Genomic DNA, 115,343 nt, shown 5'->3' with positions numbered 1-115,343 from the left:
AACAGGCCATTGTTACCGCTGGCGAACGCTTCCCAGAGAATTTCGTCCTTGGAGTAGAAGCCTGCTGTCAACAGCGGCAGGGCAGCCAGTGCGGCACCGCCGACGATGAAGCTGGCGTAGGCCAATGGCAATTTCTTCCACAGGCCGCCCATCTTGAAGATGTTCTGCTCGTGGTGGCAGGCAACGATCACCGCACCGGAAGCAAGGAAAAGCAGCGCCTTGAAGAAGGCGTGTGTCATCAGGTGGAAAATCGCGCCTTCCCATGCGCCTACGCCCAATGCCAGGAACATGTAACCGATCTGGCTCATGGTCGAGTAGGCGAGGATACGCTTGATGTCGGTCTGTACCAGTGCGGCGAAACCCGCCAGAACCAGCGTGACGCCGCCGACAATGCCGACCAGATGCAGTATGTCCGGTGCCAGTGCGAACAGGCCGTGAGTCCGCGCGATCAGGTAGACGCCCGCGGTAACCATGGTTGCTGCGTGGATCAGTGCCGAAACCGGTGTAGGACCGGCCATCGCATCTGCCAGCCAGGTTTGCAGTGGCAGTTGTGCCGATTTACCGACAGCACCGCCCAGCAGCATCAACGTTGCCAGCACGATCCAGAAATCGCCGACTTTGAAGTGCTCCGGTGCCTTGACCAGCAACTCCTGCACATTGAGCGTACCCAATTGCTGAAACAGGATGAACAGGCCGATGGCCATGAACACGTCGCCGATACGCGTAACGATAAATGCCTTGAGTGCTGCGTTGCCGTTGTTACGGTTGCTGTAATAGAAACCGATCAACAGGTAGCTGCACAGGCCCACACCTTCCCAACCGAAGTAGAGGAACAGCAGGTTGTCGCCCAGAACAAGGAACAACATGCTGGCAATGAACAGGTTGGTGTAGGAGAAGAAGCGCGAGTAGCCCGCTTCACCGCGCATGTACCAGGACGCAAACAGGTGAATCAGGAAACCGACGCCAACCACTACGCCCAGCATCGTGACGGACAGACCGTCCAGATACAGCGCGAAGTTGGGTTGGAAGCCATCAACGTCCATCCAGCGCCACAGCACCTGGGTGTAGTGACCACCTTCCGGTGGTGCAACGTTGAACTGCCAGATGACCCAGGCCGTGACAATGGCTGACAGGCCGATAGAGCCGACGCCAATCAGCGCCGCGAGGTTTTCCGAGATGCGTCCGCGAGAGAACGACAGCAACAGAAAGCCGATAAGGGGGAATACGAAAGTCAGAAAGAGAAGATTCATCCGCGCATCTCGCTGGCAGCATCGATATCGAGAGTGTGGAAGCGGCGATACAGTTGCATAAGGATCGCCAGGCCGATACTGGCCTCGGCTGCCGCAAGGCTGATCACCAGGATGAACATGACCTGCCCATCCGGTTGCGCCCAACGACTGCCGGCAACTACGAACGCCAGTGCAGAGGCGTTCATCATGATTTCCAGACTCATCAAAACGAAGAGAATGTTACGGCGTACCATCAGGCCGACCAGACCCAGGCAGAACAGGACCCCGGCGACCGCCAGACCGTGCTCAAGAGGGATAGCATTCATTGGCTTGGCTCCTTGGCCTCGTTGCGGCCCAGATGGAATGCCGTGACGGCTGCAGCAAGCAGCAGCATCGAGGCGAGTTCCACCACCAGCAGATAAGGCCCGAACAGGCTGATGCCGACCGCCTTGGCGTCGACTGTGGTGTGACCGATTGCAGCGCCGGTTGGATTGGCGAACAGTACGTACAGTAACTCGGCCAGCAACAGCGTGCCGAGAATCACCGGACCAATCCAGATGCCGGGTTTGAGCCATGCACGCTCTTGCTGAACCGAGGCTGGGCCGAGGTTCAGCATCATCACCACAAACACGAACAGGACCATGATCGCGCCCGCATAGGCAATGACTTCCAACACACCGGCAAACGGCGCACCGAGGCTGAAAAAAGTCATGGCCACAGCGATCAGCGAGATGATCAGGTAGAGCAGGGCATGCACCGGATTCGTGTTGGTGATCACCCGCAGGGTGGACACAACAGCGATACCGGATGCGAAGTAGAAAGCGAATTCCATCTTTACTTCCTTAAGGCAGCAAGCTCTTGACGTTGATCGGCTCGGCTTCATTCTGTGCGGAGCCCTTGGGCTTGCCGCCGATGGCCATACCGGCAACGCGATAGAAGTTGTAGTCAGGGTTCTTGCCGGGACCGGAGATCAGCAGATCTTCCTTCTCGTACACCAGATCCTGACGCTTGAAGTCGGCCATCTCGAAGTCCGGTGTAAGCTGGATTGCGGTAGTCGGACACGCTTCTTCACACAGGCCGCAGAAAATGCAGCGCGAGAAGTTGATGCGGAAAAAGTCCGGGTACCAGCGTCCGTCCTCTGTCTCGGCCTTCTGCAGCGAAATACAGCCGACCGGGCATGCCACTGCACATAGGTTGCAGGCTACGCAGCGCTCTTCGCCGTCAGGGTCGCGGGTCAGAACGATGCGGCCACGGTAGCGGGGCGGCAGATATACCTGTTCTTCGGGATATTGCAGGGTGTCGCGTTTGCGGAAGCCGTGGCCGAAGACCATGACCAGGCTGCGCAACTGGGTACCTGTACCCTTAACGATGTCACCAATATATTTGAACATGGGTCAAATCCTCACTGAACCGAGCCTGCCGGTGTGTTCAACAACACAATCGCAGCAGTCACCAGCAAATTGATCAGGGTCAGCGGCAGACAGAACTTCCAGCTGAAATCCATGACCTGGTCATAACGCGGGCGCGGGATGGAAGCGCGCAGCAGAATGAACAGCATGATGAAGAACGCGGTTTTCAAGGCGAACCAGAAGAATGCCAGCGATGGCAGAATGTCGAACGGGCCGTGCCAGCCACCGAAGAACAGCGTGACCAGCAGCGCCGAGATCAAAATGATCCCGATGTATTCGCCCACGAAGAACATGCCCCATTTCATGCCGGCATATTCAATGTGGTAGCCGTCAGCCAGTTCCTGCTCGGCTTCCGGCTGGTCGAACGGGTGGCGGTGAGTGACCGCAACACCCGCGATGAAGAACGTACAGAAGCCGAAGAACTGCGGAATGATGAACCACAGGTTCTGCGCCTGATATTCAACGATGTCGCGCATGTTGAACGAGCCGACCTGAACCACGATGCCCATCAGCGCGAGGCCCATGAACACTTCGTAGGATACGGTTTGTGCCGAAGCTCGCAGGCTGCCCAGCAGGGCGAACTTGTTATTGCTCGACCAGCCGGCGAACAGCACCGCATACACCGACAGACCCGCCATGGCGAAGAAGAACAGCAGACCGATGTTCAGGTCCGCCACGCCCCATGTCGGGGTGATCGGGATGACCGCAAAGGCGATCAGCAGGGCGCTCATGGCAACCACCGGCGCCAGGGTGAAGATCACCTTGTCGGCGAACGGTGGGGTCCAGTCTTCCTTGAAGAACATCTTCAGCATGTCGGCTGCGATCTGGAACATGCCGAACGGGCCTACGCGGTTCGGACCATAACGGTCCTGCCACCAGCCCAGCAGACGACGTTCGATAAAGCTCAGCAGGGCACCACAAACCACGACCGCCAGCAACACCACGATGGCCTTGACCACTGCAATGATTGCGTCGATCACATCAGGGGTAAACCAGGTCATTGCGCTGCCTCCTGCAGACCGTCAACGGATTTGCCGAAGAGTGCTGGCGGAATGCCAGGCAGTCCTGCCGGCAATGCCACAAGGCCTGCGCCCAGTTCTTCGCTGATGCGCAACGGCAAGGTCAGCGTTTCACCGCCGATGCTCAAGGAGAGCAGGGCACCGTCGTTGACGCCGAGACGATCGGCTTCGGACTTGGCCACTGCGACATAGGACTGCGGGATGCGTTCCTGAACCGGCGCGGCCAGAGACGAGGTTTCATCGCTGCCGAACAGGTGAAAGAACGGCACGACTTTCCAGGTGCCGCGCTCAGGAGAGAACGCGCGTGGAACGCTGGAGAACCATGACAGGCCGTCGCCCTGGCTTTCGATCAGGCGTGTGCCAGGGTCGCCGGCACGCAAGTGACCGCCGACTTCGTCCTGGAACTTGTTCCAGGCCTGCGGTGAGTTCCAGCCCGGAGACCAGGCGAACGGCACTTGCTGACGAGGTTCGGCGGAACCTGAATAACCTTCCATTGAGAAGGAGAAAGCCGTGTCGTTGTCCTGCGAGGTGCGAGGCTCATGCACGCTGATGTTGGCGCGCATCGCCGTGCGGCCACTGTAGCGCAGTGGTTCACGAGCCAGTTTAAGGCCCTTGATGCGGAACGAGGCAGACGGCGCAGCGTTGACGATACCCGCCAGTTGCGGGGTGCTGCTGGCGCAGGCTTCGGTGACGTGATCGAGTTGCGTCCAGTCGACCGGCTTGTTCAACAAAGTGGCGCGCAGGGCGTGCAGCCAGCGCCAGCCCTCGTGAACCAGAATGCTGGCATCCAGGTAGGTCGGATCGAACACCTGGAAGAAGCGCTGGGCGCGGCCTTCCTGGCTGACCAGCGTGCCGTCGCCTTCCGCGAAGCTGGCAGCTGGCAGGACCAGATGCGCACGATCACTGGTCGGGGTTTTCTGGTGGTCGGCGACGATCACGACTTTCGCAGCGCTCAGCGCAGCGTCGACGATTTTGGCGTCTACACGGCGATACAGATCGTTTTCCAGTACCACGATGGCGTCGGCCTGACCGGAAATCACTGCTTGCAGGGCGGCATCGACAGAATCGCCACCAAACATCGCCAGACCCATGCTGTTGGCTTCCGGCACGATCAGGCTGATGGAGCCTTGCTTGTCACGCAGCTTCAAGGCCTTGGCAATGTTTGCCGCCGCCTCGATCAGCGCTGTCGAACCCAGCGAGCTGCCGGAAATGATCAGCGGACGTTTGGCCGCGAGCAGGGCATCGGCAATACGTTGCGCCAGTTCCAGCGCCTCGCTGTCCAGACCTTCTACGGCAGGTGCGCTGGCGTCCAGGGCATGAGCCACGGCAAAACCGATACGCGCCAGATCATCGGGCGCTGCATGTACGCATTCTTCTGCAACATCGTCGAGACGGGTTTCGGCGAGGCTGGCGATGAACAGCGGATTGAGCTCGTGCTGACCGATGTTCTTCACGGCCGCGTCGAGCCACGGCTGGACTTTCATCGCCGCAGCCATGTCTTCAGCCTTGCCTTTGACGGCTTGGCGCAAGCCCAGGGCCATACGTGCCGCCGTCTGGGTCAGGTCCTCGCCGAGGACGAAGATGGCATCGTGATCTTCGATGTCGCGCAGGGTCGGGATCGGCAGCGGGCTGTCGTTCAGGACCTTGAGGATCAGCCTGATACGCTCCAGCTCACCGGCTTCGATACCGCTGTAGAAATGCTCGGCTCCGACCAGTTCACGCAGTGCGTAGTTGCTTTCGAGGCTGGCGCGAGGAGAGCCGATACCGACGATGTTGCGGCCGCGCAACAGATCCGCTGCCTTGTCCAGTGCTTCGTCAAGGCTCAGTTTGACCTGGCCTTCAGCGAGCAGTGGCTGACGTGGACGGTCTGTGCGGTTGACGTAGCCGTAGCCGAAACGGCCTCGGTCGCAGAGAAAGTACTGGTTGACCGAGCCGTTGTAGCGGTTTTCGATACGGCGCAATTCACCGTAACGCTCACCTGGGCTGATGTTGCAGCCGCTGGAGCAACCGTGGCAGATGCTTGGCGAGAACTGCATGTCCCACTTGCGGTTGTAGCGCTCGGAGTGGGTCTTGTCGGTGAACACACCGGTCGGACAGACCTCGGTGAGGTTGCCGGAGAACTCGCTTTCCAGCGTGCCGTCTTCAACGCGACCGAAGTAAACATTGTCGTGAGCGCCGTAAACGCCCAGGTCAGTGCCGCCTGCGTAGTCTTTATAGAAGCGTACGCACCGATAACAGGCGATGCAGCGGTTCATCTCATGCGCGATGAACGGCCCCAGCTCCTGATTCTGGTGAGTACGCTTGGTGAAGCGATAACGGCGCTCGTTGTGGCCGGTCATCACTGTCATGTCCTGCAGGTGGCAGTGACCGCCTTCTTCGCAGACTGGGCAGTCATGCGGGTGGTTGGTCATCAGCCATTCGACGACACTGGCCCGGAAGGCCTTGGACTCTTCATCTTCGATGGAGATCCAGGTGTTGTCGGTGGCTGGCGTCATGCAGGACATGACGATACGACCACGGGTGTCGTTCTCGTCGGTGTACTGCTTGACCGCGCACTGGCGACAGGCGCCAACGCTGCCAAGGGCGGGGTGCCAGCAGAAATAAGGGATATCGAGGCCCAGCGACAGACATGCCTGTAACAGGTTGTCTGCACCATCGACTTCGAGCGCTTTGCCGTCTACGTGAATAGTAGCCATGGTTCAAAGGTCTTCGTTGGCCCGTTGTCAGCGGGCGTGGCTAATGGAATCTCGGTAGTACCCGTATCGTTCAGCCCAAGGGGCGTCAGCAGGTACGAGGACGGCAGCCCGAACAGCCGCCGACCGTTGTGTCTTGTTATGCGCCGACCACGGTCGGACTGTTGCCCGGAACGAGCGTGGTTGCGCTGGCTGGCGCAATACCGGCTTCGAACTCCGAACGGAAATACTTGATCGCACTGCCCAGCGGTTCCACAGCGCCCGGTGCATGGGCGCAGAAGGTCTTGCCTGGGCCGAGGAAATTGACCAGACCCAGCAGGGTTTCGATATCCCCCGGCTGCCCCTGACCCTTCTCGATGGCGCGAAGCATTTTTACGCTCCATGGCAAACCGTCGCGGCATGGGGTGCAGAAGCCGCAGGACTCCTGAGCGAAGAACTCTTCCATGTTGCGCAGCAGTGAAACCATGTTGACCGAATCGTCGACGGCCATCGCCAGACCGGTGCCCATCCGGGTACCGACCTTGGCAATACCGCCTGCGTACATCTGGGCGTCCAGATGCTCTGGCAGCAGGAAACCCGTACCGGCGCCGCCGGGTTGCCAGCATTTGAGCTTGAAGCCATCGCGCATGCCACCGGCGTAGTCTTCGAACAGTTCGCGAGCCTGTACGCCAAATGGCAGCTCCCACAAACCCGGGTTTTTAACCTTGCCGGAGAAGCCCATCAGCTTGGTGCCGTGGTCTTCACTGCCTTCGCGGGCCAGCGACTTGTACCAGTCGTTGCCGTTGTTGACGATGGCGGGCACGTTGCACAGGGTTTCGACGTTGTTTACACAGGTCGGCTTGCCCCAGACGCCTACGGCAGCAGGGAAGGGCGGCTTGGAGCGCGGGTTGGCGCGGCGGCCTTCCAGCGAGTTGATCAGCGCGGTTTCTTCACCGCAGATGTAACGGCCGGCTCCGGTGTGTACGAACAGTTCAAAGTCGAAGCCGGTGCCGAGGATGTTCTTGCCCAGCAGGCCGGCAGCCTTCGCTTCGGCCACGGCGCGGTTCAAGTGCTTGGCGGCCGTTACGTATTCGCCACGCAGGAAGATATAGCCACGATAGGCTTTCAGCGCACGCGCACTGATCAGCATGCCCTCGACCAGCAGATGGGGCAGTTGCTCCATCAGCATGCGGTCTTTCCAGGTATTGGGTTCCATCTCATCCGCATTGCACAGCAAATAGCGGATGTTCATGGATTCGTCTTTGGGCATCAGGCCCCATTTAACGCCGGTAGGGAAGCCCGCACCGCCGCGGCCCTTGAGGCCCGAGTCCTTGACCGACTGGACGATATCGTCAGGCGACTGTTGCGTCAGCGCCTTGCGCGCTGCTGCATAACCGTCTTTGGCCTGATACTCGTCGAGCCAGACCGGCTCGCCGTCGTCACGCAGACGCCAGGTCAGCGGGTGGGTTTCTGCCGTGCGCGCAATGCGGTTGGCAGGGCCGAAGGAAGTGATGGTCATAGGTAACCCTCCAGCATCTTGGCAACGCCAGCAGGCTGTACATCGCCGAAAGTGTCGTCGTCGACCATCACGGCCGGTGCCTTGTCGCAGTTGCCGAGGCAGCAGACCGGCAGCAAGGTGAAGCGACCGTCAGCGGTGGTCTGACCCAGGCCGATACCCAGTGAACTCTTGATCTCGTCTACCACGTTTTCATGGCCGCCGATGAAGCACACCATGCTGTTGCAGACACGAATGATGTGACGTCCGACCGGCTGGCGGAAGATCTGGCTGTAAAAGGTTGCAACACCTTCGACGTCGCTGGCGGGGATGCCGAGCAAATCGCCGATTGCGTAGATGGCACCATCGGGCACCCAGCCACGCTCTTTCTGAACGATCTTCAGGGCCTCGATGGACGCCGCACGCGGGTCTTCGTAGTGATGCATCTCGTGCTCGATGGCCGAGCGCTCGGTTTCGCTCAGGGCGAAACGGTCAGTCTGGATTAGCGGGCTATTCATGCTTAGCGGTCCACGTCGGCCATAACGAAATCGATACTACCCAGGTACGCGATCAAGTCCGCGACCATGCTGCCTTTGATCACCGAAGGGATCTGCTGCAGGTGCGGGTAACTCGGGGTGCGGATCCGGGTACGGTAGCTCATGGTGCCGCCGTCGCTCGTCAGGTAATAGCTGTTGATACCCTTGGTCGCTTCGATCATCTGGAAGGACTCGTTGGCCGGCATGACCGGGCCCCACGAAACCTGCAGGAAGTGCGTGATCAGGGTTTCGATGTGCTGCAGGGTGCGCTCTTTCGGTGGCGGCGTGGTCAGCGGATGATCCGCCTTGTACGGGCCTTCCGGCATGTTGCGCATACACTGATCGATGATCTTGATGCTCTGGCGCATCTCTTCTACGCGGACCATGCAGCGGTCGTAAGCGTCGCCGTTCGCGGCCAGCGGTACTTCAAACTCGAAGTTCTCGTAGCCGGAGTAAGGGCGTGCCTTGCGCAAGTCGAAATCGCAGCCGGTGGAGCGCAGGCCTGCACCGGTGACGCCCCATTCCAGGGCCTCTTTGGTGTTGTACGCGGCAACGCCCACGGTACGACCCTTGAGGATACTGTTCTGCAGGGCAGCCTTGGTGTATTCGTCGAGGCGCTTGGGCAGCCAGTCGACGAAGTCCTTGACCAGTTTCTCCCAGCCACGAGGCAGGTCGTGGGCAACCCCGCCGATGCGATACCAGGCCGGATGCAGACGGAAACCGGTAATGGCTTCGATCACGGTGTAGGCTTTCTGGCGGTCGGTGAACGTAAAGAACACCGGCGTCATGGCACCCACGTCCTGGATGTAGGTACCCAGGAACAGCAGATGGCTGGTGATACGGAAGAACTCGGCCATCATGATGCGGATGACGTCGACCTTTTCCGGCACCTTGATGCCTGCCAGTTTTTCGACCGAGAGTACGTAAGGCAGGTTGTTCATCACCCCGCCGAGATAATCGATGCGGTCGGTGTACGGGATGAAGCTGTGCCAGGACTGACGCTCGGCCATCTTCTCTGCACCACGGTGGTGGTAGCCGATGTCCGGAACGCAGTCGACGATTTCTTCGCCATCCAGCTGCAGAATGATACGGAATGCACCGTGAGCGGAAGGGTGGTTCGGCCCGAGGTTGAGGAACATGTAGTCCTCGTTTGCGCCAGAACGTTTCATGCCCCAGTCTTCCGGACGGAAACGTGCGGCTTCCTCTTCCAGTTGCTGTTTGGCGAGTGTCAGGCTGTAGGGGTCAAGCTCCGTCGCGCGGGCAGGGAAGTCCTTGCGCAGCGGGTGACCTTCCCAGGTTGGCGGCATCATGATGCGGCTTAGATGCGGGTGTCCCGGAAAGTCGATTCCGAACATGTCCCAGACTTCGCGCTCATACCAGTTGGCATTTGGCCAGATACTGGTGATGGTTGGCACACTCAGGTCGCTTTCAGACAGCGCTACCTTGATCATCACGTCGCTGTTTCGCTCGATCGACAGCAAGTGATAGAACACGGTGAAGTCTGCACCGGGCAGGCCGCGACGGTTGGTACGCAGACGCTCGTCCACGCCATGCAGGTCATAGAGCATGGAGTAGGGTTTGGGAACGTTGCGCAGGAACGTCAGAATTTCAAACAGCCGGGCGCGCTCGACCCACAGCACCGGCATGCCGGTGCGGGTTGGCTGGGCAGTGAACGCCTCGGCGCCAAAATGGGTGTTCAGTTCAACGACGACGTCTTGGTCGTCAGCCTTGTAAGGCGGGATGTACAGAGCGTTGTCTGCAGTCATAGGTCTCAATCACTTCGGTCAACGTACAGAATCAACCCCGGTTCCTGTCTTTTTTATAAGAAGAACGGGCTGGATCAGACTTCGTCGGGGCTGCGTAGGTTGGTCACCTGAATACGCTGTTCGCGGCGCTGTTCCTTTTGCGACGGCATCTCGGCGCGGTATACGCCTTGATCGCCAACGACCCAGGAAAGAGGGCGACGCTCCTTGCCGATGGATTCCTGCAGCAGCATCAAGCCTTGCAGAAATGCTTCGGGGCGGGGCGGGCAGCCGGGCACGTAGACATCCACGGGAAGGAATTTGTCCACCCCCTGGACCACTGAGTAGATGTCGTACATTCCACCGGAGTTGGCACATGAACCCATGGAGATGACCCACTTGGGTTCGAGCATTTGCTCGTAGAGACGCTGGATGATCGGTGCCATCTTGATGAAGCAGGTACCGGCAATGACCATGAAATCCGCCTGCCGTGGCGACGCCCGGATGACTTCCGCACCGAAACGCGCGATATCGTGAGGGGCCGTGAAGGCGGTGGTCATTTCCACATAGCAGCACGACAGGCCGAAGTTGTAGGGCCACAGGGAGTTTTTACGTCCCCAGTTGACCGCACCATTCAGCACGTCTTCCAGCTTGCCCATGTAGATGTTTTTGTGGACTTGATCTTCTAACGGATCGGAAACGGTTTCCCGTTTGCCGATGGGGTACTGCTCGTTAGGAGCGTCCGGGTCGATCCTGGTGAGATTATATTGCATCGCCAAAGCCTCATTGTTTCAGCTTCGCTTGCCGATTACGGCGACCTTCAGGAGCCCAGTCAAGAGCACCAACCCGCCATAGGTAGACAAGACCTGCCAACAGAATTGCTATGAAAACGAGAGCTTCGACGAATCCGGTCCAGCCGCTTTCGCGGACGGACACAGACCAGGCAAAGAGAAAAAGGGCTTCAATGTCAAAGATCACGAAGAGCATCGCGACCAGATAGAATTTTGCGGAGAGCCGCAGACGCGCACTGCCGGTAGGCAGCATGCCGGATTCGAAAGGTTCGTTCTTGCTGCGGCCCCAGGCCTTGCTTCCGAGCAGGCTGGACAGGCCGAGCATGAAGGCGCAGAGGCCGACAACACCCAAAAGGAAAATGGCGAAGCCCCAGTTGTGGGCAATCAGACCTGTCGATTCGGGCATGCTGGCAGTCCTTGTTAGAGAGCAAAGGTCTCTGTGCTTGATAAAGAGTCGAGGCAGTGACGAAATGTCGCAGTGCGGTCAACGGATTGATTTTATGTGCAAACAGTTGGCAAGTAAATTTTCTACATGAAATTTATTTACGAAATTAATCGCCCGCCGTCCTTTATCAGGGCTGTAAGGCATGCCAGCCGGGCGTCAGCAAGGTTTTGGCTAATTATGTTTCTCGGTGACGAAAAGGAACGAAAGGCAATTTGAATGATAATTAATATCATTTAAATGGGCCTGCATAGTTCCCCAAAGGATAGTCGGAGCATAGTTATGAAGGACACCGCTTATAAAGTGCGGTTTTTGTAGCATCTGTTCGTGAGCTGCACATTGTCCGAAATCAATACAGGCACTATCTGACACAAAACACAGACCGCCCTTACGGACGGTCTGTGTTTTCAACGCGTTGCGCGGTGTCTCAGTGGAATTGCTCTTCTTCCGTCGAGCCGGTCAGTGCGGTTACCGACGATACGCCGCCCTGAATCACGGTGGTCATGTCATCGAAATACCCCGTGCCCACTTCCTGCTGGTGGGCCACGAAGGTATAGCCCTTGGCAGCATCGGCGAATTCCTGTTCCTGTAGCTTCACGTAGGCAGTCATGTCGTTGCGGGCGTAGTCGTGCGCCAGGTTGAACATGCTGTGCCACATGTTGTGAATGCCCGCCAGGGTGATCAACTGGTGCTTGTAGCCCATGGCCGAAAGCTCGCGCTGAAACTTGGCGATGGTTGCGTCGTCGAGGTTTTTCTTCCAGTTGAAGGACGGCGAGCAGTTGTAGGAAAGCAACTGGTCCGGGTACTCCTTCTTGATTGCTTCGGCGAAGCGGCGTGCCTCGTCCAGATCCGGCTTGGCGGTTTCACACCAGATCAGGTCGGCATAAGGCGCGTAGGCGAGGCCGCGGGAGATTGCCTGATCCAGACCGGCACGTACTTTGTAGAAGCCCTCATGAGTCCGTTCGCCTGTCACGAACGGCTTGTCATAGGGGTCGCAATCGGAAGTCAGCAAGTCGGCAGCGTTGGCGTCGGTGCGGGCCAGAATGATCGTCGGCACACCGGCCACATCGGCGGCCAGGCGCGCAGCAACCAGTTTCTGGACCGCTTCCTGAGTCGGGACAAGTACTTTGCCGCCCATGTGGCCGCATTTCTTCACCGATGCCAACTGATCTTCAAAATGCACCCCGGCGGCCCCCGCCTCGATCATGCTTTTCATCAGCTCGTACGCATTGAGCACGCCGCCGAATCCGGCCTCTGCGTCGGCTACTATTGGCGCGAAATAATCGATATAACCTTCGTCACCCGGAGCCTTGCCAGCTTTCCACTGGATTTGATCGGCGCGGCGGAACGAATTGTTGATGCGCTTGACCACGGTTGGCACCGAGTCGACCGGGTACAGCGACTGATCCGGGTACATCGATTCGGCAGAGTTGTTGTCGGCAGCAACCTGCCAGCCGGAAAGGTAGATGGCCTGAATACCGGCCTTGACCTGCTGCACGGCCTGACCGCCGGTCAGAGCGCCCATGCAGTTGACGAAGTCCTTGTCTGGCCGGAAAGACGGCCTGGCGCCTTGGGTCACCAGGTTCCACAGTTTGTCAGCGCCCAGCCGTGCAAAGGTGTGTTCGGGTTGAACCGAGCCACGCAAGCGGACCACATCGGCTGCGGAGTAAGTACGGATCACGTTTTTCCAGCGCGGATTTTCGGCCCAGTCTTTTTCGAGAGCGGCTATTTGTTGTTCGCGTGTCAGTGCCATTTTGTAAACCCCGAGAAGTAGGTCTTGATTAGAAGTCCTGCTCCGCCAAAACGCCTCGTTTATCGAAGGCACTGTAGATGGCTGCTCGCTGCTCGGAGAGCGACAGTCAAAGGCTTTTTGCGCAGCCTCCGATCAGCGGGAGCGAGGCAATCATGCCTCGGGGTATCGGGGTCGTCAAACAATTTGTAGTGCTTCTTTAATCTCACTACATAATTGCGTAGTTAGACTGGTGAGTCACTAAAAGGCCCGTAGGTGCTGGGTTTCGCGCCAGCGCAGGCTACTCGAGGGTTTCGACCTTTACGCGCAAAATCATGTCTTCACGACCCTGGGTGGAGTAGCGTTGTGCAAGGCCACGCTGATCGGCAACCGATTGATCGCTATTGCTCGCCAGCGTGATCCATTCTCCGAGCCGGCCGCTGACCTGGCTATCGGTACTTTGCACTTTTATGGCATCAGCGCGCTCCTGACTCATGCGGTCATGGTTGGTGCTAATGCTCAGGTGAACGGTATCGCCGGTCACACTGGCAGTGACGTAAAAGCCCTGGGTTACATTGCGATATTCAGTATTGCTTTGGGAGTAGCCATAGGAATCCGTGGACGAGGAGGTCAGCGGAACGCTCTGGCCGATCTGGATAAGTGCTGGCGTACCTTCGCTGGTCTGCACTTGCTGAACGCCGCCCTCACGGCTGGCGGTGCCGTATTCTATGACGCGTGAGCCACTGCTGTTGCGCGTTGCGTTATTGCTGGTGTCGACGCTAATCAACAGGCGTTTCGGTGCGGTGTCGAGTTGTGCGATAAGCGTGCGAAGTTCTTCAATCTTGCGCGGCTCTGCATTGACAATCAGTTGATTGCCATAAGCGCTGACGGAGCCTTCGGTGCCTAGAAAGGATTTAGCTACGGGTAGTAGATCGGCACTGGTGCGGTAATTGAGCGGAACGACTTCGGTCGCTGAAAGGGCCTGAGTGCTGAATGCGATCAGCACTGAGGTGATTACCACGTTAAGCAGGTTACGGACTGACATGATCATTCTCCGCGATAAGCGCGTAAAGCATGAGTTTGCCAGTGTATCGGCTATAGCCGGGCAAGCTGAATGGGGCGACACAAAAACGCCCTGGCATTTTTCGTCTCGACCTGAAAAGTGTCTAGCGAAAAAGGGCAGGGTGATCATCATGTAGTGCTTTGAAACGCGCCTACATAATCAGGCTTCAGGTGTCTCGCGGCGCATCTCGACGTGCGGTAAACCGGCTTCGAGAAACTCGTCACTGACCACGGCAAACCCGAAGCGCTGGTAAAACTCGACGGCCTGCACTTGAGCGCTGAGCTTCAGTGGCTCCAGTCCGCGTTGTTCGGCCTCCTGGATCACCGCACCGAGCAACGCTTCACCGACTTTCATGCCGCGCCAGTCCTTGAGAACCGACAGCCGACCGATTTCACCGTCGGGCAGCAGGCGAGCGGTGCCTACTGCGTATTCCCCTTCATAGGCGAGAAAATGCACGGCAGTCGCATCTTCAGCGTCCCACTCCAGCTCCGGTGGCACCGATTGCTCGGCGATGAATACCGAATCGCGTATGCGCCGGATGTCGGCGTTGTTTTTCTGCCATTGTGCGACAGCTACGGTGACTTTATTCATCGGCAAATCCCAGACTTCCTTGTTTTACGAGTTCGCAAAGCAGATTGCGTCCATCGTCATCGGCTAACCATTGGCCGAGGTTTTCACTGTGCAATGCGTCGGCAGCACAGATCAGTTTAAGCAATTCGCGCAGACTGCCCGGCAACAGGCGGCTCTGACCACTGGCAAACAGTAGCAGATCGTCGTCGACTTCAGACCAGGCCAGTCTTGCACTCGGGTTGCGAATCAGCACCGCGCCCTGTTCGAGGCTGTCGAGCAAGTCGTCTTCCTCCAGTTCCGGGCCGGTCACCAGTTCAGGGTAGCGCGGTTCGGTCATGAACTGGCCGAACCAGGTCAGCAGCAGACGCTCGTCACTCATGTGCTCGGTCAGCAGCGCTTTGAGTCGGTCCAGCGCATCGTGCTGGATCTGATGCGGATCGCTGACCGGTTGCGCGTCAGCGTCGGTATAGCGCTCTTCATCCGGGATGAACTGGCTGAGGAAATCGGTGAAAAGAGTCAGGACCTCGGCAGCGCTTGGCGCGCGGAAACCGACCGAGTAGGTCAGGCAGTCGTCGACGGCAACGCCGCAGTGAGCCAGACGTGGCGGCAGGTAAAGCATGTCGCCCGGTTCCAGCGTCCACTCTTCGGTTTTTTCGAATTCGGCAAGGATGCGCAGGTCGGCATGCTGCAGCATCGGGCTTTCTGCATCGCACATTTGGCCGATCTGCCAATGACGCTTGCCGTGGCCCTGAAGCAGGAACACGTCATAGTTATCGAAATGCGGGCCGACGCTGCCACCTGGGGCGGCGTAGCTGATCATTACATCGTCAATGCGCCAGCTTGGCAGGAAGCGGAAGTTTTCCAGCAGTTCACTGACTTCCGGAACGAACTGGTCCACGGCCTGCACCAGCAGCGTCCAGTCGCGTTCGGGCAGCTTGCTGAATTCATCCTCCGCAAAGGGGCCGCGACGCAGCTCCCAGGGACGCTCGCCGTGTTCGAGGACCAGGCGGGACTCGACTTCTTCCTCTAGAGCAAGGCCAGCCAGCTCGTCCGCATCGATCGGGCTTTGAAAGTCCGGCAGAGCCTGGCGGATCAGCAGTGGTTTTTTCTGCCAGTAGTCACGCAGAAAAACGCGTGCACTGATGCCGCCCAGAAGTTGCAGAGGAATATCAGGATTCATGTGTAAGCCCTTGAAATGAAAACGCCCGGCACAGCCGGGCGTGTGCAATTTTTTTGCGTGTCAGATGCGCTTGGCCTGAGCCGCTGCGTTACCGATGTAGTTGGCTGGCGTGAGCTTCTTCAGCTCGGCCTTTGCTTCGGCAGGCATGTCCAGACCGTCGATGAAAGTCTGTAGCGCTTCCGGGCCGATGCCCTTGCCGCGTGTCAGTTCTTTCAGTTTTTCGTACGGGTTTTCGATGTTGTAACGACGCATGACGGTCTGAATCGGCTCTGCCAGAACTTCCCAGCACGCGTCCAGATCGGCAGCAATGCGCTGCTCGTTCAGTTCCAGCTTGCTGATGCCCTTGAGGCTGGCTTCGTAAGCAATAACGCTGTGGGCAAAACCGACGCCCAGGTTGCGCAGTACGGTGGAGTCAGTCAGGTCGCGCTGCCAGCGAGAGACAGGCAGTTTGCTCGCCAGATGCTGGAACAGCGCGTTGGCGATGCCCAGATTGCCTTCGGAGTTTTCGAAGTCGATCGGGTTGACCTTGTGTGGCATGGTCGACGAGCCGATTTCGCCAGCAATGGTGCGCTGCTTGAAGTAGCCCAGGGATATATAGCCCCAGATATCGCGGTCGAAGTCGATCAGGATAGTGTTGAAACGCGCAATCGCATCAAACAGCTCGGCGATGTAGTCATGCGGTTCGATTTGCGTGGTGTACGGGTTGAAGCCCAGCCCCAGCTCGTCTTCGATGAACGCGCGTGCGTTGGCTTCCCAGTCGATATCGGCATAGGCGGAGAGGTGGGCATTGTAGTTGCCGACCGCACCGTTGATCTTGCCCAGCAAGGGCACTGCGGCGATCTGGTTGATCTGGCGTTCCAGACGGTAAACCACGTTGGCCAATTCCTTGCCCAGCGTGGTCGGGGACGCTGGCTGACCGTGGGTACGCGAGAGCATCGGCACGTCGGCGAAGCGGATCGCCAGTTCACGGATAGCATCGGCAATCTGGCGCATCAGCGGCAGCATCACAGTGTCACGGCCTTCACGCAGCATCAGGGCGTGAGACAGGTTGTTGATGTCCTCGCTGGTGCAGGCAAAGTGGATGAACTCGCTGACCTTGTCCAGCTCCGGCAGCTTGGCAGCCTGCTCCTTGAGCAGATACTCAACGGCTTTGACGTCGTGGTTGGTGGTGCGCTCGATCTCTTTCACGCGCTCGGCGTGCTCAACCGAGAAGTCTTCAGCCAGGGTGTCGAGGATGGCGTTGGCTTGCGCAGAGAACGCCGGGACTTCGGTAATCTGCGGGTGGGCCGCCAGACGCTGGAGCCAGCGAACTTCAACCATCACACGGAAACGGATCAGGCCGTATTCGCTGAAAATAGGGCGCAAGGCCTGGGTTTTGCCGGCGTAGCGGCCATCAACAGGGGAAACCGCAGTGAGCGAAGAAAGCTGCATGGGATGCTCTCGGACAGTCGGGCAACGAAAAGGGCGCATATCATACATGAAAAGTCACTCGGACCGGAGCCCGCTGACCAGCGTAGACAGCGCCGTGCCTGTGGTGGTGAAGGTCATTGGTGCGTGGCGGATCAGCCGTGCAGCAATGGGTAGAGTTCTTTCAATAGCTTGCGACGGCTGAACACCAGTTGCCAGCGATGACCGTCAACTTGTCGCCACAGGCGTGCGGAGCGAATGCCTGCCAGCAGGATGGCGCGAATCTTCGACGCGTTGTTCGGTTGCTGCAGGTTGCGCATGTCGCCCTGGACCTGAATGCGTTGGCGCAGGGTGCTCAGGGTGTCTTCATAAAGGGCGCCGGTCGCAGCGATCACGTTTTCGTGAGCGATGCCGAAATGTTCGACCTGAGACTGAATCACCGGGATGCGCCTGCCGATAATTTCGAGCAAGTCGTCGCGCTTGGCCAGCTGTCGCTCCAGGCCGAGCATCGACAGGGCGTAACGCAGCGGTTCGCGCTGCAGTGTTGCAGGGTCGCGTTCCAGAGCGCTGGCCATGGCGCGATAGCCTTCGTGCAGGTTGAGGTCATCGCCGCCGTAGACGTCCAGCGTATCCTTCGGGTCAACCACCAGCAGGCTGCCGAGCATGCAGCTCAGCGCGGCTTCGCTGACCTGTCCGGTCTTGGCGATCCGGTCGACCAGTACGGCGGCCTGAAATACGCCACCCAGAGCGATCAGTTGTTCCTGAATCGGGGTCATCAACGCTTGTCCTTGCTGGTCCAGGGTTCGGCAATTTCGATCACGCCGCCGCCCAGACATATTTCGCCATCGTAGAACACCACGGACTGTCCGGGTGTGACGGCCCGCTGAGGATCATCGAATGTGGCTCGGTAGCCGTCGGCGGTCTTTTCCAGTGTGCATGGCTGGTCGCCCTGACGATAACGGACTTTGGCCGTGAGTTTGCGCGGGCTGCTCAGATCAATCGGGTTGACCCAGTAGATTTCCGAAGACACCAGTGCGCGGGAGAACAGCCACGGGTGGTCGTTGCCTTGGCCAACGATCAGTTCGTTGTTGTCCAGATCCTTGACCAGCACGTACCACGGATCATCGCTGGCGTCCTTGAGGCCGCCAATCCCAAGGCCCTGGCGCTGGCCTATGGTGTGATACATCAGGCCGCTGTGACGACCGATGACTTCACCTTCGGTGGTCTTGATCTCTCCAGGCTGGGCGGGCAGGTACTGACGCAGGAAGTCGGTGAAACGGCGCTCGCCAATGAAGCAGATTCCGGTGGAGTCCTTCTTTTTGGCCGTCGCCAGGCCGTGTTTCTCAGCAATGGCACGTACTTCCGGTTTTTCCAGCTCGCCCACCGGAAACAGCGTCCGGGCGATCTGTTCGCCACCGACGGCATGCAGGAAGTAGCTTTGATCCTTATTCGGGTCCAGGCCCTTGAGCAGTTCGGTGCGGCCATCGATATCTCGACGGCGCACGTAGTGACCAGTGGCGATCAGGTCGGCACCCAGCATCAGCGCATAGTCGAGAAACGCCTTGAACTTGATTTCCCGGTTGCAGAGGATGTCCGGGTTGGGGGTGCGCCCGGCCTTGTACTCTTCAAGGAAATGTTCGAAGACATTGTCCCAGTACTCGGCGGCGAAGTTGGCCGTGTGCAGTTTGATGCCGATCTTGTCACATACGGCCTGGGCATCTGCCAGGTCTTCGCGGGCGGTGCAATATTCCGTTCCGTCGTCTTCTTCCCAGTTCTTCATGAACAAGCCTTCCACCTGATAACCCTGCTCCATGAGCAGTACGGCGGAAACGGAAGAGTCCACGCCGCCGGACATGCCGACTATGACGCGCTTCATTTCTGAGTTCGAGGGGGCTGGATCACGCATGGGGATTCAACGGCTGACCTGTAAAAGGACGCGATTCTATCAGGCTGAGGGCGTCGAGTCTCACGCCTTGTCGCGCAGCAGGTCGAGACTGAAATGTTCGGCATTGAGGTAATCGTCCAGGCAGCGCAGTACCAGCTCGCTGCGCCAGCGTTCCTGTTGGGCCAGCAGTTCGTCGCGAGTCAGCCAGACGGCGCCAACGATGCCTTCGTCCAGCTGATATTCAGGGTTATGGCGTATGGCCTTGGCGGCGAAACATATCCGCTGGTAGGTCACGCCGTTGCTCGGCGCGGTGTACAGGTAAATGCCCACCACGCTGGTCAGTTCGACATCCCAGCCGGTTTCTTCAAGAGTCTCCCGCACTGCCGCACGTTGCAGGCTCTCGTTCGGGTCGAGGTGCCCGGCGGGTTGGTTGAGTACGGCGCGTCCGCCTTTCATTTCTTCGACGAACAGGAAGCGTCCCTGATCTTCGACGATGGTGGCGACGGTAACGTGGGCTTGCCAGGTCATGGATTGATCCTCTGCTGCCAGATAAGAATGTTCAGTACGTGGGCTGCCGGTCTGTCTTTGGCCTTAATGCAAAAGCCCCGACACGCGGGCCGGGGCTTTTGGCTGGGCGACGCAGTAATGCGTCGCACCGGTCTCATGCCGCTTACGCTTTCAACGCATCGATAGCCGCGTTGAGCGTGGCGCTCGGGCGCATGGCCTTGCTGGTGACTTCCGGGTTAGGGAAGTAGTAGCCGCCAATGTCTACCGGCTTGCCCTGAACAGCGTTCAGCTCGGCAACGATTTTTTCTTCGTTCTCAGTCAGGGTTTTGGCCAAAGGCGTGAACTGTGCCTTGAGGTCTGCATCGTCGTTTTGAGCAGCCAGTGCCTGAGCCCAGAACAGGGTCAGGTAGAAATGGCTGCCGCGGTTGTCGATGCCGCCGACCTTGCGCGAAGGCGACTTGTTGCGGTCCAGGAACTCGCCAGTGGCCTGGTCGAGGGTCTTGGACAGAACCAGCGCTTTCGGGTTGTTGTAGGCATTGCCCAGATGTTCCAGGGACGCCGCCAGAGCCAGAAACTCGCCCAGCGAATCCCAGCGCAGGAAGTTTTCTTCAACAAACTGCTGCACATGCTTGGGAGCCGAACCGCCAGCGCCGGTTTCGAACAGACCGCCGCCGTTCATCAGCGGAACGATCGACAGCATTTTCGCGCTTGTGCCCAGTTCCATGATCGGGAACAGGTCGGTCAGGTAATCGCGAAGCACGTTGCCCGTTACCGAGATCGTGTCCTTGCCGGTGCGAGTGCGTTCCAGGGTCAGCTTCATCGCGTCGACAGGTGACAGGATCTGGATATCCAGGCCCGACGTGTCGTGGTCGCCCAGGTACTTGCGGACTTTCTCGATCATCACGCTGTCATGGGCGCGAGACGAATCCAGCCAGAAGATAGCAGGTGTGTTGCTGGCGCGAGCGCGGTTGACGGCCAGTTTTACCCAATCCTGGATCGGCGCGTCCTTGGCCTGGCACATGCGCCAGATATCGCCCGCTTCGACGTTCTGTTCCATCAGCAGGTTGCCCTGGCTGTCGGTTACACGAACCACGCCGTTGGTCTGGATGTGGAAAGTCTTGTCGTGGGAGCCATATTCTTCGGCTTTTTGAGCCATCAGGCCAACGTTCGGTACGCTGCCCATAGTGGTCGGGTCGAATGCGCCATTTTTCTTGCAGTCTTCGATGACCGCTTGATAGATGGTGGCGTAGCAGCGATCCGGGATCACTGCCTTGGCATCGTGCAGTTGACCGTCGGTGCCCCACATCTTGCCGGAGTCACGGATCATCGCTGGCATCGATGCGTCGACAATTACGTCGCTCGGCACGTGCAGGTTGGTGATGCCCTTGTCGGAGTTGACCATCGCCAGTTGTGGGCGAGTGGCGTAGACCGCTTCGATGTCAGCCTTGATTTCGGCCTGTTTTTCAGCAGGCAGGCTGGTGATGCGCTCGTACAGGTCACCGATGCCGTTGTTCAGGCTGAAGCCGATCTGCTTCAGCGTGTCAGCGTGCTTGGTCAATGCATCCTTGTAGAACTCATCAACGATCTGGCCGAACATGATCGGGTCGGAGATCTTCATCATGGTGGCTTTCAGATGCACCGAGAACAGAACGCCTTGCTTGCGGGCGTCTTCAATCTCGGCGGCAATGAAGCTGCGCAGAGCTTTGGCGCTCATTACCGAGCAGTCAACGACTTCGCCAGCCTTGACGGCGGTTTTTTCCTTCAGAACGGTGATGGTGCCGTCCTGAGCGATCAGTTCGATTTTAACGGTGTTGTCGGCTGCGATCTGGGCTGCTTTTTCGCTGCCGCAGAAGTCGCCGTTGCTCATGTGCGCAACGTGGGCCTTGGAGTCGGCAGACCAGGCACCCATCTTGTGTGGGTGCTTGCGAGCGTAGTTCTTGACCGACAACGGTGCGCGACGATCGGAGTTGCCTTCGCGCAGCACCGGGTTCACGGCGCTGCCCTTGGTCTTGTCGTAGCGTGCGCGGGTTTCTTTTTCCGCGTCAGTGACAGGGTTTTCAGGGTAGTCGGGAATCTTGTAGCCCTGATCCTGAAGCTCCTTGATGGTCGCCTTCAATTGAGGGACCGAGGCACTGATGTTAGGCAGCTTGATGATGTTGGCTTCTGGCGTAGTGGCCAGTTTGCCCAGCTCGGCGAGATGATCCGGCACTTGTTGATCGGCGCCAAGCGACTCCGGGAAGCTTGAAAGAACACGGCCCGCCAGGGAGATGTCGCGCGTCTCCACGTCGATATCGGAGGAGGCTGTGAAAGCTTCGATAATAGGCAGCAGCGAATAGGTGGCGAGGGCCGGAGCTTCGTCGGTGAAGGTGTAGATGATCTTCGAGCGGTTGGACATTCGTATTAACTCTCTGTTTTGCTGAGCATGCACAAAATCTCGATACGCGCAGGGTATGCACTCTTGCCCACGGTTCGGCCATGGGCCCAGGTCGAGGTTCATTCGCGGTGATGTTGGGTGCATCAGTCGAGCGTCAAGCTGTCAGGCCAGGTAGCGACCCGACGCATAGGAAGGTTGAGGGTCTGATTTCAGACGGGTCAGCCTTTATGACTCTTCGGTCACGGCGCGAGTATATCAAACCATTGGCGCGAGGCATTAATGCTATGCGTGCTATCGAATAATGAACATCCGCCGTTGGTCGAACGACCGGGATGTCTACGAGGTGTCAATCAGGCGTCAAGAGGCGGGATCTGGCGGAGGAGTGGGGCGCTGATGGCTCTGTCACGGTAGGGGCATCCGCGGTGCAATAACCGCTAATTCGATACCCTGTGGAGTCAGTCGCATCGGTTCAAGCTACCAAAGCTGCGGTTTCTCAAGATCCGGTACAGGCTCATTGCGTGTTTCTGATTACTCAGTCAGCTGGCGCGAAAGGCCATTGATCTGCTGTCAGACTGTTTCCATTGAGGACTTCAAGCGTGTGCATGTTCAGGTTCATGCTCAGACGCAGCATGGGTTTCCTTCACGGGCTCACCTGCTTTAGCCAGCAATGGCGCGATATTCACGGCATGCAGCCCTTTTGGCCCCTGAATGATTTCAAAACTGACCGGCTGGCCGGCTTTGAGGGTCTTGTAACCTTCCATCTGGATGGTCGAAAAATGGGCGAACAAGTCGTCATCCGGCTTGCCGTCTTTGATTATGAATCCATAACCTTTTGCATTGTTGAACCACTTGACTTTTCCGTTAAGCATCGCCATATCCCTCTGCAAAGGACTCCGTCAGGAGTATCATCCACTTCAATCCACCTCCCCAAAAATTTTGGTTGACTGCGCGGACCCTTTTTACCCAATGTGGGCTCTATTGTTTGTAACACCGTTTAGCTGATAGTCAAGGTCATGTGGCGGTCTGTTTGAAAAGCGTCCAAACTGCGACTGACAGCTCAATCCGCCCTCAAACGAACATTTCTTCCCATGCATGCATTTAGCAAGATTCGACTAACATTCAATCAGGACAGTCCGCAGTCGCACGAGGACGACGCGGCAGGCATCGCGGTGCAGGACGCCAAGCCGACCCTGCAGGCGCCACCGATGTACAAGGTGGTTTTATTCAACGATGACTACACCCCGATGGATTTCGTCGTAGAAGTACTCGAGGTGTTTTTTAACCTGAATCGTGAGCTGGCCACCAAAGTCATGCTGGCCGTCCATACAGAGGGACGGGCAGTCTGCGGATTGTTTACCCGCGACATCGCCGAGACCAAGGCAATGCAGGTCAATCAATACGCCAGGGAGAGCCAGCATCCGCTACTCTGTGAGATCGAGAAGGACGGTTAAACGCCGACCACTTGGGTATGAGGTGAAGCTATGTTAAACCGTGAGCTCGAAGTCACCCTCAATCTTGCCTTCAAGGAGGCACGTTCGAAGCGTCATGAGTTCATGACGGTCGAACACCTCCTGCTGGCTCTATTGGATAATGAGGCTGCAGCCACTGTTCTGCGTGCCTGCGGTGCAAACCTCGATAAACTCAAGCATGATCTGCAGGAGTTCATCGACTCCACCACTCCGCTGATCCCCGTGCATGACGAGGATCGCGAGACACAACCGACGCTCGGGTTCCAGCGTGTGCTGCAACGGGCAGTTTTCCACGTGCAGAGCTCCGGCAAGCGCGAAGTAACCGGCGCCAACGTGCTGGTTGCAATTTTCAGTGAGCAGGAAAGCCAGGCCGTGTTTCTGCTCAAGCAGCAGAGCGTGGCCCGGATTGATGTCGTCAACTATATCGCCCACGGTATCTCCAAGGTTCCGGGGCATGGCGAACACTCTTCTGAAGGTGAACAGGATATGCAGGACGACGAGGGCGGTGAAGCATCTTCCTCAGGCAATCCTCTGGATGCCTATGCCAGCAATCTGAACGAATTGGCGCGCCAGGGGCGCATCGATCCGCTGGTCGGTCGCGAAAGCGAAGTCGAGCGCGTAGCTCAGATTCTGGCTCGTCGTCGCAAGAACAACCCGTTGCTGGTCGGTGAGGCTGGGGTCGGTAAAACGGCTATTGCCGAAGGCCTGGCCAAGCGCATCGTGGACAATCAGGTCCCTGATTTGCTCGCCAGCAGCGTTGTCTACTCGCTTGATCTGGGTGCCCTGCTGGCCGGGACCAAATACCGCGGCGATTTCGAGAAGCGTTTCAAAGCGTTGCTCAATGAGCTGCGCAAGCGTCCTCAGGCGATTCTGTTCATTGACGAGATCCACACCATCATTGGTGCTGGTGCGGCATCAGGCGGGGTGATGGATGCCTCCAACCTGCTAAAACCGTTGCTGTCGTCTGGCGAGATTCGTTGCATCGGCTCCACGACCTTTCAGGAGTTTCGCGGGATTTTCGAAAAAGACCGCGCCTTGGCGCGTCGCTTCCAGAAAGTCGATGTGTCCGAGCCTTCGGTCGAAGACACCATCGGCATCCTTCGTGGCCTGAAAAGCCGTTTCGAGCAGCATCACAGCATCGAGTACAGTGACGAAGCGCTGCGCGCCGCAGCTGAGCTTGCGTCGCGTTACATCAATGACCGTCATATGCCCGACAAGGCGATCGATGTTATTGATGAAGCCGGTGCCTACCAGCGTCTGCAGCCTGTCGAGCAGCGCGTCAAGCGCATCGATGTGCCTCAGGTCGAAGACATTGTCGCCAAGATCGCGCGTATTCCGCCAAAACACGTCAACAGTTCGGACAAGGAGCTGCTGCGTAACCTGGAGCGCGATCTGAAGCTCACCGTGTTTGGTCAGGATGCAGCCATTGACTCGTTGTCTACGGCGATCAAGCTTTCGCGTGCAGGCCTCAAGTCGCCTGACAAGCCGGTAGGTTCGTTCCTGTTCGCAGGCCCTACCGGTGTCGGCAAGACCGAAGCCGCTCGCCAGTTGGCCAAGGCGTTGGGTGTCGAGCTGATTCGTTTCGACATGTCCGAGTACATGGAGCGGCATACCGTTTCCCGTCTGATCGGCGCGCCTCCGGGCTACGTCGGTTTCGATCAGGGCGGTCTGTTGACTGAAGCCATCACTCGTCAACCGCATTGCGTCCTGCTGCTCGATGAAATCGAAAAGGCTCACCCGGAAGTCTTCAACCTGCTTTTGCAGGTGATGGACCACGGTACGTTGACCGATAACAATGGGCGCAAGGCAGATTTCCGCAATGTGATCGTGATCATGACCACCAATGCCGGGGCTGAGTCCGCCGCGCGTGCTTCGATCGGTTTCACGCATCAGGACCACTCGTCTGATGCGATGGAAGTGATCAAGAAGAGCTTCACGCCGGAGTTCCGCAACCGTCTGGACACCATCATTCAGTTTGGCCGTCTCAGCCACGAAGTCATCAAGAGCGTGGTCGACAAGTTCCTTACCGAGCTTCAGGCCCAGCTGGAAGACAAGCGCGTACTGCTCGAAGTGTCCGAGGCGGCGAGAAGCTGGCTGGCGCAGGGTGGTTACGATGCGGCGATGGGTGCCAGACCGATGGCTCGCCTGATTCAGGACAAGATCAAGCGGCCGCTGGCTGAAGAGATCCTGTTCGGCGAATTGTCAGAGCACGGCGGTGTGGTTCACATCGATATCAAGGATGGCGAGATTACCTTCGACTTCGAAACCACAGCAGAAATGGCCTGACGCCGAAGCCTCGCTCCGCATCGTGAATGGATGCGGGGCAGGCCGGGGTCTCTGGTTGTATGAAACAGGCAAACAAAAACGCCCTGCTTATGCCGGGCGTTTTCGTCAATGCCTGTTTAACGAGCGCGGTAGGTGATGCGCCCTTTGCTCAGGTCATAGGGCGTCAGTTCTACACGCACTTTGTCACCGGTCAGAATACGGATGTAATTCTTGCGCATCTTGCCGGAGATATGCGCGGTTACGACGTGCCCGTTTTCCAACTCCACGCGGAACATGGTGTTGGGCAGGGTGTCGACGACAGTGCCTTCCATTTCGAAGCTGTCTTCTTTCGACATGCAGTAAAGCCCTCGGTATACAAATGAGTGGCCCGGTGCAAGTGGCGCCAGGCAAAAGCGGCGTGCATTGTGCCCGAAAAAACCAGTTTAAGCCAAGGGGTTCAATACAGAGTGACCCATCTTTGATTGGTAAGTAGCTCAATGGGCCGATATTGGGTCTTGTAATTCATCTTTTTGCAGTTTTTGATCCAGTAACCCAGGTACACCGCCTGCAGTTGAAGTCTGGCGGCTTCGGCGATCTGCCACAAAATCGCGTAACGGCCCAGACTGCGGCGCTCTTCATCAGGTTCGTAGAACGTGTAGACCGCGGAAAGGCCGTTGGGCAAAAGGTCGGTGACCGCAACTGCCAGCAGTCGTTGGTCGACGCGAAATTCGTAAAAACGCGAAAAGGGCAGGTCGCGAACCAGAAATGTCGAAAACTGTTCACGGCTGGGTGGAAACATGTCGCCGTCAGCATGCCGTTGCTCTATGTAACGTTGATAAAGATCGAAATATTCCTCGGTGAAAGCCGGTCTGGCGCTTTGCACCTGTACATCGGCATTACGTTTCAAAATCCTTTTTTGCTGTCTGTCGGGTACAAAAAGGTTCACGGGGATGCGTGCGGGCACGCAAGCGCTGCAGTTCTGGCAGTGGGGGCGGTAAAGATGATCGCCGCTACGGCGAAAGCCCATGTCCGAGAGGTCGGCGTAGACCTGCACATCCATTGGCTGGCTGGGGTCCAGAAACAGGGTCGTCGCCTGCTCTTCAGGCAGGTAACTGCAGGTGTGCGGTTGAGTGGCATAAAACTTCAGCCTCGCCAGCTCTGTCATGGTCGTCGCCTAATGGTAAATCCTTACCTGTGAGTGTATGCCAGCCTGTCAAACTCGCCTATATGACCAGTCGGCACCGCTCGGCTGATCAAGATGCCGGGACAGATAGTCGGCAAAAGTCTGTCGTGGAATCGAGCGTGCGCCGAAGCTGTGAAGGTGTTGGGTCGGCATCTGGCAATCGATCAATACAAAACCCCAGTCAGTCAGGTGCTGCACCAGTGTGGCGAATCCGACTTTGGAGGCGTTGTCTGCACGGCTGAACATGGACTCACCGAAGAACAGCTGGCCCATTGCCAGGCCATACAGCCCGCCGACCAGTTCATTCTGATCCCAGACCTCGACGCTGTGCGCATGGCCGCGTCGGTGCAGCTCGAGATAGGCATCCTGCATCGAGCCGGTAATCCAGGTTTCATTGGCGTAACTTCTCGGCGCAGCGCAGGCCTTGATCACGCTCGCAAAATCCCGGTCGAAGGTCACGTGGTAGCGAGACTGGCGCAACATTTTGCCGAGGCTGCGCGAAACATGCAGTTCTTCGGGAAACAGTACGGTACGCGGATCGGGAGACCACCAGAGAATCGGCTGGCCGTCCTGAAACCACGGAAAGCAGCCGTGCCGGTAGGCATTTAACAGGCGATCGGCCGACAGGTCTCCACCGGCGGCAAGTAATCCGTTGGGCTCGCGGAGGGCTTTCTCCAGTGGCGGGAAATCCAGGCTATTGCGGTTCAACCAGGTCAGCATGGCATCACAACTTTGCGGAAGGGGAGGGCGCACCCGCCTGTCAGTGCAACTCTGTGCGGCAGGCGTGGTCACAAGCGGTTGTCATTATGGCGCGTACCTGACACATACGGTAGGGCAAGGGCGCGGTGATGATGGTGCAGCCCTTGAAGTTGTGAGCGGTTGATAGAAACACGTCATAAGCCTTTGTCACAAAACGGAATGCATGCTCAAATTGAACATCATCAACGAACATGAAAGCATATCCGGCGTTGCGGAACTGTCTGAAGTAGGTCTGACGCGTTTTCGTACAGACCCAAGCGCCCGTAAAGCCGTACAATGCCTGCTTTGGGCGTTATCATTCAAACGTCTGCCGAACGGGCTTCCCGATGACTGCTATCCCTGTTCATGCGGGAGCATTCAGCGCCGTCCGACAGCCGTTTCTGGTCAATCAACGAGATGTTCGCGCTACAGCGCAGGAATTAAAGCGTTTTGAAGAAATCCACCCCAGCACCCAGCGCTGTTCCGCTTTGGCGGCAGCAATTGCACTACCGGCTCAAGGAAGGGGCCCTGATCGCCTTTGGCGCCCTGTGCCTGTACCTGATAATGGCATTGTTGACCTACGATCAGAGTGATCCCGGCTGGAGCCACACCAGCAGTAACGCCGCTCAGGTGCAGAACGCTGCGGGGCGTGCCGGTGCCTTCTGTGCCGATATCCTGTTCATGATCCTGGGCTATTTCGCCTATATTTTCCCGCTGCTGCTGGCAATCAAGGCCTGGCAGGTGTTTCGTCATCGTCACGAACCCTGGCAGTGGAGCGGTTGGCTCTTCTCTTGGCGTCTGATCGGGCTGGTATTCCTGATACTGGCGGGCGCGGCGCTGGCGCACATTCATTTTCACTTTTCGGCAGGCTTCCCGGGCTCTGCTGGCGGCGTGCTGGGCGAAGTGCTGGGCGATCTGGCCAAGAAAGCCCTGAACATCCAGGGCAGCACTTTGCTGTTCATCGCCCTGTTTCTATTCGGTCTGACAGTGTTTACCGACCTGTCGTGGTTCAAGGTCATGGACGTCACCGGCAAGATCACCCTTGACCTGTTCGAATTGTTCCAGGGGGCGGCGAACCGCTGGTGGACCGCCCGTGCCGAGCGCAAGCAGATGGTCGCGCAGTTGCGTGAAGTCGACATGCGCGTCAACGATGTGGTCGCGCCCGTTGCCCCTGACCGTCGCGAGCAGGCCAAGGCCAAAGAGCGCCTGATGGAGCGCGAAGTGTCGCTGAGCAAACACATGACCGAGCGTGAAAAGCACGTGCCTGCGGTTATTGCGCCAGCCCCTTCAAAGCCTGCAGAACCGAGCAAGAGGGTCATGAAGGAAAAACAGGCCCCGCTGTTCGTTGACAGCGCAGTCGAAGGCACCTTGCCGCCCATCTCCATCCTTGATCCGGCAGAAAAGAAGCAGCTCAACTACTCGCCAGAGTCCCTGGCGGCGGTCGGTCATCTGCTGGAAATCAAGCTCAAGGAATTTGGTGTCGAGGTCTCGGTTGACTCCATCCATCCCGGCCCGGTCATTACCCGTTACGAGATTCAGCCGGCCGCTGGCGTCAAGGTCAGTCGCATTGCCAATCTCGCCAAGGACCTTGCCCGCTCACTTGCTGTCACCAGCGTGCGCGTGGTCGAGGTGATCCCGGGCAAGACCACCGTCGGTATCGAGATCCCCAACGAAGACCGCCAGATCGTGCGCTTCTCCGAGGTGCTATCGACCCCTGAATACGATAATGCCAAGTCGCCGGTCACCCTGGCGCTGGGCCACGACATCGGCGGCAAGCCGGTGATTACCGACCTGGCCAAGATGCCCCACTTGCTGGTGGCCGGTACGACCGGTTCCGGTAAGTCGGTTGGTGTGAACGCCATGATCCTGTCGATCCTGTTCAAGTCCGGCCCGGAAGACGCCAAGCTGATCATGATCGATCCGAAGATGCTTGAGCTGTCCATCTACGAAGGCATTCCGCACCTGTTGTGTCCGGTCGTCACCGACATGAAGGACGCTGCCAACGCCTTGCGCTGGAGCGTTGCCGAGATGGAACGCCGTTACAAGCTGATGGCGAAAATGGGTGTGCGTAACCTTTCGGGCTTCAACCAGAAGGTCAAGGATGCGCAGGATGCCGGGGAGCCACTTGCCGATCCGCTGTACAAGCGGGAAAGCATTCATGACGAAGCGCCGTTGCTGAGCAAGCTGCCGACCATCGTGGTAGTGGTGGATGAATTCGCCGACATGATGATGATCGTCGGCAAGAAGGTTGAAGAGCTGATCGCCCGTATCGCCCAGAAGGCTCGTGCGGCAGGTATTCACCTGATCCTCGCGACACAGCGTCCTTCGGTGGATGTGATTACCGGTCTGATCAAGGCCAACATCCCGACGCGCATGGCGTTTCAGGTGTCGAGCAAGATCGATTCCCGGACCATCATCGATCAGGGCGGTGCCGAACAACTGTTGGGCCATGGCGACATGCTATACATGCCGCCGGGCACCAGCCTGCCGATTCGCGTGCACGGCGCGTTTGTTTCCGACGAGGAAGTGCATCGCGTGGTAGAAGCCTGGAAACTGCGTGGTTCGCCTGACTACAACGACGATATTCTCGCCGGTGTGGAAGAGCCCGGCGGCGGCTTTGATGGCGGTGGAGGCGAAGGGAGTGAAGACAGCGAAAGCGACGCGCTTTACGATGAGGCGGTCAAGTTTGTACTCGAAAGCCGCCGCGCATCGATTTCTGCCGTGCAGCGCAAGCTGAAGATCGGCTACAACCGCGCAGCGCGCATGATCGAAGCGATGGAAATGGCTGGAGTCGTGACCTCCATGAATACCAACGGATCGCGTGAAGTTCTGGCTCCAGGACCGGTGCGCGACTGATTTTTATCACCCCGAACTGCGGCGGCAGCGTGCAATTCACGCTGCCGCATCATCATCGACTTCAAAGAGGAATCCCATGCGTCTTATCCGCATGCTGTTGGCCACCGCACTGACCTTCTCCGTGATGTCCGCCCATGCCGACAGCAAGGACGTGGCACGCCTGACCCAGTTGCTGGAGAAATCCCAGACCCTGACCGCACGCTTCTCGCAATTGACGCTGGACGGTGGCGGCACGCAATTGCAAGAGACTACCGGCGAAATGACGTTGCAGCGTCCAGGCCTGTTCAACTGGCATACCGATGCGCCACAGGAGCAGTTGATGGTTTCCGACGGCAAGAAAGTGTCGTTGTGGGACCCTGATCTGGAGCAGGTCACCATCAAGAAGCTCGATCAGCGCCTGACCCAGACCCCAGCCTTGCTGCTGTCCGGTGACGTGTCGAAGATCAGCGAAAGCTTCGACATCACAGCGAAAGAGGCGGGTGGTGTGATCGACTTCGTGCTCAAGCCCAAGACCAAGGACACCCTGTTCGACAGCCTGCGTTTGTCGTTTCGTAACGGCATCATCAACGACATGCAACTGATCGACAGCGTGGGCCAGCGCACCAATATCCTGTTCACCGGCGTCAAGGCCAACGAGCCTGTTGCGGCCAGCAAGTTTCAGTTCCAGATTCCCAAGGGTGCTGATGTCATTCAAGAGTAAAAGGGTTAATTCCTGATCATGGATCTGTTCAGCCGCGAACCGATAGCTCAGCCTCTGGCTGCACGTTTGCGTGCTACCAATCTGGATGAATACGTCGGTCAGGAGCATGTGCTTGCCCACGGCAAGCCTCTGCGTGAGGCGCTGGAGCAGGGTGCGCTGCATTCGATGATTTTCTGGGGCCCGCCCGGTGTGGGCAAGACTACCCTGGCGAGGCTGCTGGCCAAGGTGTCGGACGCGCATTTCGAGACTGTTTCCGCCGTGCTGGCGGGGGTCAAGGAAATTCGTCAGGCAGTGGAAGTCGCCAAACAGCAGGCCGGGCAATATGGCAAACGCACGATTCTGTTCGTGGACGAAGTGCACCGCTTCAACAAGTCGCAACAGGATGCGTTCCTGCCTTATGTCGAGGATGGCACGCTGATTTTTATCGGCGCTACTACCGAAAATCCTTCGTTCGAACTCAATAATGCCTTGTTGTCCCGTGCCCGTGTCTATGTGCTCAAAAGCCTGGACGAGGCGGCGCTGCGTAAGCTGGTCCATCGTGCCCTGACCGAGGAACGCGGGTTGGGCAAGCGCCAACTGACCCTGAGCGATGAAGGCTTCACGATTCTCATGGCCGCCGCTGATGGCGATGGTCGGCGCATGCTCAATCTTCTGGAAAACGCGTCCGATCTTGCCGAAGACGGCAGCGAGATCGACGTCGAGCTGCTGCAGAGCCTGCTGGGTGACAGCCGACGTCGCTTCGATAAGGGCGGCGAGGCGTTCTATGACCAGATATCGGCCTTGCACAAGTCAATACGTGGTTCTGACCCCGACGCAGCCCTGTACTGGTTTGCCCGGATGATCGACGGCGGCTGCGATCCGCTGTATCTGGCGCGTCGCGTGGTGCGCATGGCCAGTGAAGATATCGGCAATGCAGATCCGCGCGCCTTGCCGCTGTGCATGTCGGCCTGGGACGTGCAGGAGCGTCTGGGCAGCCCCGAGGGCGAACTGGCGGTGGCGCAGGCCATCGTCTACCTGGCCTGTGCGCCAAAAAGCAACGCGGTCTACATGGCCTTCAAGGCAGCAATGCGCGAAGCCGGCGAGCATGATTCGCTGGAGGTTCCGCTGCATTTGCGCAATGCGCCGACCAAGCTGATGAAGCAGCTCGGTTATGGCGAAGAATACCGATACGCCCATGACGAGCCTGAAGCCTATGCGGCGGGTGAGGACTACTTTCCGGACGAGCTGGAACCCCGGCAGTATTACCAGCCTGTGCCACGCGGTCTCGAACTCAAGATCGGTGAGAAGCTCAGGCATCTGAGCGCATTGGACGATGCCAGTCCCCGCCAGCGGAGAAAGTGATGATTCAGACCATTCTTGCGGTGTCGATTGCCGGGATCGCTGGTACATTATTGCGTTTTGCAGCGGGTACCTGGGTAAGCGCCAACTGGCCACGACATTTTTACGCAGCAACGCTTGCGGTCAACATCGTAGGGTGCCTGATAATCGGCGTACTGTATGGATTGTTTCTGCTGCGCCCGGAAGTGCCCATCGAAATTCGTGCCGGCTTGATTGTCGGCTTTGTAGGCGGTCTGACGACCTTTTCATCCTTTTCACTGGATACGCTGCGCCTGCTGGAAAGCGGGCAAGTACCGCTGGCCCTTGGTTATGCCGGTATCAGCGTATTCGGCGGGCTGCTCGCAACCTGGGTTGGCCTGTCCCTGACCAGACTTTGATAGACGAGAGAACGATATGCTCGATTCCAAACTGTTACGTACTCAACTTCAGGACGTAGCGGATCGCCTGGCTTCCCGTGGCTTTACACTGGATGTGGCGCGCATTGAATCGCTGGAAGCCCAGCGCAAGGTGGTGCAGACCCGCACCGAACAGCTGCAGGCCGAGCGCAATGCACGTTCCAAATCCATCGGTCAGGCCAAGCAGCGCGGCGAAGACATTGCGCCGTTGATGGCTGACGTCGAGCGCATGGGCAACGAGCTGAGCGAAGGCAAGGTCGAGCTGGACGGCATTCAGGCCGAGCTGGATGCGCTGGTGCTGAGCATTCCGAACCTGCCTCACGAATCGGTGCCGGTCGGTGCTGACGAAGAAGGCAACGTCGAAGTGCGTCGCTGGGGTACGCCGACTGCCTTCGATTTCGAGGTCAAGGATCACGTCGCTCTGGGCGAGAAGTTCGGCTGGCTCGACTTCGAGACCGCTGCCAAGCTGTCCGGTGCGCGTTTTGCGTTGCTGCGTGGCCCAATCGCGCGCCTGCACCGTGCGCTGGCGCAGTTCATGATCAATCTGCATATCAACGAACACGGCTACGAAGAGACCTACACGCCTTACCTGGTGCAGGCACCTGCGTTGCAGGGTACGGGCCAGTTGCCCAAGTTCGAGGAAGACCTGTTCAAGATAACCCGCGAAGGCGAAGCTGATCTGTACCTGATTCCGACCGCGGAAGTATCGTTGACCAACATCGTGTCGGGTGAAATTCTTGATGCCAAACAGCTGCCTCTCAAGTTTGTTGCCCATACCCCTTGCTTCCGCAGCGAAGCGGGCGCGTCGGGTCGTGACACGCGGGGCATGATCCGCCAACACCAGTTCGACAAGGTCGAGATGGTTCAGATTGTTGCGCCTGAGGACTCCATGGCTGCGCTTGAATCGCTGACCGGCAACGCCGAGCGCGTTCTGCAGTTGCTGGAACTGCCGTACCGTACGCTGGCGCTGTGCACCGGCGACATGGGTTTCAGTGCCGTGAAGACGTACGACCTGGAAGTGTGGATTCCAAGCCAGGACAAGTACCGCGAAATCTCTTCGTGCTCCAACTGCGGTGATTTCCAGGCGCGCCGCATGCAGGCCCGCTGGCGCAATCCGGAAACCGGCAAGCCGGAACTGGTCCACACCCTCAATGGGTCGGGGCTGGCGGTGGGTCGTACACTGGTCGCGGTGCTGGAAAACTACCAGCAGGCGGATGGGTCGATTCGTGTGCCCGAGGTGCTCAAGCCTTACATGGGCGGCCTTGAGGTCATCGGTTAAATGGAATTTCTGCCGCTGTTCCATAACCTGCGTGGCAGCCGGGTGCTGGTGGTCGGCGGTGGTGAAATTGCCCTGCGCAAATCACGCCTGATTGCCGACGCTGGCGCAGTGCTGCGCGTGGTTGCGCCAGAAATCGAGGCCCAACTGAGCGAGCTGGTCGTCCAGAGCGGCGGTGAGATGATCCTGCGTGGCTACAGCGAAAGCGATCTTGATGGTTGTGTGCTGATTATTGCCGCGACGGATGACGAGCCGCTCAATGCCCAGGTTTCCCATGACGCCCGGCTGCGCTGCGTTCCGGTCAATGTGGTGGATGCCCCGGCGTTGTGTACGGTTATCTTTCCGGCGATTGTCGACCGCTCGCCATTGGTGATCGCTGTGTCCAGTGGCGGCGATGCGCCGGTGCTGGCACGTCTGATCCGTGCCAAGCTGGAAACCTGGATTCCCTCCACCTACGGGCAGCTCGCCGGGCTGGCTGCGCGCTTTCGCAATCAGGTCAAAGGTCTGTTTCCGAATGTGCAGCAACGCCGAGCGTTCTGGGAAGATGTTTTTCAGGGTGCCATTGCCGACCGCCAGTTGGCCGGGCAGGGGGCCGAGGCCGAGCGTCTGCTGATCGCCAAGATCGCTGGCGAGCCGCCGCCGGAGACCGGCGAGGTGTATCTGGTCGGTGCTGGCCCCGGTGATCCTGACTTGCTGACCTTCCGCGCCTTGCGCCTGATGCAGCAAGCGGATGTGGTGCTGTATGACCGCCTTGTCGCGCCGACGATTCTTGACCTGTGCCGTCGCGATGCCGAGCGTGTCTATGTCGGCAAGCGTCGTGCAGAGCATGCTGTTCCGCAGGAGCAGATCAACCAGCAGTTGGTTGCACTGGCCAAGCAAGGCAAGCGGGTAGTGCGCCTCAAAGGCGGCGATCCGTTTATCTTCGGCCGTGGCGGCGAGGAAATCGAAGAACTGGCTGTGCATGGCATTCCGTTTCAGGTGGTTCCAGGTATTACCGCCGCCAGCGGTTGTGCGGCGTATGCCGGTATACCGCTGACGCACCGTGATCATGCACAGTCTGTGCGTTTCATTACCGGTCACTTGAAAGATGGCACAACAGACCTGCCCTGGTCAGACCTGGTTGCGCCTGCTCAGACGCTGGTGTTTTACATGGGGCTGATCGGTTTGCCGGTCATCTGTGAAGAGCTGATCAGGCATGGTCGCTCTGCCGACACGCCTGCTGCGCTGGTCCAGCAGGGCACGACGGTCAATCAGCGTGTGTTTACCGGCACTCTGGCCAATCTGCCGCAACTGGTTGCCGAGCATGAGGTGCATGCGCCAACGCTGGTAATCATCGGCGAAGTGGTCAAGTTGCGTGAAAAACTGGCATGGTTCGAAGGGGCTCAGGCGACTGTCTGAAGCCGATTGCGGATAGCCCGTTCGGGCTATCCATCCTTTTTTGCCAATCTTTCAACTGCTCCAGACACCCTCACCGGACAGCCGCTGCCGGTCGTGACCTGCCTGCAGATCAAGCGCTGGCCCCTTGGGTATGATGCCGGTCGGGTTGATGGTGCGATGGCTCGCGTAGTAGTGGCCCTTGATGTGCTCGAAGTTCACGGTCTCCGCGATACCTGGCCATTGGTACAACTCACGTAGCCAATTGCTGAGGTTCGGGTAATCCGCGATGCGCCGCAGGTTGCACTTGAAGTGGCTGTAATACACCGCATCGAAGCGCACTATGGTGGTGAATAGGCGTATGTCGGCTTCGGTGAGGTGCTTCCCTGTCAGGTAACGCTTAGGTTTTCCAGCACGTCCAGTTCGGCAAACACATCATTGAACGCTTCTTCGTAAGCCCCCTGTGAGGTGGCGAATCCGGCCCTGTAGACACCGTTGTTGACGTTCGGATAAATCTGCTCGTTGAGCTCGTCGATGCTCGCCCGCAAGGCTTGCGGATAAAAATCCAGCGTGTTGCCGGTCAATTCGTCGAATGCGCCATTGAACATGCGAATGATTTCCGCAGACTCATTACTGACGATGCATTTCCGCTGTTTGTCCCACAGCACAGGGACAGTAACGCGTCCGGTATAGCTGGGATCATCGGCCGTATAGCGTTGGTGAAAGAACTGGAAATCATCCAGCGCATCGCCGCTGGAGCCTTTCTGCTGATCAAAAGTCCAGCCATTTTCCAGCATCAGCCAGCTGACCACTGAAACGCCGATCAGGTTATCCAGTCCCTTGAGCTTGCGTACGATCAGTGTGCGGTGTGCCCACGGGCATGCCAGTGAGACATACAAGTGGTAGCGGCCGGCCTGTGCAGCAAAACCGCCCTCACCAGATGGCCCCGCTTGTCCATCGGCTGTGACCCAGTTGCGTCGTTGCGCATTTTCGCGCTGAAAGGCGCCATCTTTGCTGCTTTCGTACCACTGGTCTTGCCAGTGTCCTTCGACCAGAAGGCCCATGTCTGACTCCCATTTCCAGGTTATAGAGCTTGGAGGTCAGCCAGGGCTCATCGGTTCGACCGAAAAAGCGCAAGATTATGGGGGCTGGTGATCGTCACAGCCGATAGGTCAGAGGTTCTTGGCGCGCCGATCCCAGAACACTCGGGCTTGCTCGAACGCTTCGTCGCGAGCGACACCCAGGCCGCGCAGGGCAAGTGCGATGGTCGATATCAACGCCAGTTGCGGGTAGCTGTCTTCGATTTCCCCGCGCCACAAGGCCAACAGTTGCTGCGGGTCGAGTGTCGCTGGTTTTACGTGACGGCGCGGCGAAAGCGCTGGCCACTCCTCGTCCCAAGGCTGGCCGCCAGTGGTGCCGTACAAATGGCTGATAGTGTCCGGGTTGATCTCGATTTCGCCACCGTCACCCTTGACCACAATGGCGTTGTCGCCCAGCAGGCTGCTGGCATCGCGATGCACGCTCTGATAGCCCGGATGAAAGATGCTTTGCAGGCCGCAACGGGCCTGAAGCGGGTTGAGAATGCGTGCCAGAGAATGAATGGGGGAGCGCAGGCCCAGCGTGTTGCGCAGATCAATCATGCGTTGCAGCTGTGGTGCCCAGTCCCCTAGCGGAATGAACGCTATATTGCCTTGCTCAAGCGAGGTTTCGACTGCTGACCAGTTGCGGCACAGGGGAATATTCAGCAGGCCGAGCAATTGTTCGGTGTACAGGCGTCCAGCAGTATGGGCACCGCCACCGTGCAGGAGGATCTTCACGCCGTTTTGCGCCAGACATTTGGGCGCCAGCAAGTACCACGGCAGATGACGCTTTTTCCCCGCGTAGGTCGGCCAGTCGATATCGACCTGAATCGCCGGAGCATTGAGGCGTTCGCGCACGGCTTCGGTAAACCCCGCCAGTTCCTCGGGGCTTTCTTCCTTATGGCGCAGCAGCATCAGAAAAGCCCCGAGCTGGGTGTCCTCGACTTTTTCATCGAGCAACATACCCATGGCCTCTCGCGCTTCTTCGCGCGTCAGGTTGCGCGCACCGCGTTTGCCTTTGCCCAGAATGCGCACAAATGTCGCAAAGGGATGTTCTTCAGGTGTTTCGGTAACAAGCGCGGCGTAATCGTTCATATGCAATTGGTCGGTTTAGGCAGGCCCGCCAGCTTGGCGGCGAGTTTGGCGGGAGTGCCGTTGAACAGGCGGTTGAGGTGCATGCTGTTGCCTTTTTCCGTACCCAGCTTCAGTGCGGTGTATTTGATCAGCGGCCGAGTGGCCGGCGAAAGCTGAAACTCGGCGTAGAAATCCCGCAGCAACTGGAGGATTTCAATGTGCTCGGCACTCAGGACGATACCTTCCTCAGCGGACAGAGCGTGTGCGACGTCCAGCGACCAGTCGTTGAGGTCCTGCAGAAAGCCATCCTTGTCCAGTTCGATGCTGTGCCCGTCAATCGTCAACTGTTTCATAGCCAGGTATTGACCTTGTCGAAGCGTAAGGACAGTTCCACGAAGGCAGGGTAGTCGATGCTGTGTACTCCGGTGGGCAGTGGCAGATTGCGTGCCTTGATGTCTTCATCAAGCACAAATAACTGCAATGAATCGGCCAGGGGCTGTAGGGATTTCAATGGTGCGCATGACGGCGTCAGTGCATAAGTAGCGTCGCCACAGAGCAATACGCCGTCGTCACGGCCCAGCAGGCGCAGGCAGCTGTCCAGTCGGGTGTCGGCAAAAGGCGAATGGGAGAGAACGTGCAAAGTAGCCATCAGATCGTAATCACCTCGTCGTAGCGGTCAAAAAGTGCCGACAGTTCGGAGCGTGTGTACAACTGTCTGATTTCTTCGCTCAATGCGCTGGCAGGGATGCGGCGCTCGGTCAGGCTTTGCCCGCAGGCATACAGGTCTTCAACGCCGAACATCGACAGGGCCTTGAGGTTTGCGGTCAGGTCTTTCTGTTGCAGGGCGTCGGGCAACTGCTGCGGCGACAACTGGAAAACCCCGTCATCCAGAAACAGCAGCCCAACCGACAGATCGAATGCACCACCCGCCAGCACGATGTCCAGCGCTTCACGGGCACCGGGACCGGACCACGGCGACTGGCGGCTGACTACCAATAATGATCTGGGCATGTCACGGCCCTCCAAAGCAGATCATACGATCAGCCGATTGCACGGCATCGTGCAACTGCCCCAGCCCGGACAATTCCCAAGGCTCCCGCAGATTCGCCGCTGGCCGCTGATAACGCTCGGCCTCTTGGGCATCAAGCACGCCACGACGCAGCGCGGCGGCGATGCATACCACGCCATCCAGGTGGTGTTCGGCGATGAAGTCACGCCATTGCAGGGCCATATCCTGCTCATCCTGAGGCGTCACGACATTGGCCGACGCGCTGTGTACGCCGTCTTGATAAAAAAACAACCGGACGATCTCATGTCCGCCTGCGAGTACGGCTTTGGCGAACAGCAAGGCTCTTCGCGAGGAGGGCGCATGGGCGGCGGAAAAAAGTGAGATGGCGAATTTCATGATCGGCTCTGCCAACAAAACATCCGCAATGATAAAGAATTCAAGGGCCGACGTGTGAGTTTGGCGCGGTTCGACCTGCAAGCGCTGGGTCAGGGCGAAACCGTCTGAGTGTTGATTGATGTTCATCGGGCATCAATCGATGAAAACATAGCACTTATCGTTTCAAAGTGTGTCCGGCAGACTCCTTCCCCATAAGCGCTTACAACACTCTAATAAGATCGCTGGAGAACACTGATGCACAGCTCATCCCCATCAGGAACAGGCAACACCCGGTCGAAGGCCGGAGCAGTATTTCGCGTCACTTCAGGCAACTTCCTCGAGCAATTCGACTTCTTCCTGTTTGGCTTTTACGCCACCCAGATCGCCTCCGCCTTTTTCCCGGCCAGCAGTGAGTTTGCTTCGCTGATGATGACCTTCGCGGTCTTCGGTGCGGGCTTCCTGATGCGCCCGTTGGGTGCCGTTATTCTGGGCGCTTACATCGATGACGTGGGCCGGCGCAAAGGCTTGATCGTGACTCTGTCGATCATGGCCAGTGGCACGCTGTTGATTGTCCTGGTGCCCGGTTACGCGAGCATCGGCTTGTGGGCACCGGCATTGGTGCTGGTCGGCCGCTTGCTGCAAGGCTTTTCCGCAGGCGCGGAATTGGGCGGCGTATCGGTGTATCTGGCAGAGTTGGCGACACCCGGCCGCAAGGGCTTCTACACCAGTTGGCAGTCAGGCAGCCAGCAGGTGGCAATTGTTGTAGCCGCTGCGCTGGGTTACGGCTTGAACCAATGGATGACACCTGCTGCTATCGCCGACTGGGGCTGGAGAATTCCGTTCGCCATCGGTTGCCTGATCATCCCGTTCATTTTCCTGTTACGCCGCAGCCTGCAGGAAACCGAAGAGTTCGCCACGCGCGCTCACCGTCCGACCATGCGACAGGTGTTCGCGACGTTGCTGCAAAACTGGCGCGTGGTGATTGCCGGCATGCTGATGGTGGCGATGACTACCACCACGTTTTACCTGATCACCATTTATGCACCGACATTCGGCAAAACCGTACTCAATCTGAGTACCTCCGATGCGCTGCTGGTGACGTTGCTGGTCGGTGTCTCCAACTTTATCTGGCTGCCGGTCGGCGGCATGTTGAGCGACCGTTTCGGACGCAAGCCGCTGCTGGTAGCGATGACGCTGCTGACCATCATCAGCGCTTATCCGGCGCTGTCCTTTCTCGCTCAGGCGCCAAGCTTTGCTCATATGCTGGAAGTGCTGTTGTGGTTCTCGTTTCTCTACGGTTTGTATAACGGCGCGATGATTCCGGCGCTGACTGAAATCATGCCGGTAGAGGTGCGGGTGGCCGGTTTTTCTCTGGCCTATAGCCTGGCGACAGCAGTTTTCGGCGGTTTCACCCCGGCAATCTCGACCTGGTTGATCCATCTGACCGGCGACAAGGCTGCACCTGCTTACTGGATGACGTTCGCTGCAGCTTGCGCGCTTGGCGCGACCCTGGTGCTCTACCGGCACCTTTCGGTTCGCCCGCAACTGGCTGTTTAATAAAGGAAAAAACTATGAAACTGTTGCATAAACATCAATTGGCGGTGCTTTTTCTGGGCTGTATGGCAGTCAGCGTTGCCGCTCAGGCTGAAGAGCTCAAGGTCATGACATCAGGCGGCTTTACTGCTGCATATAAACTGCTGGGGCCGCAATACGCGACGTCTTCCGGGGATACACTGGACACCATCCTTGGCCCGTCGATGGGCAAGGCCCCCGAGGCCATTCCAAACCGCCTGGCTCGTGGCGAGCATGCCGATGTGGTGATCATGGTCGGCTATGCGCTGGATGATCTGATCAAGCAAGGCAAGGTAGACCCGGCATCGCGGGTCGAGCTGGCCGATTCGCGGATCGGGATGGTGGTGAAGGAGGGGGCGGCCAAGCCTGCAATCGGTACCGACAGCGAGTTGAAAGACACGCTGCTCAAGGCGAAGTCGGTTGCTTACTCTGACAGTGCCAGTGGTGTGTACATCGAAAAAGAGCTTTTCAAAAAGCTCGGTATCGAGAAGGAGCTTGCGCCGAAGGGCAAGATGATCGAGCGCATCCCGGTTGCTTCAGTGGTTGCCAAGGGCGACTACGAAGTGGGCTTTCAACAGGTGGCCGAACTGTTGCCGGTTCCCGGCGTGACATTCGTGGCGAAGATTCCGGAAGACGTTCAGTCGGTTACCCGCTACGCCGCTGGCATTCCGGTCAATGCCGAGCACCCGAAGCAGGCGAAGGCATTGCTCGATTACCTGGCGTCCCCAAAAGCGCAGGCCACCGTGCAGTCCACCGGGCTGGATTCAGTTCCCCGCTGAACGTAGCGGCATCTTCCTGACCAGTCGTTCCAGTTCAAGGGCTGCAGGCGTCAATGTCCTCCCGCGACGTTTGATCAGCCCTACGTTGCGAACCACTTCAGGTGCAACCAATGGCACGCTCACCAGAAACGGGTGAGCGGTCATCGGCATGGCAATCGAGGGCACCGCCGCCACGCCGAGGCCGGCCTCCACAAGGCCGATCATGGTGGTGACATGCCGCGTTTCGCAGATACTCTCCTTGTTCGGGCGTGAGAGCGCCAGTGCCTGATCCAGTACCAGGCGGTTCCCTGACGTTATGTCCAGAGCGATGTAGTCGTGGCGGTACATTTCCTCCCAGCTCACGCTGGCGCAGGTCGCAAGCGGGTGATCCCGGCGGCAGGCCATCACGTAGCGTTCCTGCAGAAGCAATTCGAAGTCGACCTCCGGTGCCAGATTGCCGCTGAAACTCACCCCGAAATCTGCCTCGCCAAGGGCAACTGCGCTGTTGACCTCGTTGGCGCTGGCATCCATGACGCGGATTCTGATTTTTGGAAACAGCTTATGAAACTCGCTGATGACCTGCGGCATGAAGTAGTAGGCGGCTGACGGCACGCAAGCAATGGTGACGCTACCCATCCGGGTGGAACCGACGCCATCGATGGTCATCAATGCGATGTCGAGGTCATCCAGTATACGCTCGACCTGAGGCAGAAATGCACGGCCCACCGTGGTCAGGCTGACCCTGCGGGTGGTCCGTTCAAACAGCTTCACGTTCAGCGCAGACTCAAGCTTTTCTATACGGCGGCTGAGTGCAGGCTGGGTGATCTGTACGGTTTCAGCGGCCTTGCGGAAGCTGCCATTCTCGACCACGGCACGAAATGCCTGGAGGTCGTTGAGGTCGAAATTGATGGGCATTCGAACGTCAGTCTATTGATACGGGGTGCGCATCAATATATCAGGTTGCGCGGGCCCGCTGGCAAGGGGGAGGAGAGGGGGTATTTTTCATAAACCCCAGAAACGACAAAGCCCTGAATAATCAGGGCTTTGCGCTACCAAATATGGCGGAGGCATAGAGATTCGAACTCTAGGACCTGTTACAGTCGGCAGTTTTCAAGACTGCTGCCTTAAACCACTCGGCCATACCTCCACTATCGTTGCGGGCGCAATAATACCGGAATGAAACAAGCTGTCAAACTCTGTGACTAGCCAGTTGCAGCGCCTCTGTTATGATCTTTGCAACTCAACATTTCAACAGGAAGGAGTTTCGCCATGCGCGAACAGGATTACAGCCTTAAAACTGGCATGCAGGCCGACCAGCTAGAGGTTAGTCGTGTCCTGCGCAACACTTACGGTCTTCTCGCTCTGACGCTGGCTTTTAGTGGTGTCATGGCATATGTCGCTCAGCAGATGCGCGTCGGCTATCCGAACATTTTCGTGGTACTGATCGGCTTCTATGGTCTGTTTTTCCTGACCAATAAATTGCGTGATTCGGTCTGGGGCCTGGTTTCGACCTTCGCCCTGACAGGTTTCATGGGTTTCCTGCTGGGCCCGATCCTCAATCGTTATCTGGGCATGGCCGGTGGCGCTGAAGTCGTCAGCTCCGCTTTCGCGATGACCGCACTGGTTTTCGGCGGTCTGTCGGCTTACGTGTTGATCACCCGCAAGGACATGAGCTTCCTGGGTGGCTTCATCACCGCAGGCTTCTTCGTTCTGCTTGGCGCAGTAGTGGCCAGCATTTTCTTCCAGATCAGCGGTTTGCAACTGTCGATCAGCGCAGGCTTCGTGCTGTTCTCTTCGGTCTGCATTCTGTTCCAGACCAGCGCGATTATTCAGGGTGGTGAGCGCAATTACATCATGGCGACGGTCAGCCTGTATGTATCGATCTACAACCTGTTTATAAGCCTGCTGCAGATTTTCGGCATCATGAGCCGCGACGACTGATGACTTCGGCCTGAGTACTCAGGCCGTTGCGCTTCAAATGCGTTAAACAAAAGCCCCGATCTTTCGGGGCTTTTGCGTTTCCGGGATTTGAGAAGTGTCAGGATCCCAGGTGATGGCGATATGCCTTTCCGGCAGCCTGGGAAGGGCAAGCCGGATTGGTCAGAGACTGTCCGTCCAGTCAAATTACGCATGGTAGGCAACCTGACCGATCAGTCATCTTTATCAAGATTGTCCTCGTCTGCTCAAGCACTTATCAGCGTTTGATCATCACAAAAAATAATATCGGACGATTCCCCAAGGCCTGTGGGCACTTCCTCGTTTTGGGCTAATTGACATCATGGAACAGAGCTGGACACAAGATTTCTAAATGTGTCAGCTTTGTTACGCTTCAATGCATTACGCACCACAAGGCGAGTGACTGGACTCTCTCGCTACAGGGGGAGTCCCGCCGTACCTAACCTGTTAATCAGCAAACAAGGAAGTGTCATGACGAAAGTCAAAGAAAATGCTGCAATTCAACTCTCTGCTGCTACCAGCACCTCTTTCGACCAGATCAATACGTTCGCTCACCAGTATGACCGTGGCGGTAACCTCACGATCAATGGCAAGCCTTCGTACTCGGTCGATCAGGCCGCCGATTACATCCTTCGCGACAACGCTGCGTGGACTGATCGCGATGGCAACGGCACTATCAACCTCACATACACCTTCCTGACCGCCAAACCTGCCGGGTTCGACAATTCGCTGGGGAATTTCAGTGCATTCAACGCACAGCAGAAAGCACAGGCCGTATTGTCGATGCAATCCTGAGCAGACGTTGCCAAGGTCAGCTTTACCCAGGCCGCTTCCGGCGGCGACGGGCATATGACCTTCGGTAACTACAGCAACGGCAGCGCAGGCGGGGCGGCTTTTGCCTACCTGCCCAGCGGCAACAGCCGCACTGACGGCCAGTCCTGGTACCTTGTCGATAACAGCTACAAGGTCAACACCACCCCGGACAATGGCAACTACGGCCGTCAGACCCTCACTCATGAAATCGGCCATACTCTGGGCCTGTCTCACCCGGGTGACTACAATGCGGGCGAGGGCAATCCGAGCTACAAGGACGCCACTTACGCAGAAGACACCCGTGGCTACAGTGTCATGAGTTACTGGAGTGAGTCCAACACTGACCAGAACTTCGTCAATGGCGGCGCTCCGTCGTACTCTTCGGCACCGTTGCTGGATGACATCACTGCCGTTCAGCAGCTCTATGGCGCGAACATGAGCACCCGTGCCGGTGATACGGTCTATGGGTTCAACTCCACTGCCGGGCGCGATTTCTACAGCGCCACGTCCGCCTCTTCCAAGGTGGTGTTCTCGGTGTGGGATGGCGGGGGCAAGGATACCCTCGACTTCTCCGGCTTCACCCAGAACCAGAAGATCAACCTCAATGCGGCCTCGTTCTCGGACGTGGGTGGCATGGTGGGTAACGTTTCAATTGCCAAAGGCGTGGTGGTTGAAAACGCGGTGGGCGGTTCGGGCAACGACCTGTTGATCGGCAATGCCGCTGCCAACGACCTTAAAGGTGGTGCCGGCAACGACATCATCTACGGTGGTGGCGGTGCCGACAGCCTGACCGGTGGTGCTGGTGCAGACATTTTTGTGTTTGGTGCCAGTTCCGATTCCAACCGTGCAGCGCAGGATACGATTCGTGACTTTGTCAGCGGTCAGGACAAAATTGATGTATCGGCCATTTCCACGCAGAGCGCGCTGCAGTTCGTCAACGCGTTCAGCGGCCATGTCGGCGAAGCGATCCTCAGCTACAACCAGAGCAGCAATCTGGGTAGCCTGGCGATCGACTTCACAGGTCAGGGTGTGGGGGACTTCCTCGTAGGGACTGTTGGTCAAGCGTTGGCTACTGATATCGTGGTTTAATCTGTAACAATCATGGACGACCCTGCTGTCGTCCATGATCTGGAAAGTACCCCATCATGAAGATCAATCACGTTGTCCGAATCGTGCCAGTGGCTTTTGCGTTGCTGGCGGGTATTTCTGGAGCAAGCATGGCCATGAGTTTGAAACTGCCCGATCCTGCTGAACTCAGCGGCAAATGGCGACTTTCTCTTCAGGGAAAGACGAACGAAGTCTGTGAATTGCACCTCAATATCGATGTACCTAAACGGACGGGCGATCTCGCCTGCGCAGTGAAGTGGTTGCACGAAGCTCCCACTGGCTGGTTCCCGACTCCGGATGGCCTGGCGTTCACCGACAAGGAAGGCAATCGCCTGATTCACCTCAATAACATGGGGGAGCAGATCTATCAGGCGAGTCTGCCCGACGGTGAGGTGCTGGTCCTTGGACGGCTCGCCGACTAAGCGTTTCATGGATATGCGCGAGTTGTTTGTCAAAACCCAGGGATGTCACTCCGCCACAGGCAAGACCATCAAGGAACAACCATGAGTGCGTTGCCCCAAAGCGCCCGACCGCCGCTTTATAAAGCGCTGGCTGACTACAAGAGCGCGTTGATTGGTGTCGGTTGTTTTACCGCGCTGATCAACGTGTTGATGCTCGCTCCATCGATTTACATGTTGCAAGTCTATGACCGTGTACTGACGTCGCAGAACCAGACTACCCTGGCCATGCTGACGCTGATGGTGGTCGGGTTCTTTGCGTTTATCGGCCTGCTGGAGATGGTCCGCAGCTTTGTGGTAATCCGCATCGGCAGCGAGCTGGAGAGGCGTTTCAATCTGCGCGTCTATCAGGCTGCGTTCGAGAGCAACCTGCACGCCGGACAGCGTCAGGCTGGGCAGGCGCTGGGTGACCTGACCTTTATCCGTCAGTTTCTCACCGGGCCGGCGTTGTTCGCGTTCTTCGACGCCCCGTGGTTTCCCATCTACCTGGCGGTGATCTTCCTTTTCGACCCTTGGCTTGGCGTGCTGGCCAGTGTGGGGAAAGTGTTGCTGGTCGGACTGCCTGCCTCAACGAATGGCTGACCCGCAAACCGTTGGCCGAGGCCAGCGGGTACTCGCAGCAGTCTGCGCAATTGGCGACCCGGCACCTGCAACAGGCCGAGGCGATCCAGGCGATGGGCATGCTCGAAGTGTTGCGGCGTCGCTGGTTCCATGTGCATGGGCGCTTTCTGGCCTTGCAAAACCGTGCCAGTGACACTGGAGCGGTGATCAGTTCGATCAGCAAGGCCCTGCGCCTTTGCCTGCAGTCGCTGGTGCTGGGCCTGGGCGCACTGCTGGTGATAAACGGAGACATGACCGCAGGCATGATGATCGCCGGTTCGATCCTCATGGGAAGGGTCCTCAGCCCCATCGATCAACTGATCGCAGTCTGGAAACAATGGAGTTCTGCACGCCTGGCTTACGGACGTCTGGACCAGTTACTCAAGACCTACGCCGAGCCCGCGCCGCGCATGCCACTGCCAGCACCGCGCGGTCAGATCAGCGCTGCGCCTCCGGGCAAAACATCGCCGACGATTCAGCAAGTGAGCTTTCAACTGCAAGCTGGTGAAGTGCTCGGTGTACTGGGAGCATCCGGTTCCGGCAAATCGACCCTGGCACGCGTGCTGGTCGGTGTCTGGCCGGTGCTGGGTGGAACGGTACGTCTGGACGGGGCCGACATGCATCGCTGGGACCGCGAGGCGCTGGGCCCCTATATCGGTTATCTGCCGCAGGACATCGAGCTTTTCGGTGGCACCGTGGCAGAAAACATCGCGCGTTTTAGCGAGGGCGACGCGAGCGCCGTGGTTGCTGCTGCGCAACTGGCGGGCGTACACGAATTGATTCTGCGCCTGCCGCAGGGCTACGACACGCGGCTGGGCGACGATGGCGCTGGCTTGTCAGGCGGTCAGAAACAGCGCGTCGCGTTGGCCCGAGCATTGTATGGCGATCCGCGACTGGTGGTACTTGATGAGCCCAATTCCAATCTGGACGCCGCGGGCGAAGCGGCTTTGACTCAGGCGATCGCTGAGCTCAAGACCCGCGGTTGTACCGTCGTGCTCGTCACTCACCGCACTCAGTCGTTGAACCAGACTGATCGTCTGCTGGTGCTGAGCGAAGGTCGCATGCAGGCATTCGGCACCACGGCTCAGGTGTTGCAGGCCTTGTCCGGACAGGCATCGCCCGGGCAAGCACCGCAAGCGCACCCTCAATCGCAATCTCGCCCTGCACCCGCCGGGCTTTCCATGAGCCGTCAGTACGGCACGCAGAACAGGCAGTCCGACGTATGAACAGCCCCATTGACACTCATTACGCCGTGCCGGGCAAGGAGCGCGGTGTGCAGTTCTTCGTTCGCGCAGGCTGGATTCTCATGCTGGCAGGGGCGGGCAGCTTCTTTCTGTGGGCCAGTCTCGCCCCGCTGGATCAGGGCATTGCCGTGCAAGGCACCGTCGTGGTGTCGGGCAAGCGCAAGGCCGTGCAGTCGCTGGATGGCGGCGTTGTAAGCAAAATTCTCGTCAGCGAAGGCCAGTCGGTAAAGGAGGGCGAGCCGCTGTTTCGCCTTGATCAGACTCAGGTCGAGGCCGACGTGCAATCGCTGCGTGCCCAGTATCGAATGGCCTGGGCCAGCCTGGCCCGCTGGCAGAGCGAGCGTGACAACCTGGATGAGGTGCACTTTCCCGCAGAACTGATTGCCGCCGGGCAGGGGCAGAACCCCGACCCGCGTCTGGCGCTGGTGCTTGAAGGCCAGCGGCAACTGTTCAGCAGTCGGCGACAGGCCCTGGCTCGAGAGCAATCAGGTTTGCAGGCGAGTATCGAAGGTGCCGGGCTGCAACTCGCCGGTATGCGCCGCGCTCGATCGGACCTGCTGGCTCAGGCTGACTCGCTACGCAAGCAACTGAGTAACCTGGAACCCTTGGCGCAGAACGGTTTCATTCCAGGCAACCGTCTGCTGGAGTTTCAAAGCCAGCTTTCTCAAGTGCAGCAGAGCCTGGCGCAGAACGCAGGCGAAACCGGGCGGATAGAGCAGGGGATCGTCGAGTCGCGGTTGCGTCTTCAGCAGCAGCGCGAGGAATATCAGAAAGAAGTGCGCAGCCAGTGGGCCGATGCCCAGGTCAAGGCGCTTACCCTTGAGCAACAACTGGCTTCGGCAGGTTTCAGTCTGCAGCACAGTGCAATTCTTGCCCCTGCTGATGGCATAGCCGTCAACCTGGGCGTGCACACCGAAGGCGCAGTGGTGCGTGCCGGTGAAACCCTGCTGGAAATCGTACCGCAGGGCACACGGCTTGAAGTCGAAGGGCGTCTGCCGGTGCAGTTGATCGACAAGGTTGCCAGCCATTTGCCGGTCGATATCCTCTTCACTGCGTTCAATCAAAGTCGCACGCCGCGGGTTTCCGGTGAGGTAAACCTGATTTCTGCCGATCAGATGCAGGATGAGAAAACCGGCCAGCCCTATTACGTGCTGCGCACTTCGGTGGGCGATGCAGTACTGGAAAAACTCAACGGGTTGGTGATCAAGCCGGGCATGCCCGCTGAAATGTTTGTGCGCACGGGTGAACGCTCGCTGCTCAATTATCTGTTCAAACCTTTGCTGGACCGTGCCGGCTCCGCGTTGACGGAGGAATAGGATGTCTCGTCATCCCCTGAAAGCCGCTTTGCTGACGGCCATCCTGCTGGGCACTGCTTCATTGAGTCATGCGATGGGCCCGTTTCAGGTCTATGAGCTGGCGCTTCGCAACGACCCGACTTACCTGGGCGCGCTCAAGGAGCGCGATGCGGGCCTGGAAAACCGGGTGATTGGTCGTGCAGGCTTGTTGCCGCGTGTTTCATACAGCTACAACAAAGGACGCAACGACTCCAAGGCCACCCTCAAAGGCGGCCGTGAAGACACCACTGACCATCGCCACTACAACAGCTTTGGTTCAAGCCTGACGATTCAGCAGCCGCTGATCGATTACGAGGCCTACGCCAATTACCGCAAAGGCCTGGCTCAGGCGTTGTTTGCCGACGAGACCTTTCGCAGCAAGAGTCAGGAATTGCTGGTGCGGGTTCTGACCCTTTATACCCAGGCACTGTTCGCGCAGGACCAGATCAATATAGCCCGCGCCAAACAGCAGGCGTTCGAACGCCAGTTTGCACAGAACCGGCAAATGTTCCAGCAAGGCGAGGGTACCCGCACCGACATTCTTGAAGCGGAATCGCGCAACGAGCTGGCGATTGCCGAGCAGATAGAAGCCAGCGACGAGCAGGACGCGGCCTTGCGCGAACTGGCCGCGTTGCTGGGCGAGTCGAGTATCGATGTTGCGCAGTTGGAGCCGTTGAGGGACAGTTTTCAGGCGCTGGTGCTGGTACCGTCCAGCTTTACCGAGTGGCATGCGCTGGCCATGGCCAACAGCCCGATCCTGGCCTCGCAACGCCAGTCGCTGGAAGTGGCGCGATACGAGGTGGAGCGCAACCGCGCCGGGCATCTGCCGACGGTGAATGCTTACGCGAGTATCCGTCAGAACGAATCGGACAGCGGCAACACCTACAATCAGCGTTACGACACCAACACGATAGGTATCGAGCTCAGTCTGCCGCTGTACGCCGGAGGCGGCACCAGCGCCTCGGTGCGTCAGGCCAACAGCAAGCGCGAGCAGGCGGAATACGAGCTGGAGGGCAAGACCCGCGAAACCCTGATCGAGCTGCGTCGTCAGTTCAACGCCTGTGCGTCAGGGGTGAGCAAGTTGCGCGCTTATCAGAAAGCACTGGTCTCGGCGCAGGCACTGGTCGAGTCGACACGTCAGAGTATTCTCGGCGGCGAGCGCATCAGCCTGGACGCACTCAACGCCGAACAGCAGCTCTACAGCACCCGGCGTGATCTGGCGAAAGCCCGTTACGATTACTTGATGGCCTGGATCAAACTGCATTACTACGCCGGTACGTTGCGCGACACCGATCTGGCGCGTATTGACGAGGCCTTCGTTGTGGCGCGCTGAGTGTCGTTGGTCAGTTCTGCGCCGTGAAACGCGCCAGCGAGAAGGCTGAAAGGTCTACATCGCTGGTGCCGTGAATACAGCGTTGCGCAAGGGCCAGCCCGAGCCCGGCTGAGTGTTTGAAGCCGTGACCGGAGCAGGCCGAAACCACTGTCACGTTCTTCAGATGGGGGTGTTCATCGATGATGAAGTGGCAGTCCGGCGTGACGGTGTAGGCGCAGACCGAAGACTTGACCACGTTCGGCGTCAGTCCCGCAATCTTGCCCTGCACCTGGGTCTGGAACATTTCCTGCTCCTCCCTTGCCGTAACAGTGCGGTCCAGCTGGTCGGCAGCGGATGCTTCAATGTATTGCTCGGTGGCGACCTTCATACTGTTTTCACCGGGCAGGGGCGGGAAGCCATAGTTGACATCATCCTCCCCGGGCCCGTGAGTCAGAATGAAGCTCGGCGAACGTGGTGCAAAAGCGGCATTCTCCTGCAATTCGAACCAGAACAGCTTTTGCCGACACACCCGCAGCAGATCGCTAAAAGGCGCGCAGAGCAATTCGGCTGACCACATGCCCGCACTGACCACGACTTTGTCAGCGATGATCGAAACCTTGTCAGTGGTAATGCGCACCTGATCACCCTGTGCCTGTAAGTGCGTAACCGTCTCATGGGTCAGCAACCTTGCGCCGTGTTGCCTCGCCAGCCGCAGCTGTACCTCGATGCAGCGCTCTGGCCGGACAAATCCGCCTTCAGGCTCAAAGTAGCCAACGGCGTTGTCCAGAACAGGGGTGAACTGGGGAAAGCGCTCGCGAATGGCCGCCGCCGACAGCACTTCGTGCGTCACGCCATAGGTGCGGGCCAGGGCGATGGTCTGGTGGGTGAAGTCGTTACTGTCTTCAGGATCGTACGCAGGGCTGGAAGTCATCACCAGTACACCGCACTGCTCGAACAGCGACTCGCCGCTCAGCGCCTCAAGTTCGCGCCAGATGCTGTGCGAACTGCGTACCAGCGGCAGGTATTGCGGGCCCTCGCCAACCGACAGTCGTGTGATGCGGGTATCGCCGTGGCTGGAGCCTTGTGTGTGCGGAGGGGCGTAGCGATCGACGCCAATTACATCGACTCCGGCCTTCGCCAGTTGATAGACAGTGGCTGCACCCATGGCACCCAGACCGAGCACGGCCACTTCACAACGCTGCTGCATAATCGGAATGCCTCGATAAATCTCTTATTTCACGCCGGACAGCCTGCCGAATCAACCGCCAAACGTGCATAAGGTTATGTCACGGAGCCCCAATGGCCATTACCAGTGCCATCACACATGAGGGTGTGGGGAACCTGTAAAAATTTACGCTTGCGCTGCTCAGGGTTTTTAAGGTTCGAAATTGATGAAAAGTTGTCCACGGAAATCGTGGGTATGTCTGTGGGTAACTTTTTGAAACCCTTGTTACACGTGGCTTACAGCTGTGTGGTTATTTTATGAACAGCTCATGTTTTGCACTTCCATGGTGCTGCCACCAGGCTGAAAAACAGGTCCGCTATAAGCGATTTAAAGCACAAAAAAGAAATATTTTTCAAAAAAAAGCGCGACCCTCATTAGGTCGCGCTGCTTTTTTTACGAGTCAAGCGATGGTTGTTACACGAGAGGCTGATCGCTCCATTCACCGTTGACCAGACGACGCAGACCCAGCGGGTTGGCATTCTGCAATGCAGGCGGCAACTGGCTGTCGGCCAGGTTCTGATAGCAGACCGGGCGCAGGAAACGGTCGATGGCCAGAGTGCCCACCGAAGTACCGCGTGCGTCCGAGGTTGCCGGATATGGACCGCAGTGAACCATGGCTTCACAGACCTCGACACCGGTCGGGTAGCCGTTGAACAGAATGCGCCCGACTTTCTCTTCGAGAATCGGTTGCAGCCAGCTGTACTGGCTCAAGTCCGCAGGCTCGCCGATCACGGTCGCAGTCAGCTGACCACGCAAGGCCTGCAGCGCGTCTTTCAACTGCGCATCGTCAGCGACCTCGATTATCAGCGTGGTCGGGCCGAAAACTTCTTCCTGCAACAACTGGTCGCCGTTCAACAGCAGACTGACGTCAGCCTTGAACAACTGAGCCTGAGCCTGTTTGCCTTCCTGAGGCTTGCCAGCCAGATGCGTTACGCCCGGATGCGACAGCAAATGCTCAACGCCTTTGCTGTAGCTGCGCAGACCACCCGCGTTGAGCATTGTCTGCGGCGCCTGACTGCCCATCTGTTCGGTCAGTTGCTCGACGAACTTGGAAAACGCCGGGGAGCGCAGGCCGATGACCACACCAGGATTGGTGCAGAACTGACCGGCACCCATCACCACCGAACCGGCAAGCTCTTTGGCCACGGTTTCGCCGCGTGCCTGCAGTGCACCTGGCAGCAACACTACCGGGTTGATGCTGGACATCTCGGCAAACACCGGAATCGGCTGTGGACGCTCGGCGGCCATTTTGCAAAGAGCGTTGCCGCCGTTCAGCGAGCCGGTGAAACCGACGGCCTGGATAGCCGGGTGTTTGACCAGACCTTCACCAACGCCGTTGCCGAAGATCATGTTGAATACGCCTTTCGGCATTTGGGTGCGTTCTGCGGCGCGGATGATAGCGCTGGCCACCAGATCTGCAGTCGCCATGTGGCCACTGTGCGCCTTGAACACCACCGGGCAACCGGCAGCCAGTGCCGCAGCGGTGTCACCGCCAGCAGTGGAAAACGCCAGCGGGAAGTTGCTCGCGCCGAACACGGCAACCGGACCCACACCGATGCGATACTGGCGCAGGTCGACGCGTGGCAGCGGCTTGCGGTCCGGCAGGGCCAGGTCAATGCGTGCACCGACGAAATCACCGCGACGCAGAACCTTGGCAAACAGGCGCATCTGGCCGCTGGTACGACCGCGTTCACCCTGAATACGTGCCTGGGGCAAGGCGGTTTCCTGGCAGACAATGGCGACGAAATCATCACCCAGTTGATCCAGTTCATCGGCAATGGCGTCAAGGAAATCGGCGCGGCGGGCCGGGCTCAGTTGACGGAATTCTGGAAAGGCAGCCTTGGCGGCGAGGGCGGCAGCGTCGATTTCGCCGTCGGTAGCCTGATGGAAGCTGTAAGGCAGTTCTTCGCCTGTTGTGGCATCCAGACTTTTTTGCAGGCTTTGGCCCAGAGCGCTGCGGCCGCCAGCGATGAAGTTCTGGCCGAGAATGTTAGGCATCGGTATCTCCTGTTGTTTTTGAGGTTGGAGGTCGGTATGGAAGGTATCCGGACCGGCGCTCCTTATGGGTTGCCGAGTTGCTTTACAGATTGTCAGTGATGTGGCGTGTAAAAGCAGGCCAGCAATCATTTTTCTAAAACCAGTGGGCAGTCATCGTACAACTTGATTCGCTGCTGATGCAACTGTCGCCCTGATTTGTCAGGTCAAGCGTTGCTGCTCTTTATAGTGCATGGGCGCAATCAGGCTTCTATCGTGGCGCGCCTTTGTGACTTTTAAGGGGGTGTAGCGTTGAGTTTGTGCAGCGCATCCAGCACCTGGCGCAACGCCTTGCTGACCGGTTTGTCCTGGCGCAATGCAATTCCCAGCGTGCGGCTCAACCCCGGCATCAGCTGCAGCACCTGCAAACCGCGGCGGTGATGGACTGCAGCAACCGCCATGCGCGGCACGATGCTGTAGCACAGGCCCGCAGCGACCATTTCCTTGATGGCCTCGATGCTCCCCAGTTCCATGACCGGTTTTATCCGGATCCCGGCCTGCAAGAACCATTCATTGATCAGCAGCCGCGTACTGCTGCCTGCTTCGAAGACCACCAGCGGTAGTTCGCAGAGGTGCTCCGGGGTCATTTCAGCGGCAATCGGCTGCTGGCTGCTGGCTGCTGGCGAAGATCGCCACGAACTCATCCTCAAGCAGCGGGGTGATATGCAGACTGCGACCCGAGGCGGGCAGTGTCACCAGTGCGAGATCCAGACGGTTTTCTTCCACAGCCTTGAGAATGCCGTCCGTGTTGCCGGTGCTGACCCGCACATCCAGTTGTGCAAAGCGACGGCGCAGTGCCTGCAACATGGGCGGCAGCAGATGAATGCAGGCGGTCGCGCCGGTACCGATCGCAACCTTTCCGGCAACGCCGCTGGCGTGACTGGACAACTCCAGCAGGGCGTCTTCGACCACCGCATCAATGCGCGCAATATGCTCCAGCAGCGTAGTGCCCGCCGAGGTGGGCTTGAGCCGCTTGCCTACGCGCTCGATCAATTTCAGGTTCAACTGGTCCTCCAGCTGCCGAATTTGCAGGCTTACCGCTGGCTGGGTCAGGTGCAGTCGCTCGGCCGCTGCGGAGAAGCTGCCGTGCGCTATGACCAGCGAGAAGGTGTGCAAGTGATTCAGGTTGAGTCGGCGCATGGCAAAGTATTTCTTATGCTGTGAATGATAAATCATAGCTTTTTTAACGGTTTGGTGAGCGGCATGATTGCACTCATCCAACGACATTTGCCCAGAGCCCGATATGACCCCGACCTTTATCCTGCGTGATGCGTGTGATCAAGACATACCTGCCGTACAGGCGATCTACGCCGATCATGTGCTGCATGGCATTTCCAGTTTCGAACTCGATCCGCCGAGTGTCGCCGAGCTGTTGCAGCGCCGTGCGCAGGTGCTCGTCAACGGCCTGCCATATCTGGTGGCCGAGCTCGCCGGGGAGGTGGTCGGCTATGGCTACGCCACACCCTATCGTCCGCGTCCTGCCTACCGCTTTACCGTAGAAGACTCGGTTTATGTACGGGACGGTATGGGCGGGCGGGGCATCGGTCTGGCATTGCTTGGCGAGCTGGTACAGCGCTGCGAGCAGGGCGGCTGGCGGCAGATGGTCGCGGTGATCGGCAATAGCGAGAATATCGCGTCGCTGCGTCTGCACGAGCGCCTGGGTTTTCGCCGTGTCGGGGTATTCGAGTCAGTCGGCTTCAAGCACGGTCGCTGGGTGGACACCGTGCTGATGCAGCGCATGCTCGGCGACGGCTCGGGCAGTGCACCTTCCGAGCGGGCCTGACTGACGTGGACCGCGCTGATCTGTCCAGGCTGGCGGTAGTCAAACTGGGGCTCGCGCAACTGATCAGTTGGGGTGTGACGTTTTATCTGCCGGGGGCTTTCGGCAATGCGATTGCCGATGACCTGGGCTGGAGCGGCCAGCAGGTCTTTTCCGGGCTGTCAGTCGCACTGTTGATCATGGGCCTGGTTTCGATCTTCAGTGCGCGTTTGCTCCAGCGTCTCGGTGCACGGCAGGTATTGCAATACGGGGCCGGGCTCAACGCGCTTGGCTGCTGCATGCTGGCTGTGTGCGAGACACCTCAGTCGTGGTTTTTTGGCTGGGCAGTGCTGGGCGTCGGCATGCGTCTGTCACTTTACGATGCGCTGTTTGCTGCATTGGCAGCGCTGTTCGGCGCACGCTCTCGGGCGCTGATGGTGCAGATTACCTTGTTGGGCGGGCTGGCTTCGGCGGTATTCTGGCCGCTGGGCCACGGCTTGTTGAATGCGTTGGGCTGGCGTAGTGCGGTTGCTGTCTACGGCTGCCTGGCATTGCTCAGCGGGTTATTGGTCAGCGGCCTGCCGGACTCCCGGTTGCCGGTCTTGAACGGCGGGCCAGCCGCGCCTGCGCCCGCTGACACCACGGCCTGGATACCTCAGTTCGGCTACGCCCTGAGCATGTCCCTGATCGCGCTCCTGTCAGCCGGTTTGTCTGCCCATTTACCCGCGTTGCTGGCCGGTTTGGGTGTGCCGGTCGTGCTGGCAGCGCTGTGGGGCATCGGTCAGACCTGCGCACGTCTGGCGCAGGCTTTGCTGGCGCAGTCGATGCCTGCACTGCGCCTGAATGTCTGGGTCGCTGCCGGAATGGTGCTGTGTTTCACCTTGGGGCTGCTCAGCCAGGGCCATACCCTGCTGGCCTGCATGTTCCTGTTCGGTTATGGCGCGATGAACGGACTGGCCACATTGCTGAGGGCGAATCTACCCTTTGAGCTGTTTGCACATTCGCATTACGTACACCTGCAGGGCCGATTACTGGCTCCTGCCTTTCTGCTGTCAGCTGGCGCTCCGTGGTTTTTTGCGTGGGTGCGTGAATGGCAGGGCGACAGCGGCCTGCTGTGGTTGTCGCTGGCGATCAGCCTGGTGTTGATTGCAGTGGCAATTGTGTTGAATCTGAATGGAAGCGGAAAATGAAATTGTCCAACAATCCGGTTCAATAGCGTTGCCAGTAGTCGCCTGAATGGTTAGGGTACGCGGCTGTTCAAGAAGGAGCCTGATATGACTCTGCATGACCCCACGGAAACGGGCACGGCAGTCACCCGACACAGGCGCGCGCCAAAGGGTGAAAAGCGCCGCAAAGAGCTGCTTGATGCGGCCTTGCAAGTGTTTTCCCTTGAGGGCTATACCGGCGCTTCGGTGGCTAAGGTAGCGGCCATCGTCGGTATTTCCGTCGCCGGGCTGCTGCACCATTTTCCCAGCAAGATCTCGCTATTGATGGGCGTGCTGGACCGCCGCGATGAGGTCAATAGCCGCATTGCTGCCGAGGTGCGCACCGACAACACGTTGACCGGCCTGCTCGGCGGCCTGCGCGCTATCAACCGTTCCAACGCCACGGCGCCCGGCGTGGTGCGTGCCTTTTCGATTCTCAATGCGGAAAGTCTGCTGGAAAACCAGCCTGCCTTTGAATGGTTCCAGACGCGCTACGAGCGCATTCACGCGCACTTGATGGGACAGTTTGCAGGTTTGGTGGAGCGCGGGGAGGTGCGTGCGGATGTGGATCTGGACAAGATCATCCGGCAGATTCTGGCGATGATGGATGGCTTGCAGATTCAGTGGTTACGCTTTCCCGATCAGGTGGACCTGGTCGAGTGTTTCGATACCTACATTGCGCAGGTCGATGCAGCGGTAAGGGCTCGTCCCTGAGCCTTTATTTGTCCGTTTACCCTTCAGTCAGCTAACGCTTACTCGACGGTCTGTTTGAATACACCGCCGGTCTTGACCGGTGGTTTCTCGACCAGAACCGAGTTCAGAGCGGAGCGTGGCAGCGGGTTGCTGGTGGTGGTCGACAGTTCCTGACGGAACGAGTTGACCAGCTTGGCGTTCAGGCGGATGTCCTGCGACGAACCACCGAGCGACAGGTTGAAGGTGTCGGCATCAACCACCCACTGATCGGTTTTCACGTCGAAGTAGGCCAGCGAGCGGTCATTGAGTTCAATGGTCACGCGCTTGCTTTCACCCGGCTTGAGGAACACTTTCTTGTAGCCTTTGAGTTCCTTGATCGGACGCTCGACTTTCGGGTTCTGCTGGCCCACGTACAGCTGAGCGACTTCAGAACCGCCAACCTTGCCGGTGTTGGTCAGATCGAAGGAAACCTTGATCGGCGTGTTGCCTACCGCAACGCCCGGCGTCACTTTGATGTTGCTGTAACCGAACGTGGTGTACGACAGGCCATAACCGAACGGGTAGAGCGGCTTGATGCCTTTCTTCTCGTAACCGCGATAACCCAGCATCAGGTCATCCTTGTAATCCATGTCGGTCAGAGTGTTCTGATTGTCGAATTTCGGGAAGGAAGCGTAAGCCGGGTTGTCTTCGATGTTGCGTTCGATACTGATCGGCAGCTTGCCCGACGGGTTGACCTTGCCGAACAGGATCTCGGCCAGAGCCTGACCACCGTTCTGACCCGGATAGAAGGCATGCAGTGCTACCGGAACCTGCTCGATCCAGTCGCTCATCTTCAGACCCGTACCGCCATACATGGTCACCACGGTGTTCGGGTTGACCTTGGCGATGTTCTGGATCAGCTCGTTCTGGAACTCAGGCAGATCGAAGCTGTGGTCGAAACCTTCACCTTCGTATTCGTTGCTGTTACCCACGGCAACCACAACGGCGTCATAGCCGGACAGGTCCTGAGGTGCGTTCAGCGAAGCCGAGCTCAGTTGCACACCTACCAGGCCGCCCATGGTCGACAGGTAACCGGCGCGACGCGAGTACTCGAGCTTCACATCGTAAGACTGGCCAGCTTCCAGATTGATCTTGGCGAACTCTGGAATGGTCGGCGGGATGCTGTTGCCCGGCAATGGCTTGCCGTCACCGTTGTCGATGATTTTCTTGCCGTTGACCCACAGACGCACGGCGCCGTCGGCACGAACCTTGAACACCTGCTCGCCGCTCTGGGTCGGGGTGACCTTGCCGGTGTAGCGAATCGAAGTCGACGATGTATCGCCATTCAGTTCGCCAGCGGTCGAACCTTTGCTGGTGTACGGATCGGACGTCGAGGTGTTGCTTTCGAACGGCAGGTTCTTGTCGTTGGCCCAGTCCAGGTCAACATGCTTCTCGGTGCGGGTGACAGCTGCATCACCAGACCAGTTGGTGTTGCTGAAGTACTCGACCTTCATGCCCTGGACTTCATTGCCAGTTGCGTCGGTGGTGGTCCAGGCACTGGTGCTTGGGTCCAGCGACAGGCCTTCGATGAAGTCGACCTTGGCGTTAGGCGCGATTTGTTGCAGACCGCTCAGCTCGCTGACGTAATGGCTGGCCATGACGTTGGCGCTGCCGAAACCGGTCGGTGGCGAGTACTTGGCCAGGGTGCCGACAACGGCGATTTTCTTGACTTTCTGCTTGTCCAGCGGCAGCAGATTGTCCTGGTTTTTCAGCAGGACGATACCTTCACGCGCAGCGTTCAGAGCAACCTTGTTGCTGGTCGAGCTGTTCATGTTGTGCGTGGTCAGCGGTGTCTTGCTGTCGAACTTGTACAGGTAGATCTGCTTGAGGATGCGTCGGACCTTGTCGTCGATGGTCGCAGCGCTCAGGTCGCCAGCGTCCAGATGCGGCTTCAGCACGGAGCTGTTCATCTGGTAGCCCATCATGTCCAGATCGGTACCGGCGCGGGCGGCTTCGAAGCCATGAACCACAGCGTTGTAGTCGCTCTGTACGAAGCCTTTGAAGCCCCATTCCTTCTTCAGGATCTGCGCGATCAGGTGCTCGCTTTCGCAAGCGAAATCACCGTTCACTTTCTGGAAGGCGCACATCATCATCGCAACGTTGCCGTTCTTTGAGGACGACTCGAATGCAGGCAGCGACATTTCACGCAGAACGCGCTCTGGCATCTTCTGGTCCAGGTTGAAGCGGTTGCTTTCCTGGTCGTTGGCCGCGTAGTGCTTGGCGTTGGCCCATACACCACGAGACTGGATACCGTTGATGACGCCCGGTGCCAGGCTGGCACCCAGGAACGGATCTTCACCGGAGAGGTATTCGAACGCACGGCCGCCGTACGGCATGCGATACAGGTTGACGCCGGGGCCAGTGATGAACTGGTAGCCGCCGACGGCAGTGTCATAGCCCAGCGCACGGCCGAGGTCGATGGCACGACGCGGGTTGAAGGTGGCTGCCAGGTTAGGGCCGGACGGATAGACCACGCCCTGATCGTTGCCTTCGCTGGTGTAGCGCACGCCCACGCCGCCGTCGGCACCGTGAATCTGCGGAACGCCTTAGTTGGTCAGCGGCTTGACATCCCAGCCGCCGGTGCCGCCGATGTAGGCCAGCTTTTCTTCCATGGTCATCTTCGCCAGGGTCTTCTGCGCTGCTTTTTCAGCGCGGTCCTCGCGACCTTGTTGCACAGTAGGGTCAGCGGCGTGCACCTGGGATACTGCCAATGCCAGCAAGGCCAGCGCCGAGTGCGCGCCTATCATCTTTCGCTTGTTCATATTGCTCTCCAACTACGTTTCAATTAACTGGCTGCCTGCGCACGTGCGCAGAACTAACTCGTCGTTATTTGCCTTTGCGGCTTACTCTTTTCTCCGGGCAAAAGTTGCCCGCTGTCGCGTTTTTTCCCCTCTTAACAGGGGAGCGACTTATGGCTGTTTAATTACTGTTTCGATGTTTTATTTATTATCTTTTCTACTTCTCGATAGTCATCAAGCTGCCATCACATGATGGCACTTTGAATCTCAAAACCGTTACAATTAACCCTAAAACAAGGCATAAATGTCAAATAAAAGCGTATTTTTCTTTCATTTCGTATTTTTTCTTTACAATTTAGGAACTCTTGTTAAACCTACTGGTCGATGGGTTTAAGATTTTTCAGGACGAAGAAAGACAGCTCGCAAGTTGCGATGCGTGCTGTACGCTATTTCTTGCCCGGTCTTTATCCGATTTCTGCCTTTTGCAGAATTCACTTCTTTTTTCTGTGGAGTTAACTACGATGAAATTCTCTGTAATCAGTGCAGGCGTTGTTCTGGGTCTGGCCCTTAGTGGTGCAGTAGTTGCTGCTGAAGCGACCGATGACGACGCAACATCCGGTGCAATCGATTCGACGGTCATGACCCAGACCCAGGACGCCAAGGCAGCGCAGAAGGCGCAAAACCAGAAGACCGAAACGACAAAAGGTGGTCGCCCGCAGAACGCAACCACTCAAAAGCAGTCAAACTGATCGTTTGAAGCCTTTGAGCACAGCACTTTCCAGTCGGAGAGTGCTGTAACATGTCCCTCCGAAGTAGCAAAATGCCCTCATCCATGCCGCCAGTTCCCGTCGATGTTTCCCGCCTCCTCATTCCGGATGCCGCGCAGGTTTGCGCCTGGCTGACCGGGCACGCGGGTCTGAAAATGGCCGATCTGGAGCGGGCGCAACGTTTGCAGCAGGAGTCTGAAGGCACCGAGCTGCTCGGGTTGTTGACTCGTCTGGGTCTGGTTTCCGAATTTGAACTGGCCCGCGCATGGGCTGCACTGTTGCAGGCGCCGCTGTTGCTCGCTGACGCTGTGCCGCCGCTGCTCGACCCCTTGCCGCCTTTGACCGAGCGCTTCATGCGCCACTATCAAGTCGTGCCTGTAGGCTGGAGCGATCAAGGGCTGCAAGTGCTCAGCGCCAACCCCGGTACGCTGTACCCGTTCCAGGCCATCGCTTATGCCTGCGAAGTGCCGGTGCGGCTGTCCATCGGGCCGCGCAATGAAGTCGAAACCCTTATTGAGCGCTATTACGGGCAGGGCCGCTCGGCGATGGGCACCCTGATCGAGAACCTCGATGAGGAGGGTGGCTCGCTGGAAGACATCGAGCACCTCAAGGATCTGGCCTCCGAAGCGCCGGTCATTCGTCTGGTCAACCTGATTTTGCAACGTGCGGTCGAACAGCGTGCGTCGGACATTCATATCGAGCCGTTCGAGAGCCAGCTGAAGGTGCGCTATCGCATCGACGGCGTGTTGCATGAGGCCGAGGCGCCACCGTCCAGTTCTTCGGCGGCGGTCATTTCCCGGGTGAAGATCATGGCGCGGCTGGACATCGCCGAGCGTCGTCTGCCGCAGGATGGCCGGATCATGCTGCGCATCCAGGGCAAGGAGCTGGACCTGCGGGTGTCTACGGTGCCTACCAGCTTCGGCGAATCGGTGGTCATGCGTTTGCTGGACCGGCAGACCATCAATTTCGATTTCCCCAGCCTGGGTTTCGATGGCGAACGGCTGGATGAATTTCTCGATGTGCTCGAGCGTCCACACGGCATTCTGCTGGTCACCGGGCCGACCGGCTCCGGCAAGACCACCACTCTTTATACTGCGCTATCACGGCTCAATACCGCCGAGCGCAAGATCATCACCGTCGAAGACCCGGTCGAGTATCAGCTCGAAGGCATCAATCAGATTCAGGTCAAGCCTTCCATTGGCCTGGACTTCGCCGGGGCACTGCGCTCCATCGTGCGTCAGGACCCGGATGTCATCATGATCGGTGAGATGCGTGACCTGGAAACCTGCCGTATCGCCATTCAGTCCTCGTTGACCGGTCACCTGGTGCTCTCGACGCTGCACACCAACAGTGCGGCGGCGAGTATTACCCGTCTGCTGGACATGGGCGTCGAAAGCTACCTGATCGCTTCGACGGTCAACGGCATTCTGGCCCAGCGTCTGGTCCGCCGTCTTGATCCGGCAACGCGTGAAGCCTTCGATGCGCCGCCGGAGTTGATTGCCGAGCACGGGCTGGAGCGCTTCACTGACGAACGCCCGATTCGCCTGTATCGCCCGCGTGCCGATGCACCTGGCGGCGGTTACCGGGGGCGCAGTGCAATCACCGAGTTGCTGGTCATGAACGAAGAGCTGCGCAGTCTGTTGATGCGCCACGCCGATGCGTCGACTTTGGAAGAGGCTGCCCGACGTGGCGGCTTGCGCACGCTGCATGAAGAGGGCCTGCGCCAGGCCGTGGCCGGGGTGACTTCGCTGGAAGAAGTGCTGCGCGTCACCCGAGGTGAAGGCACATGAGCCTGTTCAAGTACCGCGCGCTGGATGCTCAAGGTGCGCCGCAGAACGGCACGCTGGAAGCCCGTGACCAGGATGCTGCAATCGCCGCGCTACAAAAACGTGGTCTGATGGTCTTGCAGATTGACGCGGCCGGTATGGGCGGGTTGCGCCGCGCGCTGGGCAGCGGCTTGCTCAATGGGGCAGCGCTGGTCAGTTTCACACAGCAGCTCGCAACGTTGCTCGGTGCCGGGCAGCCGTTGGAACGATCTCTTGGAATTCTGCTCAAACAGCCTGGACAACCGCAGACCAAGGCGTTGATCGAGCGCATCCGCGAACAGGTCAAGGCCGGTAAGCCATTGTCCGTGGCGCTGGAAGAAGAGGGCACACAGTTTTCGCCGCTTTATATAAGCATGGTTCGCGCCGGTGAAGCGGGGGGCGCGCTGGAAAGCACGCTGCGTCAACTGAGTGATTATCTGGAACGTAGCCAACTGCTGCGTGGCGAGGTCATCAACGCGCTGATCTATCCGGCCTTTCTGGTGGTCGGCGTACTGGGCTCGCTGGCCCTGTTGCTGGCTTATGTAGTGCCGCAATTCGTACCGATCTTCAAGGATCTCGGCGTGCCGATTCCGTTGATCACCGAGGTCATTCTCAACCTGGGACAATTTTTGAGCAACTACGGCCTGGCTGTTCTGGCGGGCCTGATCGCGCTGATCTGGGGCATGGCCATTCGCATGCGCGACCCACAGCGCCGTGAACGCCGCGACCGCCGCATACTCGGCATTCGGGTGATCGGTCCCTTGCTGCAGCGCATCGAGGCAGCGCGTCTGACTCGAACGCTTGGCACGCTGTTGACCAATGGAGTGGCGTTGTTACAGGCGCTGGTGATCGCTCGCCAGGTATGCACCAATCGCGCCTTGCAAGCGCAGGTGGAGCAGGCGGCCGAGTCGGTGAAGGGCGGCGGCACGCTGGCCAGTGCGTTCGGCGCGCAACCGCTGCTGCCGGATCTGGCGCTGCAAATGATCGAGGTCGGCGAACAGGCGGGCGAACTGGACACCATGCTGATGAAGGTCGCCGATGTGTTCGACGTCGAGGCCAAGCGCGGTATCGACCGCATGCTGGCCGCGCTCGTACCGGCGCTGACGGTGGTTATGGCGGGCATGGTCGCGGTGATCATGCTGGCGATCATGCTGCCGCTGATGAGCCTGACCAGCAATATCTGAATCCATGAAAGAGGAAACCACTCCGATGACTTTTAGCCGCACACGCTTCAAACCCGCACGCCGACAGGGCGGTTTCACTTTGCTGGAAATGCTCGCGGTTATCGTCTTGCTGGGCATTGTTGCGACCATCGTCGTACGCCAGGTAGGCGGCAACGTCGACAAGGGCAAATACGGCGCAGGCAAGGCTCAGTTGGCCAGCCTGGGCATGAAGATCGAAAGCTATGCGCTGGACGTCGGTTCGCCACCCAAGACCTTGCAGCAATTGACCGAGAGACCGGGTAACGCCTCGAACTGGAACGGCCCTTACGCCAAGCCTTCGGACCTTAAAGACCCGTTCGGCCACGCGTTCGGCTACCGCTTCCCGGGCCAGCACGGCAGCTTCGACCTGATTTTCTACGGCCAGGACGGTCAGCCGGGTGGCGAAGGGTACAGCGCCGACCTGGGCAACTGGGAGTAACGTTCGGCATGAGAACGCCTGTCGCAAGCCGGGGTTTTACCCTCATGGAAATGCTGGTAGTGCTGGTGTTGATGAGCATTGCCGTCGGTCTGGTGGGTTTCGGTCTGCAACAGGGTTTGAGTACCGCCAGTGAGCGACGCGCGGTCGGCGACATGGTCGAGGCGCTCAGGGCAACCAGAGTGCGCGCGATTGTCACCGGTCAGCCTGCACGCACTGAGTTCAATCTGCGCAAGGCGACGTTCAAGGCACCCGGCAAGCGTGAGGTGCACTGGCCTGAAAATCTGCATGTGACCATGCAGACCGCGTCGGATCTCGGCTCGTCCGTGGAGTTCTACCCGGATGGCGGTTCCAGTGGCGGCAACGTGGTTGTCGCCGACGGCGACCGGCGCTGGCGTATTGATATTGGCTGGCTGACCGGTAGCGTTCAGGTACGGTCGCTTTAATGAAAACATCGCAGTCGGGGTTCACCCTGCTGGAGATGCTTGCTGCATTGACCGTCATGGCAGTGTGCAGCGGCGTTCTGCTGGTTGCATTCGGGCAGAGCGCTCGCTCCCTGCAACAGGTGTCGCGCAGTGACCGGATCAGCCATGCAGCACGCACGATTATGGATCAGGAAAGTGCCGGCCCGCTGGAAAACGGTACGCGTCAGGGAACACTCTCAGGCATCGACTGGACCCTGGATATCCGTCAACTGTCGGGTGCCAATGGTGAGGCACGGATGTTTCGCCTCGACCTGATGCTCAGCGAGCACCAGCGCAAAGCGCAGTTCAGTACGCTTAAACTGCGCGGCGCTGTCAGCGGGGCCGGATCATGACCCGCACCCAGCGTGGTTTCACGCTGCTGGAAGTACTGTTGGTGATCAGTCTGTTGGGCGTGCTGCTGGTGTTGGTTGCGGGGGCGCTGCTGGGTGCCAACCGTGCGGTGCTCGAGGCCGAACGTTACACCGTGAACCTGGACGAAGTCCGCGCCGCGCAGGCGTTTCTGCGTAGCTCGATCGGTCAGGCCCTGCCGCTGGATACGTCTGCCGAAGACGACGTCAACAGCGGTTTTTTTGAAGGCTCGGCGCAGCAGTTGCGCTTTGTCGCCACGTTGCCCGGTGAGCTGGGCGGTGGCATACAGGTGCACAGCCTGGAACTTGGAGGGCCGCAAGGCCATCGGTCTTTGCAAGTGTCTTTTGCTCAGGTCCAGTCTGGTGCAAACGGCATTGCCCTGAAACCGTGGGGTGAGCCTCAGGTGTTGTTGCAAAACGTCGAGTCACTGACGTTCAGTTATCGCGGGCTGACCCCCAAGGGCAAGCCGACAGGCTGGATGGCCGAATGGCCCTGGCCGAATCGTTTGCCCGGTGCTGTAAGGATCGACCTGAAGACCAGCGGGGCGGTGAAGTGGGTCCCTGAAGTAGTCGCTTTGCGTCTGGACCTGTCCGGTGGGGCGGGCGGCGAATGAATATAGCCAGTCGACAGCAGCGTGGTGTTGCGCTGCTGGTGGTGCTTTGGGTGCTCGCGCTGTTGAGCCTGCTGCTCGGCGGGCTGGCTGGGTGGGTGCAACTGGAAAGCCGCCAGGCACTCTGGTTGCGCCAGAACACTCAGGCACTGATGGCCGCCGAAGCTGGCATGAATATGGCTGTGCAGGGTTTGCTGGATCCTGCGCAGCGCAAACGCTGGATTGCCGATGGGCGTCTGGTGTCGTTGCGGATGGATGATACGCAATTGCTCGTCAGCATCAGGAGCGAGCGCGGCAAGCTGGACCTCAACAGCGCGCCGGTGGCGGATATATCGCGGCTGTTGCAGGCCTGCGGCGCAGCTAAGAATCAGGCCAGCGGTATTGCCCAGGTGCTGGAAGAACAGCGCAACGGCGGTCAGTCACCGTTGCGGGTGGTTGAGGAAGTACGCCAGTTGCCGGGCATGAGTCAGGCGCTGTATGCCCGGCTGTTGCCGGAAATAACATTATGGAGCGGCCTGGATCGGCCCGACCCGGCATTCGCTTCGGCGTTGCTGCGACGGGCCTTGAACCTGCCGAACCAGAGCGCGGTCGGGGCCGATCCAGGTGAAGTGCTGGCCATCGACAGCCGCGCAGAACGACCGGGCGGTGTGACTGCCCTGTTACAAACCACTGTTTTATTGAGCCCATCGGAGGGAGGCGCACAGCCCTACAGGGTGTTGCGTTGGCAAGAATGAATTCATCAGTTTCTGCACGTCTGGCGCCTGTCTACGCGTTACGCGAACAGGTCGCCCGGCAGTGGCGTGGCAGTCCGGCGCAACACGGTTGGCAATGGTGGGTCGCGGAGCTTCGCGCCTGCCTGCCGCCGCGTGTGCGTCGCTGGCTGGGCCGCGAGACCCTGGAGCAGGCGCACGTCTGGCCGCTGGTCGAGCCGCTGCCCGATGCATCGCCTCAGGCACGACGTGTGCTGTTGCTGCCAGCGTCGGCGGTGCTGGTGCAGCCCCTGCAACTGCCAGCTGCCGCGGCGCGTAATCTGTCGACTGTCGTCGGTTACGAGCTGGACCGCTTCACCCCGTTCGACGCTGGCCAGTTGTATTTTGTGGCCCGTCAGGACAGTCGCAGCGCCAGCTTTGTGCAGGTCACACTAGTGGCGATATTGCGCGAGCGGCTGGACGCGATACTCAGTGAGTGCGCCGAGCGCGGTTTGCGTCCCGATGCGGTAGATGTCGTCACTGACATGGGGACTGCCGCCATGGGTACTGGCGGGCAGCGTATGGGCATCGACCTGTTGCCGATGCCACTGCGCCCGCAGCAATCGCACTCCGGTCATCGTTTGCAGCGCTGGCTGCTCTGGCTGTGTGCCGGTTTGCTGCTGAGCGCCATGCTGTTGTGGCTGAATGACCGGCAGAGTCTGCTCGATGACATGCAGGCCAGTGTCCAGGCGCAGAAGGCCCAGGTGGGTGAGATTCAACAGCTGCGTCAGCAGTTGACCAACACGCTGGGCGCAGCCAATTACCTGATCCGCCGCAAGGCTGCTCAACCGCCGCTGTCGGCGCTGCTCAGTGAATTGACCGCTTGCCTGCCCTCGGACACCTGGATCGAGCATCTGGAAATCAGTGACAGCGCCGAAGTCGCGTTTTCCGGGCAAAGCGCCAAGGCCAGTGCCCTGATCGGCCGCGTCAAGGATTGTCACAGTCTGGACAACGCGCAGTTTCAGGGCGTGATCCAGCCCGACACCAAGACCGGCAAGGATCAGTATTCACTGCGTGCGCATTTGCACCAGAACCAGCATCAGGAGAACGCCGATGCGCCGTCCACTGACAAGCCGTGAGCGGCGGGGCGCGGCCCTGATGATTCTTGCCTTGGTGCTGTGCCTGGCTTATTGGCTGTTGATCGACAGTTGGTTCGCCGGACCCTTGCGCGACATCAGCGAGCAGACCGACCAGTTGCGCGAACAACAGCAGCGTTACGCCGGCCTTCTGCAGCAGGGCGACTCATTGCGTGAGCAATTGGAACAGGCCCGTAGTGACCCGGCCAGCAGCACCAGTCTGTTGCCGGGCGAAGACCCGAGCGCTGTGGCGGCGGATCTGATGCAGCGCATTGCCGACCTGATCAGCAGCCAGGCAAGCACTGGCGGCGGCTGCGAGTTGACCCAGCGTATGCCGATCACGCCAGAGCAGGACAGCGCCGAGCCGTATCGGCAGGTCAAGGTAAGCCTGACCCTGAACTGCGCCATCGAACCGCTGACGGCCATTCTGCATGCGCTGGAGTACCAGCGCCCGTTTCTGTTCATTGACGAGATGAGTATGCGTCGCGATGCCAATGCTCCGGCCAGCGGTGCCGCCGGCAAACTGGTGGTGCACCTGCTGGTGCGTGGCTACCTGCAACCGGCCAGCGCCGGGGAGGGTGAGCAATGATCGGTTCCTTACGCCCGCTGGAGTGGTCGCTATTGGCTCTGGCCGCGCTGCTGGCGGGGCTGATCGGCCTGATTTTCAGCGGCGCTGCGCACTCGCCCGACTGGCTGCCGGAGCAGGCACCGCGCAACCCGATCGATCAGAAGGCGCAGACCCAAAATGCGCCGTCGGCGACACTGGACAGCCTGGCCAATACCTGGAAAACCCCGCTGTTCAGTCCTGACCGCAGCCCGGATGTAGCTGTTCGCAAAGCCGACGCGCAGGCCACCAGCCTGGCCGGCCTGACCCTGACCGGGGTGATCATGGACGGCTCGCTACGTGTCGCACTGATTAAACAAGCCAGCGGTCCGGCGTTGAAGATCCGTCAGGGCGATCGCCTGCCCAACGGCTGGACGCTGGACCGCCTGGAGCCTACCCAGGCCACCTTTCAACTCGATGGCCGTACGCAAATGCTGCGCCTGCCCGCGTTGCGTCTGCCGCCGCCGTCGAGTACACCGCCGATTACCTTAACCAACGATTCCACCCTGTGATGGGTACCTTTTCTGGAGTTCCTGCCATCGCTACCTTGCGCACACCCTTGCTTTGCCTGGCTACCGCCGTCGCCCTAGGCGGCTGCGCGTCAAAGCCCGACACTCTCGATCCCGACAATGGCATGCTGCAGGAAGCGCTCCAGGGAACCGGTTCACAACGCCCGCCGGTAGACCCGCGCAGCGAACGACCGCCAGTCGAGCCACCTTCACAGCAACCGGCGAGCTCGCCGCAGCGCCAGGTCATCAGGGGCAACCAGCGTTTCATCCGCCAGCCCGCTGCTGCTCCGGCGGCGCGTCCGGCCGAAACCGGTGACATCGTCTTCAATTTCACCAATCAGCCGATTCAGGCGGTGATCAACAGCATCATGGGCGATCTGCTGCACGAGAATTACAGCATTGCCCAGGGTGTGAAGGGCGATGTCAGCTTCTCGACCTCCAAGCCGGTCAACAAGCAGCAAGCGTTGTCGATTCTTGAAACGTTGCTGTCCTGGACCGACAACGCGATGATCAAGCAGGGCAATCGCTATGTAATCCTGCCCTCGAACCAGGCCGTGGCCGGCAAGCTGGTGCCGGAAATGCCGGTGGCGCAACCGTCGCCGGGCATGTCGGCGCGGCTGTTTCCGTTGCGCTACATCTCTGCGAGCGAAATGCAGAAGCTGCTCAAGCCGTTCGCTCGGGAAAACGCATTCCTGCTGGTTGATCCGGCGCGCAATGTACTGAGCCTGGCGGGTACGCCCGAAGAACTGGCCAACTATCAGGACACCATCGACACCTTTGATGTGGACTGGCTCAAAGGCATGTCGGTCGGCGTATTCGGCCTGCAACGTGCCTCGGTCGGCGAGCTGATGCCCGAGTTGCAGAAAATGTTCGGCCCGGAGAGCGGCATGCCGCTGGCGGGGATGGTGCGTTTCCTGCCGATCGAGCGGACCAACTCGGTGGTGGCGATTTCGTCACAGCCGGAATACCTGCGCGAAGTCGGCGAGTGGATTCATACCATCGATGAAGGCGGCGGTAACGAGCCGCAGATGTACGTGTACGACGTGCGCAACATGAAAGCCACCGACCTGGCCAAATACCTGCGGCAGATCTACGGGTCGGGTGCCATCAAGGAAGACTCGGCAGCCAAGGTCGCGCCGGGGCTGCGCACCACCACTTTGTCATCGCTCAACTCCAATAGCGGTAGCGGTGTCGGCGGCATGAGCAGTTCCAGCGGCCTGGGCAGCAGCGGCGGTGGCATGAGTAATGGCGGCGGCTTTGGCAACAGCCAGGGCATGAACAACAGCCAGAACAGTGGCGACAGCGAATCCGAGGGCGACGATCAGAGCAGCAGTGAATCGGATTCGGCCAGCCAGGAGGGGGGAGGAGCGAACGGCAACAGCAAGTCGCTGGACGCCAGCACCCGCATCACTGCTCAGAAGAGCAGCAACCAGTTGCTGGTGCGCACCCGTCCGGCGCAGTGGAAGGAAATCGAGTCGGCGATCAAGCGCCTCGACAATCCGCCACTGCAAGTACAAATCGAGACGCGCATTCTGGAAGTCTCGCTGACGGGTGAGCTGGACATGGGCGTGCAGTGGTATCTGGGACGCCTCGCAGGAAACTCGGGCACAACCGGCAACGTGACCAACACTGCGGGCAGCCAGGGTGCGATTGGTACTGGGGGGGCTGCGCTGGCTTCTACTGACGCATTCTTCTACTCCTTCGTCAGCAACAACTTGCAGGTTGCCTTGCGTGCGCTGGAAACCAATGGCCGCACCCAGATCCTGTCGGCACCGTCGCTGGTAGTAATGAACAACCAGCAGGCGCAGATTCAGGTCGGCGACAACATCCCGATCAGCCAGACCTCGATCAACACCAACACCTCCACCAACACCACATTGAGCAGCGTCGAATATGTGCAGACCGGCGTGATTCTCGACGTCGTGCCGCGCATCAATCCGGGCGGTCTGGTGTACATGGACATTCAGCAGCAGGTCAGTAGCGCCGACACCAATTCCAATACCAGCGACGCCAACGGTAACCCGCGTATCTCCACGCGCTCGGTCGCCACGCAAGTGGCCGCGCAGAGTGGCCAGACCGTGCTGCTGGGCGGTTTGATCAAGCAGGACAATGCCGAGACGGTCAACGCTGTACCGTATCTGGGACGCATCCCGGGCTTGAGGTGGCTGTTCGGCAATACCAGCAAGTCCAAGGGCCGTACTGAGCTGATCGTGCTGATCACGCCGCGAGTCATCACCAGCAGTAGCCAGGCACGTCAGGTGACGGATGATTACCGTCAGCAGATGCAGTTGATCAAGCCGGAAGTTTCGCGGACCAGCATGCAGAACTGAGGCTGTGTCAGTTTCTGCCTCCGCACCCACTCACGACGCTGCTTGCGGGCAGCGTCAAACAGAGGTCATCAATCGATGCTGAAATTTTTCGCTGCCTTGCTGTTCGCCATTGCTGGCATGGCGCAGGCGCAGGACACCCTGCACACTGATCTGCCGCTGGATTACCTGGCACAGGTCAACGTCGAAACCCCGAACCGGCCGCTGGTGATCTTCATTCATGGCTACGGCAGTAATGCGGCTGACTTGTTCGGGCTCAAGGAACATCTTCCGGCCGATTACAACTACCTGTCGGTGCAGGCTCCAGTGGAGTTGCGCGCTGACAGTTACAAGTGGTTCACCCAGAAACCGGGCGTGCCTGACTACGATGGCGTGACTGAAGACCTCAAGAGCAGCGGCAAGCAACTGAGCGCATTCATCACTCAGGCCACCGGCAAGTTCCACACTCAGCCGGGCAAGGTGTTTCTGGTCGGGTTCAGTCAGGGCGCGATGATGAGCTACGAAGTCGCCCTGCGTCAGCCGAAGCTGGTAGGTGGGATTGCGGCGTTGAGCGGGCGGTTGTTGCCGGTGGTGCAGTCCGAGGTCAAAGCCTCTGATGACCTCAAGCGCCTGAACGTCTTCATCGGTCACGGGGTACAGGATCGCCAGGTGGCCTACGCCAGCGGCCCGCAAGCCGAAGCCACGCTGAAGTCGCTCGGCCTGACACCGCAATTTCATGGGTATGAAGGGCTGGGGCATAGCATCAACGAAGCCGAGGTCATTGACCTGGCGGCTTGGTTGAAGCAGTCAAACCGTCAGTGAATACGTGCGTCGTCCGAGGGGGGCGACGCGAGATCCTCGGTTACCTAGTTGACCTTGACCTCTTTGAACTTGAGCACGTTTTCCTTGCTCTCGCGGTCGCGAAAGGTCAGTTTCAAGGCGGGTGATTTCTTCAGTCGACCCTTGGTCGCCTCAAATATCAATGTGACTCTGGTTGGCACGTTACGGATCAGCTGGAAGCTGTCCCAGCGGTCATACTTCGCATCGCCAACATGCATTTGTGTCAGGCCCAGCGCGCCACCGGTTTCTTCAAACAGGCTGACAGGGTTCAGAAAGCGAAAGTCGCGATCGGCGCTTTTATTGATCAGCTCGAGCGTGCAGGTAGGCGACTGACCATTCTGATCACAGTCGAGCAGCTCAATACTCAGATTGTCGACGGTCTCGGACCGCTTGCCGAACATGTTGGCGTTGTCATTCTCGGTAAACAATTTCTGACTGCGGGCGAACTCTACCGAAGGCTTTGCGTATTCGCCGCCCAACTTGAAGAACACCGCGCAGAGAAACAGTGACAGCGCCATCCACACGCCAAGCTTCAGTAACGAGGGGAGCTTTCTGGCGAGGATGGCGATACCCAGCCCGCTGAACAGCATGACTGTGCTGACAATGATGATCAGTGTCTTCCAGTTGATGAAGTCGACACTGAGGCCAAGAATGGTCGGGTCCGGAAACAGGTAGGTGAAGATGCTCCAGATGACCCCGATCATCCAGACTATGCCTGCTGATATTTTGACCAGAATCTCGGAAATCTTGCTTGTTCGTGGTGCTGCGTCCATTGCTGTTTTTGCCTTGTTCGGGTTGCGGGAATGCATACCGATACGCTTGAGCAGCGGTATCGTCGGGTGGGGGCCTTGGGATGAGGCGTCTGTACAATCCGTGTTCAATCGCGCAGATCCAGAGGTGCCGGATACGCGAGCCTTGAGGTGCGAGAGAGAGCCAGAAGGGCGATGAGCCATGCCATCGCCGCGGCATTATCCTGCAAATCAGTTACAAAGTGCAGCGTTTACGCATTCTGTCTGGATCGATCCCTGAGCAGCGCCAGCAAGGCAGTCAACGGCAGCACTGTGCCTGCGATCAGCACCCAGGTCCAGCCGCCATGATCAAACAACGGGCTGGCCACCGCCGAGCCAATCGCGCCGCCGATGAAAATGCTGGTCATGTACAGGGCGTTGAGCCGGCTGCGGCTGGCGGCATCCAGTGCATAGACGGTTCGCTGGCCCAACACCATGCTGGTCTGCACGCAGAAATCCAGCACCACGCCCGTTACCGCAAGGCCTATCACGCTGTAGGCAGGATGAATAAGGCCCGGAAGAAAGCTCAGTGCACCGAACAGAAGTGCGCCCAAAGACGCGATGCGGGTGTAACCGGCGTCTGCCAGACGCCCGCTGATGGGGGCCGCAATGGCACCGATTGCGCCGATCAGGGCAAAGATCGCGATCTGGGTCTGCGACAGCCCGTGATTGCGTGACAGCTCCAGGGGCACGGCGGTCCAGAACAGGCTGAACGTTGCGAACATACATGCTTGATAAAAAGCCCGCTGGCGCAGCACCGGCTGGGTGCGCAAAAGCGTCCAGAGCGAGAACAGCAACTGGCCGTAGGATGCACGATGATCCGGAACGCGTTTGGGCATGGTGGTTGCCAGCACCACACTGATACCGATCATCACCACGGCAGCTGCCCCGAACACTGCGCGCCAGCCGAAATGGTCGGCCACCAGACTGGCAAATCGGCCGCGCCAGCAGAATCCCCAGCAACAGCCCGCCCATGATTCCGCCCACCACTCTGCCGCGGGATTCTTCCGGTGCCAGATGCGCCGCCAGCGGGATCAGCATCTGCACCGACACCGAACTGAAACCCACCAGCAGCGACACCAGCAGAAACAGATTCGGCTGCTCGGCAAACGCGGCTCCCAGCAGGCTGAGCACCGCAACCGCGGTGGTGATCAGCATCAGCCTGCGGTTCTCCAGCAAATCACCCAGTGGCACCAGAAAGAACAAGCCCAGCGCATAACCGATCTGCGTTAACGAAACGATCAGACTGGCCGCCGTACTCGACAGCCCGATGTCCGGGGCAATCAGCTCGATGATCGGCTGCGCATAGTAGATGTTGGCGACAATCGCGCCGCAGCAGAAGGCAAACAGCATGACCATGGCCGGGGTCATGCTCACGGCTTTGTGCGCCGCGTGGGACGAGTGGGGCATGAAGATTCTCGCTTGAGCGTATACCCGACAGGCACGCGAGGCGCATCTGTCAGGCGGGTTTTTGACTGATGGCAAGCAGGCTAACGGTTTTGTCGGGGATTAAGTAGGTGCGGCGAGTTGATACAGGATATTTCCGGGAATGATGATTTGATGTAAGTCGTTTTATGGCGAGGTCTTCACGGAGCGTGCAGGAGTGCCATAATGCCGACCGTCATTGTGTTCTGGATCAATCCCCTCAGGGACCTTCATGGAAATCAAAAGCTTCAGGCTCGTTAATGTGGGGCGTTTCAGCGATCTTGAAGTCGCTCTGGCGCCTACCGAAAGACATGCGTCGAAGGTGACCGTACTGGTCGGCAATAATGGGGCGGGGAAGACTACGCTGCTCAAGTCTGTCGCTACATCGTTGAGCTGGCTGGTAGCGAGAGTCAGGACGCCGAAAGGTGCTGGCAGTCGTATCGATGAGGGTATGGTTCAGAACGGCACCGCTACATCCTCGATTACCATTCGGATAGAGGATGTGTTGATTTCGGATGACGAGATCAATCCACTTGAAACTGAATGGGGAATAACCGCTACTCGGAAAGGCCGAAACGCCACCTCATCCACAGTATTAAGCGAGCTCAACAGACTTGCTGATGGCTATCGCTCAAAGTTGACTGAAAAAAGTGATACGTCTCTTCCTCTTCTGGCTTTCTACCCCGTCGAGCGCTCTGTCATCGAGATACCGCTCAAAGTCCACGCCAGACATACCTTTGATCAACTCGACGGCTACGACAACGCCTTGGGGCGTGGCGTGGATTTTCGCCGCTTTTTCGAGTGGTTTCGGGAGCGCGAAGACAGCGAGAATGAAACGGGTATCTCGATAGAGTTGCTGAATGAGCTGTCTCAAAAGATCTTGATTGATACAGAACTCTGGAAAGTGCTGACCAGGGAGCATGCCTCTTCACGTGACCGTCAGCTGACTGCGGTCAGAACTGCGGTTGAGGCGTTCATGCCAGGCTTCACAAAACTGCGTGTCAAGCGTAAGCCGCGCTTGCACATGGCTATTGATAAAGACGGCAAGACGCTAAACGTATCCCAGCTGTCCCAAGGCGAAAAATCGATGATGGCGCTCGTCGGCGACATCGCCAGACGCCTCGCCATGATGAACCCGGCGCTGGAAAACCCATTACATGGCAATGGCATCGTCCTGATCGACGAAGTTGATCTGCACCTGCACCCCAAATGGCAACGCAGTCTCATCGCCCAACTCACTATAACGTTCCCCAATTGCCAGTTCCTCCTGACCACGCATTCGCCGTTGGTCATCAGCGACAGCAAGGATGTGCTGGTGTACGTCATGGACGATGGCGAGTTACATGAGCAGGACAGTCTTTATGGCCTTGATGCCAATCAGGTGCTGTCGAGTGTCATGGACACTGATATTCGAAATGAGGAGATTCAAACAGTTCTGGATAAACTGCAGCACTTTTTGATGAGAGGAGAGCTCGATGAAGCTCGGACGCTCTACGCAGGGTTGACTGACGAACTACCTGCAAATCACATCGAACTGGCGAAAGCTTCGCTGCTGATTCGCAAGCTGGAAGTGCGCCGTGAGAAAGATTGAAAAAGGAAGTCTCCCAGTGCTGGAAAAATGGAAGCGCGCGAACAAGGGAAAGAAATACGCCGACCTGGTGGGGCGTGAAGATATCAAGGATGCCATTCGCTACGCCTGTGTCACTGAACAGCATGGTTTGTGCGCCTATTGCTGCTGCAGGATCACTGCCGAGAAAGGCAGTGCCTGCAATGAACATATTGAAGCGCAGCATCTAGCACCGCATCGCACTTTGGATTTCGGCAATATTGTCGCGAGCTGCACTAACGCCAAGCGGTGTGACAAGGCTCATGGCCGTCAGCTTTTGCCGCTTACGCCGCTGATGATCGAATGTGAAAAAGAGTTGCAGTTTGAGCTTTCGGGCCTGGTGGCAGGCACCACGCTTCGGGCGTGCGCAAGTATCAACGTGCTCAATTTAGGCGATACCCATGAGTCGAACCGGGGTCTTGTGGGAGAGCGCAAGCAGATGATTGATGCGCTGCTGTTTTCTTGCAGCATTGACCCTGCTGAGCTGTTTATTGAGGAAGATGATGTTCTCGATCTGTTAAAAAATGACCTGCTTGAGGTAGATGCTCAGCAGTTTCTTCAGCCCTTTTCTCCGGTTTTGGTGAATGTAATTATCGGCATCCAACGCGCTCGTCAGCGTTGACCAAGGCTATTTCCGCACCACCAAGAAACCTTTTGAATTCATATCCTTGATCTGACGTCCTGACTATCGGCCCTTGACGCCCAACGGCGACGTGCCAATAATCCGCTCAAATATTCATATATATGACTGGATAACTACAACAATGAACAAGCTCTCCAGCGACGAACGCCTTCCGCTTTATCAACGCCTGCGCGACAGTCTGGCCGAACAGATTGCCAATAATCGTTGGCGTCCGGGTGAAGCCATTCCTACTGAAGCGGCGCTGTCCGCTGAGTATTGCCTGTCCACCGGCACCGTGCGCAAGGCCATTGATCTGCTGGTCAGCGACAACGTTCTGGAGCGCCAGCAGGGGCGTGGCACGTTTATTCGGCGTGCCAGGTTTCAGTCGTCGCTGTTTCGTTTTTTCCGTTTTCAGACCGAAGCGGGCGAGCGCCGTGTACCGGAAAGCCGGATTTTATCAATAGAGCCTGTGGCTGCGCCTTCAGCGGTCAGTCAGGCGCTGGGTCTGGTGGCCAATGCGCCGGTCATTCGGATGATCCGGCTGCGCTTGCTGGATGGTCAGCCGGTGCTGGCTGAAGAAATCTGGCTGCCTCGGATCCGCTTCCAGGCGTTGCTGGATATGGATCTCGATACTCAGGGGCCGTTGCTTTATCCGATCTATGAAGAGGCTTGCGGTCAGGTTGTGGCTTATGCGCAAGAGAGCCTGACGGCTGAAGCGGTCAACGAGGTGTACGGCCGGTTGCTGCAGGTTTCGGCCGGCAGCCCGGTAGTGGTCATTGAACGACTGGCGCGTAATTACGCCGGTGAACCTCTGGAGTGGCGACGTTCACGAGGGCACGCCAGCCATTTCCGCTACAGCGTGGAAATTCGCTGATCGCACTGCAATCACCCCGACTTATTCAACGCTCATAAGGATAGGAAGCCATGTTCAACTGGTATCGCGAAGTCACTCCCAAGGAGCGCAAGACCTTCTGGGCCTGTTTCGGCGGCTGGTCGCTGGACGCTCTGGAAGTGCAGATGTTCGGTCTGGCCATACCGGCCTTGATTGCCGCCTTTGCCCTGACCAAAGGCGACGCAGGGCTTATCAGCGCCGTGACGTTGGTGACGTCGGCACTGGGTGGCTGGGTCGGCGGAACGTTGTCGGATCGCTATGGCCGGGTTCGCACGTTGCAATGGATGATCCTGTGGTTTTCCTTCTTCACCTTTCTGTCTGCCTTCGTGACCGGCTTCAATCAGTTATTGATCATCAAAGCGCTGCAGGGCTTTGGCATCGGCGGTGAGTGGGCGGCGGGCGCGGTGTTGATGGCCGAAACGATCCAGTCGCGCTACCGCGGCAAGGTGATGGCAACGGTGCAAAGCGCCTGGGCTGTCGGCTGGGGGCTGGCGGTGGTGTTGTTTACCCTGATCTATTCGTTTGTGCCGGAGGATATTGCCTGGCGGGTAATGTTTTTCGTTGGCCTGCTGCCAGCACTGATGATTATCTGGGTGCGCCGCAACGTCGAGGAGCCGGACAGCTTCCAGCGCATGCAGAAAAACGCTGCTCCGAAGGGTAATTTCTTCAAGTCGATGGCCGGAATCTTTCGCCCCGAATTATTGCGCGTCACCTTGCTCGGCGGCTTGCTGGGCCTTGGTGCGCACGGCGGTTATCACGCGGTCATGACGTGGCTGCCCACCTTTCTGAAAACCGAACGCAACCTGTCAGTGCTCAGCTCCGGCGGCTATCTGGCGGTCATTATCGTTGCATTCTGGTGCGGTTGCGTATGCAGCGGTCTGTTGATTGACCGCATTGGCCGACGCAAGAACATCATGCTGTTCGCGCTGTGCTGCGTGGTCACGGTGCAGTGCTATCTGATGCTGCCGCTGAGCAACACGCAAATGCTGTTTCTTGGCTTTCCGCTGGGGTTCTTCGCCGCTGGCATTCCGGCCAGCCTGGGTTCGTTTTTCAACGAGTTGTACCCGGCAGACGTACGTGGGGCAGGGGTTGGCTTCTGTTACAACTTCGGGCGCGTATTGTCGGCGGTGTTCCCGTTTCTGGTGGGCCATATGAGCGAATCGATGTCGCTGGGCACTGCCATCGGCATCGATGCCGGTATTGCCTATGGCGTGGCGATGGTGGCTGCTTTCTGCCTGCCGGAAACCCGTGGACGCAATCTTGATGCCACGCTGGTTGCTGCCGACCCACTGGATAAGGGCGCAGCGCAGCAGGCTTGAATATCCTTTCACCCGCGGTGTTACGGCACTGCGTTGACTACAGATGAACTCATGACCGACCCCTGTACCACGCCAATCCTGGGCATTGATGCCCATGCTCATGTCTTCAGCAAGGATTTGAGTCTGACGTCAGGACGACGTTACAGCCCGGACTACGATGCCACTGTGCAAGCGTATCTGGCCCACCTGCACGAACATGGTTTGAGCCATGGCGTGCTGGTGCAGCCCAGTTTTCTGGGCACCGATAACCGATTTCTGTTCGACGCTCTGGCGCAGGCCCCTGATCGGTTGCGCGGTGTGGCGGTGGTTGATACCGATATCAGCCGTGGTGCCTTGCAGCGTATGGCCGGGCTGGGCATTGTCGGTATTCGCCTGAACCTCATCGGCAGGGCATTGCCTGACTTCACCGCACCTGAATGGAAGTCGTTGTTCAAGAACGTCTGGACCCTTGGTTGGCATGTTGAACTGCACCGTGAGGTTGCGGACTTGCCGGGGCTGATCCGGCAGTTGCTGCCATTCGGTTGCAAGATTGTGATCGACCATTTTGGTCGACCCGATGCGCGCCTTGGTATTGATGACCCGGCGTTCCAGGCATTGCTGGAATTGGGCCTGAGCGGGCAGCTGTGGATGAAAGTCTCGGCAATTTATCGACTGGGCGGCACTGCCGAGCAGAATGCGGCGTTTGCCCACGCTGCATTGCCTCTGCTGCTGCAAAGTTTTGGTCCGCGCCGGTTGGTGTGGGGCAGCGACTGGCCACACACCCAGCATGAGCAAGAGGTCAGTTACGCCAGTGTGGTCGAGCAGTTCCGGGCGCTTGAGTGCCCGGAACCGCTCAAAAACATGTTGCTGGTCGAGGCTCCTCAGGCGCTGTTCGATTTTCTGCCAATCGAAATCTGACCCGCTAAGCCGCAGGCGGCCTGATCCTGTAGCTCACCACATACAGCGCAGGCAGAAAAAACAACGTCAGCAAGGTGGCAATGGCGATACCGCCGATCATGGCGATCGCCATCGGGCCCCAGAACACCTCGCGGGCAATCGGGATCATGCCCAGGCTTGCGGCTGCTGCGGTCAGCAGAATCGGCCGGCAGCGATGTTCGGTGGCCTTGACCACCGATGTCCAGGCACTCTCACCGGCAGCGATGAACTCGTCGATCTGTGTGACCAGAATCACCGAATTGCGAATAATGATGCCGATCAGCGCCAGCACGCCAAGAATCGCGACGAAGCCCAGCGGATAGCCGGATATCAATAGCGCTGCGACCACGCCAATCAGGCCGAGCGGCACCACGCTGACCACTAGCAGAAGTTTTTTGACACTGTGCAGCTGGATCATCAAAAAGCTCACCACCAGCAGCAACATCAGTGGCACGACCTTCAATATGGGCCCTTGCGAGCGGGCGCTGGCCTCGACCGCACCGCCAGTAGCCAGCGAATAACGCAGTGGCAGGCGGGCGCTGAAGGCGTCGACTTCCGGTTTTAATTGCCTGACCAGCGCGGCCGGTTGCAGTTTTCCGAGCACGCTGGCTTTAAGGGTGATGGTCGCCAGCCGGTCGCGACGCCAGACCAGTGGCTGTTCCTGCTCGTAGCTGAGCGTGGCGAACGCCAGCAGCGGCACGCTCGCACCGTTGGGTGTCGGGATCTGCAGGTTGCCGAGGCTTTGTACCGAGTTGCGCTCATCGTTTTCTGCGCGCGCGACCATGTCGATCAGGTAGGTACTGTCGCGCACCTGAGTGATGGTCGTTCCGCTGACCATACTGTTGAGGATTTGCGCCACGTCTTCCGAAGACAGGCCGAATTGACGCACCTTGTCCTGCGCGATATCAATCTTCAGCACTTTGCCCGGCTCGTTCCAGTCATAGATGACCTGGCCGATGTTCGGGTTGGCGTCGAGGATGGCCGCCAGTGCCATCGCTTGGCTGCGCACTTGTTCGATGTCCGGGCCGCTGACCCGGTACTGCACCGGCCAGCCCACTGGCGGTCCCATGTTCAATGGCTGGACGTAGCCGCCCACCCCGACATAATCGTCACGAAAGCGCTGGCGCAGACGCTCGATCAGGCGATCACGCGCTGCGCCGCCCTGGCTGACGATCACCAGTTGCCCATAAAAGGGATTGCTCAGTTGCTGGTCCAGTGGCAGGTAGAAACGCACCGCTCCTTTGCCTACATAGGAACTCCAGCGCAGCACATCGGGATCGTTCTTGAGCGTGGCCTCAAAGCGATCCATGGTCTGGCGTGTGCCTTCGATGGAGCCGTTTTGCGGCATATAGATATCCACCAGAATTTCCGGGCGGTCGGAGTCCGGAAAGAACTGGTTCTGCAGCATTCTGGTGGCAAACAGTGAGCCGATGAACATCAGTAACGTGATGCCGATCACCCACCAGCGGTGCTCCAGGGTTTTGACCAGCAGGCCGCTGAAACCGCGCATCCAGCGCCCCGGCGCGGCATGCGGTGCCGACGCCTTGAGGATATGTACGCCAATCAGTGGCGCAAACAGCACCGCCACCAGCCAGGACAGCAACAGGGCCACGGCGATGACTGCGAACATGGTGAACACGTATTCGCCCGCTGAACTGGAATTCAGGCCGATGGGCACGAAACCGGCAACCGTCACCAGCGTGCCGGTCAGCATCGGGAAGGCCGTCGAGGTATAGGCGAAGGTCGCGGCCTGTGGCAACGAATCGCCGCTTTCCAGGCGGGTCACCATCATTTCGACGGTAATCATGGCGTCATCCACCAACAGCCCCAAGGCGATGATCAGCGCACCCAGCGAGATGCGCTGCATGGTGATGCCGCTGTACTCCATGAACACAAAGACCAGCGCGAGCACCAGTGGGATCGAACAGGCCACCACCAGACCTGCGCGAATGCCGAGGCTGATGAAGCTCACGACCAACACAATCAGGATTGCTTCAAAGAGTGCATGGGTGAAGCCGCCGATGGCTTTTTCAACCACGTCGGCCTGGCTGGACACCAGATGCACGTCGATGCCCAACGGTAGCTCGGTGGTCAGCTCGTCGATGCGCTGCTGCAACTGCGTACCGAATGCCTGAATGTTGCCGCCTTGCTTCATGGCCACCGCAAGCCCGATGGCCGGTTGGCCATTGAAACGGAACAGCGAGGAGGGCGGGTCAGCGTAGCGGCGTTCGATAGTCGCCAGATCGCTGAGGCGAAAGAACCGCTCGCCGAAGCGCAGATTGACGGCCTCAAGGTCCTCTTCACTGCTGAATTGACCGCTGGCGCGTACCGCAATGCGTTCCGGGCCTGACTCAATCACCCCGGCGGGCGTTACCGAGTTTTGCGCTTGCAGGCTTTGCAGCACCTGGCGCTGATCGATGCCCAACGCCGCGAGCTTGCGGATCGAAAAATTCAGATAAATGACTTCGCGCTGGGCACCGAGCAGCTCGATCTTGCCCAGGTTGGGCACGCTGCGGATATCGGCGCGCACCTGTTCGACGTAATCGCGCAACTGGCGGAACGACAGGCCGTCAGCGGTGAACGCATAGATACTGCCGAACACATCACCAAACTCGTCGTTGAATGCAGGGCCCTGAATGCCGCTGGGCAATTCGCTGCGTACATCGCTGATCTTCTTGCGTACCTGATACCACGCTGCCGGGATGTCGGCGCTACGGGTCTCGCTTTTGAGGAAGACAAAAAGCGTCGATTCGCCGGCCAGCGTGTAGCTTTTCACGTAATCCAGCGCGTCGATTTCTTCGAGCTTCTTTTCCAGCCGGTCGGTGACCTGTTGCAAGGTGTCGGGCAACGTAGCACCCGGCCAACGCGCCTGAATGACCATGGTCTTGATGGCAAAGGAAGGGTCTTCCTCGCGGCCCAGATTCAGAAACGACCAACTGCCCATCAGCAGTGAAACGAACATCATGTACCAGACCAGCGTGCGATGCCTGAGCCCCCAGGCCGACAGATTGAAACGCTCCCTCACAAACTGACCTCTCGCTGCATGCGTATTTTCTGTCCGGACTGCATGCCGTTAACGCCGGCAGTCACCACTTTTTCGCCCTCGTGCAGCTCGCCGCTGATCCGTACCTTCGAGCCCGTGCGCGTCAGTACCTGCACCGTGCGCGCAACGAGTGTCGAGGTCGATGGGTCGATGACCCATACCTGAGACAGGCCGTCGCGCTCCACAACGGCGCTGCCGGGCAGCTCGTGAAACGGCGGTGCGTAGCCGCTGATTTCGACCGTGACCGTCGAGCCCGGACGAAAGCTGTCGGGCATGTGCTGTAAGGCCAGACGGACACGTTGAGTGCGGGTTTCGGCGTTGATTTGCGGTGCAAGCTGGCGGACTTTTGCGGTCACTGAGACTTGCTCATCGAGTTGCGAAATCACCCTGATGCGCTGATTGTCATCCAGTGCCCCCAGCGGCAAATCGACCACCGCTTCGCGGCTTTCCGGACGCGCAAGGCTGACCACTGCCTGACCGGTCGCGATGACCTGACCGACTTCGGCTTGCCATTCGGTGATCAGGCCGTCGAATTCGGCTGACAGGCGCGTGTGGGACACATGGTCAGTAGCTTGTTGCAGCGCAATGCTGGCCTGACTGCGAAGTGCGTCCTGAATGCGCACTTCACTGTTCAACTGGTCCAGACGCACCCGCGAGCCGATACCGCGCTCGTAGAGTTGCTGGTAACGCGTTTGCTCATCGCGCGCCTGCTGCCAGGCAGACCGGGCTCTGCCGAGTTCTGCCTGGCGGGCACGCAAACGATGTTGCTGATCGCCTGGCTCCAGCGTGGCGAGCAGATCGCCTTTGCGCACTCGGTCACCGACCTCTGCGTGCCGGGTTGCCAGTCGTCCGGCCACACGAAAACCCAGTGCTACCTCGTATTGCGGCTGGATGACTCCGGCGAAGCGTGCATAAGAGGCGCTGTGCTGATCGGCAATTTCGGTGAACAGCACGGGCCGCTCGACCGCTTCGCGAAGCGGTTTGTCGCGGCAGCCCGGCAGCGTCATGATCAGCAAACAGAGCAGCCAGCAAGCATGTGTCGGTCGTGGTTCTGCAGGTGTGCTGCTCATTGCCCTGGTGCCGATGACGCCAACGAGACGGCCACCTCGACTGGCACTCGCTCGGCGACCTCGACCCGTTGCCCCGGGTAGAGAAACTGCAGCCCTCGGGAAACCACCCGATCCCCCTCGGACAGCCCCTCGGAAACGATCACCTGGCCCTGTTCATAGCGCAGCACGTTGACCCGCGTCAGCTTGACCCTTGCCTGAGCGTCCACCTGCCAGACTGCCGGTTGACCCTTGGCGCGGCTCAGCGCTGACCAGGGCAGAGCGTACGCCCGTTGTGACCGAACCTGCAGGCGGGCGCTGACCACTGAGCCGAGTGCAGGTGCAACGGCGACGTCCGGCAGCGCAACGCGCACTCGCAATGTGCCGTTAGCGGCGGAAACAATGGGCGTGATTTCCCTGATGATGCCGGTCCACTGAATGCCCTGCTGAGCAATAGGGCTGATGATTACCATGGTGCCTGTCTGATCGGAGCGCAGCAGCGATTCATACACGGAAAATACGGCCTCGCGTTCGCCATCGTGAGCGACACTGAACACCGGTGCGCCGGCCTGGACCACCTGACCCTCTTCGGCATGCCGTGCAGTGATGACGCCATCTGCTACTGCGAGCAGTTCGGTGTAACCGACTTGATCACGTGCATTGGCCTGTTGAGCTTGCAGCGCTGCCAATTCAGCTCGCGCACTCTCAAGGCCGGAGCGTGCCTTCTGGTATTCACTGAGATTGGTATAGCCCTTGGGCAGCAGTAACTGCTGACGCAGGTAATTTTGTTCGGCGAGGTATAAGCGCGACTGTCGCATGGCCACTTCGGCATTGGCCGACGCCAGCTCGTTCTTCTGTTCTTGCGGGTCCAGCCTGGCAAGCACTTGCCCGGCACGCACGCGGTTCCCGACATCCACGTAGCGTTTGATCAGCTTGCCCGACACGCGAAACGCTTGCTCGGTTACTTTGCGCGCCTGGATATCGCCTGTCAGCGCCACACTGCTTGAGACATCCACCAAGGCAACTGGCTGCACCTCGACTCGCACCAGCGCCTTTTCTGCAGGTTTCCCTGCGGAACAAGCGCTGAGCGAGAGCAGTGAAATGAACCCCAGCACCAGGCCGGGCTGAACAGGTATGAGGTGCGATAGCCGGACATTTCCGGTAGCACGGCAGTACCAACGCAAGCGCGTTGCAAAGGGAAAAGTCATCAACGAATAGCACTGCCCGATCAAAGAAACCAACACCGGTGAACCACTGCGTCACGCCGGAAAAGCTGCACGGCTTCCCGGGCGCAGGCGAGCGTGTTTCAGGCCATCGCGGTGACGCTTGGCCACACCTGTTGAGTGGCTTCGGTGCCCAGGAACGTCAGTGCGGTGCGTTGCGAGTGGTGCCACGCCGCCTTGCTCTCAAGGTCCAGAAAGTGCCCGGTGTCCGGAACGACGTTGAAACTGCTTTTTGCGATGTAGTTGGAAAACATCCGCGCATCTTCAACGGTGGTGTACTCATCTTTTTCACCGTTGATGAACAGCACCGGAATCTTGATCGAGGAAAAACGCTCGACGTAGTTAGTGGCGCTTAGTTTGCGAATCTGGCTGATGTGAAAGTCGATCTGGCGATATTCGTGTTCGGCAAGGCTGATCAGGTGCTTGTAGTTATAAAGTTTGAACAGGCGCGGCAGGTACTTGCCCACGGTGTCATTGAGCAGTGAGCCGATCTTGCGCTTCTCGCGGGCGGCCAGATAGATCTGGGCGTTATCGATGTAATCGAGCATGGCCTCGTTGAGGACCGGCGAGAACGAGCTGATGATCGCCTTTTCCACGGATGGCGGGCACTCGGAAAGGGCCAGCAGGGCCGATACACCGCCCCAGGATACCGACAGCAGGTGGTTCACCTGATAAAGGTCGATCAACTGCAGCAGGATGTTTACTTCATCTTCCTTGCTGACAATCATGTCGTCCGGGTTGTGGGCTCGGGACTGCCCCGAAAACGGCAGGTCGAATAGTACGAGGTTGTAGTGCGGTTGCAGGTACTTGACGGTCTGCCCGAAAGAGCCGGTGGTCGATAACGCACCGTTGACCAGCAAGATGGTCTTGGTCTCGCTGCCTTTCCAGTAAGTCTCGGTGTAAACCTTGTACTGACCTACGTTTAAAATCTTTGATTGTGCGCCCATAACAGCCTCCCAGCCGATGTTGATCCAACTAATTAGTACAGCGTTCTCTGCTTTGGCAGCCATGTCAAAGCCTCGCCTTGTTAGTGGCGAAATCCGGTGAGTTATTATTTTGGGTGCAGCCAAGCGGTGCAGCAGGAACCTTGTTTGCCCGGTTATAGATAGCGCAGTGTCAGCGAAGCGACAAGACGCCGACGTCATAAAAATGTCTATTCGTTCACATTTTGCCTGGAAGGCGAAAAACCGCCATCTGCTCGATGGGGTGATTTATTCGGGGAAAACCGTCATATAAAGCCAGAAAAGCGCATTTATTGAGTGGAACTTGTGAGCGCTGAAACGGTCAAGCTACAACGTTTCTTGAAATATATTGTTACAAATTAGCGCTTGGCAGACTGCGCCAGATAACTATCGAAAGCTCTGGAACCACTGACCCAGACGCTTCAAGCTCGTCAAAAAGCAGGCACGTAGTGTTTTGCGCAGGGGATCGCGATTGAATCTCAGGCCAGAGTTTTTACGGTGCGACATTCCAGCAACAAGCTTGCTCCGCCGTATTCGCTGATGCCTATTTGCAGCGTAAAACCATGCAGATTGACGATAGCGGCGACTATGGAGAGACCGAGCCCGAAGCCGCTCTGTTCAGTGCCGGTTTCGCTGCGATAGAAGCGCTGGAAGACGGCTGCGCGCTCGGCGACGGGGATGCCGGGCCCAGAGTCCTGTACTTCAATGCACGGCGTGATGCCGTCGCTGGAGGGGTAGGCGCTGATTTTTACAATCCCGCCGGAAGGGGTGAACTTGATTGCATTTCCCAGCAGGTTGGTCAGCGCTTCAAACAGCAGCGCTCGGTCGCCTACCAGCGTGGGTAATGTGTCGTGCAGGTCCAGCAGCAGGGTGATCTGGTCTTCTTCGGCCAGTGGCAGGTAGAAATCATGCAGTTCCTGCAGCAGTGGTTGCAGCTCCAGCTCAACGAACGCCGAACGTCGCTGGCGGTCTTCCAGTTCCGAAATGCGCAGCAGACCGCGGAAACGCGCCATCAGCGTGTCTGCTTCACTGATGACCTGGGCAATCTGGGTGAAATGGGGCGAATCGTGTGCTGATTGCTGCTGAATGCGATAAAGCTGGGCGCGCAGCCGGGTCAGTGGCGTGCGCAGGTCATGGGCGATATTGTCGCAGACGCCCTTGACCTCGTTCATGAGCTTTTCGATACGGTCGAGCATGGCGTTGACGATCACCGCCAGCATGTCCAGCTCATCACGTCTGTTCGAGACCGGCAGTCGGCCAGCCATGTCGCCGGCGATGATTGATTCGGCGCTGGCCTGAATGGCGCGTATGCGGCGCAACGGGCGGCGGCGCAGCAAATGCCAGCCGGCGACCCCGGGAATAATGGTCAGTGAGATGCCCCACAGCAAGGCGTGCAGGATCAGAGTGCTGACGGCAAGCAACGAGCCATTCTCGCGCACCAGTACCAGCCAGCGCCCGTCGGACGTTCGGTTGACTATCGCATCACAGCTGCCTTGCGGCAGGCCCGGGTCATCCGATTCGATGCAGTCGCTCAGTACATGGATCTGGCCGTCGATGGGCAGATTTTTCGGCACACGGGTGATTGGGCCTGCCACGGGACGAAAGTTTCGGTCGAACAGGCCATAAGCGTCCACTGCGCGCGTATCGAATGTCATGCTGGTGGCCAGAGCATCAACCAGGGCCTGGCCTTCAAAGCGCGAAAACAGCTGCTGGCGGTGAGTGAGTGACTGGCGGGCGAGGTTGTCCAGGTAGGAGTTGACCTCCCAGTAGAGGACGCCCAGCAGCATCACGCTCCAGGCGACAAACAGGGAACTGTATAGCGCCAGTAATCGGCTTGTTGAAGATCGCCAGCCCTTAGACGGGTTCGGCAATAACATAACCTGAACCTCGCACGGTCTGGATCAGCTGTGCGGTGCCAGGTTGGTCTATCTTCTTGCGCAGACGGCCAATATGCACGTCGATCAGGTTGGTGCCCGGATCAAAGTGATAGCCCCAGACTTCCTGGAAAATCATCATGCGGGTGATGATCTGGCCGCTGTTACGCATCAGGAATTCCAGCAGCTTGAACTCGGTGGGCAGCAGGGTCAGCGGCTCACCGCCACGGCAGGCTTCGCGGCTGATCAGATTCAGTTCCAGATCAGCGACCTGTAGCACTGTCTTGCCCGCGCTGACCGGGTTGCTGCGGCGCAGGAGCACTTCGACACGCGCCGCCATTTCGTCGGAAGCAAACGGTTTGGGCAGATAATCATCCCCACCTGCACGCAGCCCGCGCACCCGCTCGTCCACGTCGGAAAGGGCGCTGATCATCAGGATTGGCGTGGAGATACCCTGGGCGCGCAGATGGGTGACGATGGTCAGACCATCCATCTCCGGAAGCATGCGGTCCAGAGTAATCAAGTCATAGTCGCCGCTCACTGCACGTGCAAGACCGTCACGGCCGTTGTCCACCCAGTCCACTTCCAGTCCGTGGTTGCTGAGTTCGGTCACGATTTCCTTTGCTGTGATGGCATCATCTTCGATTGCCAGAATTCGGGTCATGGTCCCTGCCTGAATAAGTGCGTTCAAAAACTCATTCTGCCTTTAAAAGCCACTGCGCTTCCTGAAAGAAAGTTTAATGATAGGGATCATATGTCATTCTGCATGCTGATATCCGCGTCCTTGAGCTTTTGCTGCTGCTTTTCCCGGCGGCTTTTTTCTGCCTTGTCCTGACGATCGCGTTCCAGTTTGGCGGTCGTGTCTTTTTCGCTGCGGATCTGTGCATGGCTGATCAAGGCAAAGATAAAGCTGCCACCAATGATATTGCCTGCCAATGTAGGACCGGCAAAGGTAAACCAGAAATCCTTCCAGCCCAGCTCTCCGGCAAATACCAGATAGGACACTTCGGCCGAGCCCACGACAATGTGCGTGAAGTCCCCGAGCGCCATCAGGTAAGTGATCAGAATGATGATGGCAATCTTGGCATTTTCCATGGATGCAATCATCCAGACCATGGTTGCGATCATCCAGCCGGACACGATGCCCTTGGAAAACATCTGACTGACGTCGTTTTCCATGACCTTGTGGCCAATCTCCAGAAATGCCTTGTCTGTACTGGTGTCGAAAATCGGCAGATTGAGCATGACATACGCCACCAGCAGCGTTCCTGCGAGGTTGCCCGCCAATACCACACCCCAGAGCCGAAACAATCGACCGATGTTGGCCAGGTTCAACTTGCTCATGACCGGCAGCACGGCGGTAATAGTGTTTTCAGTGAACAATTGCTGGCGCGCCAGGATGACCGCGAGAAACCCGGCCGAATAGCCAAGGCTGCTGATGACGTGACTGCCGGGTATGCCTTCCAGCCGCGACTTGAACAGCCCCATCGCCATCAACGACAGGCCCATCGTCAGCCCGGCTGCGAGTGCCGACCACCACAGGGCGGCAACACTGCGCTCCAGTTCGTGATCGCCCTGAATACGGATGGTTTCGTGCAGCACCGCCGCGCGGGGCGGCTGGTTCTCATCAATCTCGCGCTCTTCCTCGGCTGACAGGCCGGGGGTCTTGCCGTCTACTTCGTGATCCATACAACATCCTCAGCGCCAGTGATGAAAGGGACCGGCACGGGCATTGCCGGTCCGATGGTTCAGACAGGCGCCGCGCGCGGTCGTTCGCTAACAGCGGAACGTATCAACGATTGTTTGCGCCGGTTGCAGGGTGCGCCCGTCTAGCCCAGCAGATCTGAGCTTTGCACGCGTTCTACACCCATGCTCAGGAGGGTCTTCCAGGCATTCTCCAGCGAGCCGTTCATGTCGATGGCGCGACAGCCATCTTCGATGACATACGTATTGAAACCGGCACCGCGTGCATCCTGAGCAGACCAGGCGACGCAGAAATCCAGCGCCAGACCGACCACGAATACCGTGTCGATGCCGCGCTCTTTCAGATACCCGGCCAGTCCTGTGCTGGTCGTGCGGTCTGCCTCCAGAAATGCCGAATAGCTGTCGATATGCGTATTGCAGCCCTTGCGCAGGATCAGTTGTGCATGAGGCAGGTCAAGATCAGCGTGCAACTGCGCACCGTGGCTGCCTTGCACGCAATGGTCCGGCCACAGGGTTTGCGGGCCGTAAGGCAGGGTGATGCTCTCGAACGGCAGGCGCTGAGCGTGGCTTGAAGCAAACGAAATATGCCCGGCAGGATGCCAGTCCTGCGTAATGATCACTCGGGCAAAACGCGCGCCCAGACGATTGATCAACGGCAGCAGCGCGTCGCCGTCAGCCACCGCCAGTTGTCCGCCGGGCATGAAGTCGTACTGCATGTCGATCACCAGCAAAGCACAACGCGGGTCGGCGGGCTTGTTGGAAAGAGGCATTGTCGGTTCTCTTGTCAGGTGCGATGAGCGCCAGTTTGCCTGTTTGTCCCCACGGTTGCGAAGTGTGATGCGTAGCATGGGCAAAAGATATTTTTGCGAATTTGTATCAGGTGTTAATACGAATCTGTACTATTAGCGAAAAATCCTGCCGGGTCCCAAGAGGCCTGGTTTCTTGCCAAGGGCTGCACGTCGATGCGTCGTACTCTCGTTTCACTTTGCGTCATTCAAGCGATCTCTCAAGCCGCCTGGGCTGACCAGGTTACTGCCGGGCAACCTTCCGTAGAGTTGCAGAATATCGACATCCAGGGCGCTGCCAATGCCGAAACGGCGCAAGGGCCGGTCGAAGGCTATCGGGCCACACGCTCCGCCAGCGCCACGCGCACCGATACCTCGCTGCATGAAACGCCACAGTCCGTCAGCGTTGTGACCCGCGACGCGGTAGAAGACATCGGTTCCACACGATTGCAGGACGCTCTGGACTACGCGGGTGGCGTCGGGCGGGCCAACAACTTCGGCGGTCAAGGGCTGACTACATTCACGGTGCGCGGTTTTACCACCGGCGAGTTCTATCGCAACGGCTTCCCGATCAATCGCGGCTATCCGAACATGCCGGATGCCAACACCATCGAGCGCCTTGAAGTGTTGCGCGGTCCGGCCACTACGCTGTACGGCCGGGGCGATCCGGGCGGCACCTTCAACGTGGTCTCCAAGCAGCCACTGGCCGAGCGCAAGGTCACGCTGGGCAGCCAGCTCAATGATCAGGGCATGAAGCGCGGCACGCTGGACGCGTCCGGTCCGCTCAATGACGAAGGGCGTTTCGCCTATCGCCTCAACGTCGTGGGCGAAGGCGGCGATACCTTTCGTGATCACGTCGAGACCGAACGCTATGGCGTGGCTCCGGTTTTGAGCTGGGAGGTCAATGACGCCACGCGCATTACCTTCGAAGGCGACTTCATGCGCAACAATGCACCGCTGGATCGTGGCCTGACGCGTTATGCCAACCAGACGAGTACCGCCTCGCGCGATACGTTCTTCGGCGAGAAGAGCGTGGGCAAGCTGCATAACGACAACAACATGGCTCAGTTGCGCTTCGAACATGACCTCAATGCCGACTGGAAGCTGGGTGGCGGCGTCCAGCTTCTCGACGGTTCCCTGCAAGGCAATGCCATCGAGGCCAACGGCCTGGCGGCAGATGGTCGCACCCTCGGGCGCAACTTCAACTATCGCAAGCTGGAATGGACAGATCGCGATGTGCAGTTGAACCTGACCGGGCACTTTTCCGTCGGTGGTTTCGACCACACGCTGCTGACCGGGGTCGAGTATGAGGATTATGACTACAAGTCGATCATCCAGCGTTCCAGCGGCGCCGTCGGTGCCTACCCGATAGACATCTTCAACCCTGTCTATGGTCAGGCCCGGCCAGCACTTACCCGGACCACGACCCACGACAAGGAAAACCTCAAGACCTGGGCTGCCTTTGTGCAGGATCAGGTGGCGCTGACCGAGCGTCTGAAGCTATTGGGCGGCGTGCGTCTGGAGCGTTTTGAACATGACTACGATTCCTTTCTGCCCGGCACCAGCAGTTGGACCGCCAGCGATAATGCCGTCACACCGCGTGTTGGCCTGAGCTACGACCTGACCGACACCATCGCTGTCTACGCCAATACCGCACGTTCATTCAAACCCAACAGCGGCGCGAGCCGGCTGGGTGGCGGCTTCAAGCCGGAAGAGGGCAAGTCTTACGAAATCGGCACCAAGTGGGAAGCGCTGGAAGGCCAGTTGAGTGTTGATGCGGCGATCTACCAGATCGAGAAACGTAACGTGCTGACCACCGACCCGGTTGATTCCACATTCAGCGTAGCGGCAGGCGAAGTGCGCAGCCGTGGCCTGGATCTCAACGTGGTCGGCAACCTGACGCCCGAATGGCGGATGATGGGCAGCTACGCTTACGTCGACGCCGAAGTGACCAAGGACAACACCCTGCGCTCCGGCACACGGTTGATGAACATCCCTGAGCAGACCTTCAGCCTGCTCAACGTCTACGAGTTTCAGGAGGGGGCCTTGCGCGGCCTGGGTCTGGGCGGCGGCGGTCGTTATGTCGACCAGCGCGCCGGGCGCACCGCCAATGTCGCCTTTTCGATGGACAGCTACACCGTGTTCGACCTGCTGGCCTACTACAAGGTCAGCCAGCAGGTGAAGCTCAACCTGGACCTGAAGAACGTCTTCGATACCGAGTATGAGGAAGGTGCGTTTGGCAACGTCTATGCGTATTCGGGGGCGCCGCGGACGGTGCAGGTGGGGATTGCTTATACGTTGTGATGGTGCAGGTATCTGAGATGCAAAGCCTGACCCTTTGAGGGTCAGGTTCAGCTGCGTGTGTCATGGATACCGGACCCTGATCAAGCGCCGTATTGAATCATAAGAACTGATCTGACTTTGAAAAGCCGGCACGGCGGCGAAGTTTGCCATCCTGGAACTGGTCCTTGCCGGGTAGAATGTCCGCTCCGGCTGCTTTGAGAGCGGTCATATTATCCTGCAAGGCTTTGGTGGCTTCGTCCTTTTGCTGGAACGTGTTTCCTACCAGAAATTTGGCGTTACCCACTTCGCCAATCTGGAATTTATAACCAGCCTCTCGCAGTGCCTTGATCTGTTTTCCGAGCCGGGAAGAGGCTTCGCTTTCCCTGGCGTACACATGAAAACTGCCAATCAGGGCAGGGTTGCCTTCGCCATTGGCGGCCTTTAATTGATCGGCAAACTTGACCAGGCCGCTTTGCGGGCCAGCAGTCAGGCCACCTCCCCAGTTGCTGTCCTCGACAACAATAGTTCCTTTATAGCCGGAATTGCGCGCGGCTTTAATTAATGTGGTCTGCATGTCAGCCCAGTCCTGACTGGCGCTTTTGCCGCCCTGATTGAAAGTGTCCAGTACGAAACTGGTACGACTGCCAAACTTTTTGACCACATTACTGATGTCGGCCGAGGCCTGCTTCAACTTTTCTCCGGTCAGCACGTTTCCGCCACCCTGGTTCGCATTGTCGCGAAAGGTGAACTGAACTTTCACACCCTGTTTGTCTCCTTCGCTAAGCAATGCCCTGAGCTTATCCATCTGCCTGGCGTCCTTGATCTGATCATGCGTCATCTGGAAGCGTAAGGTCCCGCCTCCAATCGTTTTCAGGTCCTGAATCATCTTCGTGGCAGCAGCAGGTGTGGCGATGTCATCAGGATTGGCGTTGGCTCCCCCGCGCGAGACTTTCTCGGCGATTTTGACAGGCTCTGCAGAGGCGACCTTGTCTTTGTCTGTGACTTTCGTTTCTGGCGCGGAAGGGGTTGCGTTGTCTTTGACAGCGGCCACTTCGTCGCGCAGAGCCTTGGTATCGCCCTGAGTGGCAAGCGTCTGTTGACTGGCAAGCAATGCCATATCCGACGGGGATGCTTCGCTCTCCAGTGACCGAGCATTTCGACTGAGCATGGTTCTCGTGTAGACCGGAAAAGCTTCCGGTGCCTCGGCGGAGCGGCTGTCAGAGGCGGTGTAGGCGTCGAGCTTCTCCTGCGTATCCGGATTCGCTTCAGTAGCGCCAGCGCCCACAGCACGCGTGGTTCTACCGGCCATTACAGGCTTTTCCCTGGCGGCCATGAGGGGGTCATATGACCTGTCTGAGCGAATATTCATCGAATGTCTCTGTAGGCTCCGTGCGACAAGTGGCTGCGCCCTGCGAAACAGGAGAATAAGTCGCCAGGCCAGCTATAACTTAGTGGATTGCAGTATTCATATAACGGGGAGGGAAACTTAAGATGACGCTTTTATTAACGTTTTTCTTTTTCTGTTCTTCCTTGGAATATGGCGTCCTGGCGTAATCCTGTTTTGAGCGTTATCTGTTAGCGGAGCAGGGTCGCATAAACAGGGTTTTTAGAGCAACAAAAAGTCTGAGTGACTGAGCCGACAGATTACCGTTTTGACGGCGTACAACGTGTCAGCCAAGCAGCCGAATCGGCGAGCCCGCATGCCAGGCCTGAATGTCTTTGATCATCTGCCCATAAAAGGTCCGGTAGTTGTTTTCGGTGACGTACCCGATATGCGGTGTTGCCAACACGTTGTCCAGCGTGCGGAACGGGTGATCGGCCGGCAGCGGTTCGATGTCGAACACGTCGAGTGCGGCGCCTGCGATGTTGCGCTGTTGCAGTGTTTCAAGCAGCGCAGTCTGATCGATGATCGGGCCGCGTGACGAGTTGATCAGGTAGGCGCTCGGTTTCATCCAGCCCAGTGCCTCCGCGTCCACCAGGCCACGGCTGCGGTCGCTGAGTACCAGGTGCACCGAGAGCACGTCCGCCTGTTCGAACAGTTGCTGTTTGCTGACGTACGTGACGCCCGATTCGGCAGCGGCTTCGGGTGTCAGATTCTGGCTCCAGGCAATGACCTGCATGCCGAACGCCTGACCGTAGCGGGCAATCCATTTGCCGATACTGCCCAGCCCGAGAATGCCCAGGGTCTTGCCGTGCAGGTCGCTGCCCAGCCCGACCTGCCAGTTGCCCGCGCGCAAAGAGCTGGCCTCGGCCACCAGATTGCGGGTGATGCCCATGATCAGCGCCCAGGTCAGTTCCGGTGCCGCGTGTTTATAGCTTTCTGTTCCGCACACCACAATGCCGTGGCGCTTGGCCGCAGGGATATCAATCGCCGCATTGCGCATGCCGCCTGTGACCAGCAATTTGAGCGCAGGCAGTTGGCTGAGCAGTGCCTCATCGAACAGGGTTCGCTCACGCATCAGGCAAATGATGTCGAAGCCTTGCAGGCGTTGCGCCATGGTTGCGGTGTCGGCCGGGAAGTCGTGCAGAAAGCTGATGTCGCCCACTGAGTCGAGCACCGACCAGTCCACCACATCGCTGGCTATGTTTTGCCAATCATCGAGCACTGCGATTTTCAACGGGGTCATTGTCTGAAGGCCTCTTGACGGGTTTGTATGAAACCGAGCACTAATTGAACAGGCTGGCAGCGATATTAATCGAAAAGCCCAGAATCGCGGTGTTGAACACAAAGCAGATCAACGACTGACCAAGCACAACCTTGCGCATTTCGCGGGTCGCGACGCCGACATCGGAGGTCTGTACCGCAACGCTGAGGGTGAACGAAAAGTACAGAAAGTCCCAGTAGTCAGGGTGCTTTTCTCCGCCGACAAACGCCAGCGCGGGCTCCTTGCCTTTCCAGGTATAGAACATGCGTGCGTAATGCAGGCTGAAGATCACTCCGATCATCAGCCAGGAACCGATGACGGTAAGACCGGTAAAGGCGTGATGGAGCATTTTGGCGTCGCTGGACAGGCCCTTGCTGCTCGCGACTTCGAAGATGATCGCCGCCAGACTCGCCAGTGCCGCCACGCAGACCGTTACCAGAATGACGCCCGCGTTTTCGTCTTCCATCATCGCGACTCGGCGGACATCGTCAGCATTGCTGCGCAGTGTGCGAACGAAAATAAGGATCAGATACAGCCATACGCCTGTGTCCCAGCCGGTCAGCAGGCTCTGCGTGAGTGTTGCGTGGGGGATCAGCCAGGCCCAGGCAATGCCGGCGGTGAGGCCAACCAGAGCTGCGAGCGTCAGGCGAGGGCGGGTGCGGGCAAGATGGCGCATGCGGTCTAGTCGTTACAGGAGATTACGAGACAGTAGCATGCCCATTTTGCATGCCAAGCCGGATTTGAAAAAAACGGCGCGCAAGGGGGTTGCGCGCCGTGTGCCAGCCAGATTGTCAGCAGGCGGCGAGTGGTTTTTTAAGCTGGCTCAACGCACCAGGCAAGGCTGCTTGTTGTTGAATTGCCAGTCCGGGATCAGAAACTGCATGGCCAATGCGTCATTGCGTGCGCCCAGGCCCATGCCTTTGTAGAGTTCGTGAGCCTTGGCCAGCTGGTCCATGTCCAGCTCGACGCCCAGCCCCGCCTGCTTGGGCACATCGACCTTGCCGCCGATAATCTGCAACGGGGCCTTGGTCAGGCGCTGGCCGTCCTGCCAGATCCAGTGGGTATCAATCGCCGTGATGTTGCCCGGCGCCGCAGCGGCAACGTGGGTGAACATCGCCAGAGAAATATCGAAATGGTTGTTGGAATGCGAGCCCCAGGTCAGACCCCACTCGTTGCACATCTGCGCCACACGTACCGAGCCCTGCATGGTCCAGAAGTGCGGATCAGCCAGTGGAATGTCCACCGATTGCAATTGAATGGCATGGCCCATTTCCCGCCAGTCGGTGGCGATCATGTTGGTGGCAGTCTTCAGCCCGGTAGCGCGCCGGAACTCGGCCATGACTTCGCGACCGGAATAACCGTTTTCCGCGCCGCACGGGTCTTCGGCATACGCCAGCACGTGATGCTGATCGCGGCACAGGCGGATGGCTTCCTTGAGCGACCAGGCTCCGTTGGGGTCAAGGGTAATACGCGCATCGGGAAAACGCTCAGCCAGCGCCGTGACAGCTTCGATCTCTGCGTCACCGCTCAGTACGCCGCCCTTGAGCTTGAAGTCCTGAAAGCCGTAACGCTGGTGCGCAGCTTCAGCCAGACGGACCACCGCCTGCGGAGTCAGCGCTTCTTCATGACGAATGCGGAACCAGTCATTATCGGCGTCGGGCTCGCTGCGGTAGGCCAGGTCGGTTTTGCGCTGGTCGCCGACATAAAACAGGTAGCCGAGCATCTCGACCTGATCACGTTGCTGACCTTCGCCCAGCAATGCAGCAACCGGTACGTCCAGGTGCCGACCAAGCAGGTCGAGCAGGGCGGCTTCCAGCGCGGTGACAGCGTGAATGGCAATGCGCAGGTCGAAGGTCTGCAGGCCGCGGCCGCCCGAATCGCGATCGGCGAAGGCTTTGCGTGCCTCATTGAGGATCTTCTGGTAAGTGCCGATGCTGCTGCCCACCACCAGCGAGCGTGCGTCTTCCAGCGTCTGGCGGATCAACTCGCCACCCGGCACTTCGCCGACGCCGACATGCCCGGCATTGTCCTTGAGTATCACGATATTGCGGGTGAAGTAAGGGCCATGCGCGCCGCTGAGGTTGAGCAGCATGTCGTCATGGCCAGCCACTGGCACTACTTGCATCTCGGTAATGACAGGGGCCTTGCTGGTGATGTTGGCTTGTTGAATGTTCATAGCTGATCCCGTAAAAAAATATGGCCTGTAATGGCGTCGCTTCGAACCTGCATCAATGCGTGGCTGGGGTATGGATGGCGGCTACCGGCGTCGCGCCTGGCTTGGGCGTATTGCGCGCAGCGAAGACGATGATTGCGGCAATGATCGATGTGAGCGTCAGGCCATACAGCCCGCCCTGGATCGAGCCGGTGTGCTCTTCCAGCAAGCCGAAAGTAGTCGGCGCCACGAAGCCACCCAGGTTGCCCACCGAGTTGATCAACGCAATGACCGCTGCGGCGATACGTGCATCCAGATACGCTTGCGGGATGGGCCAGAACAGCGACGAAGCCGACTTGAAACCCAGTGCTGCAAAGCAGATGGCAACGAAGGCGAAGATCGGGCTGCCAGTGGTGGACATGAACATCCCGGCAGCGGCAATCAGCAGCGCAATCGCTACCCACGCCTGCTGGCGCTTCCACTTGGCGGACAGCGTGGCGAAAGCGAACATGCCGATGATCGACAGCAGCCATGGAATGGAGTTGAACATGCCGACTTCAAAGTCAGTCAGGCTGCCCATTTTGCGGGTGATGCTCGGTAGCCAGAAGGTCGCTGCGTAGATGGTCAACTGAATGAAGAAGTAGATCAGGCAGAACAGAATGATCTGGCTGTCCTTGAGCAACTTGCCGATGGAGGCTTTGACTGGCGTCGCCGCTTCGCGGGCAGCCTGTTCGGCATCGATGGCGCTGACCAACGCGTCCTGTTCTTCGCGGGTCAGCCATTTGGCGTCGTGCGGTTTGGAGTCCAGCCAGAACCAGACGAAGAAGCACAGGCCCACCGAGAACATGCCTTCGATGAAATACATCCACTGCCAGCCTTTCATTCCGAAACCGGTGATCTGCAACAGCAGGCCTGACAGTGGTCCGGAAATCAGCGAAGCGATGGCCGAGCCGCTGAGGAAAATGGCAATTGCCTTGCCGCGCTCAACCCCGGGCAACCAGCGGGTGAAGTAGTAGATCACGCCTGGAAAGAAGCCTGCCTCGGCCACGCCCAGCAGAAAGCGCAGGATGTAGAAGTGGGTTTCGTTCTGGATGAAGGCCATGCAGGCAGCAACGATGCCCCAGGTAAGCATGATCCGCGTCAACCAGATACGTGCGCCGACTTTCTGCAGCAGGATGTTGGAAGGGACTTCGAAGAGGGCATAACCGATGAAGAACAGTCCGGCACCCAGGCCATAGGCAGCAGCACCGATACCCAGGTCATGCTCCATGTGCGAACGCACAAAGCCGATGTTCACCCGGTCGATGTAGTTGACGATAAACATGATGACGAAAAGCGGCAGGACGTGACGTTTGACCTTCGATACGGCTGAACTCAGAACCGAATCTGTGCCGTCGGCCATCCCGGAATTGGATGTGCTCACAGTTGAATCTCCCACTCGTTGTTTTTATGCGGGTATGTGCGAAGTGTGACCCTCGCATTGTCGGTCATCATACAAGTAAAAAAGGCTTGTGCAATCCCCTGATGCTGATGATTTGGACGATTGGGAAAGTTTTTCTGGATGCAGGTACATGCGCAGGGTGCGTCAGTATGACGATGTTAATTTAATGGTTTTACCCATTTATTACAGGGTATTAGCCTTTTTTATGAGTCGGGTCTGGTCTATCCACGGGCCGTTTCTTTCAAGCTGTGCTGTTGAAAAAACGCTTCGAGGTAAAGCAGGGACTTTGACAGTGATGGATAGCTTGTATTACAAGTAAGACAACTGCGCAGGCCGATGCCACCGGCCTTTTTGCGCACTTAACCTAACATTCGCGCTGTTATGACCGTGATACGGCAGCCCAACCAGACAAGTCAGGATTCATTCGCCATGCAAGAGCCTGTCAGCGCAGCGCCCAAACGTCGTCAGCACAGCCTGGCCACCGATCTGGTCACCGAACTTAGCCAGCGTATTTTGCTGGGCAAAATCGCACCCGGTCAGAAGCTGCCTTCCGAAAACCAGATCGTCCGTGAGCACGGCGTCAGCCGCACTGTCGTGCGCGAGGCCATTTCCAAGTTGCAGGCGTCAGGGCTGGTGGTGACCCACCACGGTATCGGTACGTTTGTGCTGGAGCGCAGTGACCAGACCGGCCTGCGTCTGAAGGTTGAAACCGTTTCACGGGTGCGCGATATCATCGAACTGCGTATTGGCCTGGAGACCCAGGCCGTCGCGCTGGCCGCTGTGCGCCGCACCGATGAGCAACTGGCGGCCATGCGTCAGGCACTGGACGATTATCAGGATCTGCTGGCCAATGACGACAGTTGTGTGGAGGCCGACAAACGCTTTCACATGCTCATCGCCGAAGCCACCGGTAACCCGTATTTCATGGAAATCATGCAGCACCTGGGCAGCGCGATCATTCCGCGTAGCCGCATTGCGTCAAGCGAGCGGGCGGGTAATAACCTCGCGCATCAAGGCTATCTGGCCAACCTTGAACACGAAGCACTGCTCAGCGCTATTCGCCGCAAGGACCCGGATGCAGCGCGTGCGGCGATGTGGACGCACCTGAGCAACAGCCGTGAGCGACTGGTGCCGCTGGAGTAAGAGCCTTTGAGTTTTACTGTGTTGCATTCAGCACGCCGAGCATCACTTGGGTTTGCCACTCGAAATACGGGTTGAAGGTCAGGCGTGCGTGGATCTTGCCCGGTTCGGTATAGCCCCAGTCCGAATACCACACCGTCTCGCCCGCCATGCATTTCGCGGTGTCCGGTGTGCTCTGGCCGTTCCAGCAGATGCGCTGGCTACCGGATACGCCATAAAGCGGGTTATCCGCTGAAAAAAGCAGGCCCATGTGGGAAAAGCGGCTGATGCGGTATTCCGGCAGGTAGTCCTTGCGCACCTCGACGCGCGGCGTATTGGCAGCGCGGGCGGGCAGGTCGCCGTACCAGATCAGGCGACTGGCGGGGTTACTGAAGCGCTGGCTGAAATTGTCCAGCACGTAATCAGTGTCGAGTACCGAGTCGTGCTCGGCGATGGCGATGAACACCGGCTTGTCATAGCGACGTTGATGCAGGCGGTCCTGAGCCAGCGCGCTGCTGCGATAGAACTGGGCGAAACCGTTGGTGGGCATGTTCATGTAACGAACCGGCGTCTGCATCGGGCGCAGGCCGTCGTTGGGGGCGGCAAGCCATGGCCTGGCCCAGCCGATCCACGGGGTCAGCCAGGCATAGCCGCTGTTGGAGCGAAAAGCTGGCGAGAACAACACCAGCCCGGCAATTTCTTCGTGGTCATAGGCGTAATCGAGCACTAGGTTGGCCCCGGTTGAAAAGCCCCCCAGATAGACTTTCGGCACCTCGCGGCTTAGCTGTTGGGTCTGCTCTCGCACCACCTGCTGCCACTGCTCCAGACGCACTTCGAGCATGTCTTCGGGCCTGGTGCCATGCCCCGGCAGCAGCACGGTCCATGCATAGGAATTTCAAAATGCCTATGCATCAAGCTGACGCTATGAAGGAGGCGTCATGCCTTCATAGCGATGCGTAGTAAGACGCTGATGCGTTACTTATGCAGTGAAAATCCCTATCAAAAAGTGTTAATGCAGGTTATTTCACCGCGAAGCCTAGGTGCGGACGCACCTTCCCCCCCCGTCAGGGCTTCACGTACCTCATCTGCGCGATCGCCTGGGCGTTGAGGACCAGTCCCTGCACCGTCAGCCCGCTGATTGCCGCCGTGTATACCATCCGCGCGCCACACAGCACGCAGCGGAACGGATCGACGTTTAGAAAGGCTTTGGCCATCGGCGCAAAATACAGCTTTGGTACCGGTCCTGGCGTCGCCATCTTCAGTGCTTCATAGACCTTCGGCAGGTACTGCCCGCAGACCCGATTGGCCAGAAAACCAAAATACCGGATCATCCGGAAATGCTTTTCCGGGATGTGCTGCACCACCCGGCGCAGCATGTCGGCCTGGCTCAGCGTTTCCTGCTGATAGGTCTGTGTGCGGTGATCCAGGTAGGTGAAGCTCAACGTGGCCCCGGAGGTGTAGTGCGCCAGACGACTGCCCGAGATGGGCGGTTTTTTCAGGTAGCGGCCCAGGTAATTGACGGTCTTTCGGCCGTTTTCCGTCTTCTTCGACAAGTGGATGTGCCAGTGCTGGCCACCAGCGGTCAGTATCAAACGGCGCCAGTCGCTTTCACAGAGGATGTGGGCCAGCTGCGGCATCGTCAGTTGCGAAAGCGGCTGTCCCAGCAGGTAATCGCGCACCAGCCACATCCGGCGCCGCCGCAGGGCCTCTTTGTGGAACGACAGATTTTTCCAGACGCCCTGCTCATCCAGGCCGCCCGCGGTCACCGACAGGTGGACGTGGGGATGCCAGTTGAGCCGCCGGCCATAGGTGTGCAGCGCCCCTTAAATCCCGACGCGCAAACCGCGCCGCTTGGCGGCGTAGATCAGGTTATCGGCCGCCAGCCGAAACAGCGCATCGAGCAGCCAGCGGTTGTAGAAGAACAGGGGCCATAGCGTGTCGGGCAGCGTGAACACCAGATGCTGCCAGGGGCAGTCGGGCAGACGGTTGTTTTGCACGGTGATCCACTGGTCGGTGGCCTTTTTGCCGCAGGAGGGACAGGCCCGGCAATGGCAGGTGTTGCACAGGTATTTGACGTGCGGGCAGCTGTGGTTGCCGCAGGTGTAGTGTTTGACGCCCAGTATCGAGGTGCCGCAGGCGAGCATTTTGGTGACGGACTCGACTTCGATGTCGCGTAAGCCGCCCTCCTCGAGGAGGTGTGCCCAGCACTGGTTAGCGGTGAAGAGGTTTTTGAGCGGTCGAGGTGTGTAGGTAGGACTCATCTGAAGCAGCGGTGGGTAAGCAGGCTTCATGATGATCAATAATGGGCCTCATGACAAAGCTCAAATCGATGTTTCTGCTGCTACGCGATCGTAAGAACGGGCGATTTTCAGCCGCAGGCTGCCCTGTTCTGCATTACGGCGACACGTTCAAGCCTGAACAGGCAGAACCAACGGGCGCGTAAACACCAGAGGTCATGACTGATCACCTTGATGACAATCGATTGCAGGTCGAACCAGATGAACGCAGGTTCATTCGCAAATAATCCCGGTTTGCTGGCTCGGATAGATGCAATCAATCCTGGTCGAAAAACGCAATGATTGCAGGTCGGCGCCATTTCGATTGCAGGTCGTTACAGCTACGCAACGCATTGGACTGGCTGGAATGATCCAGTGTTATGCGTCACGCAGCCTGCTCAATGCTCAACGTAGTACGATTTTTTCCAAATTCTGCGGGCTCCCCTACAAGGCAGGCTTTGAACTGGGCGTTACGGAGATCGGCTGCATGGCCCATGCCGGTGCGGATGCTCACCAGGATCCTTTTGCACACCGATCCCTGAGCGCGTAATTTTTCAGAGGCACGCATCATGTAGGTGGCCGCCGCCTCTTTGATCGGCCCCAGCTCGGTCAGTCGCTTGCCGAACATTCTGCTGCAACAAATCTCTTGATCAGTTCCCAACAAATGAAGCAGATCAGCGACAGGAGGGCGAGTAGTCCGCTGAGGGCATAGACCCAGCTCGGAAGCTTAGCCACAAGCGTTGACCAGAACGCAAAAAAACCAGCGTACCCAGCGACCAAGATCAGATTTGTATAAGTGCTCGCCTGCGTCATCTGTTTTTCATTTATCTGCATCAGCATTGCGATGTTTTTATCGCGCTCGCAGTCTTGCTGAAACCTTTTGATCTCGGCGATATCCGCACCCATTGCTTTAATCGCTTCCCCGACCGCTTCGTGCCAGTTACCTTCGCTTCGCCTCATGATCAGCCATCTCTATGTGATGTTGTGCCTGCGCTCTTGATGCATAGGCATTTCAAAATGCCTATGCATGAACCTAGTACGATTTGTTACGAATTCTGCGGGCTTCTCTGCATTAATCATCAAACATTGACGGATACTGCTTGATAAATTGCTCACGCGACATAGTCATTGCTTCCAAGTCTGGAACTATTCCACTTTTCATAGGGGGTAAATCTAAGCCCTTGGCTTGGGCTATAGCACGTACACAAAGCTCACTCTTGGCTGCGCTCCCCCTTTCATCAGGCATAGCATGTGCCAACCACCAGTGAATTTCGCCTAAAAACTTAAGTGCTTTCTTGGTAGATAAGTTTGATTGTAGGACCTCATCAAACAAATCGTTTACATGATGAAGAATTTTAGGGACTTCTTCCGATGAAGTATGTTGGATGTAGTGTGGCTCTCCATAGTCTAAGCCTCGCGACCATAAATCCGAATATCGTCTTTGGTCTCGGTGCGCAGAACTATCTGAACTGCAAACTATCTTTGTCAGGCTTATTGGCTCTCCAAAAATCTTATCCGTTATCAAAAATTCTTTTGCTGGTGGCAATAAGCCTTCATCATCGAGTTTTTGCAAGCTCCCATCAGTACGGGCACTATATCTTTCTTTAATATAATTGTATTGATTTATTAATGGGGTTGTAAAAGGAAACTCATTATAACTATTGCGAGGTTTCTTAAATATATTCTCATCATGATTAGCCATTGAACATCGCCAATCGCGTGCTTTCTCCCATAAGTCTTCAAAATTCTGAATTTCACCATTAGCTAATGCACTTCCTATTTTTCGCGACTCATTCCAAAAAGACCTACCGTATTCCATTTGCAGGGGGACATGATCTCTATTATATTCTTTGTCAGGCCATCGGGCTACGCCAACCAACGACTGCTGATGCCAAGTCAATTCACTCCTTTCCGGTGATCCAGACATAGCACCATAAAGAGAGGCTTTATGGCTTCTTTGACCAGTTTCTAAATTTTCGGAATTAGTAGCTGAATTATGCCACTGGGGAGAGCTAACCAGTGGTTTTGAAGTAATGCATCCCATAATTAAACCCCGTTTTTTAGGTGACGAGCCTTAGTGGTAGTAACCTCTTATTCGGTTCCGCTCTGTCATGATGCCCGTTATTGATCATCATGAAACCTACGTACCCACCGTTGCTGCTTCAGATGAGTCCAGCCTACAAACCTCATATAGGAGTTTCAAAATTCCTATACAGTGCGCCAATTCCGATACATCGACGATTCCGGGTACAACGACCTCAAGACTCGTGGCGTTGAGGATGTTCTGATCGCCGTCACGGATGGCCTCAAAGGAATACCGGAGGCTTTGGGAGCGGTTTTTCCTGCCACGACGCTGCAAACCTGCATCGTGCATCTGATCCGCAACAGCTTGAGGAGGTGTGCCCAGCATTGATTGGCGGTGAAGAGGTTTTTGAGCGGTCGAGGTGTGTAGGCTGGACTCATCTTAAGCAGCAGCGGTGGTTACGTAGGTTTCATGATGATCAATAATGGGCCTCATGACAAAGCTCAAATCCATGTTCCTGCTGCTACGCGATCGTAAGAACGGGCGATTTGCAGCCGCAGGCTGCCCTGTTCGATGAGCACCGCTGGCCGGTGCTGCGCATGGCCACCGTGGCTCAGTCTGCTGATCTGCCTGCCTTGCGTCATGCCTGTGCGGCGGCGCGGGATCTGCTCGATTACGCCAGTCAGGCTCTGCCGGGGCAACGCTTGCTGCGTCTTGAGGCGTACCGTTTGCCGGTGCTGTTCTGGCGCTACCGCCACGACTGGCTGGCTGAAGACGTCGCCGAGCCGATTGGCCGTTTGCATAACCACGTACAACTGCTTGACACCCTGTGCAAATGGTTCGAGTACAGCGGCGAAAGCCAGGCCTGCGCCGAAGCCCTGGGCATCCATCGCAACAGCCTGCGTTACCGGCTGGAGAAGATCGGCGAGCTGACCGGCTGCGATCCTTACAAGACCGATGACCTGCTGCGTCTGTATCTGGGCGCGCAGATGATCACTCGTCACGACTGAACACGGTTTTTGTTCAAATGCCCGATAACGGTTGCCGATCGTTGTGCGAAGGGCTGGCGGCAAACCTGGTGGCGGATGAGAGCATGCGAGCATCGGATATGGAGAACAACAATGAAAATAGTCATCGCCCCCGACTCGTTCAAGGACAGCCTCAGTGCACAGGCCGTTGCCGACGCCATCGCCAGTGGTCTGGCCGAGGTCTGGCCGCATGCCCAACTGATCAAATGCCCGATGGCAGATGGCGGGGAGGGCACCATCGAAGCGCTGCTGGCAGCCTGCAATGGTGAACTGATGAGCGCCCGGGTCAGCGGACCGCTGGGCGATCCGGTCCAGGCTCATTGGGGCTGGCTGGCCGAGAGCAGAACGGCAATCATCGAAATGGCCATGGCCAGCGGCTTGCAATTACTGACGCTGGCACAGCGCGACGCCTGTGTGACCAGCACAGCAGGTACGGGCCAGTTGATCTCGGCGGCACTGGATGCGGGTGCCCGTCGCGTGATTCTGGCCATCGGTGGCAGCGCAACCAACGACGGCGGCAGCGGCATGCTCTCGGCATTGGGCGCACGCTTTCTCGATGCCGACGATCAGCCCTTGCCATCGGGCGGTCTCGCGCTTGCCGATCTGGCCCGTATCGACCTGAGCGGCTTTGATCCGCGCTTGTCTGACGTGTGCGTCGAGATTGCCGCCGACGTCGATAATCCTCTGTGTGGACCGAATGGCGCCTCGCATATCTTCGGCCCGCAAAAAGGCGCATCGCCCGAGCAGGTTGTGGCGCTGGATGCCGCACTTCGGTGTTTCGCCGACCATTCGGCGCGGATCCTCGGTCTGGACCAACGCAACAGCCCTGGCAGCGGCGCGGCAGGCGGAATGGGCTTTGCTGCCAAGGCGTATCTGAATGCCTCGTTTCGCGCAGGCGTTGAGGTGGTTGCCGAGCTGACCGGGCTGGAGCAGGCGTTGACCGGGGCCGACCTGGTCATCACCGGCGAAGGCCGTTTTGATGCGCAGACCTTGCGCGGCAAGACGCCGCTTGGCGTCGCGCGCGTCGCGAAGCGCCAGCAAGTGCCAGTGATCGTGCTGGCTGGAACGCTGGGCGAAGGCTACGAGCAGCTTTACCCGCACGGCATTGGCGCGGCCTTCGCGCTGGCCAGCGGGCCGATGAGCCTTGAACAGGCCTGTCGCGATGCCAGTCGCCTGCTGCACGACCGCGCGCGTGACCTGGCGCGGCTCTGGCAAATGGCGGCAGGACGCTGAAGGCTGCCCTTCGGGCAGCGCCTTGCACAGGCTCGGTCCAGTTGGCCGATCGGCCTTTTGAGTAAAAAACCTGATTATCACCAGCAATCCTAAAGAATTGTCGGACAAGGGCGATATGCTCTCGGTTGTCTGACAACTTGGCGTCAGATACTGCCCTCCAAATACAAAAGAGCACTGGTCATGAATCTACGCACACTCACAATCGCTCGTCGTGCCGGTCTGGGTTTTACCCTGATTTCCCTGTTGGTGGCTTTACTTGGATGGTTCGCGCTGGCACAGATGTCGACCATTCGCCAGAGCGAAGTGGCAGTGGAGAGCAATTGGCTGCCCAGCATGCGAGTGGTCAACGATATCCGGGAAATCATGCTGCGTATCCGGACCATCTCCTTGCGCATGGCGCTGGACACCGACCCTGCGAGCATTCCGACCTATCGCGGGCAACTGGACGTACGTCTGGGTGATCTGGACAAGAAGCTGGGCATTCTCAAGACGTTCGTCGACACCCCTGAAGAGAAGACCCTGACTGACCAGTTCATGGTCACCATGGGTCAATACCGCAGCGCGCTGGATCGCTCTTTTGTTCTCGCCGGGCAGGGCGACAGCACCGGTCTGAACAAGCTGCTGCTGGTCGATATGAAACAGATCGTCGACGGTTCCGGCAAACAGCTCAATGATCTGGCTGATTTCTACGTCACCAAGGTGGATGCCGAAGGCAAGTCGGCCGAAGCCCAGTACGACAAATCGCGTGACATCGTCATTGTCTTTGTCGTTATCGCCGCATTGTGCACCATCGGTTTGGCGCTCTGGCTGACCCGCAGTATCGTTGGGCCGTTGCAACGTGCCGTCACTGCTGCCGAGCAGGTTGCCAACGGCGACCTGACCCATACCATCGAGGTCGACGGCGAAGACGAAGTCACCCGACTGTTGCGTGCTTTGGCAATGATGCAGGTCAATCTGCGTGAAGCCATGCGCCACATCGGCAGATCGGCTACCCAGCTGGCGTCGGCGGCTACCGAACTCAACTCGGTCACCGAGGACAGCTATCGCGGATTGAACCAGCAGAATGCAGAGATCGATCAGGCCGCCACGGCGATCAATGAAATGACCTCGGCAGTAGAGGAAGTTGCGCGTAACGCCGTGTCCACGTCGGACGCCTCCACCCAGTCCAGTACCTCGGCACTGGCAGGCCAGACGCGGGTGATCGAGACGGTGCAGTCGATCCAGACACTGACCGACAACGTGCAGGCCACCTCGACACTGGTGCAGAACCTTGCCAATCAGTCTCAGGATATCGGCAAGGTGCTGGACGTGATCCGCTCGATTGCCGAACAGACCAACCTGCTGGCGCTCAACGCGGCCATCGAGGCGGCGCGCGCGGGCGAGTCGGGCCGCGGTTTCGCGGTAGTGGCGGATGAAGTCCGTGCGTTGGCGCATCGCACCCAGCAGTCGACGCTGGAAATCGACTCGATGGTCAATGCCATGCGCAGCGGTTCTGCGCAGGCGCTCGACTCGATGAACACCAGCCGCGACCGGGCCGATTCGACGTTGGCGCTGGCCAAGGGCGCGGGCGAGTCGTTGAGTGAGATCACATCGTCGATCAATCAGATTTCCGAGCGTAATCTGGTGATTGCCAGCGCTGCGGAAGAACAGGCGCAAGTGTCGCGTGAAGTCGACCGCAACATCGTCAACATTCGCGATCTGTCCATGCAGTCGACTCAGGGTGCCAACCAGATCAGTGCGTCGAGTCATGAATTGTCGCGTCTTGCTGCTGACCTGAATCAGGTGGTCTCACGCTTCAAGGTGTAAAACCCTACATTGATACAGGTTGTGTCCGCTTGCCGACGATCGACCGGGCGCGCATTATGCCCTCGGTCGAAATGACCTCCGGTACAGTCTGGGCACAACCTTATCGAAGGGGGCGGCATCGCGTCATGGATAATAATAATCACACCTTCAGCAGTTGGCTGCGCTCGCCAGCCCATCATCAATGGCTGGCACTGGAAGGCAACCGTCTGTTGACCTTCGCCAAGGCTTCGCGGCTCGACAACGGTTTTGGCAGTCTGGATGACTACGGCCGTCTGATGGTCGGCGCCACGGCCGAAACCATGAATACTGCACGTATGACCCACTGTTTTGCCATGGCCCATGCGCAAGGCATACCCGGCTGTGCCGCACTGGTCGATCATGGCATCGCCGCATTGCGTGGCCCGTTGCGCGATGCCGAACACGATGGCTGGTTCAGTGCCGCGCTCGAAGACGGCGGCAAAACCGACAAGCAGGCGTATCTGCATGCTTTCGTTGCACTGGCGGCCAGTTCTGCCGTGGTGGCGGGGCGGCCTGGCGCGCAAGCATTGTTGTCCGAGGCCATCCAGATCATCCAGACCCGTTTCTGGAGCGAGCAGGAAGGTGCCATGCGTGAGTCGTTTGCGCAGGACTGGAGCAACGAAGAGGCCTATCGCGGCGCCAACAGCAACATGCACAGCACCGAAGCCTTCCTCGCGCTGGCCGACGTGACCGGCGATGCTCAATGGCTCGACCGGGCGTTGAGCATTGTCGAGCGGGTGATCCATCAACATGCCGGGGCCAACAATTTTCAGGTCATCGAGCACTTCACACAAAACTGGCAACCGCTGCCCGATTACAACCGCGAAAACCCGGCTGATGGCTTCCGGCCGTTTGGCACCACGCCGGGGCATGCCTTCGAGTGGGCACGGCTGGTGCTGCATCTTGAGGCCGCGCGTCGTCACGCCGGGCGTTCAAATCCGGAATGGTTACTGGATGACGCCCGCCAGCTGTTTGCCAATGCCTGCGGCTACGGCTGGGATGTCGACGGTGCGCCGGGTATCGTCTACACCCTTGACTGGCAGAACCAGCCAGTGGTCCGTCATCGCCTGCACTGGACCCACTGCGAAGCGGCCGCTGCTGCTGCAGCGTTGCTGCAACGTACTGGCGAGCAACAGTATGAAGATTGGTATCGCCGTTTCTGGGAATTCAACGAGACCCTGTTCATCGATCATGAGCATGGCAGCTGGCGCCATGAGCTGAACCAGCGCAACGAGCCAAGCGCTGATATCTGGCCGGGCAAGCCGGACCTTTATCACGCCTATCAGGCCACGCTGTTGCCGGTGTTGCCGCTGGCACCCAGCCTGGCCAGTGCTCTGGCGGGGCATGAGTGAACGGCTGAGCCTGGCATCGGCAATCAGAGCGCAGGGATGCGTTTGTCGCTCAGGCGGATAATCTGCCGGGCCAGGAAGCTGCCGGTCAGGATCACGCCGAACAGGCGCAGGGTCTGCATGGCCAGCACGAAGCCGACATCGGCATGAGTATCGATGGCAATAATGGCCATGGTGTCCAGGCCGCCCGGGCTGGTTGCCAGGTACACCGAGAGGTAATCCTTGCCCATCATCGCTGCAATTAGCCAGGCCGACAGGGCGCACAGAACGATCAGCAGCAGTGAGGCCAGAATCATCATCGGCAGTCGTCGCCACACGTATTGCACTGTCGGCCGGTCGAAACGCAGCCCTACATAACAGCCGATAGCACCATAGCCAACTGGCAGCAGCCAGTCAGGAATGCTGATCTGCATGACGCCGCTCAGTTGCAGCGCGCCGCCCAGCATTAACGGCACCAGTAAGGCACCCGCTGGCAGGCGCGAGCCCAGTGCTACGCCCGTTACGATCACTGCCAGACTCAGGGCGAGGTCGATCAGGTTCAGGCTATGTAAGGCGGCTGCGGTGCTGTGCACGTCAGCCCCGGAATCAGGTGCGCCGATGAAATGGCTGACCAGCGCGCCGATGGTGACCACGCAGACCACGCGCACATATTGCATGGTGGCAACGACTCGCGAGTCTGCGCCGTAATCCTCGGACATGGCGACCATCGCCGAAGCCGCGCCGGGCGACGTGCCCCAGGCGGCAGTGTTACTCGGGATTCCGCCAAAGCGCACCAGTAACAGGCCCACCGCCGCGCTCAGCACCACGGTCAGGATCGTGGCCAGCAGCATGACGTGCCAGGACTGTAGCGCCGTGAGCAATACGCTGACTGACATCGCATGCGCAATCAGCACACCAACGGTGCCCTGGCCGAGTTGAAACGCCCGCTTGGGCATGCGGATGGTGGCGCCCGACACGCCAAAGCCGATAGCAACCAGCATGGGGCCGAGGAACATCGCAGCAGGCATATTGAACAGTTTGAGCAGTTGACCGGCAGCACCGGCCATCAGGATCAGGCCCGTCCATTGAGTCAACGGGGCAAGGGTGGAAAGTGAAAAGCGTGAAGCGTGTGACAAGGACGTTCTCCTTGAATCGGGTGGATCACATGCAAACAGTATCGACTTGGCAACCGATCAAGTCTATTTTCTAATAATCATGAATTGATAACTTTGGTTGATAGATATGGACCTGCGCGATCTCACTTATTTTGAAACCATTGCCGAACTGGGCCACCTCGGGCGAGCCGCAGAAAAGCTCAATCGCAGTCAGCCCGCGCTGACAAAAAGCATTCAGCGGCTGGAGGAATCATTCGGAACGCGGCTGTTTCAGCGTGACGGTCGACGCATCAAGCTGACCCCGGTGGGTGAGCTGTTGCAGGCACGCGGCAAGGAACTGCAGCAGAGCATTGCCCAGACCCATCGGGAAGTAAGGGATTTCGCCAGTGGCATGGTGGGCAACATTCGCGTCGGCTGCGCCGCGACGATGGCGGAATACCTGATGCCGAAACTGACCTCGGCCCTGTTACAGCGTACGCCGGATGTCACTTTCAAGCTGGTGATAGGCCAGGATGACCTGTTGCGTGAGTCGCTGCGTTCAGGGCAGCTGGACATGATCATCTGCGCACTGGCACCCGACAGCGAAGACGTCACCAGCTTTGCCATACTCAGGGACGAAGCCGTGGTGGTCGCCAGCAAAAAACACCCGATCTTCAAGACCTCATTGAAGATGAGTGACCTCTGCGCGTATCGCTGGGTACTTCCGCCGGTCAGCGTTTCATCACGCAAGTGGCTGGACGCGACCTTTGCTGCCAACGGCCTGCCGCTGCCGACAGTGCAGATCGAGGCGAACTCGATCTCCCTGTTGCCAGGCTTGATTGCTCAAAGCAACCTGCTGAGCTTCATCGCCCGCGAGTCGCTGGAGTTTGGCAAGACCATGCAACACCTGCGTGAAGTGCCCCTGGAACAGACCACGCTCAAGCGCACAATCGGCGTTACCCTGCGCAAGGGCGGCTACCTGTCGCCAGCGGCAGAGGGCATGTTGCAGATGCTGCGTGACAACGGCGGGGACTTTCTGGGTTGGGGGTGAGCGCGTGCGTTCAGCTACTCGCCGGGCATGACCTTTAAGCCATTCAGGTACCTTGCCAGTGCCTCGGCACCCAGCTCCACGGTAGAGCTGGTACCCGCCCAGCTACAGGCGAGCATCAGGTTGCGGGGCAAGTCGAAGTCTTCAACCATAAAGCCGTCGCGATCAAACTCGTGTTCATCATGAGAAACCAGTTCGCGCAACGAGGTCACTGGCTCGAAGTACGCCCAAACGGGCTTGTTCAATGCCACCGCCATACCGACTTCAAATGCGCTGCCCGAATCCGGCTCCAGACCGCGAAACACATTCAGGTTGACCAGTACGGCAGAGCAGCGATGAATCATCGCGATATTCATCGAGTAAATCTGCTGCGCAGTTTCATGCTGCGTGCGCCCGAGCGTCACTTCATTGTCGAAGGGGTACAAACCTTCAAGCCCGTGTGCCGAGCATAACGCCTTGAGGTAGCATCCGTACTCGACGGCGTCTGGCCGGAACACGTCGAAGCCTGCGAGATAAACCAGTGGCGTTTGCATATCCGACTCTTGGCTACAGAGGTTATCCCACTGATTCTAAGGCCGACTGTCTGGCCGCGATACGTGCCATTGATCGGCCGACCGGCGCTCAGCAGGTATTTGAGCTGGAATCTGTACGGATAACCAGTATTCTTGTCCAGTCTGATCATTTTCATGTGAACGCTGGCCTTGAATACTGCTCCTCTCGACAATCCGTTCTATTACCTGGAAAACTTCCGGCAGGTCCTTGCCTGGATTGCCCTGCGCTACGACGACCTGCTCGACGCAGCCGAGCGCCGTTTCATCAGCGAGTTTGCCGAGGCGCCCGTGCGTGCCCAGGGTCTGCTGGTACGCATGGTGATGCGCAAGGGCGTATTGTTTCGGGCCAGCAAACTGAGTTACGTCGAAATCGGCGACCCTCGTGAGGCAGTGCAGCCGCTGCTGGATCGCGGCTGGGTCGTCACCAGCCCGCCACTGGGTTTGAGCGAACTGTTCCAGTTGCTGCGCCGCGACGAGCTGACCCAGTGCTTCAAAGCCCATGCAGTCAAGGGGCCAGAGCGCAAGCAGGCATGGCTGGAGCGCTTGCAGCCGTTGTATGAAGCGCCACAGGCACTTGAGCAATGGCACCCGACGTTGTCTGACGCCGTGTTCGGCCTGAACATCATGCCGCTCTGTGACCGCCTGCGATTGTTGTACTTCGGCAATCTGTATCAGGAGTGGTCGGAGTTCGTGCTGGCTGATCTGGGTATCTACCGCTACGAAAAGGTCGAATTTTCGGTGCAGTCGCGCGTCATCAATCAGCGCGCCGACATCGATGTGTGCCTGCAATTGCACGCCTGCCGAGAGGCGCTGGAAACCTGCATCGATCTGCATGCGCTGGCCGAACAGGTCATCGCGGTCCAGTGCGGCAATGCGTGGTTGCATATGCGCCGCGCCAAACTGCTGTTTCGCATCGGGCAACAGGCCGAGCGCCTGCAGGACTGGCCTCTGGCGATGGCGGTGTACCGTCAGTCCAGCTACCCCGGCGCGCGTTCGCGGCAGATCCGGATGCTGGAACGCAACGCCGAATACGCAGCCGCCATGACGCTTGTGCAGCAGGCGCGGAGTGCCCCGGAAAGTGATGCCGAGGTTCAGCATTTGTCGCGCGTGTTGCCACGACTGCAACGCAAGCTCGGCCTGACTGTCGAGCGCAGGCGCGCGGCGCGTATCGTCTCGCGGCTGGACGTGCAGGTTGCGCCATTGGCGGGGGTGAGTGTCGAACGTCTGATAAGCCAGCACCTTGAACAAGAGCAGGGCGGGGAAGTGCATTACGTCGAGAATGCGCTGATCAATTCCCTGTTTGGTCTGCTGTGCTGGAAGGCCATTTTCGCGCCCTTGCCTGGCGCATTCTTTCACCCGTTTCACAGTGCACCCAGCGATCTGTACAGCCCGGACTTCTATCAGCGCAGGGTGGCATTGTTCGATGCCTGCCTGATGCAACTGGAGTCAGGCGAATACCTGGCGACCATTCGCGAGCATTTTCAAAGCAAATTCGGCCTGCAGTCACCCTTCGTATTCTGGGCTGCGTTGACGCCGCAGCTATTGGAGCAGGCACTGCGCTGCCTGCCCGCTGAGCATCTGCGTCACTGGTTTCGTCGTCTGTTGCAGGATGTAAAAGCCAACCGGACCGGAATGCCGGACTTGATCCAGTTCTTCCCGGAGCAGCGGCGCTATCGAATGATAGAGGTCAAGGGACCAGGGGATCGTCTCCAGGACAACCAACTGCGCTGGCTGGACTTCTGCGCCGAGCATGGTATGCCGGTGGAGGTGTGTTATGTGCAGTGGGCAACTGAACATGCTGCCGACGTCATTGAAGAGCTGGCCTGCCATCAAGGCGCTTTGTGTTCACCCTGACTGTCTTGGTGATTGGCGTCATGCGGTTTTTTCGAGTCATGAGGCTTGTCAGCCGCACTGCCATTCTTTCCGGGCAGCGGGTCCATGCCTTTGGTGCCGGGGCTTGTGCCTGGCGCGCCGGGACTGGTTCCGTCCACGTTCTTTTCCGCTCCGGTGCCGGGTACTTTCGGACCGTCGCCTACCGGGTTCGTTGGGCCTGTAGAGCCTGCGAATGCGCTTGCGCACGAGAGCCCAAGCAGTGCTGCAAGGCCTAATGCCCCCAATCTATTCCTGGTCATGCTGCAACATCCGTGAGTGCAATGGGGTAGAACGGTGTTACGGGATCTGCCACTGACCCGCGAGCAAAACATGTTGTCCTGCCCGCGTCAGAAGCATAATTACTGAGTCTTGGTTTTTTCAGTAACGTTGCTCTTGTCGTGCGTGCCATGTGCGCCCTTGTCATGATTCATCGACTTTTCGGCAGCCGCTTTTTTGCTGTCTGTTTGCGCGCCAGGAGTTTCGGAAGAGGTGCGGTCCATCGGCTGGGTGTTAGTGCCCGGCAGCTTGGTCGCATTCTTGTTGATTGGCGTTTCAGAGCTGGTGGTCGATTCGGCAAAGGCTGCACCCGAAGCGACGGCCATCAGGCCTGCCAGGGTGAGGGCAGTCAGTTTGGTCTTGATCATGATGCTTACTCCGTTGTTTTAAAGTAGTTCTTTAAAGTACGTATATTGGTCATTGGCCAGTGGCCCTAGGTGCCCTTTAACCCGACGAACGGTAGCTGTGTACCACGCGCGCCCACTTGATACCGACTCTTTGATTCGGCGGTTTCAAGCCTTTCGCGTTCGTCTGTTTACATAGGCTTGATCAGCGCGGTTGGAACAGTTTTAAGTTGATTTAGCTATAAGCTGACCGCCCGGTCATCCCCAACGATTCTTAAAATCATACTTTCTTACATTTTTATAACGCAGCTGGCGTTTAGCTATCCATCTAGAGGTGGCAAAAAGCTATTTAGCGCTTGAGGGTGTGATTTCGTCGTAAACACTGGGCTCTACGGGGTTTTTCAGCGTCGACAGCGTAGGAAATCGCCTACAAAAAAGTTCCTTCGCTGACACGATTCGTTGGATTGTCATGAAACAGCAACATTTCAGGTTTTAAATCCGCCTCGGGCCTCCCTAACTGGGCCACCACACAATCTCCTGGACTGAGGTATTACCGTGATACTGCTGACTAAAAAACGCTTGTCGCTTCTGATCGCTTCGCTGTGCCTCAGCGGTGTGGCCCATGCGACTGATGTCACAGGTGCTGGTTCGAGTTTCGTCTACCCGGTTATTTCAGCGTGGTCCCAGGACTACAGCAAAACCAAGGATAACCGTATCAACTATCAGTCCATCGGTTCGGGCGGCGGTATTGCCCAGATCAAGGCAGCGACTGTTGACTTCGGTGCATCCGACGCCCCTATGTCCGCTGAGGACCTGCAGGCTGGCGGTCTAAGTCAG

96 protein-coding genes, 1 tRNA gene and 12 pseudogenes (2 of these 109 cut by a window edge) are annotated in these 115,343 nt (G+C 58.3%); 48 read left to right on the top strand and 61 right to left on the bottom strand.

What is annotated here, in order from left to right:
• From nuoL to cspD, 21 genes are all read right to left on the bottom strand, one after another.
• Positions 1-1,250: the 5' portion of an NADH-quinone oxidoreductase subunit L gene (gene nuoL / locus FFH21_RS16615; protein ID WP_011168967.1), read on the bottom strand. 604 nt of this gene lie to the left of the window's left edge; 1,250 of the gene's 1,854 nt are visible here — the first part of the coding sequence; it begins with the start codon at positions 1,248-1,250; the stop codon falls past the left edge of the window.
• Entirely contained in the window at positions 1,247-1,555 is a 309-nt protein-coding gene (nuoK, locus tag FFH21_RS16610) for an NADH-quinone oxidoreductase subunit NuoK (RefSeq protein ID WP_002554020.1), read from the bottom strand. Before nuoK ends, nuoL begins: the two co-directional genes overlap by 4 nt.
• On the bottom strand, positions 1,552-2,061 hold the full coding sequence (gene nuoJ, locus FFH21_RS16605) for an NADH-quinone oxidoreductase subunit J (protein WP_004659468.1): 510 nt from the start codon (positions 2,059-2,061) through the stop codon (positions 1,552-1,554). The genes nuoK and nuoJ overlap by 4 nt, the downstream gene beginning before the upstream one ends.
• 10 nt (positions 2,062-2,071) lie before the next feature.
• On the bottom strand, positions 2,072-2,620 hold the full coding sequence (gene nuoI, locus FFH21_RS16600) for an NADH-quinone oxidoreductase subunit NuoI (RefSeq protein ID WP_002554018.1): 549 nt from the start codon (positions 2,618-2,620) through the stop codon (positions 2,072-2,074).
• 11 nt (positions 2,621-2,631) lie between these two features.
• Entirely contained in the window at positions 2,632-3,639 is a 1,008-nt protein-coding gene (gene nuoH / locus FFH21_RS16595) for an NADH-quinone oxidoreductase subunit NuoH (RefSeq protein ID WP_003371726.1), read from the bottom strand.
• Positions 3,636-6,353 (bottom strand): NADH-quinone oxidoreductase subunit NuoG, encoded by a 2,718-nt coding sequence (gene nuoG / locus FFH21_RS16590; RefSeq protein ID WP_004665698.1) that lies wholly within the window; start codon positions 6,351-6,353, stop codon positions 3,636-3,638. Before nuoG ends, nuoH begins: the two co-directional genes overlap by 4 nt.
• 136 nt (positions 6,354-6,489) lie before the next feature.
• Positions 6,490-7,848 (bottom strand): NADH-quinone oxidoreductase subunit NuoF, encoded by a 1,359-nt coding sequence (nuoF, locus tag FFH21_RS16585; RefSeq protein ID WP_004665697.1) that lies wholly within the window; start codon positions 7,846-7,848, stop codon positions 6,490-6,492.
• The gene (nuoE, locus tag FFH21_RS16580; RefSeq protein WP_002554014.1) at positions 7,845-8,342 is read right to left on the bottom strand and encodes an NADH-quinone oxidoreductase subunit NuoE; all 498 of its coding nucleotides are present in this window, start codon (positions 8,340-8,342) and stop codon (positions 7,845-7,847) included. Before nuoE ends, nuoF begins: the two co-directional genes overlap by 4 nt.
• Before the next feature lie 2 nt (positions 8,343-8,344).
• A complete protein-coding gene (nuoC, locus tag FFH21_RS16575) occupies positions 8,345-10,126 on the bottom strand; it encodes an NADH-quinone oxidoreductase subunit C/D (RefSeq protein WP_011168966.1) in 1,782 nt (593 codons plus the stop codon).
• Positions 10,127-10,200: 74 nt separating this feature from the next.
• A complete protein-coding gene (locus tag FFH21_RS16570) occupies positions 10,201-10,875 on the bottom strand; it encodes an NADH-quinone oxidoreductase subunit B family protein (RefSeq protein ID WP_002554012.1) in 675 nt (224 codons plus the stop codon).
• 10 nt (positions 10,876-10,885) lie between these two features.
• Positions 10,886-11,299, bottom strand: a complete 414-nt coding sequence (locus FFH21_RS16565; protein WP_002554011.1) for an NADH-quinone oxidoreductase subunit A — start codon at positions 11,297-11,299, stop codon at positions 10,886-10,888.
• Positions 11,300-11,762: 463 nt separating this feature from the next.
• Entirely contained in the window at positions 11,763-13,088 is a 1,326-nt protein-coding gene (aceA, locus tag FFH21_RS16560) for an isocitrate lyase (protein WP_011168965.1), read from the bottom strand.
• Between the two features lie 277 nt (positions 13,089-13,365).
• Positions 13,366-14,109, bottom strand: coding sequence for a secretin N-terminal domain-containing protein (locus FFH21_RS16555; protein ID WP_011168964.1), 744 nt, complete (start codon positions 14,107-14,109; stop codon positions 13,366-13,368).
• A 177-nt stretch (positions 14,110-14,286) separates the two neighbouring features.
• Positions 14,287-14,718: a GNAT family N-acetyltransferase gene (locus FFH21_RS16550; RefSeq protein ID WP_004659489.1), complete on the bottom strand. Its 432-nt coding sequence runs from the start codon at positions 14,716-14,718 to the stop codon at positions 14,287-14,289.
• On the bottom strand, positions 14,711-15,877 hold the full coding sequence (locus FFH21_RS16545; RefSeq protein ID WP_011168963.1) for a cupin domain-containing protein: 1,167 nt from the start codon (positions 15,875-15,877) through the stop codon (positions 14,711-14,713). Before FFH21_RS16545 ends, FFH21_RS16550 begins: the two co-directional genes overlap by 8 nt.
• 60 nt (positions 15,878-15,937) lie before the next feature.
• On the bottom strand, positions 15,938-17,308 hold the full coding sequence (gene purB / locus FFH21_RS16540) for an adenylosuccinate lyase (RefSeq protein WP_004659494.1): 1,371 nt from the start codon (positions 17,306-17,308) through the stop codon (positions 15,938-15,940).
• Between the two features lie 131 nt (positions 17,309-17,439).
• The gene (gene hflD, locus FFH21_RS16535; protein WP_011168962.1) at positions 17,440-18,060 is read right to left on the bottom strand and encodes a high frequency lysogenization protein HflD; all 621 of its coding nucleotides are present in this window, start codon (positions 18,058-18,060) and stop codon (positions 17,440-17,442) included.
• Positions 18,060-19,190, bottom strand: a complete 1,131-nt coding sequence (gene mnmA / locus FFH21_RS16530; protein WP_011168961.1) for a tRNA 2-thiouridine(34) synthase MnmA — start codon at positions 19,188-19,190, stop codon at positions 18,060-18,062. The genes hflD and mnmA overlap by 1 nt, the downstream gene beginning before the upstream one ends.
• 60 nt (positions 19,191-19,250) lie before the next feature.
• Positions 19,251-19,697, bottom strand: coding sequence for an NUDIX hydrolase (locus FFH21_RS16525; protein ID WP_002554004.1), 447 nt, complete (start codon positions 19,695-19,697; stop codon positions 19,251-19,253).
• A 142-nt stretch (positions 19,698-19,839) separates the two neighbouring features.
• Entirely contained in the window at positions 19,840-22,071 is a 2,232-nt protein-coding gene (locus FFH21_RS16520) for an NADP-dependent isocitrate dehydrogenase (protein WP_011168960.1), read from the bottom strand.
• A 569-nt stretch (positions 22,072-22,640) separates the two neighbouring features.
• On the bottom strand, positions 22,641-22,925 hold the full coding sequence (gene cspD / locus FFH21_RS16515) for a cold shock domain-containing protein CspD (RefSeq protein ID WP_011168959.1): 285 nt from the start codon (positions 22,923-22,925) through the stop codon (positions 22,641-22,643).
• A 213-nt stretch (positions 22,926-23,138) separates the two neighbouring features.
• Between cspD and clpS the strand changes: the two genes are divergently transcribed.
• Both clpS and clpA read left to right on the top strand, forming a co-directional pair.
• Positions 23,139-23,501 carry an ATP-dependent Clp protease adapter ClpS gene (gene clpS, locus FFH21_RS16510; protein WP_002554001.1) on the top strand — a complete coding sequence of 121 codons (363 nt, stop codon included), beginning with the start codon at positions 23,139-23,141 and terminating at the stop codon, positions 23,499-23,501.
• A 30-nt stretch (positions 23,502-23,531) separates the two neighbouring features.
• Positions 23,532-25,805 (top strand): ATP-dependent Clp protease ATP-binding subunit ClpA, encoded by a 2,274-nt coding sequence (clpA, locus tag FFH21_RS16505; RefSeq protein ID WP_004665689.1) that lies wholly within the window; start codon positions 23,532-23,534, stop codon positions 25,803-25,805.
• A gap of 116 nt (positions 25,806-25,921) precedes the next feature.
• Here clpA and infA read toward each other — a convergent pair whose 3' ends face one another.
• The 4 genes from infA to FFH21_RS16485 all read right to left on the bottom strand — a co-directional run bounded on the left by infA (position 25,922) and on the right by FFH21_RS16485 (position 27,919).
• Positions 25,922-26,140 (bottom strand): translation initiation factor IF-1, encoded by a 219-nt coding sequence (infA, locus tag FFH21_RS16500; protein WP_002553999.1) that lies wholly within the window; start codon positions 26,138-26,140, stop codon positions 25,922-25,924.
• 101 nt (positions 26,141-26,241) lie between these two features.
• Complete coding sequence (locus tag FFH21_RS16495) at positions 26,242-26,949, bottom strand: arginyltransferase (protein ID WP_004659516.1); 708 nt, start codon at positions 26,947-26,949, stop codon at positions 26,242-26,244.
• Between the two features lie 48 nt (positions 26,950-26,997).
• On the bottom strand, positions 26,998-27,687 hold the full coding sequence (gene aat, locus FFH21_RS16490; protein WP_011168958.1) for a leucyl/phenylalanyl-tRNA--protein transferase: 690 nt from the start codon (positions 27,685-27,687) through the stop codon (positions 26,998-27,000).
• A gap of 40 nt (positions 27,688-27,727) precedes the next feature.
• Positions 27,728-27,919 (bottom strand): hypothetical protein, encoded by a 192-nt coding sequence (locus FFH21_RS16485; protein WP_019741997.1) that lies wholly within the window; start codon positions 27,917-27,919, stop codon positions 27,728-27,730.
• Positions 27,920-28,155: 236 nt separating this feature from the next.
• On the opposite strand from FFH21_RS16485, the gene ftsK reads away from it, so the two are divergent.
• The 6 genes from ftsK (at position 28,156) to cysG (ending at position 35,668) form a co-directional block, all read left to right on the top strand.
• Positions 28,156-30,561 (top strand): DNA translocase FtsK, encoded by a 2,406-nt coding sequence (gene ftsK, locus FFH21_RS16480; protein WP_004665687.1) that lies wholly within the window; start codon positions 28,156-28,158, stop codon positions 30,559-30,561.
• 76 nt (positions 30,562-30,637) lie between these two features.
• Complete coding sequence (gene lolA, locus FFH21_RS16475; protein WP_002553995.1) at positions 30,638-31,261, top strand: outer membrane lipoprotein chaperone LolA; 624 nt, start codon at positions 30,638-30,640, stop codon at positions 31,259-31,261.
• An 18-nt stretch (positions 31,262-31,279) separates the two neighbouring features.
• On the top strand, positions 31,280-32,602 hold the full coding sequence (locus FFH21_RS16470) for a replication-associated recombination protein A (protein ID WP_011168957.1): 1,323 nt from the start codon (positions 31,280-31,282) through the stop codon (positions 32,600-32,602).
• Positions 32,602-32,976 (top strand): fluoride efflux transporter CrcB, encoded by a 375-nt coding sequence (gene crcB, locus FFH21_RS16465; protein WP_002553993.1) that lies wholly within the window; start codon positions 32,602-32,604, stop codon positions 32,974-32,976. Before FFH21_RS16470 ends, crcB begins: the two co-directional genes overlap by 1 nt.
• A 16-nt stretch (positions 32,977-32,992) precedes the next feature.
• Complete coding sequence (gene serS / locus FFH21_RS16460) at positions 32,993-34,273, top strand: serine--tRNA ligase (RefSeq protein ID WP_002553992.1); 1,281 nt, start codon at positions 32,993-32,995, stop codon at positions 34,271-34,273.
• On the top strand, positions 34,274-35,668 hold the full coding sequence (gene cysG, locus FFH21_RS16455) for a siroheme synthase CysG (protein ID WP_004665685.1): 1,395 nt from the start codon (positions 34,274-34,276) through the stop codon (positions 35,666-35,668).
• Between the two features lie 51 nt (positions 35,669-35,719).
• Here the strand turns inward: cysG and FFH21_RS16450 are convergent.
• From FFH21_RS16450 to tusD, 6 genes and pseudogenes are all read right to left on the bottom strand, one after another.
• A pseudogene (locus FFH21_RS16450) lies at positions 35,720-36,708 on the bottom strand (glutathione S-transferase family protein).
• A gap of 108 nt (positions 36,709-36,816) precedes the next feature.
• Positions 36,817-37,818, bottom strand: coding sequence for a glycosyl transferase family protein (locus tag FFH21_RS16445; RefSeq protein ID WP_041924588.1), 1,002 nt, complete (start codon positions 37,816-37,818; stop codon positions 36,817-36,819).
• Positions 37,815-38,150: a TusE/DsrC/DsvC family sulfur relay protein gene (locus FFH21_RS16440; RefSeq protein WP_004659529.1), complete on the bottom strand. Its 336-nt coding sequence runs from the start codon at positions 38,148-38,150 to the stop codon at positions 37,815-37,817. Before FFH21_RS16440 ends, FFH21_RS16445 begins: the two co-directional genes overlap by 4 nt.
• Positions 38,147-38,446 (bottom strand): sulfurtransferase complex subunit TusB, encoded by a 300-nt coding sequence (tusB, locus tag FFH21_RS16435; protein WP_011168955.1) that lies wholly within the window; start codon positions 38,444-38,446, stop codon positions 38,147-38,149. Before tusB ends, FFH21_RS16440 begins: the two co-directional genes overlap by 4 nt.
• Complete coding sequence (gene tusC, locus FFH21_RS16430; protein WP_004659531.1) at positions 38,446-38,808, bottom strand: sulfurtransferase complex subunit TusC; 363 nt, start codon at positions 38,806-38,808, stop codon at positions 38,446-38,448. Before tusC ends, tusB begins: the two co-directional genes overlap by 1 nt.
• A gap of 1 nt (position 38,809) precedes the next feature.
• On the bottom strand, positions 38,810-39,202 hold the full coding sequence (gene tusD, locus FFH21_RS16425) for a sulfurtransferase complex subunit TusD (protein ID WP_004659532.1): 393 nt from the start codon (positions 39,200-39,202) through the stop codon (positions 38,810-38,812).
• A gap of 234 nt (positions 39,203-39,436) precedes the next feature.
• On the opposite strand from tusD, the gene FFH21_RS16420 reads away from it, so the two are divergent.
• Together FFH21_RS16420 and FFH21_RS16415 are read left to right on the top strand one after the other, a co-directional pair.
• A complete protein-coding gene (locus FFH21_RS16420) occupies positions 39,437-40,738 on the top strand; it encodes an MFS transporter (protein ID WP_011168954.1) in 1,302 nt (433 codons plus the stop codon).
• A gap of 14 nt (positions 40,739-40,752) precedes the next feature.
• Positions 40,753-41,532, top strand: coding sequence for a substrate-binding domain-containing protein (locus tag FFH21_RS16415; RefSeq protein WP_004665682.1), 780 nt, complete (start codon positions 40,753-40,755; stop codon positions 41,530-41,532).
• Here FFH21_RS16415 and FFH21_RS16410 read toward each other — a convergent pair.
• Both FFH21_RS16410 and FFH21_RS16405 read right to left on the bottom strand, forming a co-directional pair.
• Positions 41,518-42,426: a LysR family transcriptional regulator gene (locus FFH21_RS16410; RefSeq protein ID WP_004665681.1), complete on the bottom strand. Its 909-nt coding sequence runs from the start codon at positions 42,424-42,426 to the stop codon at positions 41,518-41,520. The genes FFH21_RS16415 and FFH21_RS16410 overlap by 15 nt on opposite strands.
• Before the next feature lie 144 nt (positions 42,427-42,570).
• Positions 42,571-42,658 (bottom strand) — tRNA-Ser (locus FFH21_RS16405).
• Positions 42,659-42,780: 122 nt separating this feature from the next.
• Between FFH21_RS16405 and FFH21_RS16400 the strand changes: the two genes are divergently transcribed.
• From FFH21_RS16400 to FFH21_RS16370, 6 genes and pseudogenes are all read left to right on the top strand, one after another.
• On the top strand, positions 42,781-43,452 hold the full coding sequence (locus tag FFH21_RS16400) for a Bax inhibitor-1/YccA family protein (RefSeq protein WP_004665680.1): 672 nt from the start codon (positions 42,781-42,783) through the stop codon (positions 43,450-43,452).
• 486 nt (positions 43,453-43,938) lie between these two features.
• Positions 43,939-45,369 (top strand): annotated as a pseudogene (locus tag FFH21_RS16390) (serralysin family metalloprotease).
• 56 nt (positions 45,370-45,425) lie between these two features.
• Positions 45,426-45,809 carry a protease inhibitor Inh/omp19 family protein gene (locus tag FFH21_RS16385; RefSeq protein WP_011168953.1) on the top strand — a complete coding sequence of 128 codons (384 nt, stop codon included), beginning with the start codon at positions 45,426-45,428 and terminating at the stop codon, positions 45,807-45,809.
• Positions 45,810-45,890: 81 nt separating this feature from the next.
• A pseudogene (locus FFH21_RS16380) lies at positions 45,891-47,671 on the top strand (type I secretion system permease/ATPase).
• The gene (locus FFH21_RS16375) at positions 47,668-49,005 is read left to right on the top strand and encodes an HlyD family type I secretion periplasmic adaptor subunit (RefSeq protein WP_019741120.1); all 1,338 of its coding nucleotides are present in this window, start codon (positions 47,668-47,670) and stop codon (positions 49,003-49,005) included. Before FFH21_RS16380 ends, FFH21_RS16375 begins: the two are co-directional and overlap by 4 nt.
• 1 nt (position 49,006) lies before the next feature.
• Positions 49,007-50,356, top strand: a complete 1,350-nt coding sequence (locus FFH21_RS16370; RefSeq protein WP_011168951.1) for a TolC family outer membrane protein — start codon at positions 49,007-49,009, stop codon at positions 50,354-50,356.
• Positions 50,357-50,366: 10 nt separating this feature from the next.
• Here the strand turns inward: FFH21_RS16370 and solA are convergent, their stop codons facing one another.
• The 3 genes and pseudogenes from solA to FFH21_RS16355 all read right to left on the bottom strand — a co-directional run bounded on the left by solA (position 50,367) and on the right by FFH21_RS16355 (position 54,734).
• Entirely contained in the window at positions 50,367-51,542 is a 1,176-nt protein-coding gene (gene solA, locus FFH21_RS16365) for an N-methyl-L-tryptophan oxidase (protein ID WP_011168950.1), read from the bottom strand.
• A gap of 432 nt (positions 51,543-51,974) precedes the next feature.
• Positions 51,975-53,558 (bottom strand): aldehyde dehydrogenase (NADP(+)), encoded by a 1,584-nt coding sequence (locus FFH21_RS16360; RefSeq protein ID WP_011168949.1) that lies wholly within the window; start codon positions 53,556-53,558, stop codon positions 51,975-51,977.
• A 272-nt stretch (positions 53,559-53,830) separates the two neighbouring features.
• A pseudogene (locus FFH21_RS16355) lies at positions 53,831-54,734 on the bottom strand (LysR family transcriptional regulator).
• Between the two features lie 103 nt (positions 54,735-54,837).
• Here FFH21_RS16355 and FFH21_RS16350 point away from each other — a divergent pair.
• The 3 genes from FFH21_RS16350 to FFH21_RS16340 all read left to right on the top strand — a co-directional run bounded on the left by FFH21_RS16350 (position 54,838) and on the right by FFH21_RS16340 (position 57,272).
• Positions 54,838-55,377 carry a GNAT family N-acetyltransferase gene (locus FFH21_RS16350; protein WP_004659545.1) on the top strand — a complete coding sequence of 180 codons (540 nt, stop codon included), beginning with the start codon at positions 54,838-54,840 and terminating at the stop codon, positions 55,375-55,377.
• A gap of 5 nt (positions 55,378-55,382) precedes the next feature.
• Positions 55,383-56,543, top strand: a complete 1,161-nt coding sequence (locus FFH21_RS16345) for an MFS transporter (protein ID WP_011168948.1) — start codon at positions 55,383-55,385, stop codon at positions 56,541-56,543.
• 84 nt (positions 56,544-56,627) lie between these two features.
• Entirely contained in the window at positions 56,628-57,272 is a 645-nt protein-coding gene (locus FFH21_RS16340; RefSeq protein ID WP_004659547.1) for a TetR/AcrR family transcriptional regulator, read from the top strand.
• Between the two features lie 38 nt (positions 57,273-57,310).
• Here FFH21_RS16340 and FFH21_RS16335 read toward each other — a convergent pair.
• Positions 57,311-60,052: pseudogene (locus tag FFH21_RS16335) on the bottom strand (glycoside hydrolase family 3 protein).
• A gap of 497 nt (positions 60,053-60,549) precedes the next feature.
• Between FFH21_RS16335 and FFH21_RS30010 the strand changes: the two are divergent.
• The 13 genes from FFH21_RS30010 (at position 60,550) to FFH21_RS16265 (ending at position 71,747) form a co-directional block, all read left to right on the top strand.
• Positions 60,550-60,777 carry a hypothetical protein gene (locus FFH21_RS30010; RefSeq protein WP_041924587.1) on the top strand — a complete coding sequence of 76 codons (228 nt, stop codon included), beginning with the start codon at positions 60,550-60,552 and terminating at the stop codon, positions 60,775-60,777.
• An 83-nt stretch (positions 60,778-60,860) separates the two neighbouring features.
• Positions 60,861-62,585: a type II secretion system ATPase GspE gene (gene gspE, locus FFH21_RS16320; protein WP_041924586.1), complete on the top strand. Its 1,725-nt coding sequence runs from the start codon at positions 60,861-60,863 to the stop codon at positions 62,583-62,585.
• Positions 62,582-63,784, top strand: a complete 1,203-nt coding sequence (gene gspF / locus FFH21_RS16315) for a type II secretion system inner membrane protein GspF (protein WP_004665671.1) — start codon at positions 62,582-62,584, stop codon at positions 63,782-63,784. The genes gspE and gspF overlap by 4 nt, the downstream gene beginning before the upstream one ends.
• Positions 63,785-63,809: 25 nt before the next feature.
• On the top strand, positions 63,810-64,241 hold the full coding sequence (gene gspG / locus FFH21_RS16310; RefSeq protein ID WP_002553963.1) for a type II secretion system major pseudopilin GspG: 432 nt from the start codon (positions 63,810-63,812) through the stop codon (positions 64,239-64,241).
• 8 nt (positions 64,242-64,249) lie between these two features.
• Positions 64,250-64,684: a prepilin-type N-terminal cleavage/methylation domain-containing protein gene (locus FFH21_RS16305; RefSeq protein ID WP_002553962.1), complete on the top strand. Its 435-nt coding sequence runs from the start codon at positions 64,250-64,252 to the stop codon at positions 64,682-64,684.
• Complete coding sequence (locus FFH21_RS16300) at positions 64,684-65,055, top strand: type II secretion system protein (protein WP_004665669.1); 372 nt, start codon at positions 64,684-64,686, stop codon at positions 65,053-65,055. The genes FFH21_RS16305 and FFH21_RS16300 overlap by 1 nt, the downstream gene beginning before the upstream one ends.
• Positions 65,052-65,684: a prepilin-type N-terminal cleavage/methylation domain-containing protein gene (locus FFH21_RS16295; RefSeq protein WP_011168946.1), complete on the top strand. Its 633-nt coding sequence runs from the start codon at positions 65,052-65,054 to the stop codon at positions 65,682-65,684. The genes FFH21_RS16300 and FFH21_RS16295 overlap by 4 nt, the downstream gene beginning before the upstream one ends.
• Entirely contained in the window at positions 65,681-66,415 is a 735-nt protein-coding gene (locus FFH21_RS16290) for a general secretion pathway protein GspK (protein ID WP_004665668.1), read from the top strand. The genes FFH21_RS16295 and FFH21_RS16290 overlap by 4 nt, the downstream gene beginning before the upstream one ends.
• On the top strand, positions 66,412-67,509 hold the full coding sequence (locus tag FFH21_RS16285; protein WP_004665667.1) for a type II secretion system protein GspL: 1,098 nt from the start codon (positions 66,412-66,414) through the stop codon (positions 67,507-67,509). Before FFH21_RS16290 ends, FFH21_RS16285 begins: the two co-directional genes overlap by 4 nt.
• Positions 67,484-68,095: a type II secretion system protein GspM gene (gspM, locus tag FFH21_RS16280; protein ID WP_002553957.1), complete on the top strand. Its 612-nt coding sequence runs from the start codon at positions 67,484-67,486 to the stop codon at positions 68,093-68,095. The genes FFH21_RS16285 and gspM overlap by 26 nt, the downstream gene beginning before the upstream one ends.
• A complete protein-coding gene (locus tag FFH21_RS16275; protein WP_004665666.1) occupies positions 68,092-68,622 on the top strand; it encodes a type II secretion system protein N in 531 nt (176 codons plus the stop codon). The genes gspM and FFH21_RS16275 overlap by 4 nt, the downstream gene beginning before the upstream one ends.
• Positions 68,622-70,949, top strand: coding sequence for a type II secretion system secretin GspD (gene gspD, locus FFH21_RS16270; protein ID WP_041924585.1), 2,328 nt, complete (start codon positions 68,622-68,624; stop codon positions 70,947-70,949). Before FFH21_RS16275 ends, gspD begins: the two co-directional genes overlap by 1 nt.
• 75 nt (positions 70,950-71,024) lie before the next feature.
• Entirely contained in the window at positions 71,025-71,747 is a 723-nt protein-coding gene (locus FFH21_RS16265; protein ID WP_004665664.1) for an alpha/beta hydrolase, read from the top strand.
• Between the two features lie 44 nt (positions 71,748-71,791).
• On the opposite strand, the gene FFH21_RS16260 is transcribed toward FFH21_RS16265, so the two are convergent.
• Positions 71,792-72,538 carry a hypothetical protein gene (locus tag FFH21_RS16260; protein ID WP_041924584.1) on the bottom strand — a complete coding sequence of 249 codons (747 nt, stop codon included), beginning with the start codon at positions 72,536-72,538 and terminating at the stop codon, positions 71,792-71,794.
• A 227-nt stretch (positions 72,539-72,765) separates the two neighbouring features.
• Positions 72,766-73,963: pseudogene (locus FFH21_RS16255) on the bottom strand (MFS transporter).
• Between the two features lie 247 nt (positions 73,964-74,210).
• On the opposite strand from FFH21_RS16255, the gene FFH21_RS16250 reads away from it, so the two are divergent.
• The 5 genes from FFH21_RS16250 (at position 74,211) to FFH21_RS16230 (ending at position 79,314) form a co-directional block, all read left to right on the top strand.
• Positions 74,211-75,569 carry an AAA family ATPase gene (locus FFH21_RS16250; protein ID WP_004665662.1) on the top strand — a complete coding sequence of 453 codons (1,359 nt, stop codon included), beginning with the start codon at positions 74,211-74,213 and terminating at the stop codon, positions 75,567-75,569.
• Positions 75,556-76,206: a hypothetical protein gene (locus tag FFH21_RS16245; protein WP_038820519.1), complete on the top strand. Its 651-nt coding sequence runs from the start codon at positions 75,556-75,558 to the stop codon at positions 76,204-76,206. Before FFH21_RS16250 ends, FFH21_RS16245 begins: the two co-directional genes overlap by 14 nt.
• A 142-nt stretch (positions 76,207-76,348) precedes the next feature.
• Positions 76,349-77,080, top strand: coding sequence for a GntR family transcriptional regulator (locus FFH21_RS16240; protein WP_019742429.1), 732 nt, complete (start codon positions 76,349-76,351; stop codon positions 77,078-77,080).
• 50 nt (positions 77,081-77,130) lie between these two features.
• Entirely contained in the window at positions 77,131-78,417 is a 1,287-nt protein-coding gene (locus FFH21_RS16235) for an MFS transporter (protein ID WP_011168940.1), read from the top strand.
• Positions 78,418-78,468: 51 nt separating this feature from the next.
• A complete protein-coding gene (locus FFH21_RS16230; protein WP_002553950.1) occupies positions 78,469-79,314 on the top strand; it encodes an amidohydrolase in 846 nt (281 codons plus the stop codon).
• Positions 79,315-79,318: 4 nt separating this feature from the next.
• Here the strand turns inward: FFH21_RS16230 and FFH21_RS16225 are convergent, their stop codons facing one another.
• The 8 genes from FFH21_RS16225 to pncA all read right to left on the bottom strand — a co-directional run bounded on the left by FFH21_RS16225 (position 79,319) and on the right by pncA (position 89,954).
• Positions 79,319-82,357 carry an efflux RND transporter permease subunit gene (locus tag FFH21_RS16225; protein WP_004665658.1) on the bottom strand — a complete coding sequence of 1,013 codons (3,039 nt, stop codon included), beginning with the start codon at positions 82,355-82,357 and terminating at the stop codon, positions 79,319-79,321.
• A complete protein-coding gene (locus FFH21_RS16220; RefSeq protein WP_011168938.1) occupies positions 82,354-83,445 on the bottom strand; it encodes an efflux RND transporter periplasmic adaptor subunit in 1,092 nt (363 codons plus the stop codon). The genes FFH21_RS16225 and FFH21_RS16220 overlap by 4 nt, the downstream gene beginning before the upstream one ends.
• The gene (locus tag FFH21_RS16215; protein WP_032704217.1) at positions 83,442-84,629 is read right to left on the bottom strand and encodes an efflux RND transporter periplasmic adaptor subunit; all 1,188 of its coding nucleotides are present in this window, start codon (positions 84,627-84,629) and stop codon (positions 83,442-83,444) included. The genes FFH21_RS16220 and FFH21_RS16215 overlap by 4 nt, the downstream gene beginning before the upstream one ends.
• Before the next feature lie 98 nt (positions 84,630-84,727).
• A complete protein-coding gene (locus FFH21_RS16210) occupies positions 84,728-85,654 on the bottom strand; it encodes an alpha/beta fold hydrolase (RefSeq protein ID WP_050772268.1) in 927 nt (308 codons plus the stop codon).
• Between the two features lie 431 nt (positions 85,655-86,085).
• Complete coding sequence (locus FFH21_RS16205; RefSeq protein WP_011168935.1) at positions 86,086-87,483, bottom strand: HAMP domain-containing sensor histidine kinase; 1,398 nt, start codon at positions 87,481-87,483, stop codon at positions 86,086-86,088.
• Entirely contained in the window at positions 87,461-88,144 is a 684-nt protein-coding gene (locus FFH21_RS16200; protein WP_004661386.1) for a response regulator transcription factor, read from the bottom strand. The genes FFH21_RS16205 and FFH21_RS16200 overlap by 23 nt, the downstream gene beginning before the upstream one ends.
• Positions 88,145-88,230: 86 nt before the next feature.
• Positions 88,231-89,169 (bottom strand): formate/nitrite transporter family protein, encoded by a 939-nt coding sequence (locus FFH21_RS16195; RefSeq protein ID WP_004665654.1) that lies wholly within the window; start codon positions 89,167-89,169, stop codon positions 88,231-88,233.
• Positions 89,170-89,309: 140 nt separating this feature from the next.
• Positions 89,310-89,954: a bifunctional nicotinamidase/pyrazinamidase gene (gene pncA / locus FFH21_RS16190; RefSeq protein ID WP_004665653.1), complete on the bottom strand. Its 645-nt coding sequence runs from the start codon at positions 89,952-89,954 to the stop codon at positions 89,310-89,312.
• Between the two features lie 192 nt (positions 89,955-90,146).
• Here pncA and FFH21_RS16185 point away from each other — a divergent pair, with 192 nt between their 5' ends.
• Complete coding sequence (locus FFH21_RS16185; RefSeq protein WP_011168934.1) at positions 90,147-92,273, top strand: TonB-dependent siderophore receptor; 2,127 nt, start codon at positions 90,147-90,149, stop codon at positions 92,271-92,273.
• A gap of 97 nt (positions 92,274-92,370) precedes the next feature.
• Here FFH21_RS16185 and FFH21_RS16180 read toward each other — a convergent pair whose 3' ends face one another.
• The 5 genes from FFH21_RS16180 to FFH21_RS16160 form a co-directional block, all read right to left on the bottom strand.
• Complete coding sequence (locus FFH21_RS16180; RefSeq protein ID WP_011168933.1) at positions 92,371-93,621, bottom strand: cellulase family glycosylhydrolase; 1,251 nt, start codon at positions 93,619-93,621, stop codon at positions 92,371-92,373.
• A 301-nt stretch (positions 93,622-93,922) separates the two neighbouring features.
• Entirely contained in the window at positions 93,923-94,879 is a 957-nt protein-coding gene (locus FFH21_RS16175; RefSeq protein ID WP_004665648.1) for a D-2-hydroxyacid dehydrogenase family protein, read from the bottom strand.
• A gap of 40 nt (positions 94,880-94,919) precedes the next feature.
• Complete coding sequence (locus FFH21_RS16170) at positions 94,920-95,573, bottom strand: DUF1345 domain-containing protein (RefSeq protein WP_004665647.1); 654 nt, start codon at positions 95,571-95,573, stop codon at positions 94,920-94,922.
• Positions 95,574-95,720: 147 nt separating this feature from the next.
• On the bottom strand, positions 95,721-97,073 hold the full coding sequence (gene gudD / locus FFH21_RS16165) for a glucarate dehydratase (RefSeq protein ID WP_004642367.1): 1,353 nt from the start codon (positions 97,071-97,073) through the stop codon (positions 95,721-95,723).
• Positions 97,074-97,125: 52 nt separating this feature from the next.
• The gene (locus FFH21_RS16160) at positions 97,126-98,451 is read right to left on the bottom strand and encodes an MFS transporter (protein WP_011168932.1); all 1,326 of its coding nucleotides are present in this window, start codon (positions 98,449-98,451) and stop codon (positions 97,126-97,128) included.
• Positions 98,452-98,919: 468 nt separating this feature from the next.
• Between FFH21_RS16160 and FFH21_RS16155 the strand changes: the two genes are divergently transcribed.
• On the top strand, positions 98,920-99,633 hold the full coding sequence (locus tag FFH21_RS16155) for a FadR/GntR family transcriptional regulator (RefSeq protein WP_002553932.1): 714 nt from the start codon (positions 98,920-98,922) through the stop codon (positions 99,631-99,633).
• 13 nt (positions 99,634-99,646) lie between these two features.
• Here the strand turns inward: FFH21_RS16155 and FFH21_RS16150 are convergent.
• The 5 genes and pseudogenes from FFH21_RS16150 to xopAH all read right to left on the bottom strand — a co-directional run.
• Positions 99,647-100,489, bottom strand: a pseudogene (locus FFH21_RS16150) (alpha/beta hydrolase); the annotation flags it as partial.
• A gap of 184 nt (positions 100,490-100,673) precedes the next feature.
• Positions 100,674-101,900 (bottom strand): annotated as a pseudogene (locus tag FFH21_RS16140) (IS91 family transposase).
• Between the two features lie 451 nt (positions 101,901-102,351).
• A pseudogene (locus FFH21_RS30625) lies at positions 102,352-102,534 on the bottom strand (hypothetical protein); the annotation flags it as partial.
• Positions 102,495-102,845 carry a hypothetical protein gene (locus FFH21_RS16120; RefSeq protein ID WP_004665644.1) on the bottom strand — a complete coding sequence of 117 codons (351 nt, stop codon included), beginning with the start codon at positions 102,843-102,845 and terminating at the stop codon, positions 102,495-102,497. The pseudogene FFH21_RS30625 and the gene FFH21_RS16120, both read right to left, overlap by 40 nt.
• A gap of 112 nt (positions 102,846-102,957) precedes the next feature.
• Positions 102,958-103,929, bottom strand: a complete 972-nt coding sequence (gene xopAH, locus FFH21_RS16115) for a XopAH/AvrB family type III secretion system effector (protein ID WP_116831276.1) — start codon at positions 103,927-103,929, stop codon at positions 102,958-102,960.
• A gap of 204 nt (positions 103,930-104,133) precedes the next feature.
• Between xopAH and FFH21_RS16110 the strand changes: the two are divergent.
• The 6 genes and pseudogenes from FFH21_RS16110 to FFH21_RS16090 all read left to right on the top strand — a co-directional run.
• Positions 104,134-104,277, top strand: a pseudogene (locus tag FFH21_RS16110) (transposase); the annotation flags it as partial.
• A gap of 203 nt (positions 104,278-104,480) precedes the next feature.
• Positions 104,481-104,918: pseudogene (locus tag FFH21_RS16105) on the top strand (PucR family transcriptional regulator); the annotation flags it as partial.
• Between the two features lie 111 nt (positions 104,919-105,029).
• On the top strand, positions 105,030-106,169 hold the full coding sequence (locus tag FFH21_RS16100; protein WP_011168929.1) for a glycerate kinase: 1,140 nt from the start codon (positions 105,030-105,032) through the stop codon (positions 106,167-106,169).
• A 180-nt stretch (positions 106,170-106,349) separates the two neighbouring features.
• A pseudogene (locus tag FFH21_RS31120) lies at positions 106,350-107,120 on the top strand (MCP four helix bundle domain-containing protein); the annotation flags it as partial.
• A complete protein-coding gene (locus FFH21_RS31115) occupies positions 107,109-107,975 on the top strand; it encodes a methyl-accepting chemotaxis protein (protein WP_371217821.1) in 867 nt (288 codons plus the stop codon). The pseudogene FFH21_RS31120 and the gene FFH21_RS31115, both read left to right, overlap by 12 nt.
• Positions 107,976-108,100: 125 nt before the next feature.
• On the top strand, positions 108,101-109,345 hold the full coding sequence (locus FFH21_RS16090; protein ID WP_004665639.1) for an AGE family epimerase/isomerase: 1,245 nt from the start codon (positions 108,101-108,103) through the stop codon (positions 109,343-109,345).
• A gap of 23 nt (positions 109,346-109,368) precedes the next feature.
• On the opposite strand, the gene FFH21_RS16085 is transcribed toward FFH21_RS16090, so the two are convergent.
• Entirely contained in the window at positions 109,369-110,457 is a 1,089-nt protein-coding gene (locus FFH21_RS16085) for an AbrB family transcriptional regulator (protein WP_004665638.1), read from the bottom strand.
• Positions 110,458-110,563: 106 nt separating this feature from the next.
• Between FFH21_RS16085 and FFH21_RS16080 the strand changes: the two genes are divergently transcribed.
• Complete coding sequence (locus FFH21_RS16080) at positions 110,564-111,466, top strand: LysR family transcriptional regulator (RefSeq protein WP_011168926.1); 903 nt, start codon at positions 110,564-110,566, stop codon at positions 111,464-111,466.
• A gap of 14 nt (positions 111,467-111,480) precedes the next feature.
• Here the strand turns inward: FFH21_RS16080 and FFH21_RS16075 are convergent, their stop codons facing one another.
• Entirely contained in the window at positions 111,481-111,996 is a 516-nt protein-coding gene (locus tag FFH21_RS16075) for a nucleoside 2-deoxyribosyltransferase (protein WP_011168925.1), read from the bottom strand.
• 168 nt (positions 111,997-112,164) lie between these two features.
• Between FFH21_RS16075 and FFH21_RS16070 the strand changes: the two genes are divergently transcribed.
• On the top strand, positions 112,165-113,868 hold the full coding sequence (locus FFH21_RS16070) for a VRR-NUC domain-containing protein (RefSeq protein ID WP_004657996.1): 1,704 nt from the start codon (positions 112,165-112,167) through the stop codon (positions 113,866-113,868).
• On the opposite strand, the gene FFH21_RS16065 is transcribed toward FFH21_RS16070, so the two are convergent.
• The gene (locus tag FFH21_RS16065) at positions 113,844-114,146 is read right to left on the bottom strand and encodes a hypothetical protein (RefSeq protein WP_032704214.1); all 303 of its coding nucleotides are present in this window, start codon (positions 114,144-114,146) and stop codon (positions 113,844-113,846) included. The genes FFH21_RS16070 and FFH21_RS16065 overlap by 25 nt on opposite strands.
• A 99-nt stretch (positions 114,147-114,245) precedes the next feature.
• Positions 114,246-114,530 (bottom strand): hypothetical protein, encoded by a 285-nt coding sequence (locus FFH21_RS16060; RefSeq protein ID WP_002553922.1) that lies wholly within the window; start codon positions 114,528-114,530, stop codon positions 114,246-114,248.
• Between the two features lie 531 nt (positions 114,531-115,061).
• Here FFH21_RS16060 and pstS point away from each other — a divergent pair.
• A protein-coding gene (gene pstS / locus FFH21_RS16055) for a phosphate ABC transporter substrate-binding protein PstS (protein WP_011168924.1) crosses the window boundary here: on the top strand, positions 115,062-115,343 show its 5' end (the start). The gene runs 738 nt beyond the window's last position; only the first 282 of its 1,020 coding nucleotides appear in the window; it begins with the start codon at positions 115,062-115,064; its stop codon lies off the right edge, out of view.

The organism is Pseudomonas sp. KBS0707, assembly GCF_005937945.2.
Lineage (GTDB): Bacteria > Pseudomonadota > Gammaproteobacteria > Pseudomonadales > Pseudomonadaceae > Aquipseudomonas > Aquipseudomonas amygdali.
The sequence above is the reverse complement of the archived record's forward strand: the minus strand, read 5'-3'. Positions and strand labels throughout refer to the sequence as shown.

Bases quoted from the DNA above. Each gene is read 5' to 3' on its own strand.
- nuoK (WP_002554020.1), bottom strand. From the start codon at position 1,555: ATGAATGCTATCCCTCTTGAGCACGGTCTGGCGGTCGCCGGGGTCCTG.
- nuoJ (WP_004659468.1), bottom strand. From the start codon at position 2,061: ATGGAATTCGCTTTCTACTTCGCATCCGGTATCGCTGTTGTGTCCACC.
- nuoI (WP_002554018.1), bottom strand. From the start codon at position 2,620: ATGTTCAAATATATTGGTGACATCGTTAAGGGTACAGGTACCCAGTTG.
- nuoH (WP_003371726.1), bottom strand. From the start codon at position 3,639: ATGACCTGGTTTACCCCTGATGTGATCGACGCAATCATTGCAGTGGTC.
- nuoG (WP_004665698.1), bottom strand. From the start codon at position 6,353: ATGGCTACTATTCACGTAGACGGCAAAGCGCTCGAAGTCGATGGTGCA.
- nuoF (WP_004665697.1), bottom strand. From the start codon at position 7,848: ATGACCATCACTTCCTTCGGCCCTGCCAACCGCATTGCGCGCACGGCA.
- nuoE (WP_002554014.1), bottom strand. From the start codon at position 8,342: ATGAATAGCCCGCTAATCCAGACTGACCGTTTCGCCCTGAGCGAAACC.
- nuoC (WP_011168966.1), bottom strand. From the start codon at position 10,126: ATGACTGCAGACAACGCTCTGTACATCCCGCCTTACAAGGCTGACGAC.
- FFH21_RS16570 (WP_002554012.1), bottom strand. From the start codon at position 10,875: ATGCAATATAATCTCACCAGGATCGACCCGGACGCTCCTAACGAGCAG.
- FFH21_RS16565 (WP_002554011.1), bottom strand. From the start codon at position 11,299: ATGCCCGAATCGACAGGTCTGATTGCCCACAACTGGGGCTTCGCCATT.
- aceA (WP_011168965.1), bottom strand. From the start codon at position 13,088: ATGGCACTGACACGCGAACAACAAATAGCCGCTCTCGAAAAAGACTGG.
- FFH21_RS16555 (WP_011168964.1), bottom strand. From the start codon at position 14,109: ATGTCAGTCCGTAACCTGCTTAACGTGGTAATCACCTCAGTGCTGATC.
- FFH21_RS16550 (WP_004659489.1), bottom strand. From the start codon at position 14,718: ATGAATAAAGTCACCGTAGCTGTCGCACAATGGCAGAAAAACAACGCC.
- FFH21_RS16545 (WP_011168963.1), bottom strand. From the start codon at position 15,877: ATGAATCCTGATATTCCTCTGCAACTTCTGGGCGGCATCAGTGCACGC.
- purB (WP_004659494.1), bottom strand. From the start codon at position 17,308: ATGCAGCTTTCTTCGCTCACTGCGGTTTCCCCTGTTGATGGCCGCTAC.
- hflD (WP_011168962.1), bottom strand. From the start codon at position 18,060: ATGACCCCGATTCAGGAACAACTGATCGCTCTGGGTGGCGTATTTCAG.
- mnmA (WP_011168961.1), bottom strand. From the start codon at position 19,190: ATGCGTGATCCAGCCCCCTCGAACTCAGAAATGAAGCGCGTCATAGTC.
- FFH21_RS16525 (WP_002554004.1), bottom strand. From the start codon at position 19,697: ATGACCTGGCAAGCCCACGTTACCGTCGCCACCATCGTCGAAGATCAG.
- FFH21_RS16520 (WP_011168960.1), bottom strand. From the start codon at position 22,071: ATGTCCAACCGCTCGAAGATCATCTACACCTTCACCGACGAAGCTCCG.
- cspD (WP_011168959.1), bottom strand. From the start codon at position 22,925: ATGGCGATGCTTAACGGAAAAGTCAAGTGGTTCAACAATGCAAAAGGT.
- clpS (WP_002554001.1), top strand. From the start codon at position 23,139: ATGCATGCATTTAGCAAGATTCGACTAACATTCAATCAGGACAGTCCG.
- clpA (WP_004665689.1), top strand. From the start codon at position 23,532: ATGTTAAACCGTGAGCTCGAAGTCACCCTCAATCTTGCCTTCAAGGAG.
- infA (WP_002553999.1), bottom strand. From the start codon at position 26,140: ATGTCGAAAGAAGACAGCTTCGAAATGGAAGGCACTGTCGTCGACACC.
- FFH21_RS16495 (WP_004659516.1), bottom strand. From the start codon at position 26,949: ATGACAGAGCTGGCGAGGCTGAAGTTTTATGCCACTCAACCGCACACC.
- aat (WP_011168958.1), bottom strand. From the start codon at position 27,687: ATGCTGACCTGGTTGAACCGCAATAGCCTGGATTTCCCGCCACTGGAG.
- FFH21_RS16485 (WP_019741997.1), bottom strand. From the start codon at position 27,919: ATGTTCGTTGATGATGTTCAATTTGAGCATGCATTCCGTTTTGTGACA.
- lolA (WP_002553995.1), top strand. From the start codon at position 30,638: ATGCGTCTTATCCGCATGCTGTTGGCCACCGCACTGACCTTCTCCGTG.
- FFH21_RS16470 (WP_011168957.1), top strand. From the start codon at position 31,280: ATGGATCTGTTCAGCCGCGAACCGATAGCTCAGCCTCTGGCTGCACGT.
- crcB (WP_002553993.1), top strand. From the start codon at position 32,602: ATGATTCAGACCATTCTTGCGGTGTCGATTGCCGGGATCGCTGGTACA.
- serS (WP_002553992.1), top strand. From the start codon at position 32,993: ATGCTCGATTCCAAACTGTTACGTACTCAACTTCAGGACGTAGCGGAT.
- cysG (WP_004665685.1), top strand. From the start codon at position 34,274: ATGGAATTTCTGCCGCTGTTCCATAACCTGCGTGGCAGCCGGGTGCTG.
- FFH21_RS16445 (WP_041924588.1), bottom strand. From the start codon at position 37,818: ATGAACGATTACGCCGCGCTTGTTACCGAAACACCTGAAGAACATCCC.
- FFH21_RS16440 (WP_004659529.1), bottom strand. From the start codon at position 38,150: ATGAAACAGTTGACGATTGACGGGCACAGCATCGAACTGGACAAGGAT.
- tusB (WP_011168955.1), bottom strand. From the start codon at position 38,446: ATGGCTACTTTGCACGTTCTCTCCCATTCGCCTTTTGCCGACACCCGA.
- tusC (WP_004659531.1), bottom strand. From the start codon at position 38,808: ATGCCCAGATCATTATTGGTAGTCAGCCGCCAGTCGCCGTGGTCCGGT.
- tusD (WP_004659532.1), bottom strand. From the start codon at position 39,202: ATGAAATTCGCCATCTCACTTTTTTCCGCCGCCCATGCGCCCTCCTCG.
- FFH21_RS16420 (WP_011168954.1), top strand. From the start codon at position 39,437: ATGCACAGCTCATCCCCATCAGGAACAGGCAACACCCGGTCGAAGGCC.
- FFH21_RS16415 (WP_004665682.1), top strand. From the start codon at position 40,753: ATGAAACTGTTGCATAAACATCAATTGGCGGTGCTTTTTCTGGGCTGT.
- FFH21_RS16410 (WP_004665681.1), bottom strand. From the start codon at position 42,426: ATGCCCATCAATTTCGACCTCAACGACCTCCAGGCATTTCGTGCCGTG.
- FFH21_RS16400 (WP_004665680.1), top strand. From the start codon at position 42,781: ATGCGCGAACAGGATTACAGCCTTAAAACTGGCATGCAGGCCGACCAG.
- FFH21_RS16385 (WP_011168953.1), top strand. From the start codon at position 45,426: ATGAAGATCAATCACGTTGTCCGAATCGTGCCAGTGGCTTTTGCGTTG.
- FFH21_RS16375 (WP_019741120.1), top strand. From the start codon at position 47,668: ATGAACAGCCCCATTGACACTCATTACGCCGTGCCGGGCAAGGAGCGC.
- FFH21_RS16370 (WP_011168951.1), top strand. From the start codon at position 49,007: ATGTCTCGTCATCCCCTGAAAGCCGCTTTGCTGACGGCCATCCTGCTG.
- solA (WP_011168950.1), bottom strand. From the start codon at position 51,542: ATGCAGCAGCGTTGTGAAGTGGCCGTGCTCGGTCTGGGTGCCATGGGT.
- FFH21_RS16360 (WP_011168949.1), bottom strand. From the start codon at position 53,558: ATGCCTAACATTCTCGGCCAGAACTTCATCGCTGGCGGCCGCAGCGCT.
- FFH21_RS16350 (WP_004659545.1), top strand. From the start codon at position 54,838: ATGACCCCGACCTTTATCCTGCGTGATGCGTGTGATCAAGACATACCT.
- FFH21_RS16340 (WP_004659547.1), top strand. From the start codon at position 56,628: ATGACTCTGCATGACCCCACGGAAACGGGCACGGCAGTCACCCGACAC.
- FFH21_RS30010 (WP_041924587.1), top strand. From the start codon at position 60,550: ATGAAATTCTCTGTAATCAGTGCAGGCGTTGTTCTGGGTCTGGCCCTT.
- gspE (WP_041924586.1), top strand. From the start codon at position 60,861: ATGCCGCCAGTTCCCGTCGATGTTTCCCGCCTCCTCATTCCGGATGCC.
- gspF (WP_004665671.1), top strand. From the start codon at position 62,582: ATGAGCCTGTTCAAGTACCGCGCGCTGGATGCTCAAGGTGCGCCGCAG.
- gspG (WP_002553963.1), top strand. From the start codon at position 63,810: ATGACTTTTAGCCGCACACGCTTCAAACCCGCACGCCGACAGGGCGGT.
- FFH21_RS16305 (WP_002553962.1), top strand. From the start codon at position 64,250: ATGAGAACGCCTGTCGCAAGCCGGGGTTTTACCCTCATGGAAATGCTG.
- FFH21_RS16300 (WP_004665669.1), top strand. From the start codon at position 64,684: ATGAAAACATCGCAGTCGGGGTTCACCCTGCTGGAGATGCTTGCTGCA.
- FFH21_RS16295 (WP_011168946.1), top strand. From the start codon at position 65,052: ATGACCCGCACCCAGCGTGGTTTCACGCTGCTGGAAGTACTGTTGGTG.
- FFH21_RS16290 (WP_004665668.1), top strand. From the start codon at position 65,681: ATGAATATAGCCAGTCGACAGCAGCGTGGTGTTGCGCTGCTGGTGGTG.
- FFH21_RS16285 (WP_004665667.1), top strand. From the start codon at position 66,412: ATGAATTCATCAGTTTCTGCACGTCTGGCGCCTGTCTACGCGTTACGC.
- gspM (WP_002553957.1), top strand. From the start codon at position 67,484: ATGCGCCGTCCACTGACAAGCCGTGAGCGGCGGGGCGCGGCCCTGATG.
- FFH21_RS16275 (WP_004665666.1), top strand. From the start codon at position 68,092: ATGATCGGTTCCTTACGCCCGCTGGAGTGGTCGCTATTGGCTCTGGCC.
- gspD (WP_041924585.1), top strand. From the start codon at position 68,622: ATGGGTACCTTTTCTGGAGTTCCTGCCATCGCTACCTTGCGCACACCC.
- FFH21_RS16265 (WP_004665664.1), top strand. From the start codon at position 71,025: ATGCTGAAATTTTTCGCTGCCTTGCTGTTCGCCATTGCTGGCATGGCG.
- FFH21_RS16260 (WP_041924584.1), bottom strand. From the start codon at position 72,538: ATGGACGCAGCACCACGAACAAGCAAGATTTCCGAGATTCTGGTCAAA.
- FFH21_RS16250 (WP_004665662.1), top strand. From the start codon at position 74,211: ATGGAAATCAAAAGCTTCAGGCTCGTTAATGTGGGGCGTTTCAGCGAT.
- FFH21_RS16240 (WP_019742429.1), top strand. From the start codon at position 76,349: ATGAACAAGCTCTCCAGCGACGAACGCCTTCCGCTTTATCAACGCCTG.
- FFH21_RS16235 (WP_011168940.1), top strand. From the start codon at position 77,131: ATGTTCAACTGGTATCGCGAAGTCACTCCCAAGGAGCGCAAGACCTTC.
- FFH21_RS16230 (WP_002553950.1), top strand. From the start codon at position 78,469: ATGACCGACCCCTGTACCACGCCAATCCTGGGCATTGATGCCCATGCT.
- FFH21_RS16220 (WP_011168938.1), bottom strand. From the start codon at position 83,445: ATGAGCAGCACACCTGCAGAACCACGACCGACACATGCTTGCTGGCTG.
- FFH21_RS16215 (WP_032704217.1), bottom strand. From the start codon at position 84,629: ATGACTTTTCCCTTTGCAACGCGCTTGCGTTGGTACTGCCGTGCTACC.
- FFH21_RS16210 (WP_050772268.1), bottom strand. From the start codon at position 85,654: ATGGCTGCCAAAGCAGAGAACGCTGTACTAATTAGTTGGATCAACATC.
- FFH21_RS16205 (WP_011168935.1), bottom strand. From the start codon at position 87,483: ATGTTATTGCCGAACCCGTCTAAGGGCTGGCGATCTTCAACAAGCCGA.
- FFH21_RS16200 (WP_004661386.1), bottom strand. From the start codon at position 88,144: ATGACCCGAATTCTGGCAATCGAAGATGATGCCATCACAGCAAAGGAA.
- FFH21_RS16195 (WP_004665654.1), bottom strand. From the start codon at position 89,169: ATGGATCACGAAGTAGACGGCAAGACCCCCGGCCTGTCAGCCGAGGAA.
- pncA (WP_004665653.1), bottom strand. From the start codon at position 89,954: ATGCCTCTTTCCAACAAGCCCGCCGACCCGCGTTGTGCTTTGCTGGTG.
- FFH21_RS16185 (WP_011168934.1), top strand. From the start codon at position 90,147: ATGCGTCGTACTCTCGTTTCACTTTGCGTCATTCAAGCGATCTCTCAA.
- FFH21_RS16180 (WP_011168933.1), bottom strand. From the start codon at position 93,621: ATGAATATTCGCTCAGACAGGTCATATGACCCCCTCATGGCCGCCAGG.
- FFH21_RS16175 (WP_004665648.1), bottom strand. From the start codon at position 94,879: ATGACCCCGTTGAAAATCGCAGTGCTCGATGATTGGCAAAACATAGCC.
- FFH21_RS16170 (WP_004665647.1), bottom strand. From the start codon at position 95,573: ATGCGCCATCTTGCCCGCACCCGCCCTCGCCTGACGCTCGCAGCTCTG.
- gudD (WP_004642367.1), bottom strand. From the start codon at position 97,073: ATGAACATTCAACAAGCCAACATCACCAGCAAGGCCCCTGTCATTACC.
- FFH21_RS16160 (WP_011168932.1), bottom strand. From the start codon at position 98,451: ATGGCCGACGGCACAGATTCGGTTCTGAGTTCAGCCGTATCGAAGGTC.
- FFH21_RS16155 (WP_002553932.1), top strand. From the start codon at position 98,920: ATGCAAGAGCCTGTCAGCGCAGCGCCCAAACGTCGTCAGCACAGCCTG.
- FFH21_RS16120 (WP_004665644.1), bottom strand. From the start codon at position 102,845: ATGAGGCGAAGCGAAGGTAACTGGCACGAAGCGGTCGGGGAAGCGATT.
- xopAH (WP_116831276.1), bottom strand. From the start codon at position 103,929: ATGGGATGCATTACTTCAAAACCACTGGTTAGCTCTCCCCAGTGGCAT.
- FFH21_RS16100 (WP_011168929.1), top strand. From the start codon at position 105,030: ATGAAAATAGTCATCGCCCCCGACTCGTTCAAGGACAGCCTCAGTGCA.
- FFH21_RS31115 (WP_371217821.1), top strand. From the start codon at position 107,109: ATGATGCAGGTCAATCTGCGTGAAGCCATGCGCCACATCGGCAGATCG.
- FFH21_RS16090 (WP_004665639.1), top strand. From the start codon at position 108,101: ATGGATAATAATAATCACACCTTCAGCAGTTGGCTGCGCTCGCCAGCC.
- FFH21_RS16080 (WP_011168926.1), top strand. From the start codon at position 110,564: ATGGACCTGCGCGATCTCACTTATTTTGAAACCATTGCCGAACTGGGC.
- FFH21_RS16075 (WP_011168925.1), bottom strand. From the start codon at position 111,996: ATGCAAACGCCACTGGTTTATCTCGCAGGCTTCGACGTGTTCCGGCCA.
- FFH21_RS16065 (WP_032704214.1), bottom strand. From the start codon at position 114,146: ATGACCAGGAATAGATTGGGGGCATTAGGCCTTGCAGCACTGCTTGGG.
- FFH21_RS16060 (WP_002553922.1), bottom strand. From the start codon at position 114,530: ATGATCAAGACCAAACTGACTGCCCTCACCCTGGCAGGCCTGATGGCC.